This window comes from Bilifractor sp. HCP3S3_D3 (assembly GCF_052063915.1).
Lineage (GTDB): Bacteria > Bacillota > Clostridia > Lachnospirales > Lachnospiraceae > Bilifractor.
This window is the reverse complement of sequence record NZ_JBQHWP010000001.1, coordinates 57,672-173,014: the sequence shown is the minus strand read 5'-3', so window position 1 is coordinate 173,014 and position 115,343 is coordinate 57,672. Positions and strand designations below refer to the sequence as shown.

Here is a 115,343-nt window from a genome sequence, read left to right as displayed (position 1 = left end):
GGGACTCTTCGCGGACTGGACCGTGAGACATCCGGACAATGAGAACGGAGAGCTTCTTCAGCACTGCGGTCCATGGCCGATTTCTGTGGCAAAGGAAAAACCGTCGATCTGCGTTCCTGTGGCCTTTCCATATAACGGAGCCGTTTCGGCGGAGGCGAAGCACGGCAATCTGACGCTTACCAGATTTGACGGGGACAACGGAGAATACTCTCTGTTGCTCGGTCATGCCAGGGGAATCGACGGCCCGTATACAAAGGGAACCTATCTCTGGGTTGAGGTAGAGAATTTGAAGAGACTCGAGGCAAAGCTGGTCGAAGGACCATACATTCATCACTGCGTCGCCATTCACGAGGATGTAGTGCCGGTCCTTTATGAGGCATGCAAATATCTGGGGATTCAGCCGGATTTTTATGATCCCATTGAAGAAGATGTGAAAGCATATCTGAGAGGAGAATAATCGTGAAAAATCTGAAGTATCTATCCTACAAGCTGAGAGAGGACTGCGTAAACATCATCATGGCGGGCGGAGGCGGACATATCGGAGGCGACATGTCCGTCATGGAGATCCTGACAGATCTGTACTTCCGGCAGATGAACATTTCTCCGGAGAACCAGGATGATCCGGAACGGGATCTTTTTATCCTGAGCAAGGGGCACTCGATGGAAGCGTATTATGCCGTGCTTTGCGAGAAGGGATTTCTGAGTCTGGATGAAGTGACCGCGAAGTTTTCCAAATTCGGTTCTCCGTACATCGGACACCCGAACAACAAGCTCCCGGGAATCGAGATGAATTCGGGTTCACTCGGGCATGGGCTTCCGGTGGCTGTCGGCATGGCGCTTGCGGTGAAGATGGATAGAAAGCCAAACCGTGTATATGTAGTGACCGGAGACGGAGAGCTTGCCGAGGGATCAAACTGGGAAGGCGCGATGTCCGCCGCGATGTATGGACTGGACAATCTCGTGTGGATCGTCGACCGGAACCGGCTCCAGATTTCAGGCGGCACAGAGGATGTCATGGCACTCGAGGATCTGAAGAAGAAGGTGGAATCCTTCGGCTGGAAGGTACTGACGGCAGACGGGAATGATATCGATGCGCTGGACGGGGCGTTTGAGAAAGCAAGGCAGACAAAGGGCTGTCCGACATGTATCATCGCAAATACAATAAAAGGAAAAGGCTCACCCGTCATGGAAAATAAGGCGGGGTGGCATCATCATCTGCCGACGGAGACTGAGTATGCGTCAATCATGAAAGATCTTGAAGAAAGGAAGGAGGCGCTGGCAAATGAATAAAATATCAAATCGCAAGGTCATCTGTGACGTACTGATGGAAGAAGCAAAAACAGATAAAGACATTGTGGTGCTCTGCAGCGATTCCAGGGGCTCTGCCTCGATGACACCTTTCTTTGAGGCTTATCCCAGTCAGTCGGTAGAAGCAGGAATTGCGGAGCAGGATCTGGTGGGAATTGCGGCAGGTCTTGCGAAAATGGGGAAAAAGCCTTTTGCAGCATCTCCGGCATCCTTCCTGACGACGAGAAGCTATGAACAGTGCAAGGTAGACTGCGCCTATTCCGATACGAATGTAAAGCTGATCGGTATCTCAGGAGGTGTCAGCTACGGGGCACTTGGGATGAGCCATCATTCAGCACAGGATATAGCGGCGATGAGCGCCATCCCGAATATGCGGGTATACCTGCCAAGTGACAGGCATCAGACAGGTAAGCTGGTGAAGGCTCTTCTGCGGGACAACAAGTGTGCCTACATCCGCGTGGGACGTAACCCGGTCGAAGATGTTTACACAGCAGAGAATTGTCCCTTCACGATGGATCGTGCAACCTGGATCCGAAAAGGAAGCGATGTTGCGATCATTGCATGCGGGGAGATGGTGCGTCCGGCTGTGGACGCGGCAGAACTTCTGGAAGCAGAAGGCATTCACGCAACCGTTCTGGATATGTATTGTGTGAAGCCACTGGATAAAAAGGCAATTATTGAAGCGGCACGAAACGCAAAGGCAGTGATTTCTGTTGAAGAACACTCACCCTTCGGCGGCCTCGGTTCCATGGTGGCGCAGGTGGTCGGGGAAAACTGCCCCCGGAAAACGGTTACGATGGCGCTTCCGGATGCCCCTGTGATTACAGGAACCTCCGCACAGGTTTTTGCGTATTACGGGCTTACCGGGGAGGGAATTGCAAAAACAGCGCGTGAATTGCTGAAGCAATAATCGGAGTGCAGGTATGGGCAGATATATTCTCGCAGTCGATCAGAGTACACAGGGTACCAAGGGACTGCTTTTTAACGAATCAGGAGAACTTTCTGTGCGTGCGGACCGGCCGCATGCGCAGATTATCAATGAAAAGGGCTGGGTAGAGCATAATCCGGAGGAAATTTTCCGAAACACCTGTGCGGTTTGCAGGGATGTTATTGAGAAGGCCGGGATTCTGCCGGAAGAAATCGCAGCCTTAGGCATTTCAAATCAGAGAGAGACAGCTCTCGCATGGAACAGGAAGACGGGAAAACCCGTCTGCAACGCGATTGTATGGCAGTGTGCACGGGCAGCAGAGATCTGCGCGCGGCATGAGAGGATGGGGGAAGCAGAACAAATCCGTCAGAAGACGGGACTGCCTCTGTCTCCGTATTTTCCTGCCGCGAAGCTTGAGTGGATCATGGAAAACGTTCCGGAGGCAGACAGGCTTGCGCGGGAAGATAACCTGGCAGTGGGTACGATTGACAGCTGGCTGGTATATAATCTGACAGGAGGAGCAGAACACAAGACTGACTGCTCGAATGCCTCGAGAACGCAGCTGTTTAATCTGGAAACACTGAGCTGGGATGAAGAGCTGCTGGAAATCTTTGGAATTCCGGAAAGTGCCATGCCACAGGTGGTTATGTCGGATTCAATGTTCGGCATGACTGACTTGGATGGAGCTCTGCCAAAGAAAATACCCATCCACGGGGTGCTCGGGGACAGCCATGCGGCGCTGTTCGGACAGAACTGCCGGAAGAAAGGAGAACTGAAGGCAACCTATGGGACCGGAAGCTCCGTAATGATGAATACCGGTGAAACCCGTTACCGAAGTCAGCATGGACTGGTGACTTCTCTTGCATGGGGAATCGGTGGCCAGGTCGAGTATGTGCTGGAGGGAAATCTGAATTATACCGGAGCATCGATCTCCTGGCTGAAGGATCAGATGAAAATGATTTCATCCGCATCAGAGACGGAAGCGCTTGCGTCAGCGGCAAATCCAAGGGATCGTGCTTATTTTGTACCTGCGTTTACTGGTCTTGGAGCCCCTTACTGGGACCCGGAGGCGACCGGACTTCTGACGGGTATTACGCGCACTACCGGGCGCAAAGAAGTAGTAAAGGCATGTCTGGAAAGCATTGCCTACCAGATCACGGATCTGATTGAGATAATGCGTGAAGAGACCGAAGATCCTGTGCGGACGCTCCATGTAGACGGCGGCCCGACAGGAAACCGCTATCTGATGCAGTTTCAGGCGGACCTGGCAGATACCTGCGTGCTGGTTCCCGGCCTGCAGGAATTGTCCGGCATGGGAGCCGCCTACCTGACGGGAATCTCCTGCGGACTCTATCCGGAGAAATCGATCTTTGACCACATCCGGACGACATCATATCAGAGAAAGATGGAAGAAAGCGAAAGAGTTCACAGATACAGGGGATGGAAGGCGGCGATCGACAAGGCGCTGAGGCATGATTTCTGACAGAATCTATGGAGATGTAATTACGAATATGATATTTCCATGTGATATCATCCGGTTTATGATTATTGTATTATTATCCGCTGCAGTCCAGTCATTTGAGCTGTATTTCAGCTGTGTCTTATCTGGATACCGGCGCCTTGCGGTCCGGTCTATCCATGCTGATATAAGGTCGAGAAAGTGGAGGAATTTATGAAAATCACACATATGAAGGTAAACCATCTGGTGAACCCGATCGGATACGAGCTCGATCATCCGACGGTGTCATTTGTGACCGAGGATACTTCCGGGAAGAAACAGAAGAATGCGCGCGTGCTGCTTGCAGCAGACCCGGATTTCAGGAACATTCTGCATGATAGTGGTTATCGGGAGGATCTTAGCAGCTTAGCCTATGAACTTCCGGTTTCCCTGGAACCGGAGAACCGCTATTACTGGAAGGCGTTTGTGAACGCTGACAACGGGGATTCTGCAGAAAGCGAAGCTGCCTGGTTCGAAACTGCGATGAGGGGACCGTGGAAGGCAGAGTGGATCACCCCGGATGCAGATAAAAGCCTTCAGGTATGTGTTTTTCGAGATGTTGAAATTACAAAACCTCTCGCGAAAGCTCGTCTTTATCTGACGGGGCTCGGCCTCTATGAAGTATATATCAATGAGGAAAAACTGGGAGAAGAATGTCTGATGCCTGGTTTCTGTGATTATGATGCCTGGATTCCCTATCAGACGATGATCCCGGATCTCCGGCAGGGACATAACCGGATTGAAATCATGCTTGGCGACGGGTGGTATAAAGGCTGGTATGGTCTTAGAAAGAATCATGAAGTGTATGGCGACCGTCTTGCGTGCATCGCTGAGCTGAAGCTTTTTTATGAAGACGGTTCAGAAGATATCATCTGTACAGATGATAACTGGAAAGCACACAGGAGTCCGGTAATTGAAAGTGGAATCTATCCCGGTGAAGTATATGAGCCCGGGATCGATCGCAGTGAGGTACTGAATACCAGAAAAATTGACATTGATAAATCAAAACTCAGGCCCCGTCTCGATCCAAGGATAATCATTCAGAAAAAGATCCGTCCTGTCGCATTAATTCATACCCCCGCCGGGGAAACGGTGCTGGACATGGGACAAAATATGGTTGGATGGCTCGGCTTCCACTGTGCTGCCCCGGCGGGAACGCGGATTCGGTTCCAGTTTGGAGAGATTTTACAGGAAGGTAATTTTTATCGCGACAATCTGCGTACAGCGCTGGCTGAATTTACTTATGTATCCGATGGCACGGAGCGTACGGTACGGCAGCATTTTACATTTTATGGATTCCGTTATGTAAAGATTACAGGCTGGCCGGGTGAGCCGAATCCGGATGATTTTCGCGGACTCGTGATTTATTCTGAGATGGAGGAACTCAGCCAGATCAAAACATCAAATCCTCTGGTCAACAAGCTATTTGAAAATACAAGATGGGGTATGCGGGGAAATTTCCTGGATGTTCCCACCGATTGCCCGCAGCGGGATGAAAGATATGGATGGACCGGTGACGCGCAGATCTTCTCAGGTACAGCATGCTTCAATATGGATACCTATGCATTTTACACAAAATACGGGTATGATCTGGCTTGTGAACAGGAACGACTGAACGGGGCAGTGCCGGATGTTGTTCCTACGGCAGGCTATACCGGTACAATTTCCACTGCCTGGGGAGAAGCTGCAACCATCATTCCCTGGAATGTATATCTTCATTTCGGGGACAAAGGTATTCTGCGAAGACAATTTTCAAGTATGCGCGGGTGGGTCGATTACATGAAGAGTCAGGATGACGCCAACGGCTCCCGACGGCTCTGGCAGAGCGGTTTTCATTATGGAGACTGGCTTGCACTGGACGGAAATGTAGAAGGCGGAGTCTTTGGAGGGACGGATCCGTTTCTGATCTCCTCTGCGTATTATTACTACTCGACAAGAATTGTTGCGAAAACAGCCGAAATCCTGGGATATGAGGAGGACGCAGGGAAGTATTCGACATTGGCCAATGAAATCCGGGACGCTTTCATCCGGGAATATTTTTCACCGACAGGACGGCTCTGCGTGGATACAATGACGGCATATGTAGTTGTCCTCTATATGGGACTGACGCCGGAACATGCGGTTGATAAAGTGTGTGCGGGTCTTCTAAACAAACTTGCCCGCAATCGTTATCATCTGGAAACTGGTTTTGTCGGGACGCCTTATCTGATGCGTGTACTGTCAGAATATGGCATGTATAATTATGCGTATCACCTGCTTTTGGAAGAGGGATTTCCCGGATGGCTGTATGAGGTTCTGATGGGGGCTACCACGATCTGGGAGCGTTGGAATTCCGTGCTGCCGGATGGCAGGATCAGCGGAACGGAAATGAATTCCCTGAATCATTATTCCTATGGCTCAGTGGTGGAGTGGATGTTCCGGAATATGATCGGTATCAATCCGGACGAAAAATATGCTGGTTATAGAAGGTTCAAGCTTGCTCCGAAGCCGGATTATTCGATACCGCAGGCAGAAGGATTCCTGCGTTCCGCCTCGGGACTCATCCGCAGTGGGTACCAGTTGCGGCAGGGGAAACTTACCATTGAGGCAGAGGTTCCGTTTAATACAGAGGCAGAAATACAGCTTCCGGATGCTTGTGTTGATGAGATCCGGAATATTGCTTCAGACATGGATGGTATTATCGGCATCAGACAGGAGGATAGTGATGTGGTGCTTATCGTTCTCGCCGGAACGTATTCGTTTACTTATCGGCCGACAAAACCATATCGTAAGATCTACAGTCTGGATTCACTGATGAGTGATTTGAATGAGAATCCGAAGACAAAGGCGATTCTCGATGAGTACTTCTATTCAGAATATAAGGCAATTCCGTTTGAAAAAGAACTTTTTACGTTACGTCAGATGCTGAACGGGCCTTTCACCTACCTGCCCTATGATATGCAGGAGAAAATAGACCGGTTACTGCGTGAGGTGGAATAGACGGAAAATAGAATGATCCGAAGCACAGAACGACCCGTTTCATGGACGGGTCGTTCTGCAGCTTCAGATGATGTTCATATATTCAGTTGTTCTGCAGTTCCCTGTGAGCTTCCCTCTCCCTCAGCTTTTTCATGACGCTCGGATATCTTCTCCCGTCCGTGTGCGGGAGGGCGGAAGCCGCCTGCATCATCTCCACAAAATTATCGACTGCGCCGAACTGCACGTATGACATGAGATCCAGAATGCGATCGATATCCGTCAGAAGATCCTTGTTCAGGAGAAGCTTTGATGCGCCCTCAAGCGAGGTATTGCCGACAGGGCAGATGCGGTCGCGCTCAACGTCGGGATACATGCCGATGTTAATCGCGGATTCCTTGTGTATATGTGCGCCGAAGGCACCTGCCATGTAGAACGTATCGATGTCTTCAAGGCGGATGCCGGAAGCGTGCAGCATGTACTCGATCATCGTAGCGGCAGCGGCTTTTGTGTTGATGAACTCCCGGATGTCGCTCTGATAGAAATAAAGACCGGAGGAATAGCAGACAGCAGCTTCCTCCATTCCGGTGTCCGGGTTCTTTTGGATAGAGATGAGGCTGCTCTTCTCGGGCTGCAGTACGCCCTGCAGGTTGATCCAGCCGTTTAGAAACAGCTCGGAGAGAAGATCCACGATGCCGGAGCCGCAGATACCGGCGGGGACTTTATTATCGATGGTTTTCAGATGAAATTCCCCGTTCGCAAGCGACACGCTTTCCACGGCTCCCGGCGCGGCGCGCATACCGGTGTGAACAACGCCACCCTCCAGAGCGGGACCCGCGGCGCCGGCTCCACAGAGCAGAAAGCTGCGGTTTCCGACGGCGAGCTCTCCGTTCGTTCCGACATCGAAGAACAGGGAGATTTTGTCTTCCTCATATATACCGGTCGCAAGGATGCCGCTGATGATATCTCCGCCGAGATAATTGGCCTTGCCTGGCACACAGTACACATAGCCGGCGATTGGAAGATCAAGATCCGTTGCGCGGAGAAATCCCGGCGCGTCGGAGCGGACGGCATAGGGGGTCTGGAAGATGCAGAAGGGGTCGAGGCCGATGAGGAAATGAATCATTGTCATATTGCCGGATACCACCATCGCGAGATATTCTGACGGCGAGATTCCGGTCTTATCATGAAGCGAGGACATGAGATCGGTCAGAGTTCTTATCGTCGCTCTGCGGATTTCGTCAAGATGTTCCGGGTTGTCCTTTGCGTAGAAGATGCGGGTGAGGATATCCTCGCCGAAGGCGATCTGCCGGTTGTATGCGCTGGCCTCTTCAATGGTTTCGCCGGATTTGCAGTTCAGCACGCGCATGTAAACGGAGGTACTCCCGAGATCGACCGCGAGTCCGTAATGGCTCTTCTCCGTGTCTCCGGCCTCCAGATACAGAATCTCCCACAGTGTTCCGTTCCAACCGAGAGAGACAGTGACTTTCCAGCCTGCATTCTCACACAGAGGGTATAGCTGACGGAGAGCAGCGGCAGAGAATGATGCGGAAATGCCCTCCTCGTTCAGAGCATCCAGAATGCGTGCCTGGGAGGAACGGCAGTCTTCCTCAGAGGGCGGATTCATTTTCAGAAAAATCTTTCGGCTCAGACCAGATATCGGTTTCATAGATAATATCCTTTCGTTTGCTGCAGGCGGAAATCCGCTGCTTTTCGGCTGTGGGCAGTTGCTGTCGTCTCCTTTAACCATAGGAGTAAGATTGAGCTATTATAACGCGGAGAATGATTTTATGCAAAAAAATACACAAGGGGAAGTCAAAAAACCTTACATAACGGGGAATCAAAAAACATTTGCGTAACGAGAAAACAAAAAATTTACATAACGAGAGATCAAAAAAGCTTTACACGACGGGGAAGAATATGCTATGATGAGCAGGTTAATTTAAGAATACGGTTTAATTGGAAACGCACACTCTCTTCAGTGATAACGAACAACACGTCATATATCGGAAGGAGTGTCTTTTTTATGCCCGAAAACAAGTTCGAAAATTTCATTTTTACTGTGATCATGGCTTTTATTATGGTCTACGCGATGATCTGCTACAACATTTCTCTGAATATCGGCGGGATGAGAGACGCCGTGTTCGGAATGGCCTTCGGGGAGCTCAGGATTATGTGGCCGGTGGCAATTGTGCTGGAAATGTTTGTGATGGAAAAACCTGTGATGTATCTGACAGGCAGAGTCATCTCGGATAATATGCCGCCCTTTTTCATTCTGCTGATCCGCTGCTCTCTGACCGTGTGCCTCATGTGCCCGGCGATGAGCCTGGTCGCGACGATTTTATTCAAAGATTTTCATGAGGCCGGATTCATCGGTGTATGGCTGCAGACAGCCGCAATGAACTTCCCCATGGCGCTCGCGTGGCAGATCTTTTTCGGCGGTCCGTTGGGAAGACTTATATTCCGCAAATTGTTCCGGAAGAAATCCTGAAAAACGGTAAAAACGGAACATGCCGCGAGGCAGTTCATTATCATTTTCCGGAAATACACCGGCTGTACACCAGGACAGTATCAGATCCGTTTCCGGGAGATGGAAATGAATGACAATTTCTGACAGCAATCGTATAGCCTGAATATAAAATGACAGGAAGCCCGGGTGGTAATGCCCGGGCTTCCTGTCGTTCTTAGGAAGGAGAAAACTGATCTTTTCGATCAGAAATATGAAAAAGAAACGTCTGTGCTGGTCGTTTCTACATTTTTGATACTACTCTGAATTTGTGATAAAGATTTGCTCAGTCTATGAACATTCTGTGGCCCCGAAAGAAGCATCCCGTCTGCCGGGGAGGCGCAGACGAAAGAAGACTGGTCAGAGAGAGACCCTTTCATTCCGTCAATTCCCGTATTGTTTACATGTGCTGACTTTAAAAATACACATTCAGCATTTATAATGAAGCTATTGCAGGAGGAGAAGCCGGAGAGAAGAACTTTTTTCCGGATATCCGGCTATCAATAAACGGGGAGGGAAAATGCATGGAAAAATTGAGACAGGCAGACCGTGACATCCTGCTCTGGATTCAGAACAATTTCAGAAACAGATATGCAACGGTTTTCTGGAAGATTATGACCGCACTGGGCAACCTCGGAATATTCTGGTTCGCGGTCTGTGCGGTCATGTGGTTTATGCCGCAGTACAAAAGGACAGCTGAGACAGCACTGGCATCTCTTGCGGCCTCTGCCGTCATAATCAGCCTGGTTTTGAAGCCGATCTTTCACAGGGTTCGTCCGTATGACACGCATGAGGTCCTGATTCCGCTGATCCCTCATCCGAAGGATCTTTCATTTCCATCCGGCCATACCGCTGCCTCCTTTTCGTGCGCAGTTGTATTTATGCTTAGACTTCCGGCACCTGCGGGAATCCTCTTCCTTGTACTTGCCGCGCTCATCGCGTTTTCCAGAATCTATCTTGGCGTACATTACCCGACCGATGTCGCTGCGGGCGCCGGAGTCGGTATTCTCTGCGCGGTATGCTGTGCGTGGCTGATACCCGTATAAATAAGATATGCGGCTATTAGGAGCAATACCACAGCCAGGAGCAATACCGTTTCGTGTATGACGTGGAGCTGACGTATGTGAAGCGGGACACGGAATGAAGGAGACAATTTATGGATATTACAGTAAATTTACGATACACAGGCATAGACGGCAGTGCACTCGCATTTGCCCGTGAAATGATGGAGAGCGGCACGGTGGAGAAGATCCGTGCCGAGGAAGGAAACCTGCGCTACGAGTATTACCAGTCGCTTGACGATTCGGAGACAGTCCTGCTGATTGACAGCTGGCGCGACCAGAAAGCAATCGACGCGCACCATGCTTCACCGATGATGCAGACCATCGCAAAGCTTCGTGAGAAGTACGATCTGCATATGACCGTGGAGAGGTATGTCAGTGCGGAAACACCGGAGTCAGAGGACAAGTTCATACGAAAATAAGAGGTGGTTTGGATGCTGATTGATTTTAATGAGCTGCAGGAAATGACAATTCCGGGAATGAATAACGGTACAGGAACTATGACTGCACGGATGTATAACGACGACAGATACCGCATCATTCCGACGACACTTCATCCGGGCGGCAGCATCGGCGAGCATACGCAGGATTCAGGCGACGATATGAATTACATTCTGTCCGGACAGGGGAAGCTTCCCGTGGATCACATCACGGTTGCACCCAAGAACCACATGGATCTGGCCAGAAAGGGAATGATGCAGTATCTGGATCAGCTGGGCTATCAGATACCGGTGGGGCTGTCACGCCTGAAGCTGAGGTATTGATAATATTGCCTTCCGCAATAAGCATAGCGTTTTACTATTACTTCCGCATGAACCGGAAACGTGTTACAGAGGGCTTTATCCTGAACTGATTTTATTCCGGACAAACAGGTTTGTCCGGGTTCTGAATCGCCTTTAGAGGCGGAAATCAGCTCAGCTCCGGACATGACCGGAGGTTTTCCGGCGGCTGAACAGCATGCCGCCCAGCAGGCACAGCAGGACGCCGACAATGATGAAGGCGGATCCGGCGGCGAAGGAAAGACCGACGGTTTCGTGGAAGAAGATCACACCCATGATGGTGGAGGTCAGGGGCTGAATCGGGTAGAGTGCCGAGCAGTTGCTTGCCGGAAGGACAGCGAGTCCCTGATTCCACAGAATATAGGCGATGCCGGTGCATAAAATTCCGAGATATAATAAGCTGGCAATCACACCTCCGGTGATGTGAATCGTTGAATGGGTCACAGCGTGTTCGATCAGCGCGAAGACGAATTCACAAACAGCCGCCACTCCAATGGCATTTCTGGTGATGACGAGCGGATTGTATTTCGCAAGACCCTGACGGGTAAGAACGGAGACGAGAGACCACAGAAGAACAGAGGCAATCGACATCAGTATGCCCGGGAGATTGATGTTTCCGCCGGTTCCCAGGATCAGATAGACGCCGAATACCGCCATAAGGATTCCGATGATCTTGCTTCCGGTGAGCTTCTCATGAAGAATCGGTACTGCCATAAGAGATATGGTAACCGGGCACATAGAATTGATCAGCGAAGCCATTGATGAGCCTGCGTACTTGGTGCCCATCAGCTGGATGCCGACGCCGATTGCATAGCCGAATACGCCCATCAGAATGACGTATTTCCACCCTTGCCCGTCAATCCTGGTACTTCGTCCCTGTTCATCCGTCCTGTCGGCATTCCATTTCCGGCTTCCGGTCTTCACGATGATACTCAGGGCAGCAAAGGCAATCGTAAAACGGCAGAACATGACGGCAAAGGTCGGCATATATTGCAGAACGACCGAACTAACCACGTAAAGACTCCCCCACAATACAAACACAAAGATAAGGCCCAGATAGGCGACAGTATTTTTTTTCAACATAATTCCTCCTCATGATTTCACAGACCTTTATCTTAGCACAACGAAAACAGAACGGAGCGTCTTTCTTTATGTTTTATTTTCTTTTACTTGTGGATGGAGATACTAATGGGCGGTATTTGATGGAGATATGGAGAGATAGATATGAAGCTGGCGATAATTGGAACCGGAAAAATAGTACAGGAAGCTCTTTATGCAATAGATTCTTTGCGCAGCATTGATACCCGGGCCATCTTCGGAAGACCGCACAGCCGGGAGAAGGCGCGAAGTCTCGCGGATCAATACAGGATACCGGAGGTTTATACCGATTACGAAATGCTCCTGGAACAGTCAGACGCGGATACGGTATACATCGGTCTGATCAACAGTGTACACTATGCTTACGCGAAGGAGGCATTGTTTCACGGGAAGAACGTGATTCTGGAAAAACCGTTTGTCCTTGAGAGCAGTCAGGCGGAGGAACTGCGCGATCTGGCCAGGGAGAAAAATCGAATCATTTTGGAGGCTGTCACTGTGCTGCACAGCGCTGTCTTCCGGAAAATGCGGGAATGTCTTCCCGGTATTGGGGCCCCAAAGCTTGTCCTATGTAATTATTCTCAGTATTCCCGCAGCTATGATGCGTATCTGAACGGTGTGATTGCTCCCGTGTTTGACCCGGCGCAGTACGGCGGGGCAGTGAACGATCTCGGGGTATATACGATTCACTACTGTGTCGGCCTGTTCGGAATGCCGGAGGATGCGGAGTATTTCCCAAACAGGGGCTATAACGGGGTGGACACTTCCGGAGTTCTTGTCCTGACGTATCCCGGCTTCATCTGTGTATGCGCGTCGGCAAAAGACTCGGACAGCCCGGGTTTCATCAGTGTCCAGGGAGAAAAGGGATGGATGCGTGCAGACGGGAAGCCGAACGTACCGGAAAAGCTGACGATTCAGACGCTTGATCAGGGAAATCCGTCGGTCAGTACAGATGCGGCGGGCGCGACTGTGCGGAAATCCATTGTAAAGGATTATTTACCGCCTGCAGTCCGGCACCGTATGACGCAGGAATTTGCGGACTTTGCGGAGATTATTGACGGGAGAGAGAATGCGGTAGCGGACGAACTGATGGAGGAAACCATTCAGGTGGTGAAGGTCCTTGAGATGGCAGGCATGCAGGATCACATGCGTTCATGATCCAGAATGTCGCTTGTCCGCATTGTTGTGCAAATACCCTGCAGGATCATGTGCGCTCATGATCCGGAATACCTTCGGCAACTGGAGAACGCTGTGCAAGCGATGCTGCGTCTGGCGGATAAAACAAAAACCAGAAGTTGCATTTATAATACATCAAATAAAATCAGAATAAAATTTAACAAACAGTGAGTTATGAAAAACATGGAGATTTGTCGAAAGACTTCAAATAACGCGCGAAAACAACAATACTTTGGTTACGCGGTCAGAGAAAAATCAATTTAATTCATATTAAAATAAACAATATTGATACTATAATAAAAGCAAGAAACACTAATTCAGTATTTAGTGAAAGGAGTCATGATGAAAGATTCTCCGTTGAAGGTTTTGGCTTCTAAAACCATAATTCTTAGCATATTGGGTTTAAGTACTCTTCCGTTTCTTTCAATAATTGTCCAGTATATTGACTCAGTAACTGGATTTAGTTTAGGGAGCGGTTATTATACCAATAATATAGATTATATCTTTGAAAGCCCTCTGGTTTATATTGGAGTTGTTCTTTGCATTAATATCGTCTTAGCAATGATTTATTTAATACATTGTTACATAAAAGAAAAGCAAGATGACTCAGAATGAAAGTAAGCGGTTAATCGTCAGTACCTGTTGAACTCGGCTGATTTTTGAGATAATCAAGTGTAAGCGGTAAACAGCCAGTACCTTATTAAAAAATACAGCTGCCATTTCTGGCAGCTGCAAGTTATCGTATGCCGAGAAGAATATCAGCCAAGGTGAAAGAGCAGAGAAGAATGCAAATGAAAAATATATATAAATCCCAATTATGATTGGATATTGGGAGAAAGGAAAATATAATTGGGAGTAGAGATCTTCTCCCAACGGCAGAGAATATCTCCCAAAACAATAAATGAAATGGGCGATAAATATTCGCCTTGGGAGAAAGGAGAACTTATCATTGCGAAAATTTGATTATTCTTATCCTGCAGATAGAACTTGCATGCTATTTTTGAGAATGGTGGAGAAGATGCCATCTGCAACAGGTGAATTCCTGCGGCAGGTGGCATTTTTTATCTCTTACAATGGGTGCTTGCCGGGATGCAGGAAACTCTCTTTCATGAGTTTGAGCTGACGGATGAATTCGTCACCTGGGCTGAACATCTGTTTCCGTCTTCCCGCTGGGAGGAATTTCAGTCTATCATTAGATGAGAATACCAGCCTCATAGCCTTCCTGGATTCCCCTGTATCCATTCTTCGCACGCTCATGGCAGTCTCCGACAGATACGATTGTAAAATCGCAGTCAGTTAAGGACTCTTCCAGGACTGTATTTGCACGGACACCAATAGCGATAACTACCGTGTCAACATCCGTGATCTCAGAACAGGATTCGTCTTTCTTGTACACGACGCCGTGTTCCTTCACTTCCTGCACCGCAGCAGAGGTAAGCACCTTTACTCCATGCTCCGCCATTCTCTTTTTCAGGTAATAGGTAGGAGCCGGTTCGCCATCCTTCACGATCTGCGGAAGCATTTCTACAATCGTCACGTCCCCGCAGCCATGCTCAGCCAGATAATCCGCTGTCTCTGCTCCTACAAGTCCGCCTCCGATCACAACGACCTTGTTGCCGGCTTCTGCTTCTCCCCTGAGTACCTTCTGCGCGACAACGCCATATTCCCGCAGGCCTTTGATCGGCGGCATGGCAGGATTTGACCCTGTCGCAAGAATGACGGCATCCGGCTTCATCTTTTCTAATATATCTTTGGTGACATCAACATGAAAACGTACTTCCACGCCAAGCTTTTCCAGCATGTGCTTCTGCCAGACAATGAAAGACGAGAAATCCCCTTTTGCCATCGGAATGGAAGCTGCGATCCACTGACCGCCAAGTTCTCCCGATTTTTCCAGGAGTGTAACGTGGTGTCCTCTGCCTGCGGCTGCGATTGCTGCTTCACAGCCGGAAACTCCGCCGCCAACGACCACAACCTTTTTCGGCTCTGCAGCAGGGGAAACATCATATACGTCTTCCATGCCGGTGAGAGGATTTACAAGACAGCGGATCGGATGCCCCTGCTCATGTTCCCCGGCGCATCCCTGGACACAGCCGATACAATGAAGGATGGAAGCAAAGTCACCACGGCGTGCTTTCTCCGGCATTTCGGGATCTGCAAGGGAAGCCCTTCCCATTGTGCAAAGATCAGCACTTCCGGATGCAAGGATGCTTTCCGCAAGCAGCGGGTCATTGATCCGGCCGACTGCGATGACCGGGATATCTACGACCGTTTTCAATGCGGCTGCGTGATGAGCAAAGCCTCCGACAGGAACCGGCGCGGGCGGAATGATGATATGTCCGGTCGCAAATACGCCTTGTGAACAATGGATACAGTCCGCACCGGCATCCTCTATCAGCCTTGCGATCAGTTTCGATTCTTCTATTTCCAGTCCGCCCGGAACATATTCTTCCGAACTCATGCGATAGAAGATGGGGAAATCTTCGCCTGCCGCTAAACGGATCGCCTGTATGATCTCCCGTGGGAATCTTGTCCGGTTCTCTGTGGTACCGCCATATTCATCACAGCGTTTGTTGGAAAAAGGCGAAACAAACTGGTTGATCAGATATCCATGGGCACCGTGAACCTCAACCCCGTCAAAACCGGCTGCCTTTGCCCGCAATGCGGCACCTACAAACGCCTTCTCAAGATCATGGATCTCATCAATGCTCATTTCACGCGGCGCTTCAGGCATTGTCGGATCTTTGATCGCTGAAGGAGCGATCGGCTGTACACCGGTGATCCGGCTGGATGTTTCTCTTCCGGCATGATAGATCTGCGCAATGGTCTTTGCACCTGCCTTGTGAATCCGATCCGTAAACACTCTCCACGGTTCTACCTGTCTGTCTTCCCAAAGTCCGGCCAGTGTTTTCGATGCCCCCGCAGTCCTTGTAACGGCAAAATCCTCTGTGATGATGATCCCATATCCGCCCTTTGCCTTGTGTTCATGATAGGCCATAAATTTTTCTGTCGGCGTTCCGTCTTCATTACAGTAATTCGTAACCATTGCGGAGACCACCATACGGTTTTTAAACTCCGTTTTGTTGATCGTGATCGGTTCAAAGATTTTCGTCAGTTTCATAATGCCCTCCATCAAATAGTTTATTAGCAGCCGATATCGTCGATATTACAAGCACCTGGCGTATTGCCCTTTTTCTTGGTAATATTCAGATTTCTTTCTAAATTATTCGGAATAATCGCACTTCTTGATTTACAGCCCAAGAAGCGGTCTGACCCATTCAGCATAGCGCTCTATTGCAGCATCAGCATCTTTACAGTTGCCCGCCAGCTGATGAAAACCATGCTGCATATGGCCGACAATATCAACCCTGACATCAACGCCGGAATCATGAGCCGTGTCAGCCACAATCACTGCCTCGTCAACCATATTCTCATCTCCGCCTACCTGGATATAAACCGGAGGAAAGCCTTTCATCGTTTTCAGATACATAGGGGCAAGATGCGGATCTTCAATATCTGTCCCTGCATTCTTCAAGACATTTCCATATGCCTGAATGGAGCTTCTCGGATTCAGGGCATCCTTATCGTTCGTCTCATACCTTGGCGTGGTTCCCATAAGGTCGAACCAAGGGCAGATTGGCATGACTGCAGCCAGCATCGGAAGCCCTTCTTCAAGAATCGTCAAAGTTGTAGACACCGAGAGGGCGCCACCACAAGAGTCCCCCGTAATGGCAATATGCTCCGGCTTGTACCCGCTCTTGAGAAGCCACTTATACACAGTTACGACATCCTCCAATGGTGCCGGCCATTTATTCTCCGGGGTGTTGCGGTAGTTGACCAACAGTCCCCGGCATCCAATTTTTTTCGCCATGTGTGCATACGCCTTCCTGTGGGAGTACATGCTTCCATAGGTATAGCCGCCGCCGTGGCAGCAGATCAGTATCCTGTCATCCGAGCGTTCTTTCGGCAGCGCCCACATACATGTCACTCCGTCTGCGTCAAACTCAATATAATCGACTTCCCTCGGTTCCGCGCCTAAATCTCCCCATTTTTCAAAAAGTCTTCTGCCCTCTTCCAAAGTGCAGTCTGGCTCCTCCAATGAGGTCCGCAGGGTAGTGTAGTACTGTATAAACTCCTTTGCGGCCTTGCTCTGCGAATCCATATCCGGGATATAGTTTACATAAGGCTTCTCATTCATTTTCATATTCCATCCTTTCTTTGTATGACATTTATATATCAAATGACAACGAAACAAATGCCGTTATCATCCGTTTCAACACAAGCATCTTCGGCACACATAGATTTTCCGGCCGGTTCTGTCTTTCTTCCTGTTACAGGCTCCTCATATTTTTCCGGTGATTCTGGAGCCGCTCTTCACCGGCCTTTTCTATCGTATTGCGAAGCTTCTCAAGTATCGCATCCTTGTCATCCGGCAGGCATCCGAACACGGGTGCCATATTTGACACATTCGTGGCATCCAGAATGGTGTTGATTTCAAGTGCCCCAACAAAACATCCGGAATCCCGGATCTACTGAAGGCCCTCCCGTATCTCACTCTCCGGAGATACGGAAAACGGTGCTTCCTTGTAAAACGTACAGAAACGGCACTTGTTGTGCGAACAACCTGATGTTACCTGTAAAAAACAGGAGCCAGCCTCATAAGGCGGTCTGACAATTCCACATGAAAAATGCATCTTAAATTCTACACATTTCTATATATGCTTATATCTCGTATTGTCGATATATAAGCCCTGAATTAAACGGGATCTTCATCCCGTTTAACCTGTACACAGTTTAAATTTCGTGACCGAAGTAGTCCAACAGCGCAGAGAGGGTCTTTTCATTCCGTCTGTAATATGTCCACTTTCCATGCCTTTCTGAAAGAAGAAGACCTGCTTTTTGCAGCATATCAAGGTAATGAGAAACGGTTGACTGTGATATCCCGGCTTTGTCGCGGATGCTTCCAACACACACTCCGCCTTTCAGATCCAGCACATCATCAAAATGTCCTCCCTGTGGCGGAAAGTTTTTCTCCGGTTCCTTCAACCACTCAATAATGCTGAGCCGTGTTTCATTTGATAGTGCTTTGAAAATTTCAATTTTATCCATGGCTTACATTATATCTAATATTCGCGATATGTCAATACCTAAATATGCAAAATGGCAGTGATAGAGAATTATGCGAAATAGAGTAAACTGAAAGTGATTTCTGTCACAGGATTGTCACAGCTACGGTAACAGCTCTGTCACAGTGCCGGAATAAATTTTTTGAAAAGTTTCGATGTCATAGGATTGTCACAGAAAAATTCGCATGATAAAAATTTTATTCATTAAGACGGAGCGATCAATACATTGACACATGACAAGCTTATTCTGAAATATCCGATCGCATAAAGGAGGACAGCTATTGAGAATCTTTGTCTTGACGAAGTGCCCATATAGTAACAGGAGGGAGCATCACTATGGCTAGAACAAGGCGAACCATTACACTGGACGAAAAGATCGAAAAAGCCCATCAGGCTGTATTCCAGGCAAAAGACAAATATGATGCGGCAATGGAAGAGTTGAACAAGCTTCAGAAAAAGAAGCAGGAGCTCCAGAAACAGGAGCTGCTGAAGGCAATCGAAGCAAGCCCACGATCCTACGACGAGATCATAAAATTCCTTGCAGGAAAATCGGATTCAGACGAGGAATGAGGGCTCATGCAGCTTTGAGGGTTAATTTTTTCGGGAAGTTGACGCTGGAATAGCAAGAGTTACTGGCGGCTTTGCCGCCATAAACGAACCTTGATTTTTGAATCCGTTATCTGCATTTTTGACAGATAGATTAGTGCGCCCATTTTTATGTTGATAAAGCAGTTTCAAAAATCCGGATTCGATTTTTTTAAAATTTCATACGTTGGTTTGGGAAACCCCAACGTCGATGAATAATTCAGGATAAATATATAAAAATCGAAGATGAATAAATGAAAATGGGATAAAATAGTATTAATCCTGAATTATTCACCGTTACACGATGATTGCAGCTGAAAGCCGCATAGTTACTTCGTTTTTCAAGTTTTTTGCCTTCATCTGATAAGTGAGCATAAAAAAGAGCTCGATTTCTGGTAAAATGTGATTGCTCAAAGATCAACAAAACACCAGAGAAAGGAGCTCTCATGGCTATCATCCGCTGCTATGCTTCGATGGCCTTACTGGGGATCTGCTGAAGGCGGAACTCCGGGATGGGACACAGTACTGCACCAAGGGATCCGGTGAATTCATGACTCCGCTGATGAAGGAATGCTGTGAGAAATATGCTTCACTCGGCCTTTACCTTCGCGGCGACAGCGGATTTACTTTTCCCGAGCTGTATGAGGCTTGCGAAGAGCATGACTGCAAGAATGCGATCCGCCTCAAAGAGAATAAAAAGCTCAGGGAATTAGCAGCTGACGAAGACGAAGCCCTTACCCGTGCAACAAAGGATAACATCCTTGATTATGCTTTGGAGTACGGAGAATTCATGTATTAAGCCTCTACGTGGTCTCATCCGAGAAGAGTAGTATTCAAGATAGAGAAGTCATATGGCCAATTTGTCCATATGTACACCTTCGTTGTGACTACGATGGAAATGTCACCGGATAAGGTGATCCTGTTCTATTGTGGCCGCGGAAAGATTGAAAACTTTATCAAAGAAGCAAAGAGCGGATTTGACTTTTCTTCCGTGAGCAGCCATTCTCGTATCGTCAACGCAAACAGGCTGCGTGTACATATGCTGGCATACAACTTATTTAACTGGTTCCGTTGTCTGGTTCTGTCCGTAAAGATGAGAAAGCTGCGGATCAATGCCATCAGGCTGAAGCTGCTGAAGATTGCCGCCAGGGCGGTGCATTCAGCGGGATATATAACATTCAAATTGTGCAGCAACTGCCCTTATAAGGAAGAGTTCTTCGAAACTCTGGCAAACATAAGAGCATTAAAACCTGCTCCACTGTTGGAATAGTAACAGTTACCGGCGGCGCTGCCACCATAAGCGAACCTTGATTTTTGAATTGGTCACCTACATTGTGGACAGGTCTATCAGTGCGCCCATTTATATGCGGATAACTCGTTTTCAAAAATGATGATACGATTTTCAAAGGATTTCACCCGTGGTTTTGGGAAATCCCTGCCTCGGTGAATAATTCAGGTTAATACATGGCAATCAATGAGGAGGTGGGAAAAATGCCATTAATAAAATGCCCGGAATGTGGTCATGAAGTCAGTAGCAAAGCGAAAAAATGTCCCTATTGTGGATACCCTATTGCAGAAAACGCAGAGGTTTCCAGTAAAGAAAATGATGCTGAGAAAACAGCAGAAACTATCAAAGAAAACAAACCCAATACGGAGGCTGTTACTCAGTCAAACCCAAAACAATGTGAGAAAAGAAAGCCATTGAGCAAAAAGCTAAAACTTATTCTAACCGTTGCAATAATTGCAATATGCGCTGCCACTGGATTGGGATATTATTATGGAATTAAAGTCCCGCATGATAAAGCATATGAGAATTATAAAAACCAAGTAGCAACGCTCAATATTAAATATTCAGATTATAATGATGCTGTAAAAGCATATAACGATGCGCTCGTTCCGTTTTCAGAAGCTAATAGTACGTTGCAGGACTCTATCAACAAGGCCCAGGATTTAATTAATTCAGGAGAAAAACCTTACGATGACTCGAAAGTTTCTGCTCTTCATGATTCCATATCTTCTGCAAGTGGTACCATGCAGACTGTGCCAGAGAAGAAGAAAATTCTAGAAGAAGTAAAACTGACGTCAGATGATTTCAAATTGTCAAAATCCGATCTTGAAAGCAAGAAGGCAGATTGCCAAAAGAAAGAATCAGAAACCGTAGATGAGATACAAACTATAAAGGATGATACAGCAAATATTCAGGTACCAGATTATTCAGCGGTTATCGATGATCTTGACAGTAAAAAAACAGATTTAGAAAATAGTATTAGGATACAAAAACAGATTACTTCATCTTCAGAAGATTTTGTAATATCAAGATTGCAACAAATTGAGGGGATAAGCGCGATACAGCCTGTAACTGAGGAGCATGATCCGAATGGTCTTTTAAACAAACAGGGTGGATATACCTCCGAAGTCTATTTCAGATATGAAAAAGTCCCGAAAGATAAAATTCAATATTTCGACACAGGAGATACTGTTGATCTTGGAAATATTGGAGGTGGAACGGTTGAGACATTCGCTGATGAGGAATCCGCTAATAGTCGTTATCAATATCTTTTAAACATGCCAACAATTCTCGGAATCGAAAAAGATTATCTTCTAGGGACCATGGTTTTACGAACGTCTGATTACTTAACGGCCACCCAACAGCAAGAATTAATTGATGAAATGGTTGCAAAATTTACAGCTCTTCAATAAGTGGTTTGTTCTATTTTCCATATTTTAGTTTTTCGCATATTGCGCCGTTTCGGCGCAATATGCACTTTATGTAGGGCTTTAAATTTTCTTCATTTATAGTTAAGCAGGATAACACTCGTAACTTTAGTCATGAGTAGTTCACTCTTGAGCCTTTCTATCTGTTATAGCTTTCTGAGCAGCAATCCCAAGTATAGCGACTATAACGTCATCTATGGGCCCAGGCACCATATCTAATGGCGATACGACATATATGATTACAAAGACAATAAGCAGAATTTTCAAAATTTGATTCATAACAAATATCACCGTCCTTTTTTATACTGCTTTCTAATCGTACCTATCTTTTTGTCACTCCGAGTATCTCGACCACCAGGATTTCTGACTGTTCCTGGCGGAAGCCCTCTTGTTCGCTCAAATGCACCTACAGTACAATCGCTTCTGGTTTTTCTGATCATAAAATTCTCCTCTCTTCTTTTATAAAATTATCTTTTTCGAATCCCTGTGTAACATCCAATGACAAGAAGGATGGCTGTTGCTATAATGCCGATCCAACTGAAAAAGTATATTGCAATCGCAAAGACACCTATTGTTAAAAATACCCCAAACAGGAACGGCATTAGATGGAAAACAGCACTTACAAACCATCCAAATATTTTTATGATTCCAACGATCATTACGATAATAATTAAAAATATCAAGGCTATCATCTTCCGGCTTCCCCTTTGCCCCCTTTGTATACTGTAATAGTCTTTTTTCCCGACATTGTTTTATCCATAAATGTTGATAGATCATGGAGACCAATAGAGTGGCAAAAATCAGGCAGTAATCTCATCAGGTCAAGAATTTTTATTGTAGCTATTCTTTGCTTCACATCCATACGTTCACTTCCTTTTTATTATTTATCTGCGGGTACTCATCCGGATTCTCGCAGATAATCATTATAGGAGGACTTAAAACGGGCTGATCATGTGGAATCCTCCTACTCGTTTTTCCGGATGAGTATATATTGTGCATCTATCCCTACTTCTCAGAAGGACGATCATTTTATTTCAGGATCTGCACTGTTTTTTATATTTAGTTTCGATGGTTTTATATTACGACTTCGCCACTGTGAAATATACAACGGTATATGTGAAAACAAGGGTTTTAATTCCCGTTTTTTCACGAATTAGTGTATAATACAATACGAAGAAAATAGATATGCGCATGGAACGTCCTCTAACGGCCGGCTTTGCATATTGTGCAAGCTACGATGCATTCATATCGACCACTCAAGTCAGGAAAGCGTTATAGTGGCCGGCTAAGAAGACATTATTCCACGTTGCCTTTGCCACGGCAGAAAAGCCTATCAGATGCTACTCATGTAAAGAGCATTTTGTGGCATAAATGTCTTCTTGACAAAATGTCCACTTATTGGCGCATAAGTGGACACTGGGTTACACCATATACATTAATGGAGAAAAATGGGAAAAAAATCAATTAAATCGGACAAAAATATATATTTCACAATTCGAAATGATGAGCTTGGACTAACAAGAGAAGAGGCAGCCAATCGGATGACGACAATATCAGAAAGTCGTCTAGAACGTATTGAGTATGGAATTGCGCAGGTTATGCCTGAGGATATAATTGAATTGGCAAAGGCTTATAAGCATCCGGAACTTTGCAATTATTATTGTTCCCATGAATGTGTCATCGGAAAGGAATATGTGCCATCCATCCAATTATCCTCATTATCAGAAATTGTGCTTAAAATGCTTTCTTCTTTCGAGGATTTAGAAGATATAAAACGGCGATTGATTGCAATCACGTCCGACGGAAAAATTTCAGATGATGAGCTATCAGATTTTGTAAAGATTCAAGATCGCCTTGAACAGTTAACGATTCTTGTGGATTCACTTAATTTATGGGTAGAAAATACGATATCTGAAGGAAAGATTGATAAAAGCAAGTTAATGAAACTAAAATCGGAAAAGTGATTATCCCAGATATTGAATTCATTCAGTCTCTGGGATAATCGATCATGTGAATCAGAATACATCAGATATCGGCTTTCAATGCTCATCTGCCATATTTTCAACGAACACGGTGTTATTGATGTAAAGACGGTTATCTTTGTCACCGCGAGAAGCACCTGCTGAACATTCAGGTTCCCGTGAAGATAGCTTATGGGATGTTGAAGCAAGCTGTCGGGGAGTCTATGCTCGAACATATAGGAATCTGTTGCGACTGGTGTGAGACGGAAATGCTACAGCATTGTCTCGATCTCGTGCCAGAGTGCGATACGCTCCTTTCCGAAGTGTTCGATGCGCCAGTAATCGCGCAGCTTATTGCGATCTTCACTTGACATTTTCATATAATCCGAAATCAAATCCACAACACCGGGCTCGGACGGCAGCCTGGACCCGCGTACATACTTATAAATATTTGATCCGATGCCAGTGAGTGCCTTCGCCTAACTCCTTGGCAGAGATACCCGACCTTTTCTTGTAGACATTAATCAAGTCACTGAAATCACTTATTAATCCACCTCATTGCGTTCCATTTTTTATTAGAACTACAGCATTTACACCATAATTGTGTCTTACGCCCTACACTCTGCAGGGCTGACACTACCTTTCTGGTTATAATAAAATCGATGGTTTCATGTCATCGACGGAAGCATAGCGTTTGGCTGGTATTGAACCGTCCATAATCTTGCGGGTCTCCTCAATGGCAGCTTCTGTTTCCGCATTGTATCTGGGTTGACGGACTTTAAATGGAAGGCCGCCCTCCATCAGGGAAACATGCAGAAAGATATTGATGGCATCAGTTACGGAAAGTCCGAAGCTTCCATAAAGCTTCTCGACACGTGCCTTGAGATCGGGATCAACGCGAACATTTATATTTGCAGTCTTAGGCATAAGATCACCTCCTGAATAATTTGTATTGCAAATGTTAAACAAATGCAAGTGTTTTGGACTAAGGAGAAAGAATATGATGTAAGACAGGGATCTTCAAAGAGTGAAATGGAATTCAGCGGCCCGGGGGCGGGTGTGAATCCTTGTGAGCCACTGCCCGGAGACCGCCGCCCCCTCTCGCGTACAAGACCGCGAAATTCGAGGGAGGGGGCTGAAAAGCAACTGTACATAAGAAAAATGTGAAATTTACCGTAGAAATGCCGTGTTTTGGCACTTCCTGCGGTATTATTATGCGCCGGCTGTATTTCTCCTGCTAGGCAACCTGCTCCAATCAGACTGGTAAGGAAGATGACGAGGCCGGACAGACGCTTGAAGATGACAAGATGGATTTCACCATCCGGTATTCTTCCGAGACGGCGGCTATTGTTTCTACTAAATATCGAATCTTCCTGAATGACCGGATCTATAACATCGATCATATCGATGATATGGGATTCAAACGGCACAGCCTGGAATTCCACGCGACTCTGGCAAGAAAATGATGGAGTCAGAAAAGGAGACCCATGAGAGATGTGAGAATCAGGCCTGAACAGCTGGCCGACACAATCAAAAAAGAGCTGGATGATCTTGCCGAGGATACGACCGGCACAGTGAAGAAAGTCGTGCAGGAAGCGGCGGATACTGTTGTGAAGGATCTGAAAGCGGCTTCTCCGAAACACACCGGAAAATACGTGAAAAGCTGGACGCAGAAGAAGGTGAAAGACAATTCTTCCGGGAAGGCGATCATGAAAAGTATTTATATAATTTACAGTCAGGGACACACAGAGCAGTCTCCAGGATGTGAACAAGTTGCTCAAAATGGATCCGGGAAATGCCGATCTTCTGGCGTAGAAGCAGAATATCCTCTTCGCTTTTTTTTATTATACGCAAAATAATCTTTTGTGGTGTATCTTTAGATACAGAAAAAATGATATTACAGCGCTATACTTGTATCAGAAGGCAACAAAACGCTTCAAGATGGCATCGCTTTTGACACTGGAATAATCAGACGGGATGCTGAATGCGTAATGACATCTGTGACAATGAACTATGTTATCGCTGCGGTAGTATTGAACGATGTAAGAAAGAACGGAAAGAAAAGTGCTTTTGAGGAGGAGAAACATGAGAAAACATGTAAAAGGAAATGTCAGTTGGGTCGGCTATATTGACTGGGAACTGGAAAGCTTCCATGGGGATGACTATTCCATCATGAACGGTTCCAGCCAGAACGCTTACTTGATCGAAGAGGAAAAGACGGTCCTGATCGATACTGTATGGACGCCTCACCGTTTTGATTTTGTGGACAATCTGAAGAAAGAGATCGACCTTCATAAGATCGATTTCATTGTGGCAAATCATGGCGAGTGTGACCACTCCGGTTCTTTGACGGCTCTCATGGAGGAGATCCCGGACACGCCCATCTACTGTACTGCAAATGCCGTTAAAAGCATTGAGGGACAGTATGGTAAGCGCGGCTGGAACTTCCATGTGGTAAAAACCGGCGACAGCGTGGATATTGGTAACGGCAAGAAGCTCGTCTTTGTAGAGATGCGCATGCTTCATTGGCCGGATTCCATGGCAACCTTCATGACAGGAGACAACATCCTGTTCTCTAATGATGCCTTTGGCCAGCACTATGCCGTAGAAGAACTGTTCAACGACAAGGCGGATCAGTGCCTGCTGAACAAAGAAGCCATGAAGTATTTCGCGAACATTCTCAATCCGTTTGCACCGATCCTGACGAAGAAGCTGGCGGAGATCACCGGTTTTAATCTGACCTTTGATATGATCGCACCTTCCCATGGCGCGATCTGGCGTGAAAATCCGCTGCAAATCGTTAAGAAATATGCCGCGTGGGCAAATGCGTATCAGGAGGACCAGGTCACTATTGCTTATGATACTATGTGGGAGGGCACCACGAAGATCGCGCATAAGATCGCGGAGGAGATCCACCGTCAGAGTCCGGAAACCGTCGTGAAGGTTTTCAATATCGCCAAGGCAGACAAAAATGAGGTCATGACCGAAGTATTCAAATCCCGAGCCATCGCGGTTGGTTCGCCCACGGTGTCGAACAGTTACCTGTCCTCTGTTGCGGGCTGGCTGGAATTTCTGAAGCAGCTCAAGTTCAAGAACAAGAAAGCTGCTGCGTTTGGCTGTTATGGTTGGAGCGGCGAGAGCGTAAAACTCCTGCAGGCGAAGCTGGCCGAAGCAGGCTTCGAAGTTATAGAAGAAAACATCCGTAGCCAGTGGAACCCGGAAGACAGTGATTTTGCCGGGATTCCCGCCCTTGTTACATCGCTGCTCGGTAAGCAGGAGGAGACTGCGGAGACAACGGACAGCAGCGATGGCAAGCCGGCCAAATATCAGTGCGGTCCCTGTGGTTATATTTATGATCCGGAGAAGGGTGATCCTGACAGTGGCATCGCACCCGGAACTGCATTTGAGGATCTGCCTGATGACTGGTGCTGCCCGATCTGCGGTGTGAGCAAAGACATGTTCGAGAAAATGGGTTAAATATGCAGCATGAATGTAAGATCACGGTTCTGGAGACCAAAGTCTTCCCAGACCTTCCGGAACAATATCTGGCGGATCCCAAGTTTATAATCAGTGTCACTGTAAAAAACCGTTTGAAAGGCTGTGGATCTCCAGCATGGAGGACGCGGCCATCCGGGAAGGTTTCCGGGATTTGAAACCCGGAACCGCTTATAACAACTTATATGAAGCAGCCCTTTGCCGGGAGCGTGCCGACTGGATCGTCGGAATGAACGCCACCCGGCTTTTTTTACGCGAACAGTGAGCCGCAGCCGAATGCGAAGTATTCGTGTGCGGCGAGCGTCGCGATAGCGAGATAAAACTCGCGCAGCGTGTTTTATCTCGTTTGCGTATCCATTTTTCATATCTCCTTATACTTCTTCGATTGCACCCACGGGGCAACCATCCTTGGCTTCCGCCGCGGACTTAAGCGCTTCTTCCGGGACTTCGGTCTGGGTGGCGACGGCAACGCCTTCGTCGCCCAGGGAGAACACCTCTGGGCAGGTACTAGCGCACAGGCCGCAGCCGATGCATCCGTCATTTACAACATACTTCATTGTCTGATCCTCCCTGTTCTTGATTTTCTGCTCTGATTATACTAAAATCGAAACAACGCGTATGTTGTTGCAACAACATAAGGATGATTATTATGAATACTTTTTTTCTGACGAACACGCCGCTGTTTCATGGTATTAGCGAGAACGAAATTTCGGAACTGCTTATCTGCCTGGGCGCGAAAGAACGCAAATTTAAAAAAGATGAGATAGTTTTCCGGGCGGGATCCTCTATCAGCGAGATTGGGCTTGTGGAATCCGGCAGCGTGAATATCGTTGTCAATTTTTATTGGGGAAATAGCCATATTTTTGGTCATATCGGAAAGGGGCAGGTCTTTGCGGAAAACTATGCGGCAATTCCCGGCAAGGAGCTGCTCTGTGACGTTGTGACCTGTGAGGAGACTGAAGTGCTCTTTCTGAATATGCGGAATATGCTGACCACTTGCCCGAGGGGATGCTCGTTCCATACTCGCATCATCCAGAATATGCTTCGGATTTCTGCACAGAAGAACTTAAACCTCTCTTTCCGTATGATGCATACCGCGTCAAAATCTCTCCGGGAGCGCCTGCTTTCTTATCTTTCGGAGCAGGCACTGGAACACGGAAGCTCGCACTTCACCATCCCCTTTGACCGCCAGCAGCTTGCCGACTATCTTGCCGTAGACCGCAGCGCCATGTCCAATGAGCTGTCCAAGATGCAGAAGGACGGTCTGATTACTTACCATAAGAATGAGTTCAAACTGAATGACACCGTATAGAATAATGGGATTGAATTATGGGGCCTTGGGGCAGATTGCTGAAAAAGCTCCCCGGCGATTTGTTTTCGCCAGCGATACAGATCATTTTATCAACATTGAAGTCCAAGATATGCAAGGAGATGCCAGTTTATACCGGATTTCAATGAAATCGAAAACCGCGGAAACCAGCATAAAATAAGGCAAAACGCGGCATAAGCTGGCAAAAATTCGCATGATAAAAATATTATTTGTGTGCCACGGCAGGAGGGACGAGGCGGGCGCAAGGTAGAGGATGATCGGGCAAGACCGGGCTTTGTGCGACGGTGTGTGCCCGATTTTTTGTGCCCTACTACGGTTTGACTACCGAAGAGGCGAGGAAGAAGAGTAGGTGTACATCGCCCCATATGAGCTGTTACCTCCTATAGTTATTAGGTGCCGCCATCAGTGACTGTCCAGTGTAGTGAGTGTCTGCTCTCCGAGTGCCTTGATGCTAGCTTGGCGGCGATCCGTATGAGAAACTCGCAAATGCGATCATTCTTCAGGCGGTATCGGATTACAGAGCAGCTAAGAAAGCCAGGAACAAAAGAGAACAGGCCGAGGTGCTGCGATTCTTCCATTCGCAGTGGTTTGGGGTTCTGACAGAGATTGATCCGGAATATCTGATCCGGAGACTGGACGAGGAGGGCTGACAACGGACAGAAACAACTGGAGAGCGCTGTGCAAGCGGTGCCACAATAAAAAAACCGGACGGGAGGATTCCCATCCGGTGTACAGGTACTGAAATTTGTTATTTTGTAATTGATGACATTCTTCTGTGCGGATCAGTCTGGACAGTGAGTGTAAGACCGAGTGTATCAAATATTTTAAGCAGCGTTGTCAGGTTTGGAGAAGATTTTCCTGATTCAATCCTGGCAACGGATGAGTGTGGAAGACCGCACATCTCTGCAAGGTCACGCTGAGAAAGGTTTAGATTATGGCGCTGGTCAATCATGGCGCTGACAATCTTAGCTCTTTCTTCGACTTCATCAATATCCCTGCCGATTTCGGGATTTGATTCACGCACGTGTTTTTTATAATCGTTCCATGTTGCCATAGCATTCACCTCTTTTCATGCCGTGATTTCCAGTCGTCTCTTTCGGCAAGAGCCTGATTGATCTCACGTTGGGGAGTCTTTTGGGATTTCTTGCGGAACTGGTGAAGTAGAACAAAGGTATTGTTTTCAAAATAGAAATAGAAAACCCTGTTGTTGCCGGGACGCAGTTCCCAGATGTCCTCGACAAGATGTTTCGTTATATTTGTTCCAAGCCTTGTGCCATTCTCCTGCAGAAGCTCAATGTAAAAAGATATCTGCTGATGCTGTATTCTGGCATCTTTATTTTTGCCGGCTTTCTTTTGCAGGTCATCAAGAAACTCCCAGAGCTGCGAGTAACCATTGGAATCTTCATAGAATTCAATGTTGTACATGTAAGCTCCTTTCGTTCAAGAATATGATAGCAAAAATGCGTTCAAGCGTCAAGAGGATATGAATAGATGGCGGGGAAGTTCTGAATCCCTGTGAGCCACGGCTCGGAGACCGCCCCCCTCTCGCGTGCAAAACCGCAAAATTCAAGGGAGGGGGTGTAGGGCAACCGTACATAAGAAAAGTGTGAAATCTGGAAAGCTGCAGGCAACCGAAGCCCGAGCCGATGATAGAGGAATACACCGGTTTTCTTTACTACTAAAAGAATGGAAAACCTCTGGTCGCCCTGCACTGGAGCACTATTTTCGGAATGCGGTCAACCGTTACCATGAGATCTACAGAGTACAGATACCGGCGATTACGCTGCATATATGCCGCCACACCTAATGCTCGAACATGGCAAGGGCGGGGCTTTTGTCGTCTCCGGTATCATGGTAAACTGAAAAACAGATAAAAAATGTACATTTGCCAGGCCGACATTTTTCCCTCTGGGAAAACGGCTCTTGAATGTTCGCAGTATGTCGCATCCTGCCGCCCAAGGCCTTACTACCGGAATTTTCGGCTCATGGTGTACATTTGAAAGAGAAGAGGGAACCCTGCAAAGGAGCGCAGAATACGGCACTTTGCGGCATCTGAGAAAGGATATTTTCTATGATAAGAATACTTTTTGTTTGCCACGGCAATATCTGCCGTTCGGTAGCTGCACAGTACATTTTTCAGAACATAATTAATATAAGAAAGATCGAGGATCGTTTTCTGGTGGATTCCGCTGCAACCTCGACGGAGGAAATCGGGAGCCCTGTGTATCCGCCGATGGAGCATGCGCTCCGGCAGAGCGGGGTTCCGATTGGAAATCACCGGGCAAGGAGGCTTCAGAAATCGGATTATTCAAAGTACGATCTCATTATCGGAATGGATGAAGAGAATGCTTATTATATGAGGCAGATTCTGGGGGAAGATCCGAAGAATAAAGTGCATTTTCTGATGGAGTATGCGGGTCAGCCGGACAAGCGGATCGACGATCCATGGTATACCAGAAAATTTGATCTCTGCGTTTCGGAAATCACGGAGGGATGCATCGGTCTTCTGGAGCATCTTGCGGGACAGATGCCGGGTGGATCCCGGTCCTGATTTTCCGTTTTCCAATGTTAGCATAAACGAAGAGGAGCGGAGTTCTCTTTTCAGCTGTCTTCTTTGATCAGGTTTTATTTAAGGCATTATAATATGAATAATCTGTATCTTCGGAAATATTACAGTGAGACGCTGCACTCGGAGGCCCTGGGGATCATGCAGCTGGAAAATGATCACAAGACAGAATATCAAAGCTCGAGGACGCCGGGATCGGTCGCGAGTGGAAACGGATCGGAGCAGAGAACCTTGTCATCACGAAGAAAAGCCGCGCGGCCATGATCGTCGACAACCGGACGCTGACCGCGCACTGGAAATCGCTGATCGAGAAATATCCGGTCTGACCGATTGAGGACGGAATGGATTCCCCAAGTGCGAAGGTAATTAATATTCTGTTCCCTTTTGTATTTCAAAGTGGTTTTTTTCAAATGTGATCAGTCCTTCGGATTTCATTTTTCCCAGTTCTTTTGAGAGTGCGGTCCGGTCGACATTCAGGTAGTCAGCAAGCTGCTGGCGGTCAAAGGGGATGTCGAACTGGTGGCCGCCGCTCTGTAGGGCTACCGAATTCAGGTATGCCAGTACCTTGCCCCGGATGGTTTTGGGTGAGGTGTGGAAACTGCGGCCGGACAGAACCAGGTTTTTATGTGCGGTAACCACAAGAAGGTTGGTCAGGAACTTCCGTACCCAGGGGTGTGTGGTCGAATCGGTTTCTTTCAGAACATGAATTTTGAGGAAAAGAATCCGTGAGTCTTCATTTGCCACGACATCGACCAGCAGAGGTTCGTTATGCAGAAACGCATAGGTCTCTGCAAAAAAATGGCCGGAACTGACGTGACTTAAGATGGTGCGGTTCCCCCACATATCGTTGTTTTCTATTCTTACGCTTCCCTCCAGGACCAGTCCCATTTTGTCGGTTTTACTTCCGGCCAGAAGGATGGAAGCGTCTTTTTTGTATAAAAGCTCGCGGGCTTGAAGTGCCAGCAATGCATCGTGAATTTCTTCTTTGCTTAATCCCTTGAAAAGAACGTTTTTCGAGAGCATTTCTTCATTCATTTTCGTCTCCTTAGCCGCAGAAGGGGGCTTCATCAGTGCAAAACAGGACTGTGAAAGGCTGCCTTGTATTGGAAAGTGTCACACGGTTGAAAAAAAATAATTATGTGGTAATGACAACATACTTCTGCTTTTCATCCTACTATACTGTCCACAGAAAGACAACAAGTGACTGCCGCTGTATTCCAGGCTGTACAAAGGTCTATGTAATCCGGGAGGCAGCAGAGGCAAAGGAAGAATGCCCTTTGGGGCGATAGAGGAGGTTTATTGATGGAAAACAAGATGTTCTGTTATCAGTGCCAGGAAACAGCGGGATGTAAGGGATGTACGATCTCCGGTGTCTGCGGAAAGAAACCCGAGGTTGCCCGTATGCAGGATCTGCTTGTGTATGTGACGAAAGGACTTTCGTGTGTGACAGCAAGGATGCGCGAGGAAGGGATTCCCGTGGAAAAGGATGTGAACCATATGGTTACAAGAAATCTTTTTATCACGATCACCAATGCAAACTTTGACAGGGAAGCGATTCGCAAAGCAGTTGAGGAAACGCTGGCAGTAAAGCAGGATCTTCTTGGAAAGCTCGAGAACAAAGAGGGACTTCCGGAAGCCGCATTCTGGAACGGCGCGGCGGATTCCTTTGACGCCAAGGCGGCAGAGGTTGGCGTACTTTCGACCAAGGATGAGGATATCCGCTCTCTTCGCGAGCTGATCACCTATGGGTTAAAAGGACTTTCGGCCTATTCCAAGCATGCAAATGCGCTGCTTCAGGACAATGAAGAAGTGGATGCGTTTATTCAGAAAGCACTTGCGAAGACTCTGGATGATTCTCTTGGAGTAAACGATCTGGTGTCTCTTACTCTGGAGACCGGTAAGTACGGTGTAGACGGTATGGCTCTTCTGGATAAGGCGAATACAGAGGCCTATGGGAATCCGGAAGTGACGCAGGTTGATATTGGTGTCCGTAAAAATCCGGGTATTCTGATCTCCGGTCATGACCTTCGCGATCTGGAAATGCTTCTGGAACAGACGAAAGGGACTGGTGTAGATGTCTATACACACTCCGAGATGCTTCCGGCACATTATTATCCGGCATTTAAGAAATATCCGCATTTCGCAGGAAATTACGGAAATGCATGGTGGAAACAGAAAGAGGAGTTTGAGAAGTTCAATGGTCCGATTCTGATGACGACCAACTGTGTGGTGCCTCCCGCAGAGAGCTATAAGGACCGCCTCTGGACGACCGGAGCGGCAGGATTCCCCGGCTGCAGACATATTGACGGCGCATATGGCGAGACCAAGGATTTCTCTGAAATTATTGCCCAGGCAAAGACATGTCCTGCTCCTACAGAGATCGAGACAGGAACCATTACCGGCGGATTTGCACATGAGCAGGTATTTGCGCTTGCGGACAAGGTTGTAGACGCGGTCAAGACCGGAGCCATCCGGAAGTTTGTTGTAATGGCAGGATGCGACGGAAGACACAAGACACGGGAGTACTATACAGAGTTTGCGAAGAGACTTCCGAAGGATGTGGTGATTCTGACAGCAGGATGCGCGAAGTATAAATATAACAAATTGGATCTTGGCGATATTGGCGGAATTCCGAGAGTTCTGGATGCGGGTCAGTGCAATGACTCCTATTCCCTGGCACTGATCGCCTTGAAACTCAAGGAAATATTCAAGCTGGATGATATCAATGACCTTCCGATCGTGTTCAATATCGCGTGGTATGAGCAAAAGGCCGTCATTGTACTCCTTGCGCTTCTGTACCTGGGTGTAAAGAATATCCATCTTGGACCGACGCTTCCGGCGTTCCTTTCTCCGAATGTGGCAAAGGTGCTGGTGGATAACTTTGGAATCGCGGGAATTGGAACTGTGGATGATGATCTGAAGCTTTTCTTTGGAGACGAGGCATAAATAAGGCGGAAGAGCTTTTCCATGACAAAGAGGATTCCTGCGCTTGTTAAAAGGTTCCTTGAGTTACAATATTGTCAGGTCGATGTCCGGAGATTTCCGGGTGTCGGCCTGGTTCAGTTTATCCTGCAATTTTTCCTTATTTGATTGTCGGCATTCAGGATATCGGAATAAATGAAATAAAAAAGAATGTATACCTGGCCGGTGATTCTGCGCAGCGGCGTCAATGCGAAGGGACAGACGGTTCATTATCTCCTTTATTACGCAGAAGATCCGCGGGTGGTACACAATCCTTATGGCACGGTGACAGATCTGCTCAGCGGCAGAAATTATGCCCCGGGAGAGAAAATCGAACTGAGGGATTGGGATGCAAAGGTGCTTGTGGAGAGTTGAAATTTGCAGAACGGATCAGGCAAAGACACCGGAAATCTTTGCCTGACCACCTGCAGCCGATTATGCAATTCCGCTGCTGAAATAAGATTGCGATTGACAACCAAATGCGGTTAGTGTACACTAATAATCGGTTAGACGTATATAACAAGCAAAAGGCTGATGATCCTGAATTTCTGCTGTTTGTCATGCTGCACAACAATAGAAGGGGCACCAGATGCCAGCTGGATAAAGCTATAGCAGGGCTGAAAACTATTGCAGAATAGAGAACTATTGCAGGATAGAGAGCTATAGCAGGGCAGAAAACTATTGCAGGATAGAACGCAATAACAGGATAAAAAGCCGTTTCAGGATTGAAAGCAACAGGAATGGTTACCGATTATGTCTCATGAAGATAGGAGGAGACGATATGCTGAAACATTTACAGATTGAAAAGGTGATTGGACGAGAGATCATAGATTCCAGAGGCAATCCCACGGTTGAAGCTGAGGTGATTCTGAATGACGGAACTGTCGGAAGAGGAGCCGCGCCCAGCGGAGCGTCTACCGGTGAATTTGAGGCGATTGAGCTTCGGGACGGAGACAAAGAACGATTTGGCGGAAAGGGCGTGTCTAAGGCCGTCAACAACATAAACACAATCATCAATGATGCAGTCAGAGGACTGGACCCGCAGGATGTATATGCGGTAGATAACGCGATGATCAGAGCGGACGGTACGCCAAACAAGGCGAAGCTGGGAGCAAACGCAATTCTTGCGGTATCCATCGCCAGCGCGAAGGCTGCGGCAGAATCTCTCGGAATTCCGCTTTTCCGCTTCCTTGGCGGCGCGAATGCCAACCGTCTTCCGGTTCCGATGATGAATATTCTGAACGGCGGGGCGCATGCGACGAATTCAGTGGACACTCAGGAGTTCATGATTATGCCGGTGGGAGCATCTTCCTTCCGCGAGGCACTTCGCTGGTGCACAGAGGTCTTCCATTCACTTCAGAAAATTCTCAAAGCGGAGGGGAACACCACCGCGGTCGGAGATGAGGGCGGTTTTGCGCCGAATCTGAAGGATGATGAGGACACCATCGAGCATATTCTTCAGGCGATCCGTGACGCAGGTTATCGTCCGGGCGAGGATTTTGTTCTTGCCATGGATGCGGCATCCTCTGAATGGAAGAGCGAGAAGGGGAAGGGATATTATCACCAGCCGAAGTCCGGCAGGGATTTCACGTCTGAGGAGTTGATTGCGCACTGGAAATCGCTGATCGAGAAGTATCCGATTTGGTCGATTGAGGACGGTCTGGACGAGGAGGACTGGGAAGGCTGGAAGAAGATGACGGATGAGCTGGGTGACAAGGTACAGCTGGTCGGCGATGATCTCTTCGTGACAAATACAGAGCGGCTTGAGAAGGGAATCCGGCTCGGCTGCGCAAATTCGGTTCTGATCAAGCTCAATCAGATCGGGTCCGTGTCTGAGACGCTTGAGGCGATCAAGATGGCACATAAGGCAGGGTACACGGCAATCACGTCCCACAGAAGCGGCGAGACAGAGGATACCACAATCGCCGATCTCGCCGTTGCGCTCAATACACGCCAGATCAAGACGGGAGCACCAAGCCGCAGTGAGCGTGTCGCGAAATACAACCAGCTTCTCCGGATCGAAGAGGAACTCGGCGAGTCTGCCGTATATCCCGGAAAAAAAGCATTTAACCGCTGAGAAAAAATCACAGAAATATAAGATCAATGACAGGCAGGAGCCGGTTCCGTTTATGGAACCGGCTTTTCTGAACTTATTTTACTCTATCATGAGGAAAGAAGATTAAAATGGGGCAGCTGAAGAAAGCTCTTAGGGCGAATTTCTAGGGATACGAGGTTATCCGCTAGCTGCTGCATGCGCCGTTTTATATAATGATCCGTATGCGGATGAAATCGGCAGAACCATCCGGTTTTCAGTCCTGTGTTCAGTGTGGACGATTACGAAAGATAAAATATATTATGAATTCTTCCACTCAAACAACTGATCTTCAAGAACTGGTGTGATATACTGTATAAGCTCTTCGAAAACGCAGACAAGATCGTCGCACGCGAAGCGCGCGTAAGAGACTGTCTGCGATTTCGAAGGCAACAGGTATGAGGATGAAGCGCGGAGGCGCGAAATCCTCATACCTGAAGGATTGCGGGAGTGCGAAGCACGGAGCAATCCGTAGCTTATACAGTATGTTATCGTATGGCCGTATCCTATATAAGCTCTTCGAAAACGCAGACAAGCCGCCTGTCGCGAAGCGCGCGTAAGAGACTGTATGCGATTTCGAAGGCAACAGGTATGAGGATGAAGCGCGAAGGCATTGAGCAATTTATACAGTGTGAAGGAGACACCATGATCAGACATTATATAATCGGAGAACCGATCGAGACAGATTCTGTTGTGCTGAATATACCGGTTGAGACAGGAGAAATTCCAGGTTTTGTTCTGGATCCCGGTGCGAAGACGATTCGTCATCGAATGGACAGCGAGGATGTTATTTACGGACTCGGAGAAACTGTTCGCGGGATGAACAAGAGGAACTGGCTGTACATCAGCAACAACACCGATGACTATATGCATACGGAGGGAAAGCATTCCCTTTATGCCTCCCAGAATTTTATCCTTGTTTTTTCTCCTCGGGCTTCTTTCGGACTCTATGTCGATACGCCGGGAAGAGTGACGTTTGATCTGGGATATACGGATCCGGATGTGCTGGAGATCCGTCTGGATGATTTTGACGCGAATCTCTACCTGGTCCAGGATTCGACGCTCCCCGGAATTGCGCATGAATTCCGGCAGCTGGTGGGCAGAAGCTACATCCCGCCGAAATGGGCCTTCGGATTCGGGCAGAGCCGGTGGAGTTACCGCACGGAGAAAGAAGTGGAGGAGGTTGCTGACCGCTATCAGAAGGAAGGCATTCCGCTTGACAGTATCTATCTCGACATCGATTACATGGATCACTACAAGGACTTCACGGTTGATGAGCAGGCTTTTCCGGATTTCACGGATTTCTGCGCGGAGATGAAGAAAAGGGGAATCCATCTGGTGCCGATCATCGATGCGGGTGTGAAGATGGAGGATGGCTATGATATCTGTGAGGAGGGGAGAAAAGGCGGTTACTTCGTCAAGGATGAAGACGGAAACGATCTGGTGGCCGCGGTCTGGCCTGGGAAGGCACATTTTCCGGACTTTATGAAGCCGGAGACGCGGAAATGGTTCGGGGAGCATTACCGTTTTCTGCTGGATCAGGGCGTGGACGGGTTCTGGAATGACATGAATGAGCCTGCGATATTCTACACGGAGAAGCATCTGAACGAGGTGTTCCGGCGGATCGACGAACTGAAGGGGGAGAATCTGGATATAGAATCCTTTTCTGAGCTGACGTCTCTGGTCGGAGGCCTGTCGAACAATCCGGAGGATTACCGGAGCTTTTATCACACATACATGGGAAAAACCTATCGCCATGACAAGCTTCATAACCTGTACGGTTATCTGATGACGAGGGCTGCCGGAGAAGCGTTCCGGACGCTTTGCCCGGATCGGAGGATCCTGCTGTTTTCACGGTCATCCTACATCGGGATGCATCGCTATGGAGGTGTCTGGACCGGGGACAACAGAAGCTGGTGGGAGCATCTGCTTCTCGGCATGCAGCAGATGGCGGGCCTGAATCTGTGCGGCTTTCTGTATTCCGGATCGGATATGGGAGGCTTCGGTGACGACGCAACGGAGGATCTGATGATGCGGTGGCTGGAAATGGCTCTTTTTACACCACTGTACCGCAATCACAATGCGAAGGGAAACCGCTTTCAGGAGCTCAGCGCGTTTGCGCATCCGGAGCGCTTCCGCCCGATCATCGAACTCAGATATGCTTTGCTTCCTTATATTTACAGTGAGTTTATGAAGGCAGCGCTCCGCGACGGCATGTACATGATGCCGCTCGCCTTCCAGTGGCCGGACGACAGAAGAGCAGTGGAGACGGAGGATCAGCTGCTCGTCGGGGAGAGCGTGATGATCGCGCCGGTGTATCGGCAGAACGCTTCCGGCCGTTATGTCTATCTGCCGGAGGATATGATGCTTCTGCGTATGAGAAGCTGGAACGATTACGATGAGATTCAGCTTTCAGAGGGCGATCACTATGTGAAGGCAGAGCTCGGGGAAGTGCTGATTTTCATCCGAAAGGGACATGTGCTTCCGCTCTGCCATCCGGCAGCAAATACGGCAGCGCTCGATTACAGCACGATCCGTTACATCTGCAATGGGGGATGCCCGGAGGATTACGAGTTATATAACGATGATGGAATTACTCCCGTGAAAGATCCCTTTCGGGCGTGACCTTCTGCTTTTTCGATGTGAATCTCCGGATGGGTGAAGCTGTCCGGAAATGAACAAGAAAATGATTGTGTTAACGCTCATCCTTTCCGGTTTCTCCCATGGTAAGGAGTTCTCCGTACATTTCGGGCCGGCGGTCGCGGAAGACACCCCATTCGCGGCGCATGGAAGCGACGGCGTCCAGATCGAACTGTGCCGTCACGAAGGTCTCACTTTCCCGGTCCGCAGAAGCCACAATCTCTCCGTCCGGTCCCGCGATAAAGGAGGAACCGTAGAAGGTGATGTTTGTGTAATCCTGTTCCTCATAGCCCACCCGGTTTGAGGCCACAAGCGGCATGATGTTGGCGGCGGCGTGACCCTGCATGCAGTTTCTCCAGTGAGGCATGGAGTCAATGCCGAGATCCGGTTCGCTTCCGATGGCAGTCGGGTAGAGCAGGATTTCAGCGCCCATCAGTGCCATGCAGCGGGCGGCCTCCGGGAACCACTGGTCCCAGCAGATGCCGACACCTATCTTTCCGAATTGGGTGTCCCATACCCGGAATCCGGTGTCTCCCGGAGCGAAATAAAACTTCTCCGCATAGGGAACACCGTCCGGAATATGTGTCTTGCGGTATTTTCCGAGAATAGTCCCGTCTGCGTCAATCATCGCGACGCAGTTGAATGCCAGATTCCCGGCATCCTCATAGAAGCATATGGGGAGCACAACATGCAGTTCTCTTGCAACACTCTGAAAGCGCTTTACTGCCGTGTTGTCTTCCATTTTCGTGGCAAGGTGAAGATATTCATACTTATGTGTCTTGCAGAAATAGGGGCGTTCAAAAAGCTCCTGAAGCAGAATGACATTTGCCCCGGCCGCAGCGGCATCCCGTACAATCTTTTCCGCCTTGTCCAGTGTTTCCTCTTCGTTCCATGAGCAGGCGAACTGTGTCGCCGCAAGAGTTACCTTTCGCATTGCGAAATCTCCTTTCAGCAGAATTTTAATTATAGAATGGTTTTGTGTGACAGACAGAAAAAGGCATCAGTTCGCGTACGGAACTGATACCTCTTTGTATCCTTCGCAATTTGTAACGATTCAGCAACCATTATCCAGGCGAAAAAAACCGCTTGTCAAAGGCCGCCGCAATGATTATAGCAACTTTACTACTGAATAAGGATACCACCGTGAGAAGCTCGGGAATATACTTATTTTCTTCCATACAGAAATCCATTGATTTTTAAAGACATTGAACCGTGGGCTTCTGTTTATTAATGCTGTATTTGGCGGACTGGCGCTGAAAGCTCGTTTACAGTATTATTATAGAGACATTGCTTTATGATCAACAGAAAGGTAGGGAATCAGCTTGGCAGCAAACAAAGATTTCATTCATCGTTTTCTCAATTACGTTCAGATCGATACGCAGTCCGATGAGGATGCGACAGATCAGCCGACAACTGCAAAGCAGAGGGCTCTCGCAGAGCTTCTTGAAAAAGAACTGCAAAGTCTGGGTGCCCGGACGGATTACGACCGGGAACATTGCTACGTTTATGCAGCTATTGCTTCGCATGGGAGTGGTTTTGAATCCATGCCGCCACTGGGATTCATTGCTCATCTCGATACGTCGCCGGAGGTGAGCGGAAGCGGCGTGAAGCCGAGAATCATCAGGAATTACCAGGGCGGGGACGCATTATTAAAAGAAGAGGATTTTCCGGAGCTTACGAGACATCGCGGGGAGGATCTTATAGCATCAGACGGGACGACACTGTTAGGTGCGGACGACAAGGCGGGAATCGCGGAGATCATGAACCTCGTGCAGTATTTTCATGATCATCCGGAGGAACCGCACCGGGCGGTACGCATTGCGTTTACGCCGGACGAGGAAACAGGACGCGGCACAGAGCATTTTGACACGGAGCGCTTCGGGGCAAAAGAGGCATATACCGTAGACGGCGGGACCTTCGGTGTCATCGAATATGAGTGCTTCAATGCGGCGGAAGCACGGGTTATCATCCATGGCAAGAATGTCCACCCGGGAAGTGCGAAAAACCAGATGAAAAATGCCTGCCTGATCGCGATGGAATTTGCTTCGATGCTCCCGCCGGCTGAAACACCGGAGCACACAGAGGGATATGAGGGATTTTACCATCTCGACCGGGTGGAGGGCGGTGTCGAACAGACAAACCTTCAGTACATCATCCGGGACCATGACCGGAAACGGTTCGAGGCACGAAAGAAAACGATTCACTCAATTGCGGCGTACCTGAATCAAAAATACGGTGAGGGAACTGTTGACGCGTCGATCCGGGACCAGTATTACAATATGGCCGAGGTTATGAAGGATCATATGGATCTGGTCGGGCGTGTGCAGAAAGTTCTGTCGGACATGGGAGAAGTGTGTGTCACAAGCCCGATTCGTGGCGGTACAGACGGCGCAGCACTGTGTTTCCGGGGCATTCCATGTCCGAATCTGTGCACAGGAGGGTATAACTATCACAGCCGGTTCGAATATGCGAGCGTGCAGGAGATGGAGAAGACCGCGGAGATGCTGATCCGAATCGCACAGCTGCGGCAATGATGGGAAAAGCATTTCCATACGATATCGGGTTTCAAGACAGGCAGAATGCTGTTTTCAAAAGGAAATTATATGCCGGATTAAGGGGCTGCCGCATTTGCGAACAACCCCTGTTCTCTTCTTCCGGACAAATATCATCCAGACTGCCCGCTGCCGGTATGGAGGATGCTTCCGCCTCCGCAGGTTATTGTTGGTGCTGTCATGTATTGACATTTTTACAATATATGATATCATTATGATATCAAATAAATATCGTCTTCGGGCCGCGATTGCCCGGAAGCCTTTTTTAGGGGGCGGAAAGGAAAAACGTTATGGAAGAGAAGCAATTGGTGAAGAAGAACAATGGGATGCCTGTTTTGCTGCTACTGGTTGCACTGTATGTGGCGTCTGTTTTTCTGTTTGTGACGGGAATCAAGCTTGGAACGGAGGATTCTCTGTTTCTTCCGGCCTTCCTTCCGGCGATTCTGTGGTGGGGACTTGGATGGATCTTCTGCATGGGATTGAAGGTTGTCAAGCCGCAGGAAGCGCTTGTGCTGACGCTTTTTGGCAAGTATATCGGGACGATCAAGACGGATGGATTTTACTATGTGAATCCTTTCTGCTCGTCAGTAAATCCAGCCGCGAAGACAAGGCTGGGACAGAGCGGAGATGTGAATGAGAACGCTTCGGCCCATGGGATTCAGCTGTCGCTTTCTTCCGTGAACAAGACAGAGGAGCCGGCGAACTGGAAGATTTCTCTGAAAGCGATGACCCTGAATAATGCGAAGCAGAAAGTCAACGACGTACTTGGCAACCCGGTGGAGATCGGCGTGGCAGTGATCTGGAGAGTCAGTGACACAGCGAAGGCAGTTTTCAATGTCGATAATTATAAGGAATATCTGTCGCTCCAGGTAGATGCGGCGGTGCGGGATATCGTGAAGATTTACCCGTATGATGTGGCACCGAATATCGATACGACCGGTGACGGACAGGCTGACGACGGAAGTCTTCGCGGGTCTACGACGGTTGTGGCGGACAGAATCCGCGATCTGATTCAGAAAAAGGTGGAAAATGCCGGACTTGTGATTGAAGAAGCGAGAATCACGTATCTGGCTTATGCTCCCGAGATCGCCGCGGTGATGCTTCAGAGACAGCAGGCTTCCGCAGTGATTGACGCGAGAAAGATGATCGTGGACGGTGCGGTCGGTATGGTTGAGATGGCACTGGAGCGGCTGAAGGAAAACGGCGTGGTGGATCTCGACGAGGAACGGAAGGCGGCAATGGTGTCGAACCTGCTGGTGGTTCTGTGCGGCAACCATGACGCACAGCCCGTTGTGAATTCGGGAAGCCTGTACTGAAACTGAATGATGAATGCGGCGGCGCTGCCATTCCGGGTTAGTATGGTCTGGCGAAGGCCGCCGCTTCCTTTTGAGACGTGCTGAGAGGTTTTTTACGATAGTTTCGTATAAGGCTGACCATAACCGTGCTGCGCGAACAAACCGTTTCCACCCGCAGGTGGAAAACCTGCCAGCCCAAAAACCAGGATATATTTCTGAAGGGTGTGAGCAAACAGTTTCCGGATATGGTAGACAGAAAGCAGGTGAGCAGATGGCGAAGAAGCAGGTACCGCTTCGATTGAATGAAAAATTGTATGACGCGATCGCAGCCTGGGCGGAGGATGATTTTCGTTCGGTGAACGGGCAGATCGAGTATCTTTTGACGGAATGCGTAAAGCAGAGAAAAAAGGACGGGAAGTATGTGTCGGAGCATCTCGATGAACCGCCGGAGCTGGACATCCGGTAAATGACCATGCTATCTGCAACGCTATATACGTACGGGATAGGTGTCTGCGGCTACCCGCTGCTTTACCGCTTCCGTGTGTACTGCATGGAGGCTGTGAAGCAGCGGGTTCGGGAAGGCAGGAATTTTACAGCCTGACGAGGACAATTGTGCGTTAAAGGGATGTAAAATCAGGCAGAATGCGATAGGATGATTGCAGGGTTGGAGTTCATGATCTGCAAGCATCCTTTTGACAGGTATGTCAGCGGATGAAAAATGTATGCGTGATTTTGTCGGGAGAGGATGAGGAGATGCTTCGAATTGCGATTGTTGAGGATGATGAGAATTACCGCCGGGAGTTCCGCGGATATCTGGAACAGTACGGAAGAGAGCATGGCGAAGTTTTTTCCATCCGGGAATTCTCCGATGGAGACGGAATTCTGAATCCGTATACACCGGATTACGATATTATTCTGATGGATATTGAGATGGCATTTGTCGACGGGATGACGGCGGCGCAGGAGATCCGCAAGTCGGATACGGAGGTCTGCATCATTTTTATTACCAATATGCCTCAGTACGCGATCAAGGGCTATACGGTCGGCGCACTGGATTATATTCTGAAGCCGGTTTCCTACTATTCCTTTTCGGAGACCATTACACGTGCACTGGGAAGAAGGAAGACAATCCAGAATAAGTACGTGATTTTGAGTGTCAAGGGCGGGATGCGGCGGATTTCCACTTCTTCCATCCGTTACATTGAAGTCATGAACCATGAACTGATTTTTCATCTGGTTTCAGAAGAGATAACCTCAAGAGGCGCGCTGAAGGAGGTGGAAAAGGAACTATCCGGCGAGTATTTCTTTCAGTGTAACAAGGGCTTTCTGATTAATCTGGCTTATGTAGACGGTATCGTCGGGAATGATGTTCAGATCGGGGAGGACCGTCTGCAGGTGAGCCGGTCCAGGAAAAAGCCTTTGATGGATGCTTTGAATCAGTACATGGCGGAGACAGGGAGGTAACGGGATGGATGTATACGGGCTCCTGTTTCGTACTGCTTCCGGAAATGTCCTGCCGGATCTTAAGGACACACCGGGAATTTATTATGCAATCACCTATATGATTGCTTTTGCAATCATCAGTCATTACCGGCCGGCCCGGAGAAAGGGCTGGAAGGGGAATCTGATTTTTCTGGGAATGGGAGGATTTCTCATTTTTTACATGACGGTGACGAAGAATCCCCCTCTTCCGTTATTCCTTCCGGTTGTAATGGGTACCATTGTTCAGATTTTTCTCGGCTTTTACTGGCTGACAGAGATGAACTGGAAGAATTGTCTCTTTGATACACTTCGCGCCTTTATTCTGGGAGAGTTTGCGGCTTCTCTGGAATGGCAGCTTTATTATTTCGGTTTGACAGAATTAAGGGTTGCCTTGAATCCGCTGACAAATCTGATCTTTATGCTGCCGACCTATGCCGGTGTATTCGTTCTGGCTGCCGCGCTGGAGAGGAAATATGACAGCCGGTCCGGAAGGTATGAACAGCTGGAATTACATGGACATGCACTTCTTGGGGAGATATTGATCATCGGCGCGGTGTATTTCATGAGTGATATCAGCTTTGTTCTCCAGAGGGCACCTTTTACCGCACGATATACATCGGAAATTCTGCTGCTTCGAACCGTTGTGGATTTTGCCGGGGTTGTTGTTCTTTATTTTTATTCCATTGTGCTGCACCAGGCACAGGAGCAGATGGAACTGCAGACCATGCAGAATATTCTTCAGCTTCAATATTCCAATTATCAGACCTCGCGGGAGAGTGTGGATCTTGTCAATCAGAAATATCATGATCTCAAGCATCAGATCGCAATTCTGAGGGACGGCATCAATTCTGAGGAAAAAGTACGGTATCTTGACAAGATGGAGGAGGAGATCAAGCTGTACGAGGCGCAGAATAAGACCGGCAACGAGGTCCTGGATACGATCCTGACCAGCAAGGCCATGGCTTGTCAGAGATATCATGTGGAATTTACCGTTGTGGCGGACGGCGCGGCGCTGAGCTTTATGTCGATCATGGACATCAGCTCCCTGTTCGGAAATGCCCTGGATAATGCCATCGAGGCGGCAAAGCAGATACCGGACAGGAAAGAGAGACTGATTCATCTGACGATTGCGAGGCAGAAGAACTTTGTCAATATCACGCTGCTCAACCGCTTCAGCGGTGCGGTCAGTTTTCGAAACGGCCTTCCGGTGACAACCAAACAGAACCACGCTTACCACGGATTCGGAGTCAAGAGTATGCGCTCCACGGTGGAGAAATACGGAGGTTCACTGACGGTTAGCGCGAAGGATGGATGGTTCAGTCTTCACATCCTTCTGCCGGGCACACAGAGCCGCAGGGAAATCTGACCGACAGGAACGAGGCGTGACCGGAGGAGAGTGCGGCTGACATGTGGACCGCGCCGGGAGTATCACGGGAAGTGAAAACAGACAGATGACGCAAAAAAATGAACCATTTGCGTCATTTGTCTTTTTTTATCCTTTTTTGTGGTAGGCTTGAAAATGTGAGATAAGGGTTTCCGCATGACAAGGCTGTCTGGAGAGGATGATTCCTGGGACAGCCGAAGTGAAAACAGAGGCGGAAGTCGGGAATACAGAACGAGATAAAACACGCTGCGCGAGTTTTATCTCGCTATCGCGACGCTCGCCGCACACGAATACTTCGCATTCGGCTGCGGCTCACTGTTCGCGTAAATAAAAATTCAGGAGGCAGATCATGATCCGATACGATTTTAACAATGACTGGACGGTAAAACATCTGGGAAGCAGCGAAGAAGGGATAAAGGTCCGGCTCCCATATGACGCCATGCTTCGCGAGAAAAGATCCGGGGAGAGCGCGGGAATGCTTAATGTCGGCTGGTTTGCCGGAGGCGATTATGAATATGTTCATCGCTTCGAAGTGCCAGCGTCTTTTGAAGGAAGAAACGTGTTCCTCCTGTTTGAGGGAATCTACCGGAATGCTGAGATCTTCGTAAACGGATGCAAGGCGGTGTCGCGTCCGTACGGCTACACGCAGATCCAGACAGAAATATCAGCTTATCTGCATTATGGCGCCTCAAATGAAGTGCGGGTTGTGGCACATAATGCGGATCAGCCGAACAGCCGCTGGTACAGCGGCAGCGGAATTTACCGGCCGGTATGGATGTATGTCGGAGAGTCCGATTATATTCCGTTATATGGCCTGAAGGTTCGCACGGTGTCAGTGTGTGATTACAACAGCGAGCATACCTGCGGAAAAGCGCAGGTTGAGGTCCGTGTGCGGACCAGTGCCGCTGGTATGGTCAGTCTGCAAATGACGGATCCGGACGGAAAAAAAGCTGCATATGCAGAAGAGCAGTCCGCTGTGGTTTCTCCTGATGAAGAAGCTGTGTGTGGGGCTTCCGATGAAGCGGAAGAGTCAACGGCAGGAATTCACACAGAGAAAGACAGAAGGGCTGCGGAACATTTTGAGGCAGTATTCCACATTTCAATCGACCGGGCACGACTCTGGAATCCGGGGCGCCCGGAGCTTTACCGGTGCCGCGCAAGGTTTGCGGATGACACCAGTGAGGTGACCTTTGGAGTCCGCGAGCTTTCCTGGGACGCAGAGCACGGTATGCAGATGAATGGAAAACGGCTGCTTCTGAAGGGCTGCTGCATTCATTCTGACAATCAGCTGCTGGGCGCGGAAACTTATCCGGAAGCCGAAGAGCGGAGAGTAAGGATTCTGATGGAAAACGGCTACAACGCCATTCGCAGCGCGCACAATCCGTCTTCGGAATATCTGCTTGAGGCATGCGACAGGCTGGGAATGCTGATGATGGATGAATATGTGGACTGCTGGTATATCCACAAGACGCGATTTGATTATGCCGGAGAGATGACAAAATGGTATCGCGCAGATCTGCGTGATATGGTGGATAAAGATTACTGCCATCCGTCTGTAATTCTCTATTCTACAGGAAACGAGGTGGCGGAAACCGGCGAGAAGAGAGGCATTGCGCTGACCCGGGATATGACGGAATATCTTCACAGACTGGACGGCTCCCGCCCGGTCACCTGCGGCGTCAATATCTTCTTTAATCTGATGTATGCGATGGGCTTCGGCGTGTACAGCGATGAGAAGGCGGCAAAAGAGGCGGCCGCCGCAGAAAAGGCAGCAGAGCAGGGAAAGGAACGGAAGAAAAAGAAGACGGTCGGCAGCGAGTTCTACAATCAGATGGCGGGCCTTCTCGGTGACAAGACGATGAAGCTCGGCGCAACGCTTCACGGCTGCGATGTCAAGACGAGGGATGCGTTTGCCGCGATGGATGTTGCCGGCTACAATTACGGCATTTACCGCTACCGGCACGACCTGAAGAAGTATCCGGACCGGCTGATTCTCGGAAGTGAGACCTTCTGCAACGATGCGCATGATTTTATGAATCTGGCGAAAAAGAACCCGCGTATCGTCGGTGATTTTGTGTGGGCAGGCATGGATTACCTCGGCGAGGCGGGAATCGGTTCCTGGGAATACGAGGATTACGCACCCAAGGACGCGGATCCGGCGGGATGGATTTCCGCGGGAAGCGGCAGAGTGGACCTTACGGGAAAAGCAATCGGCGAGGCCAGCTGGACCCGGGTCGCCCTCGAGCAGGAGACCGGCCCGTTTATCGCCGTAAAGCCGGTCTATCAGAACGGCAGGCATACCCCCTCTGCATGGAAGATGTCGGATGCCATCGAAAGCTGGTCCTGGAGAGGCTGCACCGGAAAGAAGGCAGAGATCGAGGTGTACGCCAGGGCGGAGCGTGTGGAGCTTTTTCTGAACGACAGAAAGGTCGGAGCCGCAAGACTGCACGGGAACTGCATTGCCAGATTCAAGGTTCCGTATGAGGACGGAGTGCTTCGCGCCGTTGCCTATAACGGTGATGACAACCGCATCGGAACCTGCCGGTTGGAAAGCGCAAAGGAGGAAACGACTCTTCAGGTGATACCGGAAGCTGCCATGGAGCGGATTTCCGGCTGCGATACTCCGGATCTGACGGGAAAACGGCTCACCGCACAGGCCGGAAGGCTCTGCTATTTCCGCATTCGTTACACCGACAGGGACGGCATCTGGAAGCCGATGGAAAAGCACAGAGTGCATATCGAGGTGGAAAACGGGGAACTTAAGGCACTTGGGAATGCCTGCCCCTACAATCCGGAAGGGTATCTGCAGGATACAGTTTCCACGTATTACGGAGAAGCACTCGCGATTGTACGCGCCGGTGAGAGCGGCACACTGAGGCTGACCTGCAGAGATGAAGAGAGAAGCCGGGACCTGGAGATGGAAATCGTGTAAAAAGCCGAAGTGACGTGCAGGCGGCACAAACGCCGCGACAGGCAGACGAAGCCGGTCACATGCAGACCTGCTCCGTGCTGCGCAGTCCTGCATTTTTACTTACGCGAACAGTGAGCCGCAGCCGAATGCGAAGTATTCGTGTGCGGCGAGCGTCGCGATAGCGAGATAAAACTCGCACAGCGTGTTTTATCTCGTTCAACAGGTACGTGCGTTTTTGTACCGATTATGCTAAAAAATGAACCGTTCGCGCTAAAAAAGGATTTGGTTCCGTTTCTTCTTTATAATGAGAAGCATGGAACACAAATCCGCGCGGACGTTTTTTTATGTACAGGGAGGTAGAGAATGAAAAGGAAAAAATCAGCCAGAGCATGGCGGGGACTTACCGGCGTGTCGGCGACCGTAATGGCAATTCTGGTTGCCGGTTCAACCGTTGCAAACGCAAATGCAGCCTTTATCAATACGAGACTGGGAACCGCCAGTCAGAAGATGGTCGATTCTTCTACAGAAGACAGCATGTACTATGACTCCGAATTTTCATCGCTGGAGGATATGTACAATGCGAAGGTAAAGCTGGCCGAGGAGATCGCCGGCGAGGGAACTGTACTTTTCAAAAATGACAATGCGGCACTTCCGCTTGCAAAGAATGAAAAGATTACGCTCTGGGGCATGAATTCACATTATCCGACGCTGGGCGGCATGATTGGATCCTCAACAGCATCCGACACAAAGAACGGGCAGGTTCCGGTGGACCTGGAGCAGGCGTTCACCCAGAAGGGCTTCACGCTGAATCAGAACTTCATTGACCTGTATTCGAGCAAAGAGGCGTCTGAGTACATGAGAACCGGTTTCGGACAGCCCGGGCACGGCCTGATGCCGGCATTCACACCGACCTATGAGACACCGGCGGCTTATCCGGTCGGAGAGATTCCGGCCGATCTCTATACGGAGGATACGCTGAGCAGCGCCGATGATACGACGGCAGTTGTCGTGATCTCGAGAGACTCTTCCGAGGCTGCAGACTATGAGCCGGGGATGAAGAATGCCACAAAGGGCGACTCTTTTGAGCGTCCGCTTGCTCTGTCAGATTATGAGAAGTCCATGATAGATCTCGCAAAGAAGCACAGCACAAAGGTTGTAGTTCTTCTGAATGCGGACAATCCGATGGAAATTGATTCGCTGAAGAAGGATCCGGATATTGATTCGATCGTATGGGCGGGAGAACCCGGAATGTACGGATTCCTCGGAGTTGTAGATGCTCTGGACGGAGATGCAAATCCATCCGGAAAAATTACAGATACCTATGCGGTGAATTCGGTTTCCTCTCCTGCAATGCAGAATTTCGGGGTTTATACCTATACGAATGCATCCAACAACGGCGGCACGCTGACCGAGGACAATAAGGCAGACTGGTTCGCGGTTGAGACCGAGGGAATCTACGACGGCTATAAGTATTATGAAACCCGTTATGAGGATCAGATGCTCGGTCAGGGCAATGCGGATGATAAGGCGGGGTCTTCTACCGGAGATGCCTGGGATTATCAGAATGAGGTTTCATACCCCTTCGGATATGGACTGTCTTACACGACCTTTGAACAGAAACTGAACAGCGTGGACGTATCTCTGGGAGATCAGGGAAGCGCCTCCGTTACCGTTACCAATACCGGAAAGACTGCCGGCAAGGACGTGGTGGAACTCTATGTACAGACACCATACACAGAGGGAGGCCTGGAAAAATCAGCGATTCAGCTGGTCGGCTTTGCGAAGACGTCCGAGCTCGCGCCGGGGGCGTCGGAGGATGTGACAGTTTCCTTTGATCCGCAGTACATGGCGTCCTATGACGAAACCGCAAAGGACGGAAATGGCGCGTGGGTTCTGGATGCCGGGGATTATTATTTCTCCATCGGAAACGGGGCACATGAGGCGCTGAATAACGTGCTGGCGAAAAAGACAGGCTCCACCGGCAAGCTGGAGATGACGACGGATGATGAGAAGGCAAACCCGGACAATGCAATCGTCTGGAATCTTGACAAGCAGGATATCGATACCTATTCCAAAAACGTATCCAACCAGCTTCAGGACGCAGACATTAACAAGCAGATTCCGGACACGGCAGAGTATTCTACCAGAGCAGACTGGACAAAGGGATGGAAGACCGTGGATTCTCTGACACCGACCGATGAGATGATGATCGGACTGACAAACAGCAAATATGAGCTTACCGAGAACGGTGACGGCGAGAGCTGGGGAGAGGACAGCGGTCTGAAGCTTATCGATATGGTTACGATTAAGGATGGAAAAATTACCGGCGTAACCGACATTAATGATGAAAAATGGGATAAGCTGGTATCTGAGATCACGCTGGATGAGGCAATCCAGTTTATCGAAAAGGGTGGAGATGACAATGAGAATATTGATTCCATTCTCCTTCCAAGATCCGATCAGAACGACGGTCCTCTCGGCTTCACCTATGACCAGGTAGCCGGATATTATATTCGCTGGGACAAGAACAGCGACACCAACCACCCGACTTATACGACAGCGGAAGATAAAGACGGCACCTACGCGGATAATGTCATGCCGACAGAACCGGTTGTGGCTGCCACCTTTAATCAGGAGCTGGTTCACCGGGAAGGTGAGCTTCTTGGAGAGGGTGGCCTGTGGTCCAATGTTGCAGGAATCATTGCTCCAGGAATCAATCTTCACCGTGTGCCGTACAACGCGAGAAACCATGAGTATTATTCAGAGGATTCCGTGCTGACAGGAACTCTTGCGGTAAGCCTGTGCACAGGAATTCAGTCCAAGGGTATGTATGCGGAGCCGAAGCATCTGGCCGCAAACCATCAGGAAACAAACCGGTCCGGCATGTCTGTATTTTCCAATGAGCAGGGCATGCGCGAGAACGAGCTCAGAGGATTCCAGATGGTGCTGTCCACCAACAGTGCCGGAAATGTAATGACATCCTTTAACCGTCTGGGAACGGTTTTCGCAGGTGCAAACGAGAATCTGCTGATCAATATTCTGCGAAATGAGTGGGGATATGAAGGCGCGGTCGTAACCGATATGATCAATGGCGCCGATTACATGAACTGGAGGGATATCACCTTTGCAGGCGGCGGAAACTGCCTGACAACTTCTGCTTACGACACATCGAAAATCGGCACCATGGCAGCTTCAAAGGCACTCATCGCTAAGGATACTGCTTTCCAGAAGATGATGAAGACCAATATCAAGTACTGGCTGCACACACTGGCGGGAAGCCTCGTGATGAACGGAATTACGCACACCACCGTGCTGAAGCATGTAACTCCGTGGTGGCAGGCGGCGATCTATGGAGGAATTGCCCTGTTCGCGGCGCTGACGGTTCTCTTCGCCGTACTCTATGTTACCAAAGAACGCAAGCTCAAGGCTGTTCAGATCGTGGATGCATCCGGAGCAGACGCAGATGAGGAGGTAAAAAAATGAAAAACAGAGCAGCAGGATTTTACCTGACACTGGCTGCCGCCATCCTGGCGGTAGCATCCATCATCATGTATACACGCGCCATGTACAAGACGCCGACGGTATTTGTCACTCTGGCAGCAGTAGTGGTGATCGAGGCTGTGACAATCATTCTGAACCGGAGGGGGCTGAACAGCTGGCTTCCGCTGGTCGGAGCAGTGCTGATGGGTTTTGCGGCCGGATATTCGTTTAAGCCGATGGTCAATCAGATCGGCTATGTGATTGCCGGGCTGGATCAGATCGACACACTGATTCCGTTCATCATTTTTGCAGGAATTGCGATCGTCGGAATGCTGCTTTACCTGATTGCGGGGTTTTTGAAACAACAGAAGGATGAAAGATGAACAGACTGCGGAAGCGCAGCTGATCGGAAATGGAACGGCCGCTCAGAAAAGGGCGGCTGGTTTCAGGTTGAAATACCAGGTACGACTTTACGAAGCACCATCATGTTAAAATAATTGGTGTGTTAATTTTCTGAATGCTCTGCGAGTGGAAGCGGTCGAGGGAAAGGGGTGCAGATAAATGCTGAGGATTCGTTCATTTACCGTGCAGAATCTGGAAGAGGGATGTGTGACAGATTCCTCAAACCCTGCGTTTTGGTGGGAGCTTGAGAGTACCGGAAAGGATGTGAAACAGACCCGCGCGGAACTTACCGTCGGAGACTGGACGGTGAAGCTCGCTGGGGAAAACCGTGCAGTTTATCGCGGCGCAAGTCTCAGGTCTTTTACAAGATACCGGGCGGAGCTTTGTGTCACGGATAATCACGGAGAGAACGCATCGGCTGAGCTTTTCTTTGAGACGGGAAGAATGGGAGCACCCTGGATCGGAAGATGGATTACTGACGGCGCGTACCGTTTCACGGAGAAAAAGGCTTCTCCGGTCCCGATGCACTTCCGGAAATGTCTGAACCTTACGAAGAGAGTAAAAAGGGCGGTGCTGTACAGCACCGCTATGGGTATATATCAGTTCTATGCGGATGGAGAGAGAGTCGGCGGAGATTATTTCGCCCCGGGCTTCACGGCATATGGGAAGCAGCTTCAATACCAGACATATGATCTTACGGAGCAGTTTGAAAACTGTGGCACACACATTCTGACCGCGGTCGTCGGTGGCGGCTGGGCTGTCGGACGCTACACCTATAAAGAACGCTGCCGGATTTACGCGAACCGTCAGGCGCTTCTGGCTGAGGTCCGGATCTGGTTTGAGGATGGATCGGAGCAAGTGATCGGAACAGGATCCGACTGGGAGGTATCCATGAACGGACCGTTCCTCGCAGCGGAATTCTACAACGGCGAGTTCTTTGACGCAAGGCGCATGGCCATGCTCGGTCATGCTGCAGACAGAACAGACGCGGCAAATCAAACGGACGGATGGCATCCGGCGTGTGAGGAAAAACTGAGAATTCACCCGGACATAATCGCACAGTACGGAGACCCCGTGCGTGCGCATGAGGTTTTCCGCCCCGTAGCAGTCACCCGCTCGCCATCCGGAAAGATTATTTTTGATTTTGGACAGAATTTTGCGGGAGTAATCCGCATTCTTTTGAAAGGAAGTGCCGGGCAGAAGATTACCATCACCCATGCAGAAGTTCTGATGGACGGAGAATTGTACCGGGAGCCTCTTCGAAGTGCACGGCAGGAGGCTATTTATATTCTGAAGGACGGTGTGCAGGAGTACGCGCCGTCTCTCACTTATATGGGATTTCGGTATGCTGCCGTCGAAGGCGCGGAAATAATGGCGTTTTCTGACGCCGCGGATCAGGCTGCGGAAATCCGTTCATCTTCCTGTGCTGCGGCTATTGAAGCGTATCATCAGAGATCCTCCTTCACTTCAGCCGGCGAGGCGGAGAACCCTACGGCTTCTGAAGGTGACCTGCCTCAGATTCTGAGGGTGGAAGCAGTGGCGCTGTATTCCGACATCCGTGACAACGGAAGCTTTTCCTGCTCGAATCCGGATCTGAACCGTCTTCAGGAGAATATCCGGTGGGGCGCGAAGTCCAACTTTGTCGATATCCCGACGGATTGTCCGCAGAGAGATGAGCGGCTTGGCTGGACCGGCGATATCGCTCTTTTCTCACGGACTGCAGTATATAATTTTGATATGTCGCGCTTCCTTGGAAAATGGCTGCGGGATGTGAAGGCGGAGCAGAGATGGGGCGGCGGGATTCCGATGATTGTCCCCTTCGTCAAGGTGTACTGGCAGTGGGAGCTGGTCGTGACGATGGCGGTGGATCACTGGGGAGACGCCTGTATCCTGGTGCCCTGGGCAGAATATCTTTCCAGGGGGGATTTATCCACCCTTGAGGAGATGTATCCGGTCATGGTGAAATATATCGACGCCTGCCGTTTCTGGGCCGGACTTTTTTCCCTCGGGAAGAGACGGTATATCTGGAAGCTTCTGCATCATTACGGCGACTGGTGCGCACCGGGAGTTGACATGTGGACATGGATGCGCAGAGGTGAGTATACGGCGACGGCCTGCCTGTCGAACTCGGCGGCAATCATGAGCCGGATTTCCGAGGCTCTCGGGAAAAAGAAAAACGCACGCAGATACCGGAAGCTGCATGAGGATACGGCTGACGCGTACCGGAGTCTTCTCATGGATCCGGACGGAAGGGTCAGGGATGAATTCCAGACCGCATACGTACTCCCCTTGTATTACGGAATGCTGCAGGGAGAGGACCGGAAGAAGGCGGCGGAACATCTGGCACGGATGGTAAGAAAAAATGGTTATCATATCGGAACAGGTTTTCCGGGAACGCCATATGTGCTGTTTGCGCTGGCAGATAACGGATATCCGCAGGAGGCGTTCCGCATGCTTTTGAATGATACGTGTCCGTCATGGCTCTATGAGGTAAAGACCGGAGGAACAACCATCTGGGAGAGATGGGATGCACTTCGTGAGGACGGAAGCTGTAATACCGGGGAGGGTGACGGAACCGGAGGCATGGTGTCCTTCAACCACTACGCAAGCGGAGCGGTGGGAGATTTCTTTTACCGGAGAATCGCGGGGATCGAGCCGCTTGAGGCCGGGTACCGCAGATTCCGCATCCGTCCTCTGATCTGCCGTGATGAAGAAAATAATGGAAGGTTTTTCCTCACGCAGGCGAGAGGAAGCGTCAGAGGCGCGTACGGAGAAATTGTCAGTGACTGGAAAATTGTCGACGATACATTTGAAATTCATATCCGCGTTCCGGCTGGAACAACCTGCCGCGCAGAGCTTCCTGACGGAAGCTGCCATGAAGTGGGAAGCGGAAACTGGACCTACGCCGTAACGGTTGTCAAAGGAGAGGAAGGAGTACAGAGTGAAGATCACGAAAATTGCTGAAAAGTCTGCATTTCATACCCGGATAACGTCTTCTAATGTAAAAATTAAGGAGATGTTTTTCGGATATCTGGGAGCGCCGTTTCTGGCAATGATCTCAAATGCTGTTTTTGCGGCGTATCTGAATCGTTACTATGTTGATGTATTGGGATGGACAAAATTCGGTCTGTTCTCAGCGCTTCTTCCCATGGTTTCGGTGATATTTGTCATCGCGGGAAATCTCGTGGTGGGAAGTCTCATTGACCGGACGAGGACGGCAGCCGGAAAGGCGAGGCCGTATCTTCTGCTGTCGATCCCGCTTCTGGCGGCGGCGATTCTTCTTTTGTTTCTGACGCCGGTAAAGGGAAGCGGTCTGGCGCAGATTCTCTGGATTGCGGTGTCCTATAATCTCTATTACGCTGTAGCGTATCCCTGCTATTACACAGCGCACAACTCCATGGTATCTCTTTCTACCCGGAATTCTTCCCAGAGAGGCATTCTGGCCACTTTATCGAATGCGTCGACAGTCGGAGCTGCGGGTGTGGGCGGCAGCATACTTGTACCGATTCTCCTGCAGAGCTATATGTTTGTCACAGATGAGAACGGGCTGAATGTGGAGGCAAGCTACCTGCACTGGAGAGTGCTTGCAGTCTTTCTGGCCATCCTGACCGCGGTCGGAGTTCTGTTGGAATATTATTATACCCGTGAGAGGATCACAGAGGAAAGTCAGAATCTGAATCTTCAGGAGAAGAAAATCCCCACCAGAGAGCATATCCGTGCTTGTGTCCATGACCGGTACTGGTGGATGATGATTCTGTTTGTTCTGGTCTTTCAGATGGGTCAGGCATTCAAAAACGGATCTATGAGCTTTTTTGTCCGGTGGATGTTTGACGGTGTGATTCATTCCTCAAACCCGGAACAGATGTCCGGTACTCTGATGTCGACGCTGGGACTGGTGGGAGGAATTCCGACAGTAATCGGTATGTTCCTTGCGTGGCCGCTCGCAAATAAGCTTGGGAAGAAAAAATCAATTCTACTTGGTCTCATTTTTGCACTTGCCGGGGGCATGGTCGCGTTTCTCAATGTCAACAGCTTTGTGATCGTATGCATCGGCGTGATTCTGAAAGGAATTGGAATTATTCCGGCGCAGTATGTTCTTCTTGCGCTGCTCTCGGATGTACTTGATCACCTGGAGGCGAAAAACGGATTCCGGAGTGACGGATTTACCATGTCGATCTACAGCGCGGTTTTCGTCGGACTGGCAGGAATCTGCAACGGCGTTCTGAACGGTATGTTGGCTTCCTCCGGATATAATAACATCGGCATCGCAGCTGATCCGGCAAGCGGGAAGGCTATTCAGGATATTTCCTCATGGACCGGGCGGGTTGTATACCGACAGTCACTTGGAACAGAGCATGTGCTTGCGTTTCTGTATCTGGCGGTGGACATGATTACCTTCGCGGTCAGCATTTTCCTGATTCTCGGGCTCAATGTGGAGAAAAATCTGAAGAAAGAACAGGAGATGATTCTGGAGCATCAGAAACAGGCTGTTCTGGCCGAGGGCGGCGTCTGGGAGGATCCGTCCGTTAGAGAGAAGCGGGAGCAGGAGGAAGCGGACCGCAAGGCGGAACAGGACCGGATTGCAGAGCTGCAGGCATACTGCAAGAAGAAGGGCCTTGATTTCGAAGAAGAAAATCGGAAATATCTCGAAAAAGAGGCAAAGAAAAAGAACTCACTGATCGGAAAACTTCTGGGGTAAGGAAATTCTGACAGGTCAGAAATGGAGAGGTGCAGAGAAGATGAATGTAAAGAAAAGAAAGGTGGGCAGAGTGGTGCGGAACATTCTCCTTGCTGTGGTGATTGCGGCTGCCGTGATAATGGGAATCTGGCATAAGACAACGGCAGCAGTCTTCCATAATCTGACTCAGCCACATGTCCGTGTGCCTGACACGGATACATGGACGGGCGGTGAGTCTTATTTGAAGATTCCATATAGTTCGGTTTCTGATTCGGATTATGTTGACCTTTATGTTCCTTCTGATGTGAAAAATCCTCCGTTGCTGATTCTGGTCCACGGGGGCGGTTTTGTCACAAATGACAGCCAGTCAAAGCAGGCGGTGTTGATGTACCGGTATTTCCGGGATCATGGATATGCGTGCGCCTCGGTCAACTACAGACTGGCAGAGGAAGCTCCTTTCCCCGGGGCAGTTGAGGATGTGAAGGCGTGTATCCGGTTTCTTCAGGCAAACGCCGGGACCTATGGATATGATTCCGGGCGGATGGCCATATTCGGTGAATCCGCAGGAGGCTACCTGGCAATTGCCGCAGCCATGACGAATGATGAGGAGTTTAACAGCCTGCCATATATCGGAGAAAGCAGCGGGGAATCAGACGGCTGTTCCGATGATGGAAGCAGCGGCAAACAAGAGGAAGGACAGAGCTCTGCTGCGGGCGGAGATTCCGTACCGGCAGAAGGTGTCAATCCGGCGATCCGGGTTTTGATCGACTATTATGGAGATGTTGATTTCACGAGCCTGGATGCTCAGTGGAAAGAGATCGGTTATTCTTCTCTCGTGCGCTCGATTGCCAATGGATGGATTCAGAAAAATCTTCCGGAGGGCTACACCGATATCCACAGCTACTGGCTCCGCAAGGATATTTCGAAGCTGAGTAAAGACGAGCTGGCGCCGATGCTTCTGAATAATTACATTGACGAAAACCTACGTCCGGATTCCGATCTGTCCGTCTACATTTCCCATGGAGATGCAGATCTCACGGTACCGGTCACACAGTCTCAGAATCTGTATTCGAAAGTATCCGGCATCATCGGTACCGGGCGGACAAAGCTGAATATCGTAAAAAATGCGGGCCATGCAGGAGACGGGATGTACTCGGATCGGGAACTGGAGAAGATGGACCGCTTTATACAGGCACACATGTAGAAACGGGTGGCCTTTTGCAGAGCGAGGCTGTCCGTTCGCATGCCGGAGACGGACTGCACACCCGCAGACGGGAAATATACGGCAGTGACTATGCATCGGCGATATATGCATATGCCATGTTAAACTGCTGAAGCTGGATCTGGAATGACCAGAGGAAGAAAAGCCTGCAGGAATAACCGGAGGAGAAAAATGGAGAAGACGACACAGAACAATCCGTTTCACGGGGTGAATCTGGGAAACTGGCTGGTGCTGGAGAAGTGGATGTCTCCGGAGATGTTTGACGGAACGGATGCGGAGGATGAGACATGGCTGAACCGGGAGGCGTCCTGGGGGATTATTCCGGAGAATTCGTTCTGGGCGAAACTTCCTGCTGATGATCCGGGATATCAGACGGGGCAGATGACCAGAGAGAAGCTGGACCAGCGCATGAAGTATCACAGGGAGACCTATGTGCAGGAGAAGGATTTTAAATGGCTACACAATCATGGAATCACCCATGTGCGCATACCGGTGCCGTTTTTTATCTTTGGGGATCGTAAACCCTATAAAGGCTGTCTGGAATACCTGGACCGTGCATTTGTGTGGGCCCAAAAGTGGAAGATCAAAATTCTGATTGATCTTCACACGGCCTGCGGGGGACAGAACGGTTACGATAACGGAGGCATTACAGGCGTATGCAAATGGCACAAGAATCCGGAAGAGGTGGAGTTTGTGCTGCATGTTCTGGAGAGGCTGGCGAAGAGATACGCGGAGGAAAGCGCACTCTACGGACTGGAGGTCTTGAACGAGCCCATCAGCCGCCTGGTATACCTGACGGCGCCTTCCACAGGGAAGGCCAGGGATCTTGAGGAGGCGGAGGGCTCCGGTCATGTACCTACCATTTTTCTGAAGGATTTTTACCGGAGGGCGTACCACAGAATCCGCAGATATCTGCCGGAATCCAAAACGATTGTCTTTCATGACGGGTTCCGGCTGAATGTGTGGGGAGACTATTTTGTCCGCCACAAGATGAAAAACGTCTGTCTCGACACGCATATGTATGTTTTTGCCATGGAGAACTTTTTTCCGGTGCATAAGCCCTGGGTATATCGTACCTACCTGGCGATCAACAAACAGAGAATCCGGCTGGCGCAGAGGTATACGCCGGTTATTGTGGGAGAATGGTGTGTCACGAATGAATATGCCTTCGGGATTCGAAGGGATTTCACCAGAGGGGCACTTTCCGGAATGGCGACCTCTCCGGACGCAAGGAGGTACCAGATCAATGTTCCGCTTCCTGAGCGGGAGAAACGAAAGCGGTTTCTGCGTCTTGCCCGTGCCGAGCTTCGCACCTGGGAAGAGACAGAGGGGTGGTTTTACTGGAATTATCAGCTTCTGCGGGACCGGAGAAAAAAGACAGACGAATATTTTAAGGAGGCCTGGGATTTCGCGCGGTGCATGGAACGCGGATGGCTCCCGGCTGCATTGGAGAGTGAATAACGGCCGGCGATCACGGATATCCGATACACTGAAAACAGGGCCGTCAACGCGGGACTGTACTGGAGATGGAATAATTGTCGGCGATCCCTGACATGAAGAAATTGATTTTTTGTCAACAATGAATGAAAGGACTTTATTTATGAAACACGCGGATATTGTCAATCGGATGACGGCGGAGGAGAAGGCCGCATTTCTTTCGGGGAAAAGTGAATGGGAGTCCTGGAATTTTGAACGGCTCGGAATTCCGTCGATCTTTATGTCGGACGGACCGAGCGGAATCCGCAAGCAGGCCGGCGAGGGCGACCACCTTGGTTTGAATCCCTCGGTTCCTGCGACGTGTTTTCCGTCGTCAGCGACTCTCTGCAACAGCTGGGACGCGTCCCTGACAGAAGAGGTCGGCGAGGGACTGGGAAGGGAAGCCATGGCGGAGGGAGTCAACGTGCTTCTGGGACCGGGCATGAATATCAAGCGGAATCCGCTTTGCGGACGTAATTTCGAATATTTTTCCGAGGATCCGTATCTGACGGGGAAGCTGGCAGCGGCAGAAGTGCGGGGAATTCAGTCCCGGGGCGTGGCTGCCTGCTGCAAGCATTTTGCGGTGAATTCGCAGGAGACCCGGCGGATGGCCATGAATGCGGTTATCGATGAAAGGACACTTCGGGAGATTTACCTGACTGCGTTTGAAATCGCGGTGAAGGAGAGCCACCCGAGGGCGATGATGTCCAGCTACAACGAGGTGAACGGAGTATACGCGAACGAAAACCGTCACCTGCTGACAGATATTCTGCGGAAGGAATGGGGGTTTGACGGTTTTGTTGTGACCGACTGGGGCGCAAGCAATGATCATGTTCTTGGTGTGAAGAACGGCTCAAACCTGGAGATGCCGAATCCGGGACTTGATTCGGCCAGAGAACTCCTGGCTGCGGTAAAATCCGGAAGAATTTCACAGGAAGAGGTGGATCATAGAGTCGATGAGCTGTTGGATGTGGTGCTGGAGCTGACCGCTGAGGCGAAAAAGGTCTGTCAGAATCATGATGATCATGACGGTTCTGTGCAAGCTTCCTGTTTGGATAAAGACGCGATACACCGTGAAAACCACCAGCTTGCTCGGAAAGCAGCGGCGGAAAGTATGGTTCTTCTGAAGAACGAGGATCAGATTCTTCCATTAAAGAGCGGGACAAGGGTCGCCATCATCGGAGATTTTGCATTTGAACCGCGCTATCAGGGCGCCGGTTCCTCGATGGTGAATGCGACGAAGGTAGAAAACATCCGGGATCTCGCAGGCGGCTATGATCTTCAGGTTGTGGGCACGGCAAGAGGATACCGGAGGGATGGGAGTGAGGATGCAACCCTGATCGGGGAAGCGGTTTCCCTAGCGAAACAGGCAGATGTTGTGTTGCTCTTCTTTGGCCTGAATGAGCAGTCCGAGTCTGAGGGCCTTGACCGCACACATCTTCGCATTCCGCAGAACCAGATCACTCTGATGCGCGAGATTCAGGAAGCAAACCGGAACACAGTCGGAATTATCAGTGCGGGATCAGTCATTGAGATGCCCTGGCACAGCCTTTTCAAGGGGCTTCTTCACGCGTATTTACCGGGACAGGCTGGCGCGAGTGCAATGCTTGACGTGCTCACCGGCGCGGTAAACCCATCCGGACACCTCGGAGAAACCATTTTGAATAAATATGAGGATACACCGTCGTATTCGTATTATCCTGCTCTTGAGCGGAATTCTGAATATCGAGAGAGCGTATTTGTGGGATACCGGTATTTTGAGACCGCAGATGTTCCTGTGCTCTTCCCGTTCGGGTATGGACTTTCCTATACCACCTTCGAATATTCCGCTCTGCAGGTAGAAGAATCGGGAATCCGGTTCACGCTGAAAAATACCGGCACCCGTGACGGCGCCGAGGTTGTGCAGATGTATGTGGGAATGAAAGATTCCGCTCTTTTCCGACCGGTCCGTGAGCTGAAGGGATTTGCTAAAATCTTTCTAAAGGCCGGAGAAGAAAAGAAGGTGAGTATCCCGTTTGATGACAAGACCTTCCGTGTGTGGAACCGCATGACGGACCGCTGGGAAATCGAAGGCGGAACCTATCTGATATCTGTCGGTTCCAGCTGTCAGGATCTTCGACTGACATGTTCGGTGGAAAAGCAGGGGGATCTGGAGCGGATTCCCTATGACAGGGAGAAATGCGGCTGCTATTACAAGGCGGACATCCGAAGAGTCTCTGATGAGGCGTATGAAGAGATACTGGGGTATCCGGTTCCTTCCGGCTCCTGGAACCAGAAAAGCCTCGGCATCAACGATGCCCTGTGCCAGATGTATTACGCGAAGAGTCCCATCGCCAGAAAGATATATAAGGTTCTGGACAGGAAACTGAAAAAATCGCAGGCAGAGGGAGGTGTCCCGGATCTGAATACGATGTTCCAGTATAACATGCCGTTCCGCGCAATTGCGAAGATGACCGGCGGCCTGGTCTCGATGGAAATGGTAAATTGTATGGTAGACATGGTGAACGGCCATTTCTTTCGGGGAATGGGAGGCGTGATCGGCGGATTTTTCCGGAACAGGAAAGAAAATAAGCAATATCTCCGGAAATTAAAATGAAATTGAAACAAATATGAAATTGATATGAAATCGATAGGAACAGACAAAGGCAGGTTCGTGACGGACCTGCTTTTCTGGCATTTTCAAAGAGAAATATATATTGATTTCCAGACTTCCGGATGGTATTTTGTGATTCAGGACAATCTCTCTGGCGTCACCAGATGGGAAATCGTGCGTGAAGGAAGTGGATCAAATGGATAATGAAAAAGTATTTGCCATGAAATTTTCCAAGGTATACCCGCTGCTCGTGGCGAAAGCTGAGCGTAAAGGCAGAACAAGGCAAGAAGTGGATGAAATCATCTGCTGGCTGACAGGATATGGAGAAGGAGAGCTGCAGGAGCAGTTGAAAAAAGAAGTCGATTACCGGACATTTTTTGAAGAGGCTCCGCAGATGAATCCGAATTGCCATCTGATTACAGGCAGTGTGTGCGGAATCAAGGTCCAGGAAATCAAAGATCCGTTAATGCAGAAGATCCGGTATCTGGACAAGCTGGTTGATGAGCTGGCAAAAGGCAAGGCAATGGAAAAAATAATGCGATGATGGAAAACATCAAAGAAAAATACCTGTCCGCCGGAGAAATGCTCCTTGAACGGACAGGTATTTTTTTGATTTACGCGAACAGTGAGCCGCAGCCGAATGCGAAGTATTCGTGTGCGGCGAGCGTCGCGATAGCGAGATAAAACTCGCGCAGCGTGTTTTATCTCGTTCAATCAGGTGACGAAGAACTGCAATTGATAAATGATTTAGTCAGCTGACGAAGAGACATCATTGATGAAAGATCCAGTCAGGCGACGAAGAGCAGCAATTTATCCGGTCAGGCGACGAAGAGCAGCAATTTATCCGGTCAGGCGACGAGGTATACGATCACAGCTGCGATAGTGCTTGTAAGTCCGACGAGTGCCTCATACGCGATCAACTTCATGCGGTCCGGGATCTGCATGTTCACGGCACCGCCGGTTGCATGGAAGAAGGATCCGTGTGGCAGGGAATCGATGACTGTTGCTCCGGCATGAATCATAGCGCCGGCAGAGACGGCCGGTATTCCGCTGGAGATGAGTACCTTGGAGAAGGTCTGCGCGGCAACGGTAGCGCCTGCCGTGGTGGAGGCTGTAGCGCCTGCCATGAGGATACCGGCGATCGGTGCAAGCAGGAAGGCGGGCATGTGGAAGAAGTTCAGTACATTCACGACATCTGCCTGAAGAGCGGATGCCTTGATAATGCCGGCAATCGTACCTGTACCGAGAAGCAGTATGGAGACACCGGTTACCTTATCCAGTCCAAAGGAGGAAAATTCGCCGAATTTTTTTACAGTGCCTGTCGCAAACGCGCAGACGAGTCCACCGACCGGAAGAGCGATCATCGGGTCTATCGTAATTCCTGCCTGACGAAGCGCGAGCAACACAATTACGGTGAGCGGACCGGCAATTGCCTGCGCAAAGGAGGGCAGGCTGCGGGAATCGGCCGATTCAAGATCCGAATCTGTTACCGGAAGGCCGTTCTTTCCGGCAAGAATTCCGGACAGAATGACCGTTACAATCAGGGCACAGATCGCCGGAATGATGTTTCTCGTGATCAGAGAGGTCAGATTGATCTTAAAAGCCTCTGAAACCGCGATGGTATTCGGGTTCGGGGAAATGATGTTGCCGGCCTTTCCGCCTCCGATCATCGCCAGGAGCAGTGACTGCTTGTTGTATCCGGCTTCCTCACCGATCGCGAGCGCAATCGGGGCAACGGTGATTACGGAAATGTCAATAAATACGCCGACCGCGCAGATGATCATCGTGGCCAGGGCTACCGCAAAGAGCGCTCTGCGGCTTCCAAGCTTCCGGACGATGACCTGTGCGATTTTTTCTGCGGATCCGGTCCGGATGAGCGCGCCGGCGAGAATGCCGGAGGTCATGATCCGGAGAACGGAGGTAATCATGCTCCCCGCCCCGGTCATCATGGAGTCTACGGTAACACCCAGATTTCCGCCGGAGCCGATCAGTCCGCCGACCAGAGCGCCGATGATCAGGCTGTAGGCCGGATGGAATTTCCGGATGATGAGAAAAATTGCGAGCGCCATTCCGATCAGCGCCCCTGCAGTTGAAAATGTGTATGTCATTGCCTTGCCTCCTTATATGGTATCCGTTGGGATGGTCAGAAAGTTTTATATGCAGCAGCGGGATACTTAAGCATCTCCCGTTCTGCGTCCGGGAGAGTGCTTGCAAATCCTACAGGTCTTATGAGTTGGTTCTGATGCTTCGGGTTTAGCGGTGATATCCGGAGGATTACCTCTTCGCTAGCTGCAGTTTTATTAGGCGTGCCGCCTGTTCGGCCGCCGCAGCCATATTTTTTTTGGCGTTCTCAGGTTCACAGGCTTCTTCCAGGGTCGTGACACCGCGTACGATCGGGAAGAAGGCATCGATGCCGCATTCGTTGCAGGCGCATGCGTCGTCTGTGACGCTTCCGGCAAAGGCGATGACGGGTTTCCCATGTGCTTTGGCAAGATTTGCGACTCCGACCGGCACCTTGCCCATGGCAGTCTGGGCATCGAGCCTGCCTTCGCCGGTAATGATCAGATCCGCGTCCGCGAGGTATGATTCGAGACGGGTCTCCTCAAGAACAATCCGGATGCCGGACTGAAGCTCGGCGGGCAGAAAAGTGCGGAAGGCAAAGCCCATACCGCCGGCAGCTCCGGTTCCTGGAAAATCCGGATCAGCGTCCGGATGAAGGACTTTGGAAATTTCGGCATACCGGGCGAGCCAGCGATCCATATTCCGGATATCCTCCGGACGTGCTCCCTTCTGCGGGCCGAAGACGGCACTGCATCCGTTGCTGCCGCACAGCGGATTTGTGACATCGCAGGCGATGCGGAAGGTGCATTCTGCCAGCTCGGGGAGTACATGCTCCTCCGTTATCGCAGCAAGCTCCATGAGTCCCCGGGCGCCGCGTGAAATCTCTCTGCCATCGCTGTCCATAAGTCCGAATCCGAGGGCCTGAAGCATGCCGGCGCCGCCGTCATTCGTCGCGCTTCCTCCGATTCCGATGATAAAGCGACGGCAGCCTTTTCGAATGGCATCCGCAATCACCTCGCCGACGCCGTATGTGGTTGCCGAAAGCGGGTTAAGTTCTTCGGCCGGGACCAGAGTGATGCCCGCGGCTCCGCTCATTTCGATCACCGCAGTCATGGAATCACGGATGATCCCATAGGAACAGTCAACCGGTTCTCCGAAGGGTCCGGTGACCGTGACATGCTCAAGGTGTCCGTTCATTCCCTTTGTCAGAGCCTCAACTGTTCCCTCTCCGCCGTCCGCAAGCGGCCGCACGGCAATTTCCGCGTCGGGATACACCCGATGAAAGCCCTCCGCAAAAGCATTTCCCGCTTCGATCGAAGTCATGCTTCCCTTGAATGAATCTATGGCGGTCACAATTTTCATATCAATACTCCTTTCCCCTGTTCATAAATTTCCGAAGGTAATTCGTCTGTGTTGTGTATCTGTCCCCGGACTTCTCCGATCGCCTTCGGAACCTCCGGGCTGCTGTTCCGCACTTGTTTTATAAGCTGATTATAGAAAAAAGTATCCGGGTATGCTATGTTATAGATAACATAAATTTAACGACAAAATGTGATTATGTATCAGGTTTAACAGATCCGATCTTATAAACCTGATCTGGCAGGCCGGATCTAACAAACGCTATCTGGCAGGCCGGATCTAACAAACGCTATCTGGCAAGCCGGATCTAACAAACGCTATCTGGCAGACCGGATCTAGCAAACGCTATCTGACAGACCCAATCTGGCAGACGTGATTTACAGACATGAAAAAAGGAAAAAGAGGAGAAAGCTGAGAACATGAAGAGTCTGATACGGCACCGTCTGGCGCAGCAGATGGTGGATACCATACATGATGTGTGCGGATACAACATTAATTTTATCAGTCCGGAGGGGAAAATCACCGCGTCGACGGATCCGGAGCGTATCGGTATGTTCCACGAAATTGGAAGAAAAGCTGCAGAGAGTGGAGAGACCATAGAGGTGGACAGCAACGAGGATTATTCGGGTACAAGAAAGGGAATCAATATTCCGATCTATTATCATAACTCTGTAATCGCGGTGATCGGCATTACAGCAGAGCCCTCCGAGGCCCGGAAGTACGCGCATCTTGCGGAAAGGATCTCGGCGCTTCTCCTGCATGAGCAGGAAATCGGAGAGATGTACCGGAGTACAGATGAGCGGCGCGCCTATCTGATCCGCTGTATTCAAAATGAGGATTTCGAAAACCGCGCTTATTTTGACAGCTGCCTGAAGGAGTTTCATGTAGACCCGAAGGGCAGATACCGCATGCTGTGTATTGAGATAAATACTCGTTATAATCTGGTGAACATCTCTCTTCTGGAGCAGAAGGTAAGAGCTTTTTTCAACCGGATCGGGGAAGAAGTCTACACCTATATCTACCCGAACCGGTTCGCCGGACTCATACGGTCGGAGTCGTACAAGAATTATCAGTCAGTATTCCGCCGTTTCGCATCGGATCATCATCAGATCCTTCAGATGGGGGTCGGCAGTGACAAGAGCTTTGAAAAGTGCGGCGATTCCTGGCGGGATGCAGTCATCGCCATTAGCTCAATACGCGGGACCGGGAAGGATCTCGTCGCGTTTGATGATCTGAAGCTGGAGATTCTTCTTTCAGGGATGAGTGATGCGGTGAGAGAGGAATACAGAACGAAAGTGCTGGGAGGGTTGAAGCCCTCGGAGGTTGACTTTCTGAAGACTTACTATGATTCGGACATGTCCCTGAAGGCGGCAGCGGAGAAGCTTTTCCTGCACGTCAACACCGTTCAGCAGAGGCTGAACCGGATTGCCGGGAAGACCGGAATGAACCCCAGGAATTTCCGGGATGCGGTTTTGTTCTGGCTGGCGATGCATGTCTGAAGCAGGCGAATGGGCGGCTATGAATACAGATTCTGTTCTGGCGCTGGCGATGCATGTCTGAAGCAGGCGAATGGGCGGCTATGAATACAGATTCTGTTCTGGCGCTGGCGATGCATGTCTGAGGCAGGCGAACGGCCGGTCCTATATACGGATTCTGTTCTGGCTGGCGATGCATGTCTGAAAGAGGCAGATACCGGTGATGATGAATGCGAATACGAACACTCAGGAAGCGGAACTGCCTGTGGGCTCGGAGGACGCCGGGGTCTTTAACGTTGCGGCGTAGATGGCCCAGGGGATGGAGTCTTTGATCTCGATGCACCGGATATTCTCCTGCCGGATTTCGGAGGCATGAAGGTTTACATCGATGCCGATGCCGTGCTGTCTGGATACGAACAGATAAATTAGTGAGCTCTCCATTGTACGGATGGAGATCTGCGGCACAAAGCCGAGCTCCTGACATTTGGTGACGATGGAGTGAAAAATACTGAATTTTTCGTTGAGTGTAATCAACTTCTCTTCCTGCAGATCCACGAATGACAGTACATCTCTATCATACAGCGGATGCCCCTGTGGAACGACGGCACAGAGTCTCGTCTCGAAGATTTTCTGCTCATGCACCATGGGGGAGCGAAAATGATCGACTACATAGGCGGTGTCGATTTTGCCGCCCAGGAGCAGATCTTTGATGTTCTGATTGAAATCCTCTGTCCATTCCACGCTCTCTGATCCGATCAGCTTCTGATTCAGAGTCCGCAGCGCGGGGACGGATTGAAGAGCGCGGATGACGCCGCAGGCAAAACCGACCCGGAGAGAGCGGCGGGAGAAATCCATTCGCTTCATCTCCATTTCAAGATCCTGCAGCCGGTACAGAAGCTCCCGGCTGTGCTTGTACAGGTAGTCTCCGCTCTTGGTGGGAATGAGCCCTGCCGATGACCGGCGAAAGAGAACCACGCCGAGCTCATCCTCCAGACGGTTCAGATTTTTTCCCATACCCTGCGGGGAAATATAAAAACGTTCGGAAGCCTTGTTCAAACTTCCGGTTTCATAGCAGGCACAGAAATAACGAAGCGTTTTTGTATCCATTCCCTGAGTATGCCTCCTTCTTACATGATGTCCATTCCCTGAGCATGTTTCCTTCTTTCATGATGCCCATTTCCTGGGTGCGTCTCATTCTTGTATGACGGGATCTGTCTTTCTGCATTATACCCCAGATAAGGATGAGTTTATACTTTTTCAGACAAAAACCATACAATCATTATGAAGGGATGAAAAAAATAGTTTCTACTCGTATGAGTCTGGTTGATGGCGGAAGCCGGTAAGACGATGTAAGATTAATTTAGTTAATTTGTTAACGATATCGCGCCATCAATCTGAAATGAGTGTACAGGAGGATGTTATGAGAACCAGAAAATACCCGAATCTCTGCAAACCAATCACGATCGGCAGAACTACCTTTCGCAACCGTATGTTTTCCGCACCTATGGGTGGAACGGATATCACGAATGACGGCTGCATCGGACCAAAATCCACGGCTTTTTATGAGCTGCGTTCCAAGGGAGGTGCAGCGGCGGTCACGGTAAGTGAGTGCATGGTTCACCCACAGACGGACGGATCGCACGCCTATCATCTCGATGAGTCTATTCTGAACTCCCTGGCCTGCGCAACCTATACGGCGGATGCAATCCGCAGGCATGGCGGGATTCCGAGTCTGGAACTGTCGCACTCCGGTATGTTTGCCGGCACCTACATGACAGACAAGAAGAAGCAGCACGATCTGCATCAGTGGGGACCCTCCGATACCGTTCGCGGAGACGGCGTGCAGGTGAAGGCTCTGACAAAAGAAATGATTGAAGATATTGTGGCGGCGTACGGGCATGTAGCAGGACTGGCAAAGCGTGCGGGTTTTGAAATGATCATGATTCACGGCGGGCACGGCTGGCTGATCAATCAGTTTCTGTCTCCCCTGTTCAATCATCGGACAGATGAATATGGCGGGTCACTGGAAAACCGCACCCGGTTTGCTGTGGAGGTTCTTCAGTCGGTGAGAGAGGCGGTAGGTCCGTTCTTCCCTGTTGAATTTCGAATGAGCGGCGCTGAGTTCACGGAGGGCGGATATGGCCTCGATGAAGGTGTCCGTATTGCACAGGCGATCGAGCCCTATGCGGATATCATACACGTGTCGGCCGGCACCTATCAGAAGACGTTCGGCATCACGCATCCGTCAATGTTCGAGGACCACGGACGCAACGTGTATCTGGCGGCAGAGATCCGGAAGCATGTGCATAAGCCGGTAGCTACGATCGGAGGCCTGAACGACCCGGCGCAAATGGAGGAGATCATTGCTTCGGGAAAAGCGGATATCGTGTATATGGGACGCGCCCTTCTGGCCGATCCCTTCCTTCCGAGAAAAATCAACGAGGGCAGAGAGGATGAGATCGTGCGGTGTCTGCGCTGCTTTACGTGTATGGCGGAGCGCGCGGCCACATCTACCAGACGCTGTACGGTCAACCCGCTGATCGGAAGAGAACTGGAAGGGGATGAGATCCAGCCCGCACCGGTAAAGAAAAAGGTTCTTGTGGCAGGCGGCGGCCCGGGCGGTCTGTATGCGGCTTATACCGCTGCAAGACGGGGGCATCAGGTGGTGCTCTGCGAGAAGGAAAAAGAAGTCGGTGGCATTCTGAAATCCGAACAGGCGCTTCCCTTCAAGTATGAGATGTATCAGCTCTCCGGAACATACCGGCTGCTCTGCGAGAAGGCGGGTGTTGAGATTCGTACCGGTGTCGAGGTGACACCGGAATATGTCGACAGCGAGGCACCGGACGCGCTGATCATTGCGGTCGGCTCCACACCTCTCGTACCTCCGATTCCGGGGCTGCGCGGGGAAAATGGAGCAAACGTCATTGTGGTCAACAACTATTATCTGGAAAAAGAGCGCTGCACGGATCATGTCGTCGTATTCGGCGGCGGACTCGCGGGCTGTGAATGTGCCGTTCATCTCGGACAGGAGGGAAAGCATGTCGAGATCGTTGAGATGCGGGATATGCTCGCGCCGGACGCAAACGTCCGCCACCGTCCTCTGCTGATGGCACAGATTGATAAATATTGTACGGTCCATACCGGTTACAAGGGACTCGAGGTTACAAAAGAGGGAATTCTATGCGAGACAAAGGACGGAGAGAAGGTTCTGGTTCCCGGTGACACCGTGATCTGCGCGCTCGGCCAGAGATCCCGGACTGACGTTGTGGAGTCCCTGATGGATACCGCTCCCTTCGTCCGTGTAATCGGCGATGCGTCCAGAGTATCTACCATTACAAACGCGGTGTACTGGGGATATCATGCGGCACTCGACATCTGACGCAGGATAGCCGGAAAAGAAACAGGTATAGAAACAGGCAAAAAAACAGATAATGAAAAAGGTCGTTTATCTTACGATAGACGGCCTTTTTTGCGGTGTGCCCGGCGGGCGCACGTTCTAATGGGTGAGAGTCCCTGATCCGCCCGGCAGTGGGAAGGATGCAGCTGAAAGCAAGGGCGTCATCGTGAGGTGAGGTCTGAAGGAAGCCGTAGGCAAAACACTGGCCTGTAAAAGTTGTCCGGATAGACTGTGAAGCGTGGATGAGGTTGCCGCCATACGGCAGATTTTGCGGCAAAACACCACTTCCGAAGAAAACGCCGCCGCTGTCAGGCAGTTTCGCCGTGCCACCCAGGTATTGCGTGAGGAAAACGTCTATCCCCAGGACGATGTGTCGGAGTTTATCCGGGATGCAGAGGTTTCCGGCGTCCGTGTGGAAATAAACGGCGAGCTTCCGACGGAGGCGAAGCTGCTCAAAGTCCTTCTTGCGGTCATGCGGGAAACCTGTATCAACGCCGTCCGTCATGCGGATGCAACGGCTATGTACGTGGTATCGGAGCAGACAGAAGCCGCCGCCGAGCTGAGAGAGCAGTTCCCGGAGCTCAAAATCATTATCGTCACCTCCATGCCGGAGGAGAGCTTTATCAAGCGGGCAAAAGAGGTTGGAGCGGACAGCTTCTGGAACAAGGAAGTAAGCCCCGAGGAGCTGATCACCGTGATGGACGCCACCATGCAGGGCAAGCATATGTGGCCGGGCGAAACGCCCATTGTCAAGCTGGGCGTTACCACCAACACTGATTTTACGGAAACGGAGATCAAGGTTCTGCGTATGGTTTGTGAGGGGCTGGAATACAGCGAGATTGCCGAGGAGCTGCACTATACCAAAGATAATGTGAAGTATCACATCCGCAATATTCTGCAAAAGACAGGCTATGCAAACAAAACCCAGCTTGCCATTGCCGTGACAGGCAAACGCTTCATCATTCCCAAGCTCTTCGATGAGCAGGACGGTTCAGAGGAAAACTCCATCGTTTTATAATTTCATTTGACTGTACAACCCGGTTTCAGATTTGAAACCAGGTCTTTTTTTTGAAAAAGATGCAAAAGTTTACCCACATGGATAGGGAAAATAAAAAACCGGTTCGGTATAATATAGGTGAACATAGGGTTACTGCGCCTTTTTATGCTCCGGAAGCTTTGACCGGACGCAAAAAGAAATCCGGGAGGTGATGCAAATGCGGAGAGTTGTTGTTGATATGCAAAATGCTTTGCTTGCGCTGTGTCTGCTGCTGAGCCTGACCGCCTGCGGGGCACAGTCCTCCGGAAAGATCCCCGGGGGCACAAGCGATCCGAAAATGGAAACGAAGCTGCCGGAAAAGGACCCCGGCGGCACGGGTGATTTGAGCGGGAAAGACGATCCGGATGGTGACACCGTGACCGATGAAGCGGCGCGGGCGGCGCTGGACATGCTGCACCAATGCATGGCGGACAGTCCCAAGGCTGCCGCCGTGGCGTACCTCGGCTATCGGGACGCGGCGGAGCAGGACGGCGACCTCACCGACTGGCTGTGGACCAACGCGCCGGGGCTGATGGAGAAAATGGCATTTCTGCAGTCCATCCCCGCTGACCGTGTGCTGAACGGCAGCTACGGCGACCTCTATTGCGTCGCGCCTCGGGACGAACACACCTCGCTGGCGGTGAATCACGTCACCTGGCGCTCCAATGGCCGCGGCATGTGGCCTGTGGCGGACGAGGTACTCTACCGCAGCGAGTACGCCGAGCCCCTGCTGCTCTTCGTCCGCTGGGAGGAATTTGAGGACGAGCCGGACGTGGAGATCGTCATCGTGCCGGATGGCGGCGTTGAGGTGAGCTGGTGTCCCACAAGGAACTTGGAGGACGGCGGCTATATCGAACTCCCCACCGGCGTGGACTACGAACCCCTGCTGCTGGATTTCAGCCGCTTCGGCGACGTCACAGGTCTTGACTATCCCGAGGATTGGGAGCCGGCGGGCGACGACTGGTGGCTGCCGCCTACGGATATGGGCCTGGCAGACACCACCTGGGTCTGTGATGACTGGCTGATGAGCCTGCACTACGGCGACTGCGACCCTGACTATGCCGGGATCGCCGAGCTCTACCACAGCTTTGAAGACAATACAGAGCTGACACGGGTCTTTTCCGGCGTGTGGCGCATGGAGGATGACTGTCTGCGGCTGGATCTCTCCGCCGGCGTCGGCAGCTCCCTCAGCGGCAGTTTCCCGATCCTCATCTCCCCCTCCGGCGAGGAGATGCATTTCCAGCGTTCGCGCAGCGGCGAAGGGGTCCCCTTCCTGCCGGACGATATGGACTCCATTGATCTGACACGGAGCTATGGCTGAGTCCCCTTTCATTTTTCCAAACACTCGCAGTTCTCCCTGCATCTATTCTATCGAGAGACGCTGAAACAAAAAATGCTCGTATCGCAGTCATAGCTTACAAGGGCGCCGGCAGCGATGAGCTGCTTGACTACAGCGTAGGGACGATCATTCTGAAAAAAGTCGTCAACACGGAGGATACAACCACGATTACTGTCGACGCCTACGGAAGCGAGACATATCTCCCCGAAAGCAAAAAACCATTCACGAAAAAAATCAAGCGGACGCTCACTCTGCAAAGAGCGAGACACCCCGAAAAAAGAAAAACGGACGGGGAACTCTTCACCGAAAAGGACTGCCCGTCCTGCGGAGCGAATTTCATACCTGATGAGAATCACTGCTGCTCGTTCTGCGGATACAGTCTCAAGGCAGATAACGCCAAATGGGTCGTTTTGACGATCGGCAAATGACAAGGAGGATCCTTGTAATGGGATTATTTGGCAAAAAATACTGTGATGTCTGCGGTGCCAAGATAGGTTTTCTCGGAAACCGCAAGCTCGAGGACGGCAATCTCTGCAAGGAATGCGCGAAAAAGCTCTCGCCGCTTTTTTCAGAGCGTCGGCACTCGACAGTCGCTGAGATTAAGGAACAGCTCGCCTACCGCGAAGAGAACAGGCATCGGCTCGATGATTTCTTGCCGACTGTCACCTTTGACGGAAGCAAGAAAGTTTATATTGACCCGATAAGCGAGCGTTTCATCGTCACGGGACTTTCGAACTGGCGCGGTGGCAACCCGGATCTGATCAGCTTCTCACAGGTCACCAACGTTGAGACAGACATCAGAGAGAACAAGGAAGAGATCTTCTATAAGGACTCCGAGGGCAACGAGAAGAGCTACAATCCGCGCCGCTACGAGTGCGACTACGAGTTCAACGTCACAATCCACGTTGATTCCCCATGGTTTGACGAGATCGAGCTTGAACTGAGCGACGGGAACCGTCCTGACAGCCGCGTCACCGACCTCTACCGCAAATACGAGCAGAAAACGCATGAACTCGCTGATATACTGATGCGCCGCGACAATCGTCACCGTGTCTTTGACGGTGCCGGAATGATGAACCAGATCCGCGCTGAGGACGAACGTCCCGACTCCGCGCCCGCCTCTCAGCCAAGCGGCGGGGAGTGGGTCTGCCCATCCTGCGGCTCAAAGACTACCGGCGCTAAATTCTGCGACAACTGCAGAGCTCTGAAGTCTGCGCCTGTTGAGGCTGCCGCGGCTCAGACTTCTGTCAATGAGACGTGGGTATGCCCCTCCTGCGGGTCTGAGGGTCAGTCGAAAAATTCCGTGAGAACTGCGGATGCGCGAGACCGGCTCCGAAGACAGTGCGCTGCGCCTCCTGCGGTTACACCCCGGAGAATCAGGCAAAACCGCCGAAGTTCTGTCCGGAGTGCGGCAAACCGCTGTACTGACGCTATGAAATGCCGAAGATCGTTGAGGGTGGTGATAATAATGTCTGTTGTCCTTACTGTATCCGCGCTGTTCGGCTGTGGAGGAAGCGGGAAATACACGGTCGATGATATCATCTCGTTCCATACCTCCTACTATGGCATGGCAAGCAATCCGGTGTATGCCTTCGTGCTGCGAAAGCAGGATGAAAACTGGCTCTTCTCCGCAAGCTGCTGGGTCGAGAGCCGGGAGGACTATTACACATCCTTCAGTTCCTTCCCGATACCAACCGAGGAAGCGGAGAAATTCCTTGAGATCATCCGCGAGGAAGACGAGATCAGGCGGCTGCGGAAATACCGCAATCCGATACGCTTCTTCCACATAGCCGACGAGCCGATGCGCAGCTCCAGAATGACTTTCACCGACGGAAACAGCATTGAAAAAGAGACCAAGCTTTGCGACAGGGCTATTGACTGCCTGCGCGACCTCGCTGACAGACACTATGAAGCCGCTGAAAAAGCCGAGCTGATAGCGATAAAGAATAAGCTTACCTCGGTATTTATCCGTCTGAAGGATACCGAACCGTGGCGTTCGCATTCCTTCACTCTGAAAAAAGACGGCGACCAATGGTACTTTTCATTTGAATGCTCGTTCGGAGAGGACAGCTTGCCTGTAAAGGCGGAAAATGTCCGGCTTTCAGACGAGGAGACAGACGATGTGATCAGAATCATTGCGAGATATGACCTGATTTCCAAGGCGAGCGGATATGCCGAGCCGCCGGAAGATATCGACAGTATTACCGACCGGAATGTGTATATCACGGAATTCAGCCTTGCCGACGGGAGCGGGATAAACTCATCCCTCCCCGCGCCGGATGAGCTCACCGGCTGCCTTTACGGGCTTGCCGGGGCGAAGCTCCTGACTGAGGTCAATATCAGCCGTAGCTGCATGGATCATTCCTCATCATACTCATTCAGTCTCGAAAAGGCGGAAGACAACTGGTTTCTGTCCTTTGACTGCGCGACAGATAGAAAAGGATATCACACAAACGCGGAAAAGCTTCCTGTCAACGCCGAAGAGGCAGAGGAAATACTACGAATAGTCAGAGACCAACGTCTCATAAGCGAGGTTCTGTCGTATGAAGAGCCGCCGGAAAGCGACATATACGCCCTTGATGAGACCACATACAACACATCATTTGTTCTTTCGGACGGCAGCTCAGTACACGCCCCTATAAATGCGGGCAGTGAACTGTCAGACGCGTTCTATTCCCTTGCGGGCAGAATAAACAAAAAATAAACCGACTCTGTCAGTAAATAAAAAGGAGAATTAAATAAAATTATAAAAGAAGGATCAAGGGTTATCAAAACCCAAGATCCTTCTTTTGTGTTAGAATTATACTTGCAATGAACAAATCTAACACACTTAATTCTACCTCAAAACAGGCAGTTTTGCCAATGCTTATTCAGGATTATCTGGACATCTGTGATCCGGTACTGACATTTGACCGATTCATGGGAGGAATCGATCTGGAGAAATATCTGAAAAACATCCAGAAGCACTATACTGGAAGACTCAGATATAACCCGGTCAGCATGCTGAAAACAGTACTGTTCGGATTTATGACGAATGGCTACATTTCCTTACGGGAACTGGAGGACCAGTGCAGGGTTAATCTCCGGTTCATGTATCTTATCTTCGTATGCCTCAAGGTTATTTTGTTCAGGAAGATTTTTTCGAATAGGAGTGCCGTCACTGGCGGAGTGTCCGCGTTTTGGCGGCAAATGGTTCTCGTTATGATACAGCCGCATATAATCCCGTGTTGTCTGCCAGCTGATATCGTACTGTTCAGTTGCATCATATTTGGAGATCTCGCCGTCATATATCCGGCGGCCGATGTCCAAACACGTTGTTCTTTGGTGTATTTCATGGTAAGCCTCCTGTCCATGCAAGGATAACTTGTGTTTATGGATCTGAAGTCTGATGTTTTAACTATACAGAATCAACGTCTAAAAGTTAACCCATCTGCATCCAAAATAAGTTTACTACTTCATGGGAGACAGATTTCTGATGATCCCGCAAGTGCAAATATGATATGATACAAGTAGAAAACGGGGATGCCGTGGAAGTCTTTTGGGAAGATGCAGAGATCAAAACAACGTAGTTACATGGGTTCGGATTAATCGGGATATGATTTTAGGACGCGGTTGAATGGCTTTTGATGAAAGATTGCAATGATTTGAATGAGAGGTGACAGAATATGAATTTTAAACCAGAAAAGAAACTCGGCTTTGGCCTGATGCGGCTTCCGCATATGGATCCGCAGAATCCTGCGGATATCGATATCGAACAGGTGAAAAAGATGGTGGATATCTTTATGCAGAGGGGTTTCACCTATTTTGATACCGCATGGATGTACAACGATTTTGCCAGTGAATGTGCTGTAAAGACATGCCTTTCGGATCGTTATCCGAGAGAAAATTATACTCTTGCAACGAAATTGCACGCGGCTTTTTACAACACGATGGAAGAAAGAGATGAGATTTTCTTTAAGCAGCTGGAAAAATGTGGCGTTGAGTATTTTGACTATTATCTGATTCACGGCGTTGGTCACGGCATGCTAAAGCATATCGACACATTTGATGTGTGGAACTGGCTGGTTCAGAAGAAGGAAGTCGGCCTTGTCAGACACATTGGTTTCTCCTTCCATGATACGCCGGAGTTGCTGGAAGAGTTGCTGACGAAACATCCGGAAATGGAATTTGTTCAGCTTCAGATCAATTATCTGGACTGGGAGTCCGAATGGATTAACTCGAGGCGGTGCTATGAGGTGTGTGAAAAATTTGGCAAGCCGGTGATTGTGATGGAGCCTGTGAAAGGAGGAACGCTTGCAAAGATTCCGGCCGAAGCGGAGCAGCTGTTCAAAGATCACGATCCATCTCTGTCCGTTCCCAGCTATGCGATTCGTTTTGCCGCAAGTCTCCCGAATGTCATGGTCGTGCTCTCCGGTATGTCAAATATTGAACAGGTAGAGGACAATACCTCCTTTATGCAGGATTTTGAGCCTCTGACGGAAGAAGAGAAGGCACTCTGCTTCAAGGCTGGAGACATTATTAACAGTCAGATTACAGTTCCGTGTACTGGCTGCCATTATTGTACGGACGGATGCCCGAAGCATATAGCTATCCCGGAATATTTTTCTTTATACAATGAGGATATGCGCGAAAACCTTGCGGAAAAGGGATGGACTGTAAACTTTACCAATTATCAGGAGGTTGCGGCGAGACACGGAAAGGCGTCTGACTGTATCAAATGCGGACAGTGCGAAAGCATCTGCCCTCAGCATCTTCACATCATCGATTTTCTGGAAGATGTAAGCAGGCATTTTGAACACTGAGGAGTGGAGAGATATATGGCAGCATTTCCAAGTCCTGAAAATGAAGCAACATTGCAAATGATCCGCGATTAGTGTACAATATTATCGCTAAAATTTCTATGAGGGCTTCTCCGACGGAGGAGAAGCCTGTTCATTTACGCGAACAGTGAGCCGCAGCCGAATGCGAAGTATTCGTGTGCGGCGAGCGTCGCGATAGCGAGATAAAACTCGCGCAGCGTGTTTTATCTCGTTGTCAGAAGGTCTTTATTGATATAGCGGAGGAAGGCTGCAGAATCCCGACGATCTATCAGACGGGGATTACTCTTTTTTATCTGCCGGAATTCGCAATCTAAGGCCAAGGACGATCTGTCTCGTGGCGCTTGTTGTGGCACCCGATAAATTTAGCAAGGAGCCAAAAGCCCGTAAATATAAGGATTTTTAAGGAGATATAGAAGAAAATGAAACTAGGTATCGTCGGACTTCCGAATGTTGGTAAAAGCACTCTGTTTAATGCGCTGACCCAGGCAGGGGCAGAAATGGCGAATTATCCGTTCTGCACCATTGATCCAAATGTCGGCGTTGTGCCTGTTCCGGATGAGAGACTGAAGCTGCTTGGCGACTTCTTTCATTCCAAGAAGGTGACACCGGCAGTTGTCGAGTTCGTGGATATCGCCGGACTGGTAAAGGGCGCATCGAAGGGAGAAGGCCTGGGCAATCAGTTCCTCGCGAATATCCGTGAGTGCGACGCGATCGTTCATGTCGTCAGATGCTTTGAGGATCCGAATGTCATCCATGTAGATGGAAGTGTTGATCCGACCCGTGATATCGAGACCATTGATCTGGAGCTGATCTTCGCGGATCTCGAGGTACTGGAGAGAAGAATCGCGAAGACGACCAAGGCGGCCCGCATCGGCGACAAATCCGTCAAGACGGAGCTTGAGATGCTTCTGGCCCTGAAGGCGCACCTGGAGGATGGCAAGGATGCGATTTCGTTTGATCTGGAGCCTTACCGGGACGAGGAGAGTGTTCTGACCGCCTTTAATGAGCTGAATCTCCTGACCGCGAAGCCGGTGATCTATGCGGCAAATGTCGCGGAGGACGATCTTGCGGACGACGGCGCTTCCAATCCCCATGTTCAGGCGGTGCGGGAGTACGCGAAGGCGAAGAACAGCGAGGTCTTCGTGGTGAGTGCGGAGATCGAGGCGGAGATGTCCGAGATGAGCGAAGAGGATAAGGAGATGTTCCTTGAGGACCTCGGCGTGAAATCATCCGGAATGGACAAGCTGATTCAGGCCTCCTACCGCACGCTCGGTCTGATGAGCTTCCTGACCGGAGGTGAGGACGAGACCCGTGCGTGGACCATACGAATCGGCACAAAGGCACCGCAGGCGGCCGGAAAAATTCACACCGACTTTGAGCGCGGCTTCATCAAGGCGGAGGTCATTAATTACAAGGAGCTTCTGGACTGCGGTTCGTACGCGGCGGCACGTGAGAAGGGCCTGGTCCGCATGGAGGGCAAGGATTACGTCGTAAAGGACGGCGATGTGATTATTTTCCGTTTCAATGTATAAAGCAATCTCCCGAAGAGGGCCTTTTTAAGATCAGGCCAGACTTCGGGAGATTTTTTTACGCGAACAGTGAGCCGCAGCCGAATGCGAAGTATTCGTGTGCGGCGAGCGTCGCGATAGCGAGATAAAACTCGCGCAGCGTGTTTTATCTCGTTGTGTGAACAGGCGGGCAGTTGTCAGGAATCTGCTGCCTTCTTCAGCCGGGAAAAGTCTCAAAGAGTTACGTGGAAGGAGATATCCGGTTTCTTGTAGCTGATGAAGATCTTGCCGTGGTGGTTTTCTACGATCTGCTTTGCCATGGAAAGGCCGATGCCGTAGCCGGATTTTTTGCTGTTGTGTGAGGTGTCCTCGCGGTAAAAACGGTCGAAAAAGCGGGTGTAATCTGTACCTTCGCCATCTGCGTAGGTATTGGTTACGGTGAGATGGATGCCCTTGCCGTGATTTCTCGGATGCAGGGTGAGGAAGACGGTGCCGCCTTCGTCACAATATTTCGCGGCGTTGTCCAGTAGGATATTGAACAGCTCTGAGAGTGCACTCTGATCTCCGGTAAAGTGAAGCTCGTCGTCGATCACGGTTTCGAGACGCTTGCCCTGCTGTTCGATGACCGGCCGGAAGTTTTCTGCGGATTGTCTTGAGACTGCTGACAGATTCATGTCTTCCGGATGCTTGAAACTGGTTTCCTGCATCCTGGTAAGGGTGATCAGGTTGTTCACAAGACCGGTCAGGCGGGAAACCTGGTTGCGGATGCTGGTGGTCCACTCATTTTTTCCGTTGATCATCTCCAGGACCTCGGCATTGGCGGAGATCACAGTGAGCGGCGTCTTCAGCTCGTGTCCGGCATTGGTGATGAACTGTTTCTGGCTTTCGATGTTGCGGGCGATGGGCTGTACGACTTTCCGCGAGATGAAGGTGATGATAATCAGAAAAACAATCGTGCAGAATATGGCGAAGATGATCGAGTACCGGGAGAACATCTGAAAAGAACGATAATCGTTTGTGGAATCCATGAAAACGAGAATATAGGTTCCGTCTTCAGCGGGCTGTCCGTAATAGGAATAGATCATCTGGTTGTAATGGATCATTCCGCTGTTCTGACCGGATGCATAGCAGGATTCGGCAAAGCTGCGGGTTTCTTCCTCTGTGAGAGAGGAAATATGGTCGTTTTTCATGGTGAGAATGTGACCCTCTGCATCAAAAATTGCGGAAAAATACCGGATCTGATAGCTGCTCTCGGGGGTCAGCTCCAGATATTCTGTCTTTGTGCTGTCCGGACCGATTTTCAGAGCACGGAAATATTCGCGAAGCCTGTACAGAATGGAGTTGATGTTGATGGTGATACCGGTTTCGCCTGATGTCGAAGACGAAGAGCCGGATACCGTACCGCTTTCCGATGAGACATCCGGGGAGGCGTCGTAATCGTGGTAATCCGGGTCGTTCTTTTTCAGATAATCTTTGTATTCATTGAGCGTGATGGATGGAAGCTCGCCGCCGTTGTCCGCGATATATTGCAGCTCATCGTGTATATCGGACGATCTGTTCAGATAATTGAACAGGTTGACGGGGATGAGCAGAAGAACCATCAGGATGATGATGGCAAGGGTAGAATAAAGGATGAACTGGTGCTGTAATTTCTTGATCATTCCGGACTCCCTTTCAAAGTAAACTGCCATACGATAAATTGCGCCACATACGGTATAAGCTGCGGAATTGCTCCGCGCTTTGCACTCCCGCAATCCCACAGATAACCGGCTTTGTCGGTCTGCTGCGGCGTTCACCCCACCGCTTCACACTTTGTGTCAGCGGGTGTGGCTCGCTGCCGGGACACATTCCATTATGTGCCTCTTGCGCGTTTATTTAAGTGCCTGGGGCGGTCGGCCCGCTTCGCTGATTATCTGAATTGACGCAGCACGTAGGTTCCGCCGTGTTCACCGGCGATTTCAATATCAGCCCGGATTGCCTGAAGCTTGTTGCGCAGATAGCAGACATATACCCATACGATCTCCGGATCCTTATCAGTATTATCGCTCCAGATATGGTCGAGGAGTTCCTGCGTCGTCAGCTCTTTTCCTGCGTTCAGCATGAAAAATTCCATCATCTTTGTCTCTTTGCCGGCCAGGCGTATGGAGTTGTGACTGGAGAGCTCCTGCTCATCGGTATTCAGCGTGACATCTCCGAGGCGAAGCTGCTTTGGGGTGTAGGACTCGGAGCGGCGGGTGAGTGAGCGGATCCGGGCGAGAAGCTCGCCCATTGCAAAGGGTTTGGTCAGATAGTCGTCGGCACCGGCGTCCAGACCGGTGATACGGTCGTCAATTTCTGCCTTCGCCGTGAGCATGATAACGGGCGTCACGTTGCCACGGCTCCGCAGAACCCTCAGGGCTTCGATCCCGTCCATCTTCGGCATCATGATGTCAAAGATCATGCAGTCATAAGGGGCAGCCGCTGCTTTTTGTACGGCTGCTTCACCGTCATAAACTGCGTCAATTTCGTAACCTGCGTGTGAGAGAACCGCGACCAGTGCGCGGGAGAGATCCGGTTCATCTTCTGCCAGTAATAATTTCATTCTATCTATATGGCTCCTTTCTGCTGTTATCTTGCTGCGTCGCCCATCGGGTCCGGGATGCTCATGATCGGGCATGAGGTGCCTGACAGGCCTGAAATTTCCATCGGGTCTGATGCATGTCAGGCAGACGGGCTCTTTGTCTTACTGCTCTTTAGCGGAGCCTCCGTTGATCAGAGCGCGGATCGTCTGCATAGAGACGTCGCAGGACGCCAGTTCATCCGCGCACCGCTTCAGTTCAGAGGTGATCATCGAAGCATTGGATATGTTCTGCTTGTACTTGAGCTGGTGTTCCAGACTTGCCCACATGTCCATCGCAATGGTCCGGAGCTGAATCTCGACATAGTATTCTCCCGGGAAATTTCCGCGGACATCCTCATACGGAACGGCAGCCTTCAGAATCATATGGTAACTCCGGTAACCGTTTGGCTTGGCGTTTCGGATGTAATCCTTTTCTGTTATAACAGTCAGATCAGAGGATGCTTTCAGGTGACGTATGATGGCGTAGATGTCGTCGATGAATCGGGTCACGATGCGGATACCGATTGCATCAGTGATGACATTGAGCGCGGAATCGGGTGTCTCGGGCAAACCTTTCCGTCTGCATTTCTCACGCATGCTTTCCTCGCTCTTGATCCTGGCACTGAGATGTTCATAGATACCTTCGCCCTTCTCGGAACGAAAACTGTCGTTATAGGCGCGGATGCGGTCGGTCATGCTGTCCATCACAAACTTCAGCGCGGACTTATATTTTCCGTAAACGGAGTCTTCCGTATCCGCGGTCTGCGGCTCCGGCCCGGCGTCCTTCGTATCCGTGGTCTGCGGCTCCGGCCCGGCGCCCTTCGTATCCGCACTCTGCGGCTTCGGCCCGGCGTCCTTCGTATCCGCACTCTGCGGCTCCGGCTCGGCGTCTGTCGCGTCAGTGCATCTTGTCTGAACCCAGTAGGCACCCATGCTCTGACCGGGCTTTCCGGTGACTTCGTCATTGAGATAGGCGGAAAGATCCGTATCTTCCGGTTTCCAGGAAAGAGCAGCTTCCACGGTCGGGAATTCGATTTCAGCGTACCAGAATTCCGTTTTCTGCCCCTCGTCGACATGGTTTACTTCGAGATGGCTGCCGTCCGGAAGCAGATATGTCCTCCGGATTTTCGGGATCAGAGGGAGCTGGATGAGATCCTCCAGCTGTATGAATTTGTCTTCTGAGATGGAAAGCTCGATCTCTTTTCTGGCAAGTGTCCCTGAGGATTTGAAGCAGAGAATATAATCCGTATCTCCTCCACTTCTGGATTCCTCCCGGATCCGGACGGTCGGCGTGACCGAGAGATATCCCTGACGCATCCGATATTCAAAAAGAAGAGGGAAGGGCTTCTCCGGCCAACCCTTTACCATCCATTTTCTTTCAATTTCCATATAATGTGCCTCATTTCTGCAGGTTCTGTATTCTGGATTATAGCAGCTGTTTCCTCTGCGATTTTATTTTAACATGGAAATGAAAGGATTGTGTGAAATAATAATCACGGTCTCCGAAATCTTGAAAACATGCGGGGCATGTGCTATGGTAAGGTTGTTTTTTACGTTGATCCAGGGAAAAAGGCACCTTACCCGCACGGGGAAGTGTACTTTCATGACTATATAATAAGGAAGAAGAACTATGGCAAATCTGTTAAAAACCATGCTTGCCGTCGGGGCATGCAAGGCATCGAGGACGGCACTCCGGATGATGCACCGGGGAGGCACGACGACGCCGGGCCGGCTGGCGATGAAGATCGATGGTGATATTCTGGAGACGGTTTCCCGGGACATGGAAATCATTGTGGTGACCGGAACAAACGGGAAGACGACGACTTCGAATATGATCGATCACGCGCTTTCGGGCAGCGGCAGAGAGGTGCTTGCGAATAAGTCCGGGGCAAATCTGCTTCCTGGCGTTACGGCGGAGTTTACCTCGAACGCGACGGCGACAGGCAGACCGAAAAAGCACTATGCAGTGATTGAATGCGATGAGGGCGCCCTCAAACAGGTCGTCCCGAGGATACATCCGAAGGTGATTGTCGTGACGAATCTTTTCCGTGATCAGCTGGACCGGTACGGTGAGGTCATGCATACGCTTGAGGAGATACGTAAGGGAATCCGCCTGGTTCCGGACGCGATTCTCTGTCTGAACGCCGATGATTCCCTGACGGCATCTCTGGCGCTCGGCGTTCCGAACCCGGTGACGTATTTCGGTATCGACTGTCCCGTCGGAGAACAGAAAAATGTGGAGATTTCTGACGCAAGATATTGTATCCGGTGCGGCACAGAGTATGAGTATGATTACCATACCTATGCGCATCTGGGAGGGTTCCGCTGTCCGAAATGCGGATACCGCAGGATCCGTCCGGCGGTTGCCGTGACCGGGATCGAGAAGGTATCTTCCTCAGGGAGTGTTGTGCGGATGCGGTTCGGAGCAGACGGGAGTACGGACGCCGCCGCAGAAGATGGCAGGATCAGAGGAACAGCCGACGGGACAGAAGGCGGAAGGGACAAAAGCAACGCTGCCGGGGCAGAGGAAGGCAAGGGCAGAGACACCGCCACAGAGACAGAGCAGGAGGTCACGATCGGGCTCCCGGCTGTCTATAATATCTATAACGGTGCAGCCGCGATCGCCGCATATCAGGCAGCGGGCTTTGACCGTAAGGAGATCGTCACTTCGCTGGCGGACGTGCACAGCAGTTTCGGCAGAATGGAAACCTTCCGGCTCGGAGAAGTTCCGGTTCAGATGATTCTGGTGAAGAATCCGGCCGGGTGCAATCAGGCCTTATCTTATCTCTCCGGACTCGGTGAGGATTACCAGGCGGTCTTCTGCCTGAATGACCGGACTGCGGACGGACATGATATCTCCTGGATCTGGGATGCGGATTTTGAAAAGGTCTGTCGGGATCCGCATATGAGGCATGCTTTTGTTCTGGGAGACAGAGCGGACGACATGCGCCTGAGGCTGAAGTACGCGGACGCTGAGGAAGAGGACATAGAGAAGGTGGCAGATAATGCGGCACTGATTGAAAAGCTGAAGAAAAGCACGGTTCCGGTATTTATTCTTCCGAATTATACATCCATGCTTTCTCTTCGGGCGGCGCTCGGAGCGATTACCGGGAAACAGGAATTCTGGAAAGGCTGACAAGGAGAGGAAGGTTGAGCTATGAGTGAATTGAAAATCTGCCATCTCTATCCGGAAGTGCTGAATCTGTACGGAGACCGCGGAAATATCCGGTGCATGCAGAAACGGCTGGAGTGGAGAGGCATTGACGCGAGCATTACGCGGGTCGGCCTTGGAGATCATGAGGATCTCTCCCAATATGATCTGTTCTTTATCGGCGGCGGCCAGGATTTTGAACAGGAGGTTCTTTTGAAGGACCTGAAGGCAGGAAAGGCGGACGCGATCCGTTCAGCCATTGAGGACGGAAAAACATTTCTGTGCATCTGCGGCGGTTACCAGATGCTCGGACATTACTATGAAACCTATGACGGAGTCAGATGTGAGTTTCTGGGCGCGGTTGATTTTTATACCAGGGGCGGAAGCACCCGGATGATTGATAATTATGCCTTCCGGCTGGATGCCTCCTGTGGCGGAAGCACGGTTGTCGGTTTTGAAAATCACAGCGGCAGAACATATCTGGGCAAGGGCGTGAAACCGCTCGGTACGGTTTTGAAGGGCTATGGAAACAACGGAGAAGATGGAACAGAGGGCGTGCACTACAGGAATGTTTTTGGTTCCTACAGCCATGGGCCGGTGCTGCCGAAGAACCCGGAGTTTTGCGATTTCCTGCTGAAAACGGCACTGGAACGGAAATATGGAAGCTTTGATCTGGAGCCGCTGGAGGATGCTTTTGAAAAACAGGCCCACGACAGCGTTCTTGCTGGCGTAAAGGCCGGCACCGCCGGAGCAGATGACTGAGCACATTTGGATTGAAAGAGCCCTGGAACCTGAGATGCCGGTGATCGGTGAGCTGGTATCGTGAGCTGGTATAAATTGGAGACATCTGTGTATGCAGGAGAAAAAACTGAAAATTGAAAAGCTCGCGATGCGGATCTCTTTTATCGGGACAGTGGCATTTGCTGCCGCCGAGTTCCTGATTTTTCTGATCGCGGGTTCGAGAGCGGTTCTGATGGACTTTGTCTTCGATTTCGTCGACGTGATTCTCATTGGACCGTTGATGGTTCTGATTCCGTTTCTTTATAAGCCGGCATCGGAACGGCATCCGTACGGGTACGGACAGGTGGAGTCGCTGTTTATTATCATGAAGTACCTCGCTCTGGTAATTGTGGATATCGATCTTCTGTACGACAATATCCGCACAATAATCGGCGGAGGGCAGATGATCGATGCCGGTGCCGTCTTTCTGTATGAGATGATTTCGAGCATCGGCACGCTGGCGATGTGCCTGGTTCTGAAGCACCTCAGCCGCAAGTATGAGTCCATGATCATCGAAGCGGAGATCTACTCCTGGAAAATTTATGTATATACCAGCGCGGGACTTGCACTGGCCTTTCTTCTGACTATTTTCCTGAAGAAAACGCTGTATGCATTTGTCACGCCCTACATGGATCCGGTGATTGCGTCGGTGATGGCGATTGTCCTGATCATCCGTCCGATTCGGGAAATCGCGGCAAATACCCGGAATCTTCTGCTGTTCTCGGCACCGCCGGAGACCGTTGAGGAGGTACGTGCGGTAGCTGAGGAGGAGCTGCGGAAATATTCATGTGATATTAACTTCCTCGAGGTTATCCAGACCGGAAGAAAGACCTGGGTGGAGATTTACATTGACAGTGAATCGGATGTTGTGGTTCTGCGTCATCTGCATCTGATTCGTGACGCGATTCGGGAGAAACTAAAGGATAAATTTGATCAGTATTATGTGGAGCTGATACCGGATATTCCGAATTGACCGAAGAAGATGTTGTGGAGAAAGCCTTGCCTCTGACATTGATTCTATTGAGCGGTTGGAATCATAGCCATGGTTAAGCCTGGCGCCATCAACGATCCGGCGCAGCGTACGATTTACAGAAGGACACTGCTGCCTGAAAGTGGCAGCTTCGCTACATCATGTATCAGATCTGCGATAAGACACAAAATAGACCGGCCCTGTAACGGGGCCGGTTTTTTGGCTTGGCTTTTTCACATAATTTTCGCGAAAATCGGTTGATTTTTAGAGGACGCAAGACTAAAATGGGAACATAGGTGGTGATTTGTGGTGAATTGTGGTAGAAAAGGGAGACCAGAACGCTTCTTGGGGAGGAAGTGGAGGATTCTCTGCCGCGGTCACGAATGAGGTTATTGTTTCTATGTTCATGGGTGAGTACAGCCATACAATTGATAGCAAAGGAAGACTGATCATCCCATCCAAGTTCAGGGAGGAGCTTGGGGAGAACTTTGTCCTGACAAGAGGATTGGATGGATGTCTGTCGATCTATCCGGCTGCATCGTGGAAAGCCTTCGAGAAGAAACTGGCCGAATTGCCACTTACAAGTAAAGATGCAAGAACCTTCACCCGTTTCTTTGTCAGCGGAGCAACAGGCTGTGAACTGGACAAGCAGGGGAGAATTCTCGTGCCGGGTACGCTGCGGGAATATGCAGGTCTGGAAAAGGATGTGATTCTGGCCGGGAACCTGGATCGCATTGAAGTCTGGAGCAAGGACCGGTGGGCGGATAACAACGATTACGAAGACATGGATGCCATTGCGAAGGGACTGCAGGATATTGGAGTGTCAATCTGAAGTCTGATGCAGGAGCTGGGATATGGAATTCAGTCATAAATCGGTATTGTTAAATGAGACCATCGAGAATCTGAAGATTAAGCCTGACGGAATCTACGTGGACGGCACATTAGGGGGTGGCGGACACGCATTTGAAGTTTGCAAGCGTCTTACAGGTGGGGGAAGACTCATCGGGATTGATCAGGATGCTGACGCGATTGAGGCGGCCGGGAATCGTCTTATGGAATATAAGGATCGGGTAACGATTCTTCGGGGCAACTATCACGAGATGAAAAGCATGCTGACAGATCAGGGCATTGCCGGCGCAGACGGTATATTGCTGGATCTTGGTGTATCTTCGCACCAGCTGGATGATTCAAGCCGTGGATTTACCTACCGGGCAGACGCCCCACTGGACATGAGAATGGACCAGAGGCGTGAGCTTTCTGCTTATACGGTCGTAAACACCTACAGCAAAGAGCAGTTGTATCAAGTGATTCGTGATTATGGTGAGGAGAAATTTGCCGAGAATATCGCCAAACATATCTGTCTGGAGCGGGAGAAAAAACCAATCCGGACAACCGGAGAACTTGCCGGTATCATCAAGGCCTCTATTCCGGCCAGAATGAGAGCGACAGGCGGACATCCGGCGAAGCGGACGTTTCAGGCGATCCGTATAGAGGTTAACGGTGAACTTGATGTTCTGAAGGATTCGCTGGACAGCATGATCGGTCTGCTGAATGAGGGCGGAAGAATCTGTGTGATTACGTTTCATTCTCTGGAGGACCGCATCGTCAAGAACATTTTTAAAAGAAATGAAAACCCGTGTATCTGTCCTCCGCAGTTTCCGGTCTGTGTATGCGGAAGAAAGTCAAAAGGTTTTGTAGTTACACGAAAGCCTATCGTTCCATCGGTAGAAGAAATGGAAGAAAATCCCCGCTCGAAGAGTGCCAAGCTCAGGGTATTCGAGAAGCGAAGCGCAGGATGATTCTCCTGAATACAGGATAACAGGAATGGCCAGAAGAAATACGAAATCATATACAAATGCAAAACGAAGGGTAAATTCGATAAAATCGGGTTCGGCAAAGTACTACAGACTGCAGGAATCATATGAAGACGGTAATGCCGTCCGAAGTTTCGAGGAAGAGACAGAGGAGGACATTATTGAGGAGGTAAAGCCGAAGGTGAGTGAGCGGACAAAGAGCAACCGCGCCAGGGCGAAGAATATGAGCGCCGGATATGTTCTTTTTCTTTCCGCAGTATGTATCGTCACGGTTTTTCTCTGCATTCATTATCTGCAGCTCCGCTCTGATCTGACCAATCAGACAGAGGAAATCGCCTCGATGCAGAATGCGCTCAGTCAGCTTAAAGCGGATAATGACGCATATTACAAGGAAACCATGGCATCACTGTCGATGGATGATGTGAAAGATACGGCATTGAATAAGCTGAATATGCATTACGCAACGGAATCCCAGATTCGTTATTACAGCGCAGAGGATGAGAGCTATGTGCGTCAGTACCAGAACTTATCGGAAGACGATGGCTGATTCGGATGAGTCGGGAGAGAAAAACGACTGCGAATCACCGATGGATCCGGGATGCTGAATGGAAAACGAGACAGGCAGACATTATTATGTTATAATTTCAGAACCATGTGAATTGATCTGAGAAGACGCGCCGCTGTCGTCAGACAGTGCGTATCCGCGGCTTCCCAGATTAGTTCATATGGTTCTGATGTTTTTTGCACAGAAAAGTATATTCTGGGACTGCTTTTCTCGGGAAAAGACAGAACTGTGCGCCTGAAAAAGGAGATTTGATTTGAGCAGAAGAACGAATCGAAGAGAACGTCTGGAAAAGAGAAGAGAGCGACGCATGCGTCAGCGCCGGATCGGATACAGGACGAGCAGAAAGCTTGTGGGTCTGTTCCTTCTGGTTGTCCTATGCCTGGCGGGGCTTGCCCTTCGGATTACCTATATCAACGCCTCTCAGGGTGAGCGGTATGAAAGAATCGTGCAGACACAGGCACAGCAGCAGTACTCGAGCTCGACGATTCCTTATCGGAGAGGAGATATTACAGACCGGAACGGGACAATTCTGGCCTCAAGTGAGAAGGAGTACAATGTCATTCTGGACTGTAAGGTCGTGAATACTGAGGTGAACGGTCTGGACGGGACTTCCAGCCAGACATATCTGGAGCCTACGGTAAAGGCACTTGTCAATGTTCTGGGAATTGATGAGGCTTCGATTCGCAAGCTGCTTACGGATGATGAGACAAAGAACAGCCAGTATCAGATTCTGAAGAAAGGATTGTCCATCACGGACAAGCAAAAATTCGAAGAATACACAGATGTGACCAGCGAGGAAAATGCGAAACTCACCGATGAGGAGAAGGAAGAAAGGGAAGACATCAAGGGAGTCTGGTTTGAAGAAAATTATGTCCGGACGTATCCGCTGAATTCACTTGCCTGCGACACGATCGGCTTTACCTATGACGGCACAACCGCGGACTGGGGAATTGAAGGATACTACTCAGACATTCTCAACGGAGTCGACGGAAGACAGTATGGATATTACACCGATAACGCGGATGTAGAGCAGTCTACTATTGCCGCGAAGGACGGGGATAACGTCGTATCCACGATCGATGTTAATGTCCAGCAGATTATCCGTGACGCGCTGGAAGCGTATGAGAATGAGCAGGCAGATAATGAAGAGAAGAATAACGGCGCAAAAAATGTAGGTGTCGTTGTGATGGATCCGAACACTGGAGAAGTTCTGGGCCTGGATTCCGATAAATGGTATGACCTGAATAACCCGCGTGATCTGACTCCTTTCTATTCCGAGGAAGAGATCAAGAAGATGAGCAATGACGATATGATGGATGCTCTGAGCAATCTGTGGCAGAACTTTACCATATCAAATGCTTTTGAGCCGGGATCGGTTTACAAGCCGATCACTGTCGCAGAGGGATACACGACCGGAGTTCTGAATGATAATTCCACCTTTATCTGTGACGGGGGACAGCAGGTGGCCGATAAATATATTGCCTGCGAGGGCACTCACGGGCAGGTTACGGTTGACGAGGTAGTGAAGTATTCCTGCAACGATGCGCTGATGCAGATTGGCGCATTGATTGGCGAGAAGAACTTCCTCAAATACGACAACATCTTTAATTTCGGCATGAAGACCGGCATAGATCTTCCCGGGGAGAGCTCGGGCCTCCTGTTTGACGCGGATACCATGGGACCGGTCGAGCTGGCAACATCCTCCTTCGGGCAGGGATTCACTGTAACGATGATTCAGGAGGCCGCTGCGATCTCCGCAGCCATCAACGGCGGCTATTATTATAAACCGCACGTCGTTAAGCAGATCACGGATGAAAATGGTGCTGTGGTTCAGACCATTAACCCGGTTCTTGAAAGAAGGACGAACACCGAGGCGGTGAGTGAGAAGGTCCGGGAGGCCATGGGAACGATAATGGAGTATGGCGGAACCGGCTATGTGGCAAAAATTCCGGGCTACAGCATGGGAGGAAAAACAGGAACCGCAGAGACGCTTCCGCGGGGCAACAACAAGTATATTCTTTCCTTTATCGGATTTGCGCCGCTTGACGATCCGAAGGTTGTGGTCTATGTTACGGTTGATGAGCCGAACGCAGAGAATCAGGAATCTTCATGCTACGCCGAAAGCATTGCCCGGAACATCTTCACGGAGCTTCTTCCATATATGAATATCTTCCCGGATGAAGACGGGTACACTGCTTCAGATGTCGAGACAGGCTTTGTAACTACTGCGCAAATGATCAACAAGGAGTTCTCGATTGGCGAGAATGGCCCGATTTATACGACAACGGGAGGTTCAGCTTCCGGAAATGCCACACCTTCTGGAAATGGAGAGACGGATGCGTCTACGACGGAGGCGGGAGAAACTGTGACTGGCAATGATACAACCGTAGGAACGGCACAGGATGGAACGGATCTGCCGACCGTGGACATCGGTTCGGAGGATACCGAGAGCGGGAACGATTACTTTACCGATGGCGTCAGCAATGAAGACCTTTCAAATTACCTGGCGGAGAATCAGTAATGGAATATATCCCGCAGGCGGTTGACAGGATGCGCAAATTATGTAATATATGTGTACGGCACAAGGACTGCGAAAAAATAGTCGGAGTGTTAACTGACCGGGCTTTTTCGGGGCGCCGGTCAGTTATCATATGAAATCAGGAGTGGGAGACAGAATATGAGATGGATTGAATTTTTACCGGTATTTATAGCGTTTCTGGTGACTGCGGTCTGCACAGGACTGCTGATTCCTTTTTTGAATCGCAAAAAGGTAGATCAGACAGAACGGAAGGAGGGCGTTGCATCTCATCTGAAGAAGGCGGGAACACCGACGATGGGCGGTATTGCGATTATCGCGGGAATTCTTGTGGTGGCGCTTCTCTATTTCCGGTCAGAGCCGGCCATCGTCCCGATCATGATACTGACCTTTGGCTTCGGACTGGTAGGCTTTCTGGATGACTTTCTGAAGGTGGTACTTCACCGTTCCGACGGACTTATTGCATGGCAGAAGCTGATTCTTGAATTTGTTGTGACCGCCGTCTTTCTGTATGTGATGGTGCATGTGTACGGTGTTTCCCTTTCCATGCTCGTTCCGTTCAACACAGCGGCATCTGTCGATTTCGGGGCCTTCAGTATTCCATTCGCTTTTCTTGTGATTCTCGCGACGGTGAACGGTGTAAACTTCACCGACGGTCTGGACGGGCTTGCATCCTCCGTCACGATTGTGGTTGCACTGTTCTTCTCGGTATCGTCGATGATGCTTTCCGGCGGAATCACGCCCGTTACCTTTGCTGTGGTCGGCTCTCTGATGGGATTCCTTCTGTTCAACGCTTATCCGGCGAAGATCTTCATGGGAGATACCGGATCTCTGGCGCTGGGCGGCTTTGTTGCCGGGAGCGCGTATATGATGAAGATGCCGCTGTACATTCCGATTGTCGGATTTATCTATGCTTTTGAGCTGGTGTCTGTAGCGCTTCAGGTAACGTATTTCAAGCTGACCCACGGAAAACGGATCTTCAAGATGACGCCGATTCACCATCATTTCGAGCTTTGTGGATGGTCTGAGACCAGGATTGTGACAACCTTCACGATTATTACGGCTCTGCTCTGCCTCCTCGCCACAAAGTAATACGGCGAGTCAGGGTCAGGCGCAGCAAGACCGGTGAGTACAATGACAAAGCTGTTTTCCTGTCACAAAGTAATGCGGCGAGTCAGGACCGGCACAGGATTTATCAGAGGTAAATATCCAGGCTCCGGAAACGGAGCCGTTATTTCAGAATAAAGAAGGGACATAGACATGGATTTAAAGGGAAAGAAAGTACTTGTATTCGGATCCGGAAAAAGCGGTATCGGCGCAGCACACCTTCTACTGGCAAAGGGTGCGGTGCCGGTGATTTATGACGGCAATGAGAAAGCGGACCGGAAGAAGATTCTTGATAATCTGGGCCGGGATGTGGAGATCATTCTCGGCAGTCTCCCGGAGGAGAAGGCGAAACAGATTGACCTTGTGGTCATGAGCCCGGGAGTTCCCTGCGACATACCGGTTGTACAGGATTTTTACGCGAGAGGGATTCCGGTCTGGGGAGAGATTGAGCTTGCTTACAGGATTGGCAAGGGGAAAGTGCTCGCAGTCACAGGAACGAATGGAAAAACGACAACTGTGACGCTCCTGGGCGAGATTATGAAGGATTATTTCCCTGAGGTCTATGTGGTTGGAAATATTGGGACACCTTACACAGACGTGGTTCTCGAGCAGAGTGAGAACGCGTGGACAGTGGCGGAAGTCAGCAGCTTTCAGCTGGAGACCATTGACCGTTTTCATCCGGTTGCATCAGCAATTACGAATATTACAGAGGATCACCTGAACCGCCATCATACAATGGCGGAATATATTCGGTGTAAGGAGCGGATCGCGGAAAATCAGACTTCGGAGGATATCTGCGTTCTAAATTATGAGGACGATGTACTTCGTGAATTCGGCAGCAAGGTTAGAGCAGAGGTGATCTATTTTTCCAGCCGCAGAGTTCTGAAACATGGAATATATCTGGACGGCGGTACGATTTACATCGCGGATGGTAAGGAAAAGCTTCCGGTAGTCCGGACAGATGATCTTCAGCTTCTCGGCCTTCATAACTTTGAAAACATCATGGTTGCTGTTGCCATGGCGTATCACGCGGGTGTACCTGTGGAGAGTATCCGTAAGACGGTATGCGCTTTCAAAGGAGTTGAACATCGCATAGAGTATGTGGCCGAGGTAAACGGCGTAAGATACTATAACGATTCTAAGGGCACGAATCCGGATGCTGCCATTAAGGGAATTCAGGCGATGAACCGGCCGACCTGTCTGATCGGGGGCGGTTTCGACAAGGAGCTGGCTTTTGATGAATGGATCAAGGCGTTTGACGGTAAAGTAAAGTTTCTCGCACTGATCGGACAGACAAGAGAAAAGATCGCAGAGACAGCAGTGCGGCTTGGCTTCCCGAAGGAGGATATTGCTTTCTTCGATAATCTGGAGGAGGCGACGAAGGCTTGCGCGGAACATGCGGTTCCCGGAGATGCCGTTCTGCTCTCTCCGGCGTGCGCGAGCTGGGGCCAGTTTGACAATTACGAGCAGCGGGGAGATATGTTCAAGCAGTACGTCAGAAGCATGTGCGGATGCCACGAATAAAGGAGTTCGTTTTGGATCAGGAAAAAAGAGGACATCAGGAAAAGAAAAAACGGGAGAGGATCCGGAGGAAAAAATTGCGGATTACCCTTGCGGCTGTCGGAGGCCTTCTGGTGTGCTTCGTGATTTTCATCGGCGTTTTTTATGTTCCGGATCGAAATGCGGAAGTGACAGGGAGTTCGCGGTATACGGAAAAGGAGATCAGGGAGATGGTGTTCGGAGGCTTCGCAGATCGGAATTCTCTGTATCTGTGCTATGTCAGGAAGACGATTAAGCCTGAAAACGCACCGTTCATCTCGTCTATACATGTGGAATACACGGGCCACAGCAGTGTCAGGCTCGTAGTAAATGAAAATTCTCCGGTTGGATATGTTCAGCAGGACGGAATCAACTATTATTTTGATGCAAACGGAATCGTGCTGGAAGCGGTCAAGGACGATAATCCAACGTCTGATGAGGAGGAGACAGAGTCCGTGGTGTCTTCGTCAGCGGTTTCTTCTTCGTCCGTTTCTTCCTCTTCGGTTTCTTCATCCGGCACGCAGAAGACCGATTACAAGTCGCTCGGCCTTACTGCTACGCTGGTGGATCTCAACGGCGACGGCGTTCCCGAGACAGATGCGGAGGGAAACTGGCTTGTGGACACCGATGGCGACGGGATGGTTGATCAGACGACTTCTGGTGTCGGACTGATTGATATTGACGGCGACGGCGTTCCCGACATCACACAGACCGACTATGATAATGCGAAGGCAGCGAAAGAAGAAGAGAAAAAGGAGAAGGCTCAGGCGTCTGCGGTAGCTGCAGCGGATTCCTCTGCGAGTCAGACGGAGAATGGATCCGATGTACTTCAGGCTGTTTCAACCGGTTCTTCTGAATCTGCTGGCGGCTCTTCCGCTGACACGGAGTATCATCCGGCATTGACAGATGTTACAAGGATTATCGGACTGACCGACAAGAAATTGACGGTTGGAAAGGCCGTTCCGGTTTCAGACAATAGCGTTTTTTCAACGATACAGGCCTTAAGCCGGCTGATCAGCAAATTCGGAATCAGGCCCGATAAGATCGTATTTGACAAGGACCAGAATATTACCCTGTATTACAACGATGGCAAGGTGAAGATTCTTCTTGGACAGGATACGCTTCTGGAGGACAAGATGACGAAGGCTGCGGCGATTCTGCCTCAGCTCTCTGGAATGGAAGGAACACTTCATCTTGAGTCCTATACGGAGGATACCGTAAATATCATCTTCGATACGACGGAGACGGGAGAGAACTCCTCCGACAGTTCCGGAGGTACGGGAACGACGGCTGCTTCCGGGAAGACTGCCGGTGCGGGGAATACGGCCGCTGAGAGAGCGGGTACAACGGATGAAAACGGCGGATCGGCAGATACGTATACCGTGGGCGGAGACGGAAGCACGAGTGTCACATACGGAGACGCAGATACCGATGGCACCGGCGGAGACGGAAGCACGGACGCCACATACGGAGACGTAGATACCGATGGCACCGGCGGAGACGGAAGCACGGACGCCACATACGGAGACGTAGATACCGATGGCACCGGCGGAGATGGAAGCATGGATGCCACATATGGAAATGAAAACACCGATGACGCCGGCACAGACGGAACGGCGGATGGCTATGGCGGAGCTGCATACTGATGACCGCGGGCGCCTACGTTTTTTTGAAAAAGTGTTGAATATTTCCAACGAAGACTATATTATAGGAAGTGTGTTATTTTCTTTGATTATAAGGAATGAGGGAAGATAAATAATTGGCAGAAGACCTGCTTCAGGTCTCTGGTCAGATAAAGGAGGAAGCATTTTGTTAGAGATTATGACGAACGAGGCTGAATCTTCAGCAAAGATTGTGGTAATTGGTGTCGGAGGCGCCGGCAACAATGCCGTAAACAGAATGGTAGACGAGTCCATCGGAGGGGTGGAATTCGTTGGAATCAATACAGATAAGCAGGCACTGACACTTTGTAAGGCACCGACTGTTCTGCAGATCGGCGAGAAGGTTACCAAGGGACTTGGGGCAGGAGCAAAGCCTGAGGTAGGACAGAAGGCGGCAGAGGAGAGTGCGGACGAGATCAAGAAGCTCGTGGAAGGCGCCGACATGGTATTCGTCACCTGCGGTATGGGCGGCGGAACCGGAACCGGTGCTGCTCCGGTGGTTGCAAGTCTGGCAAAGGAAGCCGGATGCCTGACAGTCGGTGTGGTTACCAAGCCGTTCCGTTTTGAAGCAAAGCAGCGGATGACAAATGCTCTTTCCGGTATCGACAGACTGAAGCAGAATGTAGACACCTTAATTGTGATCCCTAATGATAAGCTTCTCGAGATCGTGGATCGCCGCACGACGATGCCGGAGGCATTGAAGAAGGCGGATGAGGTGCTTCAGGAGGCAGTGCAGGGCATTACGGATCTGATCAATGTACCCGCGCTGATCAACCTTGACTTCGCGGATGTACAGACGGTTATGAAGGACAAGGGGATGGCGCATATCGGAATCGGCGCTTCCAAGGGCGATGACAAGGCACTTGAGGCGGTTCAGGAGGCGGTTCAGTCCCCACTTCTGGAGACAACGATTGAGGGTGCTTCCAATGTCATCATCAATATCTCAGGAGATATCAGCCTGATGGATGCCAATGACGCTGCCAGCTATGTACAGAATCTTGCCGGCGACGACGCAAATATCATTTTCGGCGCGATGTATGACGACTCCACGCCGGATACCTGCAAGATTACAGTAATTGCGACCGGACTGGATGATGCATCCGCCAGAGTCGCGAACGTAAAGGACGCAGAGGCGGAGAAAATCGAGAAGACAGAGCCGACAATCCTCGGTTCCTCACAGAACCGCAGGAGCGGAGCCGCAGCTAAGACTGCACCTTCCTATTCCATGCCGAGCTTTACGATTCCGAAGCCGGCCGCTGCACCAACCACGTCGAGACCGACAGCTCCGAAGACACCGAAGAAGGATATCCAGATTCCGGATTTCCTTCAGAAGCACTGAGATAGGGAGCACAGGAGGTGTATTTTCCCTCTGCAGGGAATAAGGACATCTTTCCGGTTCCTGCATGGAAGGAAGACTTGTGTCTGATTCAGGAGAAGAACAACAGATCTCAGAGATACCGAATGGGATCATAATTATCGAATTGGATATATTAAGAGATTTTACAGCCCGGAACCTATCCGGGCTGTTTTAGACTGCAGATATTATCGTCGAGGTTCTGCCGCGATAGCAGGAAGTCCGGCGATTCAGGGACAAAGGAGAAGATATGTGGTTCACAAGACGAAGAAAAAGAAATACCTTTTTAGGAAGAAAGAGCAAGCTGACGGAAGACCGGAGTACTGTGGATGAAAAGGAATCGACGGCAGGACGTGATGAGAGCAGTCCGTCAGATGAGAACTCCGTGAAAATGAATCAGGAGAAAAAAACAACAGAAGCATATTCAACGAAGGAAAATTTGTCAGAACAGCTGAGCGGTGCGGCGAAAGAGCCCACAGACCGGCCGTCCTTAGAGGCTGAGAATGAGCAGCCCGGAGAGGATAAGCATATACTGTCCGGCGAGTATGAAAACGGGCTGTCTGGAGAAGAAACGAATGAGCATCCCGGAGATGGTGAGAATGAACTGTCCGGTGAAGAAACGAATGAGCAGCCTGAAGATGGTGAGAATGAACTGTCCGGAGAAGAAACGAATGAGCAGCCTGGAGATGGTGAGAATGAGCGGCCTGGGGAGAATGAGAATGTTACGCCCGCAGGGAAGACAGATGGCATTGGTGCGCGGAAAGATGGGGACGTAAATGCGAATCATAAAGGACAGGAAATGAGACGAAATAAGGTTCACGAGAAAAAACAGCGTTCGCTCTATGAGTGGCGTCGCGAAAAGCCTTCAAAATCACCGAAGCCGGTGAAGGCAGTCAAGAAACCGCTGAACCTGAAGAACGGGGTGATTCTGGGAGAGGGACTGCCGAAAATCTGTGTTCCGTTAACCGGGACAGGAAAGGATGAACTGGAAGCACAGGCACGAGAAGCTGCTGTGGCGTCTCCAGATCTTGTGGAATGGCGTGCCGATTATTTTGAGGACCTCGGAGACGTGGAGAAGGTGGCGGAGGTGCTTATGTCCCTCCGGGAAATTCTGGGTGAGACTCCCATCCTCTTCACCATCCGGACAAAGAGAGAGGGAGGTATGGGACAGCTGACGCCGGAAGAATACCGCTCAATGCTTCTGTATGCAGCCGGACGTCCGGAAGTTTCTCTGGTTGATATTGAGGGATTGAATCCTGAGATCAATACAGAGCTCCTGATCTCCGAGGTTCATGAGCTTGGGATGCCGGTGATCGCGTCCTGGCACAACTTCAGCAGAACGCCTAAAAAACCGGAGCTGGATCTCGTATTCGACAGACTGTCACGAACCGGGGCGGATGTGTTGAAAGTAGCTGTTATGCCTAAGAAACCAAAGGATGTGATCCGGCTTATGAGTGTCACCGAAGAGAAGAACCGTCAGTTTGCAAGTCCACTCGTGACGATGGCGATGGGAGACCTTGGGAGGCTCAGCCGTGTGAGCGGAAGGATCACCGGGTCAGCGATGACCTTTGGAATCGTCGGAGACGCATCCGCGCCGGGACAGCTTCCGGTCGAGGAGCTCCGGGAGATGCTCAGGGCCATCTGATAAACAGAGCATCTGTTTCGGGATGGTTTCAATACACCCGCAAGGCCGGAAACGCTGCAAATGACAGTATTGTATTTCCGGCGTTTTCGGAGCGTTTCGCCGGCAGTTGTATAATTTTGTGAACTGATGTACAATTGACTCTGGCTGATATCTGAGGAGGGGCGGAAAACAGCTGAAATCTTACAGACAGAGGATGTAGTATGAGGGATTTTTTGATTAATTCAGAAGAACTGCTCGATACGAGGGCCCTTGCCTTTGTGAATGGACAGGGAGCAGACTACGGATTGTTTCCGTGCTTCTGGATTCATTATAACGAACGAATCAAGCTGGCGTTTTTCCCGGAGCGTTACAGAACGCTCGGGGAGGCGACGCAGGATATGGATCTAAACGAGGTGACAAAGGCGGCTCAGGCGCTGCTTGAGAGAGTGAGCGCTCTGTCAGAGCATGAGGAAATTTCACTGGAGAATGTCATCTGGGATACGGACAGCATCTATCTGGATGACGGAGGACAGGTGTATCTGATCTGCCTTCCGGCAACCATACCTGAGGAGTCCAGGCATAGCGGTATCTATATGAAGCGGCTCTACTCCCTGATAGAAGATCTGGTATCGGATCGCGATGGCGGTGAATTTGTCTGCAGGCAGATCGCCTATCAGAAGCAGCAGAATTTCGGCGACTGGAAGAGCCTTTCCACTGCTTTGGAGCAGCGGTCTCCGGCTGAGCTCGACAACGAAAGTCTCACATTGAAGAGCATTAACACACCGCATCCGCTTACCTTTATCATCCGACAGGAAAAGTTCCGGATCGGGACAGATCCGGGGGAGGCGGACGGACTGATCACAGATGTGGATACAGTCAGTCCGGTTCACGCGATTATCGGGTGGAACGGCATCAATTATTATGTCAGCGACATGAACAGCGAAAACGGCACATATATCAATGATCAGAAGATTGCCCCGAATACGGAGATTCCGATTGGTGAAGGTACTGTCATTCGTTTCGCGGATTATACATTTAACGTAGAGTGAGGGCAATAGAGATTATGGAAGGTAAAAAACCGCAGCTGATCATAATAGATACCGATTCCGGCTTTCTCAAACAGTATGAGGAGGATATCATCAGACGGTATTCCGTAAATGCCGAGGTTCAGATGATCACGGACCCCGGATTTGTTAACGCCTACTTCTCGACGGAGCAGGATCCGGATCTGATGCTGATCGATGAGGCTTCCTATGGAGATGGGAGTCAGTTCGAAGGACATTCGATCGGCAAGATCTATCTGCTTGTTCCGGAGGTCGAAATGACAAAAACGTACCCGGACAATGTGACGGTTCTGGTTGCGTTCATGCCTAAGGAAGAGATTTTCGAAAAGATCGATATGGCCCTGTGGTCAGAGGCGGGAGTGGAATCCGCCTCAAGTCCGGCGGATGAGACGCCGGCTCCGAAGCAGACAAGAGTGGTTGCTGTTTATTCTCCGATCGGGGGATGTGGGAAAAGTCTCGTTTGTGTAGCTCTTGCAAGAAAACTTAAAATGCTGGATCAGAAGGTGCTTCTGGTCGGATGCGACGATACACAGAGCTTGTCCGTATACCTTCCAGGGGAGAATTACGCTTCCCCGGAGCTGGCAGAAAAGCTGATTCACCCGGACGAAGATACTTACTGGACGATTCTTCAGAACATCAAGACGGATGTCGTATCCTATCTGCTCCCATTTGAAAAATCGCTCGGAATGATGAATATCGGTCTGAAGGAATTCGATGTTCTGATTCACACGCTTGTAGAGAAGCAGGATTTTGATTTTATTATTCTGGATATGGGGACCCGTCTCACCCGGGAGATCACGGAGAGACTGAATAAGATAAAGGCATTGATTCTGCTGACCGAGGCGAATGTTCTGGCAAACCGGAAGATGCAGAAACTGCTGAAAAACAGCGAGCTTCTGCCGAAATGTCAGTGTATGATCATCGCAAATGAGTACCAGTCGGATGACACCCGGGTACTGCGGGATAAGGTTTTCGGAACCATTTCTCCTTACCCGAACTGGGAAAAAGCGTTGGAGGATCCGGTTTTCTACCGCCTTGCGCTGGCTCTGGAGGAAAGTGTGTAGATGCAGGTTAAGATCGATCTGATCACCGGCCTTCTTGGTTCCGGGAAGACGACGTTTATTATCCGATATGTGCAGAGGTTTCTGCGCGAGGGAAAGCGGGTCTGTATTCTGGCGAATGATTATGGGGCTATCAGCGTGGACAGAGCGCTTCTGACGGAGGCTCTGGGAGATGCATGCGACGTGGAAATGGTCACTGCCGGGGATTGGGACTGCTATCGCAGACGGTTCCGGACGAAGCTGATTTCCATGGGCATGCTCGGCTATGACAGAGTCATTGTGGAGCCGTCCGGAATTTTTGATACGGATGATTTTTTTAACATTCTCAATGACAACCCGATCGACAGATGGTATTCGCTGGGGAATATTCTGTGCATGGTGGACGCGCATATGCCGGAGCGGCCGGATGACACATGGAAGTATCTGTTCACTTCGGAAGCGGCAAATGCCGGCCTTCTGGTTGTATCCAGAGCGCAGGAGATTCCCGGATTTCCGTCTGTTAAGACATCGGAGGAAATCTGCGGCAGTATTCTCAGCCTGCTGAATGAGGGATCGGAGAAATACAAACTAAACAGGAGTTTTCGGCAGGAAGATATTCTTGCCGCTGACTGGAACCGGCTTAGCGATGAAGACTGGAAGAGGATTCTGGAAGCCGGGCACCGGAGAGGGGATATGGTTAAGCTTCCGACCGCAGAAGACGGCAGCTATCAGACCCTTTTCTATTATCACATTTCCAGACCCGTTCCGGAAGTTCGCTCACTTATTGCCGGCCTGTTTACCAATGAGAAAAAATACGGAAGAGTCATCCGCGTCAAGGGATTTTTCCACGCGCCGGGCATGAAGAAACCGGCCGGGTCCTCCGGCTTAGAGAAAAATGACCGTTGTGAAGATGACCATTGCAGGGATGATTATTGTGATGACAGCAGTCGTGCGGATAGCGGTTGTTCGGATGGCAGTTGCGCGGATGGCAGTCGTGCGGATAGCGGTTGTTCGGATGACAGCTGTGCGGATGACAGTTCTGAGGATAGCTGGTATGAGATTAACGCGACTGCGGAGCACACGGAGGTCAAGCCGACATCCTTCCGGAAAGAAGTGATGATTATCGTAGGAGAGCATCTGAAGGGCACGGAGGTCGGACTGGCCTTCGGGGAGACCAGAAGTGTCACATACTATGATGTATGATACATGATATGTGAGATGCATCATGAGATACATGACGTGCGAGATATATAAAAATATATGAGAGATAAAGGAAAAGAGCCTGCCGGCGATCGGGCAACAGGGCTCTTTTTTGTGTGCGGTGAAAAGGAAAGGAACACGCAAAAGGGTTCACAGGTGTTCCATGATACAAAAAAGCTTCCGATCTCTTCAGGAAATCGGAAGCCTTTCATCTTGTAGCGTGTGATAGAGGATTCGAACCCCCGGCCTTTTGGTCCGTAGCCAAACGCTCTATCCAGCTGAGCTAATCACACACGGCTGTTTTTCAACCAGCGATGATTATCTTAACGCATACGAATTGTTTTGTCAATAGATAATTTAAAAAAACATAATCTTTTATTGACAACAGATATGGAGAAGTATAAACTTTACAGAGGTTAATAGCATCTAATATATATATGATCCGACAAATACATATTCGAATATTTTATACTTTGTACAGGAAATTTACCATTGATTCGACACCATTATAAGACCAATATGACACCATATGTTTTGCTGATCAGCAAACCGCACTGCCGGTTGTTGCTTTCGATGGAGGAGAAGGGATGATTACAGATGCGATGCAGGACTACTTATACACAATCCTGAAGCTTGAGGAGGACCGGGAGGAGGTGCGTTCCATATATATTGCGAACGTATTGAAATTCTCCAGAGCCAGTGTTCACAATATGCTCCAGCAGCTGGAGGGAGAAGGGCTGATTCATATCTCGTCCCGAAAGAAAATATCTCTGTCTGATTCGGGACGCTCCATTGCCTGCGCGTATTGTGACCGGATTACATTTTTGTGTAAGATGCTGACAGACGCGGGAATAGAACCGGAGGAGGCACAGCAGGAGGCGAGAGCCATGGCGCGTTGTCTGAGCGAAGCATCCTACAAGGCACTCAGTCAATGCGACCGCAAATGAGAAGTATTTGTCATCTCTTCGAAGTACAGTATGTGGTGTTGTCTTAAGTGTGCTGTTTATTGCATGACGGTTTACCAAATGCAATTCTGTTCACAGCTGATCCTGCTGCAGAGATCAGGACAATCTGCATTACTTGCATATCTGTGTACAACTAATGTCTGGGTTGACAAACAGGAAATGAGCTTGTAACGCTGCGGAGAATCTCTGACGCCCTGGTCAGACGGATCAACCAGAACTACAGGAAGATTATGGTATTCAACACCCTGCTGATCATTCTGGGAGTGACGGGAGTCATGATGCCCGGTACGACAGCTGCCCTCCACAATATGTCGACAGTTGCGATCGCACTGTCGAGTATGACGGACCTTCTGGACAAATAAGTGCTCTGACACGGACAAGCTTCTGTGGGGCCTGAACCCTGTACGTGTAATAGGAATAAGTCACGGCGGCTCGGGACGGGCTGAAAAATGGCTGGTATTTCTTTGATTTTGGAGATGCCTGTGTTATACTGTATAAAACCGTTGTCCAACAGGTGGCCTTTGGGCATGCGAAGCATGCACGGAAGCTGCGAAGTGACGCGGGGACTTGTACAGTTTGTAGCACGATTTATCGTATGGGCGTTTACTGAGCAGGTAAATGAAAAATTCCGAAACCGGAGAGATACCGGCACAGAATACATACAGAAAGCCTGGAGGGTGTTGCTATGGGTAAGACATTTAAGAAGGTGGCAGGTGTCTGCATCGGCACAGTTGCTGCGTGGACGTTTGCGGTGAAACCGAGAATCTGGAACAAACCGGATATCAGTGAAATCCGCCGATATGATTATGCGAGAAGAGGGTACCGGGGAGAGGATGGCAAGATTCCGGAGAACAGCATGGCGGCGATCCGCGCCGCCATTGATCACGGCTACGGTCTGAACCTCGACGTGAGACTGACTCGTGACGGAGTGCCTGTTGTTTTTGCAGACTCCAGACTGGAGCGGATGACGGGAATAGAAGGCTCTGTGGAGAACAGTGTCCTGGACGAACTGAAAGAACTGAAACTTGGAGACTCGGAGGAGAAGATTCCGACATTGGAGGAGGCCCTCCACGAGATCGATGGTCAGGTTCCGGTACTGCTGAATATCCATACGGAGGAAGACAATTACAATGCCATATCGGATCAGGTGTGTGAGGTTGTAGATGCCTACGAGGGCGTATTTGCAATTGAATCGATCGATGTGAGAGTGCTGAGGTGGTACCGGAAGCAGCGCGGGGAGTACATCCGCGGACAGATTTCGGATTTTAATCACAGAAGCGGCTCCTCCTTTATGAATCTTCTGTTCGACATCCTTACAAGCTGTCTTCTGATGAATTTCCTGACGGCGCCGGATTACATCTCTACCAATATTGATTCACGCAATAATCCGAGCATCTGGCTGTGCCGACTCGTTTATCGCGTACCGAGAATGGACCGCACCGTCCGCTCGCTGGAGGATTATGAGCTGGTGAAGACAGATGGATCGACGGTTGTGTTTGAAGATATTCAGCCATAAGGCCGGTGGCGGAAACCGGACATGAAAAATCCATGGGGTTCTTTGAAGAAAGAATTCCATGGACTTTTTAGCGTGAATAAGTTATCTTTTGAATATGACATCTTTATCGTGGACAGGAAATCCTGTTCGACGGTCAGCTCAGAGGAAAGTGATATTCCGGCAGACCGCCATCAGGCGGCCGGCCTACAGGAGGCTGGCATTGCGCTCGAGGGTCTGAGTCATGATCTTCCGGGTGTATTCACCGACATGCTTCTTCTCTTCACGGGATAGAGTCGCGGGATCGATCGGCTTTCCGAATTCGATGATGACATGTGTGGCCTTTAGCCAGGGAAAATGCCGCTCGAAGATGTTGATGGAGTTCGAGATGGACACCGGAATGATCGGAGCGCCGCTCTTTGTCGCTACACGGAAGCTTCCTTCGTGAAATTCCAGGAGAGGCGTGTCTGACTCCGCCTTGTTCCGGGTACCTTCCGGGAAAATAAAGACGAATTTGCCGGATTTGACCTGTGCGATTGCATCGAGAATTACCTGCATTCCCTGTTTCAGATCATTCCGGTTCAGGAAGAAGCAGTAGATGTAGCGCATCCAGATGTTGAAAATCGGTACTTTCTCAATTGAATCCTTGGCGATGTATCCGCCCATGGTTTTCATAAACGGATAAGTCATGATGACATCATAGATACTGCGGTGGTTGCCGATGAAGACGGCGCCGCGGTCATCCGGAATATTTTCCTGTCCGATAGCGGTGATGCGGATGCCGGCGAGCACGCAGAGTACGCGAAACGCCCACCGGATCATGACCTGAGAAATCCGTCCGGCTTTTTCGGGATTCTTCCGGTGAATGAGGACAATGATTCCGAGAACAGGGAGCGTCAGAATCAGGTAGAGAACAGCAAACGATATAGATATCAGTGAACGCAGCATATAAATTTCCTCCGTTTTCTGCTGATTGGAATTGAGCATGAAATGTTTCCGGCTGTGAGGCCGATGAAACAGAATATGAAATACTCCCGGCTATTTGAAAAAACCGATGAAACAGAACATGAAATGCTTCCTGCTATGAAGCTGATGAAACAGATCATCGTACGCTATTGATTATAAAATTGCGCAGAGGCTACTGCAAGCAGTAATCAGACAATTAACACATTTTTATTTACGCGAACAGTGAGCCGCAGCCGAATGCGAAGCATTCGTGTGCGGCGAGCGTCGCGATAGCGAGATAAAACTCGCGCAGCGTGTTTTATCTCGTTTGGAATCTGTCACACAGGGATGGAGCGGCCATGGAATTAAAAGCAAGAGCAAAGATTAATCTGAGTCTGGATGTTGTCGGAAGGCGTCCGGACGGCTATCATCTGGTCCGGATGGTGATGCAGACGGTCGACGTCTGCGATACACTGGTTTTGCAGAAAAAGGATTCTGCAGGGATTTCGCTTGCGTGTGATGCGCCAGGAGTGCCGGCGGACAGCAGGAATCTGGCCTGGAAGGCGGCAGAGCTTCTGATGCAGGAATTCGGGGTCAGAGATGGTGTCAGCATTCTTCTGAAAAAAAGAATTCCGTCTGCGGCAGGCCTCGCCGGCGGGAGCGCTGATGCAGCCTGTGTTCTGAAAGGAGTGAATGAGCTGTTCGGATTCGGGCTGACAGAAGAGGAGCTTTGCAAAAGAGCTGTGAGGCTCGGTGCAGATGTGCCTTATTGTATTATAGGAGGAACGGCGCTTTCGGAGGGAATAGGGGAGGTATTGACGAAACTGCCGCCCATTCCGGACTGTTGGATCGTGCTTGCCAAGCCGGAGGACAGCGTTCCGACGGGACAGGTATATCATGACCTGGATTTGCTGGAGAGTTACCCTCATCCGGATGTGGACGGACAGATCCGCGCGATCCGCGAGGGAGACCTGGACGGGATCGTCCGCACGATGGGAAATGTTCTGGAGTTGGTGACGATACCGCACCATCCGGCTGTCGCAGCGCTGATACAGATTATGGAAAGAAATCGGGCCGAGGGGGCAAGAATGAGCGGAAGCGGACCGACCGTTTTCGGAATCTTCCGGCGGGAGCAGGATGCCCGGATGGCGTGCGAAGAACTTGAGAAGAGCGGGATGGCGAAGGATGTTTTCCTGACAAGGCCATGTCCGGGAACAGTTACCATGCAGGAGGTTTATGCGTGAAGACAGATAAACTGGTACAGACGATGAGTGAATACGAGGGGATGCCTCTTCGGGATGTCGTTTTTCAGACGCTTCGAAAGGGAATTCTTCGTGGCGATCTGAAACCGGGAGAGCGGCTCATGGAAATTCAGCTCGCCAACCGGCTGGGCGTCAGCCGGACTCCGATCCGGGAGGCCATCCGTATGCTGGAGCTCGAGGGGCTGGTATACAATATACCGAGAAGAGGCGCGCAGGTGGCAAGGATCACGGAACAGGATCTGAGGGATGTTCTGGAGGTGAGGCTGGGTCTCGAGGAGATGGCAATTGATCTCGCTCTGGAGCGGATTACGCCTGAGGGACTGGACCGGCTTTATCAGGCAAGCCGGAACTTCGAGAATATGATTGGAAAGGCCGGGGTTACAGAGCTTGCGCGGGCAGATGAGGACTTTCATGCCATCATTTATGAGGCGACCGGCAATCGCAGACTGATCCAGCTGATCAGCAATCTACGTGAGCAGATGTACCGCTATCGCGTCGAATATCTGAAGGATGAGAGTAATCGGAACACGCTGATCCGGGAGCACGATGAGCTCTGGAAGAGCCTGAAGGATAAGGACAAGGAGTCTGCGGAGCAGTATATGCGGCGGCACATCGAGCGGCAGATGAAGAATATTCAGAGCAACATACAGTGAGCCCACGGATACGACAGAGTTATACTGCAGATGAAGAATATTCAGAGCAGTATACACTGAGCCCACGGATGCGACAGCACTATGCTGCAGATGATATCGACTGCCGAATGCTCTGTGCGGCGAATGGTAAAGATGACAGCCGGAGGAGAATTCACGGCTGAAGCCATACGCATAGCTGCTGAGAAATTAAAAAAATTACTTGAAAATCATTGCTTGAAGGTTTATTATAGACAATGGTTTCACAAAGAGGGGCATTAGCGCAGTTGGGAGCGCGCCACATTCGCATTGTGGAGGTCGTGAGTTCGAATCTCATATGCTCCAGACAGCCGGAAATCCTTTATTTTCAAGGATTTCCGGCTTTTTTGTGTGCCAACGTTAAATTTTCGTGTGGCGTTTTTCTGTACATATGGCATGCAAAATGGTATCATATCTGATTAGTGAGTACATGAATCATCGGTGAATGTACAGTTGGAATTTACAAATTAGTAAAGGTGAGGTTACCCGTTGAAGCATTTTGTGAATAAATACCAATACGGTCCAAAGGAAGTGGAGGAGTCGATGGGCGCATGGTGGCTCAGAAAATATCGGATTCCTCTCGCCGCGCTTCTGGCAATGTTTCTGGTTTTTGCGGTGTGTGCGGCATTGACCGGTAATGCGGTCTGGCTGGTTCCCGGTCTGACCGGTATCTTCGGCTTTCTGATGTTTATCGTCAGAGAACGGCAGGCGGTCGGGCGTGAGAAAGAAAACATCGTGCGGACCTATCATATGAGCGATCCGTTTATGCGTGTCGAGATTGATCATGAGATCCGAACCGTCGTCAGCAATACCAGAAATTCCATACCGCTCGCGGGAGTTGAGGGCGTAATTGTTACAAAACATATGATTGTGCTCCAGCTCAGCCACGATATGTCCCTCGGACTGAAAAAAGATTCCTTTGAACGGGGCACGGCGGAAGAGTGTCTTTCTTTTATGAAGGAGCAGGTGGAGAAGAACCGGAAAGACCGGAAAGAGTTTTCGCGAAAGAAGAGAAACAAAAAATAGCAGACATGTTTAAACATCGCCCAAAACAGTTATTCAGAGTGAAGAAAATGAGGAGGGAAACACATGAGACTGGTTTATGATGTTGAGGAAAGGCCACCGTTCCGAAAGAATGTGATTTACGCGTTTCAGCAGCTGCTGGCGATCATTGCGGCGACGCTTCTGGTTCCGACCCTTGTCAATCTGGGAACAAAGGGGGCCACGGAGGTTGTGATGAGTCAGCCGGCGGCGCTGTTCGGGGCGGGAGTCGGAACGCTGATCTATGTACTGTGTACACAGAAAAAGAGCCCGATTTTTCTCGGAAGCTCGTTCGCCTTTATCAATCCGCTGATTGGCGCCTGCACCTTCGGTTATCTCGGAATTTTCCTTGGCGCTGTCTTTGCGGGTCTGGTATATGTGGTGATCGCGCTGATCATCTGGAAGGTTGGAACCGGATGGGTTGACCGTCTGATGCCGCCCGTGATCATCGGGCCGACCGTCGCGCTGATTGGATTGTCTCTGTGCGGCTCAGCGGTGAATAATCTGCAGAGCAATGCGGCAGGAGAATACAATCTGATCGCGATCTTCTGCGGTCTCTGCGCTTTCTTCACGACGATTGTGGTATCTGTCCGGGGCGGGAGATCGGTTCGGATGATCCCGTTCATTATCGGAATCCTGGTTGGATATGTTCTGGCATCTGTCTTTACTCTGATTGGTTATGCGGCAGGAATCGAATATCTGAAGATTGTGGACTACTCAGCGCTGATCGATAATTTCCGCACACTTTCCGTAAACAGCTTTTTCAGTGTGCCGAATTTCACATTCCTCGGAATTTTCCATAATGGTGCGGATGCAATGAAGGGAGTCGCCGGCGTGCTTCAGGTCCTTTTGCTGTTCGGACCGGTAGCGCTTGTTGTATTTGCCGAACATATCGCGGACCATGAAAATCTCGGATCGGTTATTCGGAGAGACCTGATCCGTGATCCCGGCCTTCACCGGACTCTTATGGGAGACGGACTCGGAACAATTATCGGATCATTCTTCGGAGGGTGCCCGAACACGAGTTACGGAGAGGCCATCGGATGTGTCGCGATCTCGGGAGATGCTTCTGTGTCCACCATCATTCTTACCTCCTGCATGGCGATTGTACTTTCTTTCTTCTCGCCGTTTGTGGCCTTTGTCAATACGATTCCGGTCTGCGTCATCGGCGGCATCTGCATTGCGCTTTACGGATTCATCGCGGTCAGCGGTCTCCGTATGATTCAGACCGTGGACCTGAATGACAACCGTAATCTTTATGTTGTCAGCGCAATTCTGGTGCTGGGAATCGGAGGACTCATCCTTGATCTGAAATATGTGCAGATTACAAGCATCGCCACCGCTCTGATCGTCGGGATTCTTGTCAACCTGCTGATGCACAAAGGGAAAAGCCCTGAGGAAGAGGAGGAAGAGCAGGAGAAGAAATATCAGTATGATAAGAACGAGAAGCTCTTTTGATTTACGCGAACAGTGAGCCGCAGCCGAATGCGAAGTATTCGTGTGCGGCGAGCGTCGCGATAGCGAGATAAAACTCGCGCAGCGTGTTTTATCTCGTTTTGACTGAACGTAATAAGAAGCTGTCACGCCGGCAACCTTGGCGTGGCAGCTTTTTCAGGAGGGGAAAATGAAGCTTGCAGTTATTTTTCCGGGTATCGGATATCATTGTGACAAACCGCTGCTCTATTATTCTTCGAAAATTGCGAAGAATCTGGGAATGCAGATCGTGAAGCTCTCCTTCCATGATCTTTCCGGAAAGAAAGATCTGATCGGCAATGAGGAGAAAATGGAGGGCGTTTATAAAATCGCGAGAGATCAGGCGGAAGATATTCTCAAAGAGACAGAATGGGACAGAGCAGATGAACTGGTATTCCTGTCGAAAAGCCTCGGAACAGCAGTAGCGGCTTCCTATGCGCGGGACCACGGCCTGAGCGTACGCCATGTCTATTACACTCCGGTCGCCGGAACTTTTCATTTTATGGAGAAAGCCTCCGGGATTGCTTTTCACGGAACGGGTGATCCATGGGTCGAGACGGAAGTTGTGCGGCAGGGGTGCGGGGAGAAGATGGTTCCCCTGTACATCACCGAAGGCGCGAATCATTCCCTGGAGACCGGTGATGTGATGACAGATCTGCAGAACATGCGGAGTATCATGGAGAAGACATATGAATATCTGGCCGGCGGGGAGAGGATCTTCCGGATCCTCCGGATTTCGGAGGCGGACTATGGATGTGAGGAACTGCCGGAGAATACGGATGTCCCGGTATCCGTTCTGCTTGAGGATGCTTCCGGCATGGAAATGAGCATCACCGCAGGGGATGAGGAGCTGTACGGGAAGAATCTGAATGTCGGAGACCTTGCGTTTGTCCGGAACGGAAAACTGTTTCATGTATAAGAAGTGTCAGGAGACTGGACGGAAGCTTTGTTTTATGCCCAGGGCGTTGAGAAACTTCAAAAAGAAGTGTCGGGATCATGGACGGACGGCTGTTCCGGAACTGTCCCGCAGGAAGCAGAGCGCAGAGAGGAGAATAGGTGAAAATAGTACTTGCGGCGGTCAATGCAAAATTTATACATTCAAGTCTCGCGATCCGTGATCTGAAAGCATATGCGGAAAGTCACCGGGAATATCGGGGAAGACAGAGCGGCAGCAGACACGAGAATGTTCCGGAAGCGTGTGGCGGCAGACACGGGGACACGATCATAGAACTGGCGGAATATACGATCAATCAGCAGCCGGACAGGGCCCTCGCGGACCTATACCGGAGACGGCCGGACGTGATCGCTTTTTCCTGCTATGTGTGGAATATGGAGTATGTGGCATCTCTGCTCGGCGATCTTCGCCGGATTCTTCCGGGCACGGAGCTCTGGCTCGGCGGCCCTGAGGTCAGCTATGACGCGGCAGAGGTCCTTCGGAATTATCCGGTCCTCCGGGGCGTTATGGCCGGAGAAGGGGAGATTACCTTCACTCGTCTGGTGAATGCCTATGAAGCAGCTGAGGGAAGCGGCTCGGCGCCGCAGCTTTCGGAAATCAGGGGAATCGTATACCGCCGCGGGAGCTCTGGTGCAGCGGATGAAATTCTGGTTAATCCTCCCGCGGAAGTACCGGATCTCGACGAGATCCCTTTTTTTTACGCAGAGCGCGATTCCGCAGGCGAGGAGATCCTCCATCAGTTTGAGCACCGGATCATTTATTATGAGAGCAGCCGCGGCTGCCCTTTCCGGTGCAGCTATTGTCTGTCATCGATTGGAAAGAGCGTTCGTTTCCGTGACCTTGAACTTGTAAAGAGGGAGCTTCAGTTCTTTCTCGATGAAGGTGTGCCTCAGGTCAAGTTTGTGGACCGCACGTTTAACTGTGATCACAATCATGCGTCTTCCATCTGGCGTTATATCCGGGATCATGACAACGGGGTCACGAATTTCCATTTTGAAATCGAGGCGGAGCTTCTGACGAAAGAAGAAATCCGTCTGCTGTCCGGCATGAGACCGGGACTTGTACAGCTGGAGATCGGAGTACAGTCTACGAATTCTGCGACCCTCCGGGCAATCTGCCGGCCGCAGAATGTGAACCATCTCCGGAAGATCGTATCCAAAATTCAGGCGGCGGGAAATATTCATCAGCATCTCGATCTGATCGCGGGACTTCCGGAGGAAGATTATGAGAGCTTTGCCGCATCCTTTGATGCTGTCTATCGAATGGAGCCGCAGCAGCTTCAGATGGGCTTTCTCAAGCTGCTGAAGGGATCAGCTCTTCACAGGAATGCAGAGAAATTCGGGATTGTCTGCCATGAGCGGGCGCCTTACGAGGTGATCCGGACAAGGTGGCTGAGCTACGATGATATTCTCCGGCTGAAGGGGATTGAAGAGATGGTCGAGGCATACTATAACAGCTGGCAGTTCGCGTGCACGATGCGGGTGCTTGTGGAACGAGGGAGAAGTCCGTTCCGTGTATACGAAAGTCTGGCAGCTTATTATTCGGAGCATCATCTCACAGAGATCCGTCTGTCCCGGCCGGAGCGATTTGAGGCACTTCTCGGTTTTGCCGCCGCGTTTGATCCCGGTTCGGAAAAATTATACCGGGAGCTCCTGGTCCTGGATCTGTATCTGAGGGAGAACAGCCGAAGCCGACCGGAGTGGGCGCGAGATGTCAGCCCTTACCGGGAGTTCTTCCGCAGATACTACCGGGATGTAATGAACATTAGGCAGGACCGCCGGATGGTTCACGGGGATCTATTCCTTCCGGAGACGCTGATCGCTGCGGGTCTCGTTTCCCCGGAGAGTCCGGAGCTGAAATCAGGTGCAGGTTTGCCGCTTCCCGTGGTCTTCGATTATCGGAAGCGGGATCCCCTGACGGATAATGCGAGGGTGATCATCCTGACCGGATATCCGGATCAGGGGGCTGCAGGCAGCGTGTGAGCAGCGGCGGCAGAAACCGCCTGTGAACTTTGACCGTTTCAAAATCCAGATTTTGTGATATGATCTGTATATCGAAAGAAAAGGAGAAGAATCGAATGAAAGAAAAAAAACAAACGATCTGGGAAAAGGATGATGAGCAGAAGCTGAACGACTTTTGTGAAGATTACAGAGTTTTCCTTTCCGGACATAAGACAGAGAGAGAAAATGTCGCCGGCATGGAGGAGGAACTGAAGAAGGCTGGAGCCAAATCTCTGGAAGAAGCCGCCGCTGAGGGCAGAGCTCTCAGACCCGGAGAAGTGGTATATACGGATATGATGAAGAAATCTCTTCTGATCTTCCGAATCGGACAGAAGCCAATGACAGAGGGACTGCGTCTTCTGGGTGCGCACATCGATTCCCCAAGACTGGATCTGAAGCAGCATCCGTTGTATGAGGATACCGACCTCGCGCTTCTTGACACCCACTATTATGGCGGAATCAAGAAATATCAGTGGACGGCGCTTCCGATGGCTCTTCACGGTGTCATCGCGAAGAAGGACGGCTCGGTTGTGAATGTCTGCATCGGAGAGGATGAGAACGATCCGGTGTTCGGTGTCAGTGACCTTCTGATCCATCTGGCGGCAAAGCAGATGACGAAAAATGCTGCTGAGGTTGTCGAGGGTGAGAACCTGAATGTTCTGGTCGGAAGCAGACCGCTCGCGTCTGCGGATGAGGACGAGAAGAACGCGGTTAAGGCGAATATCCTGAAACTTCTGAAGGAAAAATATGATATGGAGGAGGATGACTTCGTATCAGCGGAGATCGAGGTGGTCCCCGCAGGACAGGCCAGGGATTACGGACTGGACCGGAGCATGATCATGGGATATGGTCAGGACGACAAGGTTTGCGCATATCCGTCCTTCCGGGCAATCATGGACGAAAAGAATCCGGAGTACACCAGCGTCTGTCTTCTGACAGACAAGGAGGAGATCGGATCTGTCGGCGCGACCGGCACGCACTCCCGATTTTATGAGAATACACTGGCAGAGGTCATGAATCTGCAGGGATGCTACAGCGAACTGGCACTCCGCCGTCTGCTGACGAAGACCAGGGTTCTTTCCTCTGACGTAAGTGCCGGATTTGACCCGGATTATCCGGATGTGATGGACAAGAACAACTGCGCGTATCTCGGAAGAGGACCGGTATTCAACAAATATACCGGTTCCCGCGGCAAGAGCGGTTCCAATGACGCCAATGCGGAGTATATTGCGTTCCTGAGAAAGCTGATGGAGGAGAACAATATTATCTACCAGACCTCTGAGCTTGGAAAGGTAGACGCGGGCGGCGGCGGAACGATCGCCTACATTCTCGCAAATCTCGGAATGGAGGTTATTGACTTCGGTGTTGCTGTTCTCAATATGCATGCGCCCTGGGAGATTACCAGCAAGGCGGATATCTATGAGGCTTACAACGCATACCGCGCATTCCTGAAGTAACGGAATCCGGACCCGGGAGGCGAAATTTCCTCCCGGTAAATCATATGACCCGCAGGCGGGGAAGCGCACACGGTATAAGCTATGGCTTGCTCCGTGTTTCGCAGGAAGGGCAGCACACCCTGCATAAGCTATGGCTTGCTCCGTGTTTCGCAGGAGGGGCAGCACACCCTGCATAAGCTGTGGCTTGTTCCGTGCTCCGCAGGCGGGGCACCAAAAACTGTAATTAAGAAGGTAAGAAATTATGCATGACAGACTGACACAGAGTGATATCGACAAGATGCAGGCGGAAATTGACCATCGGACTCTGGTGGAACGGCCGAGAATCCTGAAGGAGGTACAAGAGGCGAGAGCACAGGGAGATCTGAGCGAAAATTTTGAGTATTATGCCGCAAGAAAAGCCAATCGGGAGAATAACAGCCGCATTCATTACCTGGAGAAAATGATCGAAACAGCAATTGTAATTGAAGATCGATCAAAGAGCGATGAGGTCGGATTGAACAAGAAGGTCACTCTGCAGTTCGATGACGAGGAGGAGACCGAGACGTACAAGCTCGTTACCTCTGTACGCGCGGATTCCATGCAGGGACGGATCACTCCGGAATCTCCTCTCGGAAAGGCAATCATGCGTCATAAAGTCGGTGATGTCTGCCACGTCAAGGTCAGCGATACCATCGAGTATGATGTTACGATTGTTGCCATTGAAAACGTCGGGGAAGAGGAATCGGATACGATTCGCAGGTTCTGAATCGGGTACGATTCGCAGGTTCTGAAGCGGACGCATCCGGATGAGAGGCGGGACAGACGCAAGGCGCGCATTCACCGTGGTTCGCTGTT

The 115,343-nt window shown here is 50.2% G+C and carries 90 protein-coding genes, 2 tRNA genes and 5 pseudogenes (1 of these 97 only partly in view); 76 read left to right on the top strand and 21 right to left on the bottom strand.

What is annotated here, in order from left to right:
* From ACTNDI_RS00720 to ACTNDI_RS00700, 5 genes are all read left to right on the top strand, one after another.
* Positions 1-457, top strand: partial view of an L-fucose/L-arabinose isomerase family protein gene (locus ACTNDI_RS00720; RefSeq protein WP_441098839.1) — the end only. Its footprint begins 947 nt before the window's first position; the window shows 457 of its 1,404 coding nt (coding positions 948-1,404); its start codon lies off the left edge, out of view; it ends in the stop codon at positions 455-457.
* Positions 458-459: 2 nt separating this feature from the next.
* Entirely contained in the window at positions 460-1,290 is an 831-nt protein-coding gene (locus ACTNDI_RS00715) for a transketolase (protein ID WP_441098838.1), read from the top strand.
* Positions 1,283-2,218, top strand: a complete 936-nt coding sequence (locus ACTNDI_RS00710; RefSeq protein ID WP_441098837.1) for a transketolase family protein — start codon at positions 1,283-1,285, stop codon at positions 2,216-2,218. Before ACTNDI_RS00715 ends, ACTNDI_RS00710 begins: the two co-directional genes overlap by 8 nt.
* 13 nt (positions 2,219-2,231) lie before the next feature.
* Positions 2,232-3,719 carry an FGGY-family carbohydrate kinase gene (locus tag ACTNDI_RS00705; RefSeq protein WP_441098836.1) on the top strand — a complete coding sequence of 496 codons (1,488 nt, stop codon included), beginning with the start codon at positions 2,232-2,234 and terminating at the stop codon, positions 3,717-3,719.
* Between the two features lie 189 nt (positions 3,720-3,908).
* Positions 3,909-6,713 carry a family 78 glycoside hydrolase catalytic domain gene (locus ACTNDI_RS00700; RefSeq protein WP_441098835.1) on the top strand — a complete coding sequence of 935 codons (2,805 nt, stop codon included), beginning with the start codon at positions 3,909-3,911 and terminating at the stop codon, positions 6,711-6,713.
* Between the two features lie 82 nt (positions 6,714-6,795).
* Here ACTNDI_RS00700 and ACTNDI_RS00695 read toward each other — a convergent pair whose 3' ends face one another.
* A complete protein-coding gene (locus ACTNDI_RS00695; RefSeq protein WP_441098834.1) occupies positions 6,796-8,358 on the bottom strand; it encodes an ASKHA domain-containing protein in 1,563 nt (520 codons plus the stop codon).
* Positions 8,359-8,715: 357 nt separating this feature from the next.
* Here ACTNDI_RS00695 and ACTNDI_RS00690 point away from each other — a divergent pair, with 357 nt between their 5' ends.
* From ACTNDI_RS00690 to ACTNDI_RS00675, 4 genes are all read left to right on the top strand, one after another.
* Positions 8,716-9,180 (top strand): DUF2798 domain-containing protein, encoded by a 465-nt coding sequence (locus tag ACTNDI_RS00690; RefSeq protein WP_441098833.1) that lies wholly within the window; start codon positions 8,716-8,718, stop codon positions 9,178-9,180.
* Positions 9,181-9,719: 539 nt separating this feature from the next.
* A complete protein-coding gene (locus ACTNDI_RS00685; protein ID WP_441098832.1) occupies positions 9,720-10,241 on the top strand; it encodes a phosphatase PAP2 family protein in 522 nt (173 codons plus the stop codon).
* 110 nt (positions 10,242-10,351) lie between these two features.
* Positions 10,352-10,678 carry a putative quinol monooxygenase gene (locus ACTNDI_RS00680; RefSeq protein WP_441098831.1) on the top strand — a complete coding sequence of 109 codons (327 nt, stop codon included), beginning with the start codon at positions 10,352-10,354 and terminating at the stop codon, positions 10,676-10,678.
* Between the two features lie 12 nt (positions 10,679-10,690).
* Entirely contained in the window at positions 10,691-11,020 is a 330-nt protein-coding gene (locus tag ACTNDI_RS00675) for a hypothetical protein (protein WP_441098830.1), read from the top strand.
* Positions 11,021-11,170: 150 nt separating this feature from the next.
* Here the strand turns inward: ACTNDI_RS00675 and ACTNDI_RS00670 are convergent, their stop codons facing one another.
* The gene (locus ACTNDI_RS00670) at positions 11,171-12,118 is read right to left on the bottom strand and encodes a DMT family transporter (RefSeq protein ID WP_441098829.1); all 948 of its coding nucleotides are present in this window, start codon (positions 12,116-12,118) and stop codon (positions 11,171-11,173) included.
* Positions 12,119-12,259: 141 nt separating this feature from the next.
* On the opposite strand from ACTNDI_RS00670, the gene ACTNDI_RS00665 reads away from it, so the two are divergent.
* Positions 12,260-13,288, top strand: a complete 1,029-nt coding sequence (locus tag ACTNDI_RS00665) for a Gfo/Idh/MocA family protein (RefSeq protein ID WP_441098828.1) — start codon at positions 12,260-12,262, stop codon at positions 13,286-13,288.
* Positions 13,289-14,498: 1,210 nt separating this feature from the next.
* Here the strand turns inward: ACTNDI_RS00665 and ACTNDI_RS00660 are convergent.
* From ACTNDI_RS00660 to ACTNDI_RS00645, 4 genes are all read right to left on the bottom strand, one after another.
* Positions 14,499-16,427 carry an oxidoreductase gene (locus ACTNDI_RS00660; protein ID WP_441098827.1) on the bottom strand — a complete coding sequence of 643 codons (1,929 nt, stop codon included), beginning with the start codon at positions 16,425-16,427 and terminating at the stop codon, positions 14,499-14,501.
* A 129-nt stretch (positions 16,428-16,556) separates the two neighbouring features.
* Positions 16,557-17,510, bottom strand: coding sequence for an alpha/beta hydrolase (locus ACTNDI_RS00655; protein ID WP_441098826.1), 954 nt, complete (start codon positions 17,508-17,510; stop codon positions 16,557-16,559).
* Positions 17,511-17,637: 127 nt separating this feature from the next.
* Entirely contained in the window at positions 17,638-17,772 is a 135-nt protein-coding gene (locus tag ACTNDI_RS00650; protein ID WP_441098825.1) for a hypothetical protein, read from the bottom strand.
* Positions 17,773-18,100: 328 nt separating this feature from the next.
* Positions 18,101-18,415, bottom strand: a complete 315-nt coding sequence (locus ACTNDI_RS00645) for an ArsR/SmtB family transcription factor (RefSeq protein ID WP_441098824.1) — start codon at positions 18,413-18,415, stop codon at positions 18,101-18,103.
* Positions 18,416-18,768: 353 nt separating this feature from the next.
* Here ACTNDI_RS00645 and ACTNDI_RS00640 point away from each other — a divergent pair, with 353 nt between their 5' ends.
* The 3 genes and pseudogenes from ACTNDI_RS00640 (at position 18,769) to ACTNDI_RS00630 (ending at position 21,717) form a co-directional block, all read left to right on the top strand.
* The gene (locus tag ACTNDI_RS00640; protein WP_441098823.1) at positions 18,769-19,002 is read left to right on the top strand and encodes an ErpK protein; all 234 of its coding nucleotides are present in this window, start codon (positions 18,769-18,771) and stop codon (positions 19,000-19,002) included.
* Between the two features lie 457 nt (positions 19,003-19,459).
* A pseudogene (locus ACTNDI_RS00635) lies at positions 19,460-20,287 on the top strand (IS1380 family transposase); the annotation flags it as partial.
* A gap of 194 nt (positions 20,288-20,481) precedes the next feature.
* A complete protein-coding gene (locus tag ACTNDI_RS00630) occupies positions 20,482-21,717 on the top strand; it encodes a zinc ribbon domain-containing protein (RefSeq protein WP_441098822.1) in 1,236 nt (411 codons plus the stop codon).
* 703 nt (positions 21,718-22,420) lie between these two features.
* Here the strand turns inward: ACTNDI_RS00630 and ACTNDI_RS00625 are convergent.
* A complete protein-coding gene (locus ACTNDI_RS00625) occupies positions 22,421-22,594 on the bottom strand; it encodes a hypothetical protein (RefSeq protein WP_441098821.1) in 174 nt (57 codons plus the stop codon).
* A gap of 586 nt (positions 22,595-23,180) precedes the next feature.
* Between ACTNDI_RS00625 and ACTNDI_RS00620 the strand changes: the two genes are divergently transcribed.
* Entirely contained in the window at positions 23,181-23,696 is a 516-nt protein-coding gene (locus ACTNDI_RS00620; protein ID WP_441098820.1) for a helix-turn-helix domain-containing protein, read from the top strand.
* 645 nt (positions 23,697-24,341) lie between these two features.
* On the opposite strand, the gene ACTNDI_RS00615 is transcribed toward ACTNDI_RS00620, so the two are convergent.
* Positions 24,342-24,620, bottom strand: coding sequence for a type II toxin-antitoxin system RelB/DinJ family antitoxin (locus ACTNDI_RS00615; RefSeq protein ID WP_441098819.1), 279 nt, complete (start codon positions 24,618-24,620; stop codon positions 24,342-24,344).
* 335 nt (positions 24,621-24,955) lie between these two features.
* Between ACTNDI_RS00615 and ACTNDI_RS00610 the strand changes: the two are divergent.
* From ACTNDI_RS00610 to ACTNDI_RS00590, 5 genes and pseudogenes are all read left to right on the top strand, one after another.
* Positions 24,956-25,159 (top strand): annotated as a pseudogene (locus ACTNDI_RS00610) (phage head closure protein); the annotation flags it as partial.
* A gap of 21 nt (positions 25,160-25,180) precedes the next feature.
* A complete protein-coding gene (locus tag ACTNDI_RS00605; RefSeq protein ID WP_441098818.1) occupies positions 25,181-25,552 on the top strand; it encodes an HK97 gp10 family phage protein in 372 nt (123 codons plus the stop codon).
* A gap of 226 nt (positions 25,553-25,778) precedes the next feature.
* A pseudogene (locus ACTNDI_RS00600) lies at positions 25,779-26,960 on the top strand (flavodoxin domain-containing protein); the annotation flags it as partial.
* Positions 26,934-27,170 carry a rubredoxin gene (rd, locus tag ACTNDI_RS00595; protein WP_441098929.1) on the top strand — a complete coding sequence of 79 codons (237 nt, stop codon included), beginning with the start codon at positions 26,934-26,936 and terminating at the stop codon, positions 27,168-27,170. The pseudogene ACTNDI_RS00600 and the gene rd, both read left to right, overlap by 27 nt.
* Before the next feature lie 82 nt (positions 27,171-27,252).
* Positions 27,253-27,438, top strand: a pseudogene (locus ACTNDI_RS00590) (DNA topoisomerase III); the annotation flags it as partial.
* 121 nt (positions 27,439-27,559) lie between these two features.
* On the opposite strand, the gene ACTNDI_RS00585 reads toward ACTNDI_RS00590, so the two are convergent.
* Positions 27,560-27,745: a ferredoxin gene (locus ACTNDI_RS00585; RefSeq protein ID WP_441098817.1), complete on the bottom strand. Its 186-nt coding sequence runs from the start codon at positions 27,743-27,745 to the stop codon at positions 27,560-27,562.
* Between the two features lie 92 nt (positions 27,746-27,837).
* On the opposite strand from ACTNDI_RS00585, the gene ACTNDI_RS00580 reads away from it, so the two are divergent.
* Positions 27,838-28,500 carry a Crp/Fnr family transcriptional regulator gene (locus ACTNDI_RS00580; RefSeq protein ID WP_441098816.1) on the top strand — a complete coding sequence of 221 codons (663 nt, stop codon included), beginning with the start codon at positions 27,838-27,840 and terminating at the stop codon, positions 28,498-28,500.
* Between the two features lie 634 nt (positions 28,501-29,134).
* Complete coding sequence (locus ACTNDI_RS00575) at positions 29,135-29,260, top strand: HNH endonuclease (RefSeq protein ID WP_441098928.1); 126 nt, start codon at positions 29,135-29,137, stop codon at positions 29,258-29,260.
* A gap of 6 nt (positions 29,261-29,266) precedes the next feature.
* Here ACTNDI_RS00575 and ACTNDI_RS00570 read toward each other — a convergent pair whose 3' ends face one another.
* The gene (locus tag ACTNDI_RS00570; protein ID WP_441098815.1) at positions 29,267-29,572 is read right to left on the bottom strand and encodes a helix-turn-helix domain-containing protein; all 306 of its coding nucleotides are present in this window, start codon (positions 29,570-29,572) and stop codon (positions 29,267-29,269) included.
* A gap of 5 nt (positions 29,573-29,577) precedes the next feature.
* Positions 29,578-29,943, bottom strand: a complete 366-nt coding sequence (locus tag ACTNDI_RS00565) for a type II toxin-antitoxin system RelE/ParE family toxin (protein WP_441098814.1) — start codon at positions 29,941-29,943, stop codon at positions 29,578-29,580.
* Between the two features lie 646 nt (positions 29,944-30,589).
* Here ACTNDI_RS00565 and ACTNDI_RS00560 point away from each other — a divergent pair.
* Both ACTNDI_RS00560 and ACTNDI_RS00555 read left to right on the top strand, forming a co-directional pair.
* On the top strand, positions 30,590-31,069 hold the full coding sequence (locus ACTNDI_RS00560; RefSeq protein ID WP_441098813.1) for a low molecular weight protein-tyrosine-phosphatase: 480 nt from the start codon (positions 30,590-30,592) through the stop codon (positions 31,067-31,069).
* A gap of 93 nt (positions 31,070-31,162) precedes the next feature.
* Positions 31,163-31,348, top strand: coding sequence for a hypothetical protein (locus ACTNDI_RS00555; RefSeq protein ID WP_441098812.1), 186 nt, complete (start codon positions 31,163-31,165; stop codon positions 31,346-31,348).
* 102 nt (positions 31,349-31,450) lie between these two features.
* Here the strand turns inward: ACTNDI_RS00555 and ACTNDI_RS00550 are convergent, their stop codons facing one another.
* Positions 31,451-32,119 (bottom strand): Crp/Fnr family transcriptional regulator, encoded by a 669-nt coding sequence (locus tag ACTNDI_RS00550; protein ID WP_441098811.1) that lies wholly within the window; start codon positions 32,117-32,119, stop codon positions 31,451-31,453.
* A gap of 267 nt (positions 32,120-32,386) precedes the next feature.
* On the opposite strand from ACTNDI_RS00550, the gene hcp reads away from it, so the two are divergent.
* The 4 genes from hcp (at position 32,387) to ACTNDI_RS00530 (ending at position 38,762) form a co-directional block, all read left to right on the top strand.
* Positions 32,387-34,030: a hydroxylamine reductase gene (gene hcp, locus ACTNDI_RS00545; RefSeq protein WP_441098810.1), complete on the top strand. Its 1,644-nt coding sequence runs from the start codon at positions 32,387-32,389 to the stop codon at positions 34,028-34,030.
* A 186-nt stretch (positions 34,031-34,216) separates the two neighbouring features.
* Positions 34,217-34,420 (top strand): hypothetical protein, encoded by a 204-nt coding sequence (locus ACTNDI_RS00540; protein ID WP_441098809.1) that lies wholly within the window; start codon positions 34,217-34,219, stop codon positions 34,418-34,420.
* Positions 34,421-34,829: 409 nt separating this feature from the next.
* Positions 34,830-36,122, top strand: coding sequence for a phosphopyruvate hydratase (gene eno / locus ACTNDI_RS00535; RefSeq protein WP_441098927.1), 1,293 nt, complete (start codon positions 34,830-34,832; stop codon positions 36,120-36,122).
* Between the two features lie 660 nt (positions 36,123-36,782).
* The gene (locus tag ACTNDI_RS00530) at positions 36,783-38,762 is read left to right on the top strand and encodes a glycoside hydrolase family 31 protein (RefSeq protein ID WP_441098808.1); all 1,980 of its coding nucleotides are present in this window, start codon (positions 36,783-36,785) and stop codon (positions 38,760-38,762) included.
* Positions 38,763-38,832: 70 nt separating this feature from the next.
* Here ACTNDI_RS00530 and aguB read toward each other — a convergent pair whose 3' ends face one another.
* Positions 38,833-39,711, bottom strand: a complete 879-nt coding sequence (gene aguB, locus ACTNDI_RS00525; RefSeq protein ID WP_441098807.1) for an N-carbamoylputrescine amidase — start codon at positions 39,709-39,711, stop codon at positions 38,833-38,835.
* Between the two features lie 388 nt (positions 39,712-40,099).
* Here aguB and pepT point away from each other — a divergent pair, with 388 nt between their 5' ends.
* From pepT to ACTNDI_RS00455, 14 genes are all read left to right on the top strand, one after another.
* A complete protein-coding gene (gene pepT, locus ACTNDI_RS00520) occupies positions 40,100-41,311 on the top strand; it encodes a peptidase T (protein WP_441098806.1) in 1,212 nt (403 codons plus the stop codon).
* A gap of 308 nt (positions 41,312-41,619) precedes the next feature.
* A complete protein-coding gene (locus ACTNDI_RS00515) occupies positions 41,620-42,645 on the top strand; it encodes an SPFH domain-containing protein (RefSeq protein ID WP_441098805.1) in 1,026 nt (341 codons plus the stop codon).
* Positions 42,646-42,895: 250 nt separating this feature from the next.
* Positions 42,896-43,090, top strand: coding sequence for a PTS ascorbate transporter subunit IIC (locus tag ACTNDI_RS00510; protein WP_441098804.1), 195 nt, complete (start codon positions 42,896-42,898; stop codon positions 43,088-43,090).
* A 245-nt stretch (positions 43,091-43,335) separates the two neighbouring features.
* The gene (locus ACTNDI_RS00505; RefSeq protein WP_441098803.1) at positions 43,336-44,088 is read left to right on the top strand and encodes a LytR/AlgR family response regulator transcription factor; all 753 of its coding nucleotides are present in this window, start codon (positions 43,336-43,338) and stop codon (positions 44,086-44,088) included.
* A 4-nt stretch (positions 44,089-44,092) separates the two neighbouring features.
* Complete coding sequence (locus tag ACTNDI_RS00500; protein ID WP_441098802.1) at positions 44,093-45,472, top strand: GHKL domain-containing protein; 1,380 nt, start codon at positions 44,093-44,095, stop codon at positions 45,470-45,472.
* A 367-nt stretch (positions 45,473-45,839) separates the two neighbouring features.
* A complete protein-coding gene (locus ACTNDI_RS00495) occupies positions 45,840-48,422 on the top strand; it encodes a glycoside hydrolase family 2 TIM barrel-domain containing protein (RefSeq protein WP_441098801.1) in 2,583 nt (860 codons plus the stop codon).
* 342 nt (positions 48,423-48,764) lie between these two features.
* Positions 48,765-51,884, top strand: coding sequence for a glycoside hydrolase family 3 C-terminal domain-containing protein (locus ACTNDI_RS00490; protein WP_441098800.1), 3,120 nt, complete (start codon positions 48,765-48,767; stop codon positions 51,882-51,884).
* Positions 51,881-52,264 carry a hypothetical protein gene (locus ACTNDI_RS00485; RefSeq protein WP_441098799.1) on the top strand — a complete coding sequence of 128 codons (384 nt, stop codon included), beginning with the start codon at positions 51,881-51,883 and terminating at the stop codon, positions 52,262-52,264. Before ACTNDI_RS00490 ends, ACTNDI_RS00485 begins: the two co-directional genes overlap by 4 nt.
* A gap of 178 nt (positions 52,265-52,442) precedes the next feature.
* On the top strand, positions 52,443-55,247 hold the full coding sequence (locus tag ACTNDI_RS00480; RefSeq protein ID WP_441098798.1) for a family 78 glycoside hydrolase catalytic domain: 2,805 nt from the start codon (positions 52,443-52,445) through the stop codon (positions 55,245-55,247).
* Positions 55,225-56,982: an MFS transporter gene (locus ACTNDI_RS00475; RefSeq protein WP_441098797.1), complete on the top strand. Its 1,758-nt coding sequence runs from the start codon at positions 55,225-55,227 to the stop codon at positions 56,980-56,982. The genes ACTNDI_RS00480 and ACTNDI_RS00475 overlap by 23 nt, the downstream gene beginning before the upstream one ends.
* Before the next feature lie 40 nt (positions 56,983-57,022).
* Positions 57,023-58,165 (top strand): alpha/beta hydrolase fold domain-containing protein, encoded by a 1,143-nt coding sequence (locus ACTNDI_RS00470; RefSeq protein WP_441098796.1) that lies wholly within the window; start codon positions 57,023-57,025, stop codon positions 58,163-58,165.
* A 189-nt stretch (positions 58,166-58,354) separates the two neighbouring features.
* Entirely contained in the window at positions 58,355-59,644 is a 1,290-nt protein-coding gene (locus tag ACTNDI_RS00465; protein WP_441098795.1) for a glycoside hydrolase family 5 protein, read from the top strand.
* A gap of 139 nt (positions 59,645-59,783) precedes the next feature.
* Positions 59,784-62,255 carry a glycoside hydrolase family 3 C-terminal domain-containing protein gene (locus ACTNDI_RS00460; RefSeq protein WP_441098794.1) on the top strand — a complete coding sequence of 824 codons (2,472 nt, stop codon included), beginning with the start codon at positions 59,784-59,786 and terminating at the stop codon, positions 62,253-62,255.
* A gap of 193 nt (positions 62,256-62,448) precedes the next feature.
* Positions 62,449-62,796 carry a DUF2200 domain-containing protein gene (locus tag ACTNDI_RS00455; RefSeq protein ID WP_441098793.1) on the top strand — a complete coding sequence of 116 codons (348 nt, stop codon included), beginning with the start codon at positions 62,449-62,451 and terminating at the stop codon, positions 62,794-62,796.
* 304 nt (positions 62,797-63,100) lie between these two features.
* On the opposite strand, the gene ACTNDI_RS00450 is transcribed toward ACTNDI_RS00455, so the two are convergent.
* The gene (locus tag ACTNDI_RS00450; protein ID WP_441098792.1) at positions 63,101-64,360 is read right to left on the bottom strand and encodes a GntP family permease; all 1,260 of its coding nucleotides are present in this window, start codon (positions 64,358-64,360) and stop codon (positions 63,101-63,103) included.
* Positions 64,361-64,526: 166 nt separating this feature from the next.
* Positions 64,527-65,675, bottom strand: a complete 1,149-nt coding sequence (locus tag ACTNDI_RS00445; RefSeq protein WP_441098791.1) for a glycerate kinase — start codon at positions 65,673-65,675, stop codon at positions 64,527-64,529.
* A gap of 416 nt (positions 65,676-66,091) precedes the next feature.
* On the opposite strand from ACTNDI_RS00445, the gene ACTNDI_RS00440 reads away from it, so the two are divergent.
* On the top strand, positions 66,092-67,171 hold the full coding sequence (locus ACTNDI_RS00440) for a CdaR family transcriptional regulator (protein WP_441098790.1): 1,080 nt from the start codon (positions 66,092-66,094) through the stop codon (positions 67,169-67,171).
* A 222-nt stretch (positions 67,172-67,393) separates the two neighbouring features.
* On the opposite strand, the gene ACTNDI_RS00435 is transcribed toward ACTNDI_RS00440, so the two are convergent.
* Positions 67,394-68,254 carry a LysR family transcriptional regulator gene (locus tag ACTNDI_RS00435; protein WP_441098789.1) on the bottom strand — a complete coding sequence of 287 codons (861 nt, stop codon included), beginning with the start codon at positions 68,252-68,254 and terminating at the stop codon, positions 67,394-67,396.
* Between the two features lie 313 nt (positions 68,255-68,567).
* Between ACTNDI_RS00435 and ACTNDI_RS00430 the strand changes: the two genes are divergently transcribed.
* The 7 genes and pseudogenes from ACTNDI_RS00430 to ychF all read left to right on the top strand — a co-directional run bounded on the left by ACTNDI_RS00430 (position 68,568) and on the right by ychF (position 79,271).
* Complete coding sequence (locus tag ACTNDI_RS00430; RefSeq protein ID WP_441098788.1) at positions 68,568-70,526, top strand: oxidoreductase; 1,959 nt, start codon at positions 68,568-68,570, stop codon at positions 70,524-70,526.
* A 256-nt stretch (positions 70,527-70,782) separates the two neighbouring features.
* Positions 70,783-71,562 carry a LuxR C-terminal-related transcriptional regulator gene (locus tag ACTNDI_RS00425; RefSeq protein ID WP_441098787.1) on the top strand — a complete coding sequence of 260 codons (780 nt, stop codon included), beginning with the start codon at positions 70,783-70,785 and terminating at the stop codon, positions 71,560-71,562.
* A gap of 196 nt (positions 71,563-71,758) precedes the next feature.
* Positions 71,759-72,901 carry a hypothetical protein gene (locus ACTNDI_RS00420; protein ID WP_441098786.1) on the top strand — a complete coding sequence of 381 codons (1,143 nt, stop codon included), beginning with the start codon at positions 71,759-71,761 and terminating at the stop codon, positions 72,899-72,901.
* A gap of 463 nt (positions 72,902-73,364) precedes the next feature.
* Positions 73,365-75,623, top strand: coding sequence for a DUF4428 domain-containing protein (locus ACTNDI_RS00415; protein ID WP_441098785.1), 2,259 nt, complete (start codon positions 73,365-73,367; stop codon positions 75,621-75,623).
* 107 nt (positions 75,624-75,730) lie between these two features.
* Positions 75,731-76,021: pseudogene (locus ACTNDI_RS00410) on the top strand (transposase); the annotation flags it as partial.
* A 563-nt stretch (positions 76,022-76,584) separates the two neighbouring features.
* Complete coding sequence (locus ACTNDI_RS00405) at positions 76,585-77,721, top strand: aldo/keto reductase (RefSeq protein WP_441098784.1); 1,137 nt, start codon at positions 76,585-76,587, stop codon at positions 77,719-77,721.
* Between the two features lie 437 nt (positions 77,722-78,158).
* Entirely contained in the window at positions 78,159-79,271 is a 1,113-nt protein-coding gene (gene ychF / locus ACTNDI_RS00400) for a redox-regulated ATPase YchF (protein ID WP_441098783.1), read from the top strand.
* 209 nt (positions 79,272-79,480) lie between these two features.
* Here ychF and ACTNDI_RS00395 read toward each other — a convergent pair whose 3' ends face one another.
* The 3 genes from ACTNDI_RS00395 to ACTNDI_RS00385 form a co-directional block, all read right to left on the bottom strand.
* Entirely contained in the window at positions 79,481-80,908 is a 1,428-nt protein-coding gene (locus tag ACTNDI_RS00395; protein ID WP_441098782.1) for a sensor histidine kinase, read from the bottom strand.
* A gap of 248 nt (positions 80,909-81,156) precedes the next feature.
* Entirely contained in the window at positions 81,157-81,828 is a 672-nt protein-coding gene (locus ACTNDI_RS00390; RefSeq protein ID WP_441098781.1) for a response regulator transcription factor, read from the bottom strand.
* Between the two features lie 141 nt (positions 81,829-81,969).
* Entirely contained in the window at positions 81,970-83,235 is a 1,266-nt protein-coding gene (locus tag ACTNDI_RS00385) for a hypothetical protein (protein ID WP_441098780.1), read from the bottom strand.
* Between the two features lie 241 nt (positions 83,236-83,476).
* Here ACTNDI_RS00385 and ACTNDI_RS00380 point away from each other — a divergent pair, with 241 nt between their 5' ends.
* The 15 genes from ACTNDI_RS00380 to ACTNDI_RS00310 all read left to right on the top strand — a co-directional run bounded on the left by ACTNDI_RS00380 (position 83,477) and on the right by ACTNDI_RS00310 (position 102,254).
* Positions 83,477-84,982 carry a MurT ligase domain-containing protein gene (locus tag ACTNDI_RS00380; RefSeq protein WP_441098779.1) on the top strand — a complete coding sequence of 502 codons (1,506 nt, stop codon included), beginning with the start codon at positions 83,477-83,479 and terminating at the stop codon, positions 84,980-84,982.
* 21 nt (positions 84,983-85,003) lie between these two features.
* The gene (locus ACTNDI_RS00375; protein WP_441098778.1) at positions 85,004-85,759 is read left to right on the top strand and encodes a type 1 glutamine amidotransferase; all 756 of its coding nucleotides are present in this window, start codon (positions 85,004-85,006) and stop codon (positions 85,757-85,759) included.
* A gap of 91 nt (positions 85,760-85,850) precedes the next feature.
* On the top strand, positions 85,851-86,750 hold the full coding sequence (locus tag ACTNDI_RS00370) for a cation diffusion facilitator family transporter (RefSeq protein ID WP_441098777.1): 900 nt from the start codon (positions 85,851-85,853) through the stop codon (positions 86,748-86,750).
* 397 nt (positions 86,751-87,147) lie between these two features.
* Positions 87,148-87,579 (top strand): division/cell wall cluster transcriptional repressor MraZ, encoded by a 432-nt coding sequence (gene mraZ / locus ACTNDI_RS00365; RefSeq protein WP_441098926.1) that lies wholly within the window; start codon positions 87,148-87,150, stop codon positions 87,577-87,579.
* Between the two features lie 22 nt (positions 87,580-87,601).
* On the top strand, positions 87,602-88,546 hold the full coding sequence (gene rsmH / locus ACTNDI_RS00360) for a 16S rRNA (cytosine(1402)-N(4))-methyltransferase RsmH (protein ID WP_441098776.1): 945 nt from the start codon (positions 87,602-87,604) through the stop codon (positions 88,544-88,546).
* A 25-nt stretch (positions 88,547-88,571) separates the two neighbouring features.
* Positions 88,572-89,108: a hypothetical protein gene (locus ACTNDI_RS00355; RefSeq protein WP_441098775.1), complete on the top strand. Its 537-nt coding sequence runs from the start codon at positions 88,572-88,574 to the stop codon at positions 89,106-89,108.
* Between the two features lie 271 nt (positions 89,109-89,379).
* Entirely contained in the window at positions 89,380-91,647 is a 2,268-nt protein-coding gene (locus ACTNDI_RS00350) for a peptidoglycan D,D-transpeptidase FtsI family protein (RefSeq protein ID WP_441098774.1), read from the top strand.
* Between the two features lie 156 nt (positions 91,648-91,803).
* Positions 91,804-92,754 carry a phospho-N-acetylmuramoyl-pentapeptide-transferase gene (gene mraY / locus ACTNDI_RS00345; RefSeq protein ID WP_441098773.1) on the top strand — a complete coding sequence of 317 codons (951 nt, stop codon included), beginning with the start codon at positions 91,804-91,806 and terminating at the stop codon, positions 92,752-92,754.
* A gap of 168 nt (positions 92,755-92,922) precedes the next feature.
* Positions 92,923-94,293: a UDP-N-acetylmuramoyl-L-alanine--D-glutamate ligase gene (murD, locus tag ACTNDI_RS00340; protein ID WP_441098772.1), complete on the top strand. Its 1,371-nt coding sequence runs from the start codon at positions 92,923-92,925 to the stop codon at positions 94,291-94,293.
* A gap of 11 nt (positions 94,294-94,304) precedes the next feature.
* On the top strand, positions 94,305-95,954 hold the full coding sequence (locus tag ACTNDI_RS00335; protein WP_441098771.1) for a hypothetical protein: 1,650 nt from the start codon (positions 94,305-94,307) through the stop codon (positions 95,952-95,954).
* A 175-nt stretch (positions 95,955-96,129) separates the two neighbouring features.
* Positions 96,130-97,308: a cell division protein FtsZ gene (gene ftsZ, locus ACTNDI_RS00330; protein WP_441098925.1), complete on the top strand. Its 1,179-nt coding sequence runs from the start codon at positions 96,130-96,132 to the stop codon at positions 97,306-97,308.
* A gap of 265 nt (positions 97,309-97,573) precedes the next feature.
* The gene (gene aroD, locus ACTNDI_RS00325; RefSeq protein ID WP_441098770.1) at positions 97,574-98,968 is read left to right on the top strand and encodes a type I 3-dehydroquinate dehydratase; all 1,395 of its coding nucleotides are present in this window, start codon (positions 97,574-97,576) and stop codon (positions 98,966-98,968) included.
* A 212-nt stretch (positions 98,969-99,180) separates the two neighbouring features.
* A complete protein-coding gene (locus ACTNDI_RS00320) occupies positions 99,181-99,996 on the top strand; it encodes an FHA domain-containing protein (RefSeq protein ID WP_441098769.1) in 816 nt (271 codons plus the stop codon).
* Between the two features lie 14 nt (positions 99,997-100,010).
* Complete coding sequence (locus ACTNDI_RS00315; protein ID WP_441098768.1) at positions 100,011-101,075, top strand: AAA family ATPase; 1,065 nt, start codon at positions 100,011-100,013, stop codon at positions 101,073-101,075.
* Positions 101,076-102,254, top strand: a complete 1,179-nt coding sequence (locus ACTNDI_RS00310) for a GTP-binding protein (RefSeq protein WP_441098767.1) — start codon at positions 101,076-101,078, stop codon at positions 102,252-102,254.
* Positions 102,255-102,470: 216 nt separating this feature from the next.
* Here the strand turns inward: ACTNDI_RS00310 and ACTNDI_RS00305 are convergent.
* Positions 102,471-102,544, bottom strand: a tRNA-Arg gene (locus ACTNDI_RS00305).
* Between the two features lie 294 nt (positions 102,545-102,838).
* On the opposite strand from ACTNDI_RS00305, the gene ACTNDI_RS00300 reads away from it, so the two are divergent.
* From ACTNDI_RS00300 to ACTNDI_RS00290, 3 genes are all read left to right on the top strand, one after another.
* Entirely contained in the window at positions 102,839-103,198 is a 360-nt protein-coding gene (locus tag ACTNDI_RS00300) for a metal-dependent transcriptional regulator (RefSeq protein WP_441098766.1), read from the top strand.
* A gap of 248 nt (positions 103,199-103,446) precedes the next feature.
* The gene (locus ACTNDI_RS00295; protein WP_441098765.1) at positions 103,447-103,578 is read left to right on the top strand and encodes a hypothetical protein; all 132 of its coding nucleotides are present in this window, start codon (positions 103,447-103,449) and stop codon (positions 103,576-103,578) included.
* A gap of 323 nt (positions 103,579-103,901) precedes the next feature.
* Entirely contained in the window at positions 103,902-104,732 is an 831-nt protein-coding gene (locus ACTNDI_RS00290) for a glycerophosphodiester phosphodiesterase family protein (RefSeq protein WP_441098764.1), read from the top strand.
* Positions 104,733-104,915: 183 nt separating this feature from the next.
* Here the strand turns inward: ACTNDI_RS00290 and ACTNDI_RS00285 are convergent, their stop codons facing one another.
* Positions 104,916-105,656, bottom strand: coding sequence for a lysophospholipid acyltransferase family protein (locus ACTNDI_RS00285; protein ID WP_441098763.1), 741 nt, complete (start codon positions 105,654-105,656; stop codon positions 104,916-104,918).
* A 356-nt stretch (positions 105,657-106,012) separates the two neighbouring features.
* Between ACTNDI_RS00285 and ispE the strand changes: the two genes are divergently transcribed.
* The 9 genes from ispE to greA all read left to right on the top strand — a co-directional run bounded on the left by ispE (position 106,013) and on the right by greA (position 115,254).
* On the top strand, positions 106,013-106,897 hold the full coding sequence (gene ispE / locus ACTNDI_RS00280) for a 4-(cytidine 5'-diphospho)-2-C-methyl-D-erythritol kinase (RefSeq protein WP_441098762.1): 885 nt from the start codon (positions 106,013-106,015) through the stop codon (positions 106,895-106,897).
* A gap of 23 nt (positions 106,898-106,920) precedes the next feature.
* Positions 106,921-107,568, top strand: a complete 648-nt coding sequence (locus ACTNDI_RS00275; RefSeq protein ID WP_441098924.1) for a GntR family transcriptional regulator — start codon at positions 106,921-106,923, stop codon at positions 107,566-107,568.
* Positions 107,569-107,816: 248 nt separating this feature from the next.
* Positions 107,817-107,889 (top strand) — tRNA-Ala (locus tag ACTNDI_RS00270).
* 183 nt (positions 107,890-108,072) lie between these two features.
* Positions 108,073-108,609: a hypothetical protein gene (locus ACTNDI_RS00265; protein WP_441098761.1), complete on the top strand. Its 537-nt coding sequence runs from the start codon at positions 108,073-108,075 to the stop codon at positions 108,607-108,609.
* A gap of 63 nt (positions 108,610-108,672) precedes the next feature.
* Entirely contained in the window at positions 108,673-110,082 is a 1,410-nt protein-coding gene (locus tag ACTNDI_RS00260) for a uracil-xanthine permease family protein (protein WP_441098760.1), read from the top strand.
* Between the two features lie 166 nt (positions 110,083-110,248).
* Positions 110,249-111,016 (top strand): alpha/beta hydrolase, encoded by a 768-nt coding sequence (locus ACTNDI_RS00255; protein WP_441098759.1) that lies wholly within the window; start codon positions 110,249-110,251, stop codon positions 111,014-111,016.
* 137 nt (positions 111,017-111,153) lie between these two features.
* Positions 111,154-113,034 (top strand): B12-binding domain-containing radical SAM protein, encoded by a 1,881-nt coding sequence (locus tag ACTNDI_RS00250; RefSeq protein WP_441098758.1) that lies wholly within the window; start codon positions 111,154-111,156, stop codon positions 113,032-113,034.
* Between the two features lie 95 nt (positions 113,035-113,129).
* Complete coding sequence (locus ACTNDI_RS00245) at positions 113,130-114,509, top strand: aminopeptidase (protein WP_441098757.1); 1,380 nt, start codon at positions 113,130-113,132, stop codon at positions 114,507-114,509.
* A 241-nt stretch (positions 114,510-114,750) separates the two neighbouring features.
* Positions 114,751-115,254 (top strand): transcription elongation factor GreA, encoded by a 504-nt coding sequence (gene greA / locus ACTNDI_RS00240; protein ID WP_441098756.1) that lies wholly within the window; start codon positions 114,751-114,753, stop codon positions 115,252-115,254.
* The last annotated feature ends 89 nt before the right edge of the window (positions 115,255-115,343 follow it).

Coding starts and splice junctions, on each gene's coding strand:
- ACTNDI_RS00710 (WP_441098837.1), top strand. CDS start 1,283: ATGAATAAAATATCAAATCGCAAGGTCATCTGTGACGTACTGATGGAA.
- ACTNDI_RS00705 (WP_441098836.1), top strand. CDS start 2,232: ATGGGCAGATATATTCTCGCAGTCGATCAGAGTACACAGGGTACCAAG.
- ACTNDI_RS00700 (WP_441098835.1), top strand. CDS start 3,909: ATGAAAATCACACATATGAAGGTAAACCATCTGGTGAACCCGATCGGA.
- ACTNDI_RS00695 (WP_441098834.1), bottom strand. CDS start 8,358: ATGAAACCGATATCTGGTCTGAGCCGAAAGATTTTTCTGAAAATGAAT.
- ACTNDI_RS00690 (WP_441098833.1), top strand. CDS start 8,716: ATGCCCGAAAACAAGTTCGAAAATTTCATTTTTACTGTGATCATGGCT.
- ACTNDI_RS00685 (WP_441098832.1), top strand. CDS start 9,720: ATGGAAAAATTGAGACAGGCAGACCGTGACATCCTGCTCTGGATTCAG.
- ACTNDI_RS00680 (WP_441098831.1), top strand. CDS start 10,352: ATGGATATTACAGTAAATTTACGATACACAGGCATAGACGGCAGTGCA.
- ACTNDI_RS00675 (WP_441098830.1), top strand. CDS start 10,691: ATGCTGATTGATTTTAATGAGCTGCAGGAAATGACAATTCCGGGAATG.
- ACTNDI_RS00670 (WP_441098829.1), bottom strand. CDS start 12,118: ATGTTGAAAAAAAATACTGTCGCCTATCTGGGCCTTATCTTTGTGTTT.
- ACTNDI_RS00665 (WP_441098828.1), top strand. CDS start 12,260: ATGAAGCTGGCGATAATTGGAACCGGAAAAATAGTACAGGAAGCTCTT.
- ACTNDI_RS00660 (WP_441098827.1), bottom strand. CDS start 16,427: ATGAAACTGACGAAAATCTTTGAACCGATCACGATCAACAAAACGGAG.
- ACTNDI_RS00655 (WP_441098826.1), bottom strand. CDS start 17,510: ATGAAAATGAATGAGAAGCCTTATGTAAACTATATCCCGGATATGGAT.
- ACTNDI_RS00645 (WP_441098824.1), bottom strand. CDS start 18,415: ATGGATAAAATTGAAATTTTCAAAGCACTATCAAATGAAACACGGCTC.
- ACTNDI_RS00640 (WP_441098823.1), top strand. CDS start 18,769: ATGGCTAGAACAAGGCGAACCATTACACTGGACGAAAAGATCGAAAAA.
- ACTNDI_RS00630 (WP_441098822.1), top strand. CDS start 20,482: ATGGCAATCAATGAGGAGGTGGGAAAAATGCCATTAATAAAATGCCCG.
- ACTNDI_RS00625 (WP_441098821.1), bottom strand. CDS start 22,594: ATGGATGTGAAGCAAAGAATAGCTACAATAAAAATTCTTGACCTGATG.
- ACTNDI_RS00620 (WP_441098820.1), top strand. CDS start 23,181: ATGGGAAAAAAATCAATTAAATCGGACAAAAATATATATTTCACAATT.
- ACTNDI_RS00615 (WP_441098819.1), bottom strand. CDS start 24,620: ATGCCTAAGACTGCAAATATAAATGTTCGCGTTGATCCCGATCTCAAG.
- ACTNDI_RS00605 (WP_441098818.1), top strand. CDS start 25,181: ATGAGAGATGTGAGAATCAGGCCTGAACAGCTGGCCGACACAATCAAA.
- ACTNDI_RS00585 (WP_441098817.1), bottom strand. CDS start 27,745: ATGAAGTATGTTGTAAATGACGGATGCATCGGCTGCGGCCTGTGCGCT.
- ACTNDI_RS00580 (WP_441098816.1), top strand. CDS start 27,838: ATGAATACTTTTTTTCTGACGAACACGCCGCTGTTTCATGGTATTAGC.
- ACTNDI_RS00570 (WP_441098815.1), bottom strand. CDS start 29,572: ATGGCAACATGGAACGATTATAAAAAACACGTGCGTGAATCAAATCCC.
- ACTNDI_RS00565 (WP_441098814.1), bottom strand. CDS start 29,943: ATGTACAACATTGAATTCTATGAAGATTCCAATGGTTACTCGCAGCTC.
- ACTNDI_RS00560 (WP_441098813.1), top strand. CDS start 30,590: ATGATAAGAATACTTTTTGTTTGCCACGGCAATATCTGCCGTTCGGTA.
- ACTNDI_RS00555 (WP_441098812.1), top strand. CDS start 31,163: ATGAATAATCTGTATCTTCGGAAATATTACAGTGAGACGCTGCACTCG.
- ACTNDI_RS00550 (WP_441098811.1), bottom strand. CDS start 32,119: ATGAATGAAGAAATGCTCTCGAAAAACGTTCTTTTCAAGGGATTAAGC.
- hcp (WP_441098810.1), top strand. CDS start 32,387: ATGGAAAACAAGATGTTCTGTTATCAGTGCCAGGAAACAGCGGGATGT.
- ACTNDI_RS00540 (WP_441098809.1), top strand. CDS start 34,217: ATGTATACCTGGCCGGTGATTCTGCGCAGCGGCGTCAATGCGAAGGGA.
- ACTNDI_RS00530 (WP_441098808.1), top strand. CDS start 36,783: ATGATCAGACATTATATAATCGGAGAACCGATCGAGACAGATTCTGTT.
- aguB (WP_441098807.1), bottom strand. CDS start 39,711: ATGCGAAAGGTAACTCTTGCGGCGACACAGTTCGCCTGCTCATGGAAC.
- ACTNDI_RS00515 (WP_441098805.1), top strand. CDS start 41,620: ATGGAAGAGAAGCAATTGGTGAAGAAGAACAATGGGATGCCTGTTTTG.
- ACTNDI_RS00510 (WP_441098804.1), top strand. CDS start 42,896: ATGGCGAAGAAGCAGGTACCGCTTCGATTGAATGAAAAATTGTATGAC.
- ACTNDI_RS00505 (WP_441098803.1), top strand. CDS start 43,336: ATGAAAAATGTATGCGTGATTTTGTCGGGAGAGGATGAGGAGATGCTT.
- ACTNDI_RS00500 (WP_441098802.1), top strand. CDS start 44,093: ATGGATGTATACGGGCTCCTGTTTCGTACTGCTTCCGGAAATGTCCTG.
- ACTNDI_RS00495 (WP_441098801.1), top strand. CDS start 45,840: ATGATCCGATACGATTTTAACAATGACTGGACGGTAAAACATCTGGGA.
- ACTNDI_RS00490 (WP_441098800.1), top strand. CDS start 48,765: ATGAAAAGGAAAAAATCAGCCAGAGCATGGCGGGGACTTACCGGCGTG.
- ACTNDI_RS00485 (WP_441098799.1), top strand. CDS start 51,881: ATGAAAAACAGAGCAGCAGGATTTTACCTGACACTGGCTGCCGCCATC.
- ACTNDI_RS00480 (WP_441098798.1), top strand. CDS start 52,443: ATGCTGAGGATTCGTTCATTTACCGTGCAGAATCTGGAAGAGGGATGT.
- ACTNDI_RS00470 (WP_441098796.1), top strand. CDS start 57,023: ATGAATGTAAAGAAAAGAAAGGTGGGCAGAGTGGTGCGGAACATTCTC.
- ACTNDI_RS00465 (WP_441098795.1), top strand. CDS start 58,355: ATGGAGAAGACGACACAGAACAATCCGTTTCACGGGGTGAATCTGGGA.
- ACTNDI_RS00460 (WP_441098794.1), top strand. CDS start 59,784: ATGAAACACGCGGATATTGTCAATCGGATGACGGCGGAGGAGAAGGCC.
- ACTNDI_RS00455 (WP_441098793.1), top strand. CDS start 62,449: ATGGATAATGAAAAAGTATTTGCCATGAAATTTTCCAAGGTATACCCG.
- ACTNDI_RS00450 (WP_441098792.1), bottom strand. CDS start 64,360: ATGACATACACATTTTCAACTGCAGGGGCGCTGATCGGAATGGCGCTC.
- ACTNDI_RS00445 (WP_441098791.1), bottom strand. CDS start 65,675: ATGAAAATTGTGACCGCCATAGATTCATTCAAGGGAAGCATGACTTCG.
- ACTNDI_RS00440 (WP_441098790.1), top strand. CDS start 66,092: ATGAAGAGTCTGATACGGCACCGTCTGGCGCAGCAGATGGTGGATACC.
- ACTNDI_RS00435 (WP_441098789.1), bottom strand. CDS start 68,254: ATGGATACAAAAACGCTTCGTTATTTCTGTGCCTGCTATGAAACCGGA.
- ACTNDI_RS00430 (WP_441098788.1), top strand. CDS start 68,568: ATGAGAACCAGAAAATACCCGAATCTCTGCAAACCAATCACGATCGGC.
- ACTNDI_RS00420 (WP_441098786.1), top strand. CDS start 71,759: ATGCGGAGAGTTGTTGTTGATATGCAAAATGCTTTGCTTGCGCTGTGT.
- ACTNDI_RS00415 (WP_441098785.1), top strand. CDS start 73,365: ATGGGATTATTTGGCAAAAAATACTGTGATGTCTGCGGTGCCAAGATA.
- ACTNDI_RS00405 (WP_441098784.1), top strand. CDS start 76,585: ATGAATTTTAAACCAGAAAAGAAACTCGGCTTTGGCCTGATGCGGCTT.
- ychF (WP_441098783.1), top strand. CDS start 78,159: ATGAAACTAGGTATCGTCGGACTTCCGAATGTTGGTAAAAGCACTCTG.
- ACTNDI_RS00395 (WP_441098782.1), bottom strand. CDS start 80,908: ATGATCAAGAAATTACAGCACCAGTTCATCCTTTATTCTACCCTTGCC.
- ACTNDI_RS00390 (WP_441098781.1), bottom strand. CDS start 81,828: ATGAAATTATTACTGGCAGAAGATGAACCGGATCTCTCCCGCGCACTG.
- ACTNDI_RS00385 (WP_441098780.1), bottom strand. CDS start 83,235: ATGGAAATTGAAAGAAAATGGATGGTAAAGGGTTGGCCGGAGAAGCCC.
- ACTNDI_RS00380 (WP_441098779.1), top strand. CDS start 83,477: ATGGCAAATCTGTTAAAAACCATGCTTGCCGTCGGGGCATGCAAGGCA.
- ACTNDI_RS00375 (WP_441098778.1), top strand. CDS start 85,004: ATGAGTGAATTGAAAATCTGCCATCTCTATCCGGAAGTGCTGAATCTG.
- ACTNDI_RS00370 (WP_441098777.1), top strand. CDS start 85,851: ATGCAGGAGAAAAAACTGAAAATTGAAAAGCTCGCGATGCGGATCTCT.
- mraZ (WP_441098926.1), top strand. CDS start 87,148: ATGTTCATGGGTGAGTACAGCCATACAATTGATAGCAAAGGAAGACTG.
- rsmH (WP_441098776.1), top strand. CDS start 87,602: ATGGAATTCAGTCATAAATCGGTATTGTTAAATGAGACCATCGAGAAT.
- ACTNDI_RS00355 (WP_441098775.1), top strand. CDS start 88,572: ATGGCCAGAAGAAATACGAAATCATATACAAATGCAAAACGAAGGGTA.
- mraY (WP_441098773.1), top strand. CDS start 91,804: ATGAGATGGATTGAATTTTTACCGGTATTTATAGCGTTTCTGGTGACT.
- murD (WP_441098772.1), top strand. CDS start 92,923: ATGGATTTAAAGGGAAAGAAAGTACTTGTATTCGGATCCGGAAAAAGC.
- ftsZ (WP_441098925.1), top strand. CDS start 96,130: ATGACGAACGAGGCTGAATCTTCAGCAAAGATTGTGGTAATTGGTGTC.
- aroD (WP_441098770.1), top strand. CDS start 97,574: ATGTGGTTCACAAGACGAAGAAAAAGAAATACCTTTTTAGGAAGAAAG.
- ACTNDI_RS00315 (WP_441098768.1), top strand. CDS start 100,011: ATGGAAGGTAAAAAACCGCAGCTGATCATAATAGATACCGATTCCGGC.
- ACTNDI_RS00310 (WP_441098767.1), top strand. CDS start 101,076: ATGCAGGTTAAGATCGATCTGATCACCGGCCTTCTTGGTTCCGGGAAG.
- ACTNDI_RS00300 (WP_441098766.1), top strand. CDS start 102,839: ATGATTACAGATGCGATGCAGGACTACTTATACACAATCCTGAAGCTT.
- ACTNDI_RS00295 (WP_441098765.1), top strand. CDS start 103,447: ATGGTATTCAACACCCTGCTGATCATTCTGGGAGTGACGGGAGTCATG.
- ACTNDI_RS00290 (WP_441098764.1), top strand. CDS start 103,902: ATGGGTAAGACATTTAAGAAGGTGGCAGGTGTCTGCATCGGCACAGTT.
- ACTNDI_RS00285 (WP_441098763.1), bottom strand. CDS start 105,656: ATGCTGCGTTCACTGATATCTATATCGTTTGCTGTTCTCTACCTGATT.
- ispE (WP_441098762.1), top strand. CDS start 106,013: ATGGAATTAAAAGCAAGAGCAAAGATTAATCTGAGTCTGGATGTTGTC.
- ACTNDI_RS00275 (WP_441098924.1), top strand. CDS start 106,921: ATGAGTGAATACGAGGGGATGCCTCTTCGGGATGTCGTTTTTCAGACG.
- ACTNDI_RS00260 (WP_441098760.1), top strand. CDS start 108,673: ATGAGACTGGTTTATGATGTTGAGGAAAGGCCACCGTTCCGAAAGAAT.
- ACTNDI_RS00255 (WP_441098759.1), top strand. CDS start 110,249: ATGAAGCTTGCAGTTATTTTTCCGGGTATCGGATATCATTGTGACAAA.
- ACTNDI_RS00245 (WP_441098757.1), top strand. CDS start 113,130: ATGAAAGAAAAAAAACAAACGATCTGGGAAAAGGATGATGAGCAGAAG.
- greA (WP_441098756.1), top strand. CDS start 114,751: ATGCATGACAGACTGACACAGAGTGATATCGACAAGATGCAGGCGGAA.